Below are 103,378 nucleotides of genomic sequence, written 5' to 3'. Positions count from 1 at the left end.
CGCTTTTGAAACAGTAATATCCTTCATCTTTGACACCTCCAGCTTTAATTAATTATACTTTAAAATTCAATGATTATCAATTAAACTGCAGAAGAAAAAATTAATAAGGATCTGTCTTTTTTAGCAGAGGTAGATATAGATGGAGAATAACTAAAAAAAGAAAGAGCAGAAAAGTCTGCTCTAATTTAATCTATTTCTTCAATTTTAATATCTTTTATATTTCTTTTTTTAGTGTCAAAATTGATGCCTATTAAAATTATTCCTTTGTCTTTAATTTTAAACCTCTCAGCATAATTTTTATCTTTTATTTGCTGTAAAGCTATCTCAGCATCTTGATTTGCCTTAAATTCTATAATATAAATATTAGTTTCAGTTTCAACGGACATATCTATTCTGCCATCAGAAGTTAGTACTTCTGAGTAAACATTTAAATTGTTATCTGTTAATAGATTAGCTACCAGATAAAAAATACTATTATAATAAGCTTCTCTATTCTGAAGAGATTTTGGGATATTAATATTAACTAGACTGGCAAATATTGCTCTCATCTGTTCGATAAATTCTTCAAGATTTTTATTTACAAGTAATTTTTTAAGTCGATGTACAACAGGCACCGTAATTTTATTTTGAGAAAATGATTTTGCTAAATTTAGAGTGAAACCATTTTCTACTTCTTGATTTGGATATCCCATTTTGTATATCTCTTGATCTTTAATTCCTTTAATTGTTAAATAGCCAGTTTGGAATAGCAGAGGCACTATTTCAAGATTTTCTATGTCATAAGCCTTAATTTCGTTTTTTCCAATCCCTACACTTTCTAAACTGCTGAGATCGAAGTTATGACTTTTAATTAAGTCAATTAAAAAAGTTGGAGTACCACTTTCAAACCAGTAATTATCAAAATTAGAATTTACTAAAGAATTGCCGACTGAAAAAGGGTTATAGACTTTACTATCTTTTTCTGTGAAACGAAAGCCATTATACATTTGCTTGAACTTTTTTCTGCATTCGGGGATTGTTAAATCCTTTTTTTTTGCCAGTTTGGAAAAATATGGTTTAAAATATTTATCCAATTCTTTTTCTGTATACCCCATTATTTCAGCAAATTTTACTTTTTGATCAAGTTCAATTAGGTTGTTCAGCGTAGAAAATATAGATAGCTTACTAAACTTAGTTACTCCTGTTATAAAAACCTTTTCTAGATAGGGTTCAAGTGGTTTAAGATTATCATAAACTAGTTTTAAAAATTCTTGATTCTCTAAAGCAATTTCAATTTTATTTTTAGAACTTTCAATACCACTTAAATGAGATAATATTGGTTTATCATATTCGTCTATTAATAAGACGATTTTTTTGTTAGTTTTTTTAAAGATTTTTTTGATTAACTTATTAAATCTAGTTGGTACATAAGTTGAAGTTAGTTCAAGATTATATTCATTAGCATAGTCATCTAGTTTTTCGCCCAATACAATCTTTAATTGTTCTGTAGTTTGAGCAATTATTTCATTGAAGTCCAGTCTAATAATTGGATACTCATCCCAATTTAAATCTTGATTTGAAATATAAAGGCCTTCAAAAAGTTCTTTTTTACCCTGATAGAATTTTTCCATAGTATCAACAAAAAGAGTTTTACCAAAACGGCGAGGGCGAGAGAGAAAAAAGTATGGTTCTCTACTACTTACAATCTGATATAAAAAATCGGTTTTATCTACATAAATAAAATCATCTTTTATTATTTCTTCAAAATTAGCTTTTGAAACAGTAATATCCTTCATCTTTGACACCTCCAGCTTAAATTAATTATACTTTAAAATTCACTGATTATCAATTAAACTGCAGAAGAAAAAATTAATAAGGATCTGTCTTTTTTAGCAGAGGTAGATATAGATGGAGAATAACTAAAAAAAGAAAGAGCAGAAAAGACCGCTCTTTAGTTTAAGTATTCTTCTAAATCTTCAAGGGATTCAATAGTTAACAGATTATCTCTAATTATTTTTAAAGTTCTAAGCTCAGTATTGTCAAGCTTTTCTTCTAGCTTTGGAGAGAGTGAATTAATTTCTAATTTTTTTGTAGTAAGACGCACTATAGTTTCTATGAGTTCTTCTTTTTTCCCTTCTTTTCGACCATCTAAAAAGCCTTCCCTTATGCCTTCTTTTTTACCTGCAAGTTTACCTTCTTCTCGCAATTTATTTGCTGTAGACGTGAACCGCACCACCCAAATAAAATATTTGCATCAAAAGAGATACTAGCTTCGCGTCGGATGGAGCTTCTAACTGCTTCATATAGATTAAAGTTCATCCTATATTACTAGGTTAGTTTACAAGATGTTTGGCTTTTAAGTCTCCTCCTAATAATTTAGGATACCCTTAATCTTGAAGGATTGGCCACAAATCCATTATCTCTCGCCTGTTTAATAGGTCTGAGAATACATTTATCTTTAAGGTGTTTCCGAAGAATATTAAGACTACCATTCTGGTCTGCATTAATTAATAAAGCTTTATTAGTTTTAAAGAGACCTCTTTTAATTCTTCTAGATTTATCATAGTTATTTTTATTGATTTTTTCCAGGTCTATTGCAGAACAGCCAGAGGTATAACTTTCATTAATTTTAACAACCTTTATACCATTTAATTTAGCTTTGTATTCAATTAGTTCAACTAATCGCTGGATTGGTATTTGAACAAAAGATTTAAGTTTGCTTTCCTGTTTAATATTTTTTATATCACCAATTATAATAGCAGCTACCTTATTTTCAATTGCTAGCTCAACTATTTTCCAACTTGCTTTATGGAGATAATCTTTAATATAATTTCTTCTTTTTAATCTCAGATATTTTATTTTTTTAGTATCCTTGATTTTACTGGTAGCTAACTGCTTCATTCTAATACTTTGTAATCCAGCGATTTTTTTATTGAAGTAAGCATTTTTTGATTTAATAGTTTTACCATTGATAATGTAACATTGAGAATTATTTTTGAATGTTAATGCAGCTAAATTATCAAGTCCCAGATCCACTGCCATTATGTTGGAGTTATTATTTTCTTTTACTTCTTCAATCTTATAGATAATTAGCAAATACCATCTTTTAGAAATGTAATCTTGTTTTATCCTTATCTGCTGGATAGTGTCTAAATCTACAATGCTTTGAACTGCTTCAGGCAGCTCAAAATTAAGAGATTTCACATTATATTTAGCTTGCATCTCTTTAGATAAGGATAAGAGTAATTTGCTATCTCTAATTCTAATAGCCAGATTTGTAAAAATTATCTCACAGGTATTACTGTTCATATGTTTAAAATTAGGTGGTCCTGGTTGACCTTTATATTTTTGAGGATTCTTTTTATAATCTTTGATGGAACTAAAATAACTTTTCCAATCTTGAGCCAACTGCTTTAATGCCTGCTGTCTATTATGAGAATGGAGGTAGTCATTATGCCAGTTATTTCTAAACTTATCTTCTAATTGAGTATAGACAGGTTTTACATTTGAATTATTTTTTATCTGATAATTAACTGTATTATATAATTTAGAGCAGTGCCAGGTTAATCCCTTAATTATCTCTAATTGATTATGGTTTAATTTTGGTTTGAATTTAAATGATAATCGCATTGATTTTTCACCTCCATTCTATTCTAATTATATCATACATGTGTTTGCATGTAAAATAAAAAATAGAGGTTCTGCTGTTATAATTAGAAGCTAATAAAATTAAAAAATATTATTAGAATTCTTTTTTTGATCTAGAAGTTACTGTATTGTATCTACTGGTGCTGCTGCTATTGAAACAATTAAAAAGCATATTGAAAATCAAGGTAAAGATTAATTTAAAATTCAATATTTAATTAAATTTTAAATAGCCAATTCATCTCCACCCAATGCATAGCTTGGATGGATTTTTCTTAGCAGTTTTAGATAAACTAAATCAAGAAAAGAAGTACTAGTAGCAAGCTAATCAAGTTGATATTATTTTGATAAAATAACAGCTCTTAATCACATAATGTAATTTTGTAAACAAAATATTTACATATCTATTAATTATATAAAATTAGTAAATAAATAATTGCTAAAAGTAGCGTGAAGTGTTATAATTGTGGTAGGAGGTGTTTAGAATGAAGGATTTAAATAAAATTGTAGGTCAGAAAATACAAATGAAATTAGATGAAAATTCAATGAGTCAAACTGATTTAGCTGAAAGATTAGGGACCTCACGCCAAATGATTAATAAAATTATACATGGTAGAAAAAATATTACTCTTACAGAAATTAAAGAAATAGCTCAAATATTAAACCTTGATGTTAATGAACTTATGGAAGAAGATCAAGAATTATCAGAAGATCCTGTAGTTGCATTTATGGGCAGTGTGAAGACTAAAGCAGCAGAGGAAGGCTTAAAAACAGCTAAAAAAGCGATGGATTTAATAATATTTCACCGTGACATCCAGGAAGAATTTAACAATATATTAAATGAGTAGGTGAATGAAATGATTATTTTAGATAAAACAGTTAAGAAAGTTAGTCCTGATATTTTTAAAGCTGTAGAAAAAGAAGTGTTATATTTTCAAAATGAATTTGTAGGTTCCGATGATTTAATACTTCAGGATGATATTTTTAGAGTTTTAGAAGATATTGAGGATTTAAGCATTATTATGTTTCCTGTTGAAGATGAAGAGTTTTGCGGTTTTTTGTTTGAATATCGCGGAGAAAACTTTATCTATATCAATACTTTTTTGCCATTTGAAAAACAAATTTTTACTGCTGCTCACGAATTATATCATTACTTAGTTAATGGAAAAAAAGAATTTTTAGATTTAGAAACAATCGATGAAGATAAAGAACTTGATCTAGAAGAAAGTAAAGCTAATCTCTTTGCAGCATTATTATTGGTGGCTAAAGATGCTTTAAATAAACAGCTTAATCTTTTGAAAATAAAAAAATCTGCTGATCTAACTATATTGAAAATAATAAAGTTAATGGATATTTTTGCAGTGCCGTTTAAAACTATTATTTTAAGATTATTTGAAATTGAATTATTAACTGAAAAAGAAACAAGAGATTGGCTTGATATTGCTGCTCGCAATCCAGAAAAAGGAATTCTATATCAAATAAAGAAACACAAAATTGGAGAGAGATGGCAGAAAAGAACAAAGCATGTCAAATTGAGTAATTTAAAAGCTCTAATAATTGATAATGATGAGATGGAGCTCCTACCAGAAGAAAAAATTAATAAGGATCTGTCTTTTTTAACAGGGGTAGATGTCGATGAAGAATAATTTAAAAAAGAAAAGAGTATCGAAGACTGTTTCCTTACGATTAGATATTTCTATAGAATTTTAGGCATTTCCAGATAAAGAGATATTCTCGCATTATTTTTAGGTTTAAACTGATATTATTAAAGGTATTTTTTTATTTTTAGTGAATTAATTAAATAATAGGTAATCTTTTTTGATTTTAAGATCTAATCTGTTGTATAATAAGTTATAGGTTATAAACTTGCTAAAGGAGGATGAATATGAAGATAAATAAAGTTACAGAACCTAAATATTCCTCTAATCAACTTAAAGAATTTGAAGAAAAATATGGGTTCAGTTCTGAATATTTTTATTTTCATTATAAACAAGATGAAAATATTATTGATGATGATTATGAAGCGGCAAAATGGGCGTTTGAGTATGAAGTTAATCAGAAATCAAAAAAACCAAGCGAATATGAGATGAACGATGAAGAAGACGGCTTATATTCAAGGTCGTCTTTTTTTCTATTTAGGACCTGGTTGTATGGGTGTTAATGTTGAAATATATTTAATGAAATTGAATGATTTTTTATCTGATAGTAGAATCATAGAAAATGAAAATTTAGAAATAGAACAAAGATTAAACACAAATGGAGAATTAATTGCTTTGTCTTTTAAAGAAAAAAGTAGAATTAAATTTATTAATGGATTTGAATTAATTATAAATAATGAATTTGGTCATATAGATAATGAGATATATGAGGTTCAAGAATACAACTATCATTATAATGCACCTAATGATTTTTTTAGATTTGAAAGCAAACCGGAGCCCCATATAAGCAGAAGTTTTATAAAAATAAAGAAACAAAAATTGAAACAGGAATTATCGATGAAGATATTAGAGAAAAATTAAATAATAAAAAGGTTCAAATAATTAATGGAGTAATGCCATTTAAAGATATAATTATACCTGAAGCCAAAGATGTAAAATTATCTGCCATTATTAATACCTTTTCTCTTTTTGGAGGAGGAATGCAGCTTTGTGTAGAGGCTATTATTATGGCTTTTGAGCAGGGATTTATTGAAAAAAGAGAAGAAGTTATTGCTTGTAGTGCAGATACTGCAATTGTTGCTACAGGATCATACAAAAGATTAATGTTTTCTCCTTATGAAGGTATGGAAATCAAAGAAATTATCTGTAAACCACGAGATTTAACTATCACTAGAAATAAAGTATATAGCGAAGATGAGAAATAAAATTTATTTCTTTCTAATTAATACTGCTAATTCGACAAAAAAACAGAGAAATATTAATTGATTTTAAGGCCAGAGTGTATTATAATAAAAGTTGTTAAGAAATTGAACACGTCAGATTAAATATAAGCTAAAAAAAGTTTTATAGGAAGCAGCGGATAGTTTAAAGAAATTCGCAGCAGTATTAAATGTACAGCTAGGTGAGATAAGTAGATAAAAACCTACAAATATGACAGCCGATGTTACAAAGATTGTTAACTGAAAAGTTTTACTTTGTCATTCGACAAAATTAGATACTTTAATTATTTGATGTATCTTAAATAATGTTATAAAATGAAGATTGTGAGAGATATAAAGGAATTATATGAAATATGACATCCGATGTCACAGAATAGAATCTTAACTCAGGTACGTTGACAATTGAATATGTATGGGAATCTTTGGAACCGGGGTTTTCATATGGGAAGATGAACTGGGTTAGAGGTTTAAAAAACTATGCTGTAAGTTCAAGGATCAGGTTATTTTTTTAGCAATACACTTTGATCTCAACAAAGTGGACATAGTGTTGAGGTGGGGCAGAGGTTTAGGGTAAATATAATTAATATATATAAATTAGTTTTTTATATTTAAATCTCGAGAGAGGTTTTGATGTAAAAAACTATTTTTTTATGTAAAGATAATTTTGAAAAAACAAACAATTAAATGAAGAGGGGTTAATTACATATGTTAGATGGTAAAACCATATTAGTAACAGGTGGAACAGGTTCATTTGGAAAGAAATTTACTCAGATGATCTTAGATAAATATGACATCAAAAAGTTAATCGTATTTAGTCGTGGAGAATTAAAACAGGCTGAGATGAAAGCTAAGTTTGATAATCATCCTAAATTAAGATTCTTTATTGGTAATGTTCGTGACAAAGAAAGAGTTTATCGTGCCTTTGATGGTGTGGATATAGTAATTCATGCTGCTGCTCTAAAAAGAGTGCCAGAATGTGAATATAACCCTTTTGAAGCTATCAAAACCAACGTAAATGGTGCTCAAAATGTTATTGATGCTGCTATTGATAAAGGTATAGAAAAAGTTGTTGCTTTAAGCACAGATAAAGCAGCAAATCCAATTAACCTCTATGGAGCTACTAAACTCTGTTCAGATAAACTTTTTACAGCAGGTAATGCCTATGCAGGTGGGAAAAACACAAAATTTGGTGTTGTTCGCTATGGTAATGTAATGGGAAGCCGCGGTAGTGTAATTCCTTTCTTTAAAAAAATGAAAGAAACTGGAACTCTTCCAATAACAGATACAAGAATGACTCGTTTCTGGATTACTTTAGAAGATGCTGTAAAGCTTGTTTTAAAAGCTTTAGATGAGATGCAGGGTGGAGAAATTTTTGTCCCAAAAATTCCAAGTATGAAGGTAACTGATCTTGCTGAAGCGATTGCTCCTGAATGTGAGCATGAAGTAGTGGGTATCAGACCTGGAGAAAAATTACATGAGGTAATGATACCAAGAGCTTCTTCAAGACATACGATAGAATTTGAAGATCATTATATAATTGAGCCCGATTATGATTGGTGGGGAAAGGAAAATCATCCTGACGGTAAAAAGTTAGAAAAAGAATTTGAATACAACAGTGGCAACAATGATCAGTGGCTCAGTGTTGAAGAAATGCGCAAACTGATAGAGGAGTTAGACTAATGAATGAAGAATTCATACCTTATGGTAGCCAGTGGATAGATGAACAGGATATAGAGGTTGTTACAGAAACTCTAAAAAGTGATTATCTAACTACAGGTCCCAAGATAAAAGAATTTGAGGATAAATTTGCAGATTATGTTGATGCTAAATATGCTGTTGTAATTGCAAATGGAACAGCAGCTTTACATGCTGCAACTTATGCGGCAGGCATCAAGGAGGGTGATGAAGTAATAACTACACCTATTACCTTTGCGGCTACTGCTAATTCTGTTCTTTATCAGGATGCTATACCTGTTTTTGCAGATATTGATCCTAAAACATATAATATTGACCCTGAATCAATTAAAGAAAACATAACTGATAAAACTAAAGCTATTATTCCTGTGCATTATACAGGACAGCCCTGTGAGATGGATAAAATTAAAGAAATAGCAGCTAAAAATGACTTAATTATTATAGAAGATGGAGCTCATGCAGTTGGAGCAACCTATAAAGAGCAAAAGATTGGCAGTATTGGAGATATGACTACCTTTAGCTTTCATCCGGTTAAAAATATGACTACCGGCGAAGGTGGAATGATTACCACTGATTCTAAAGAGTTATATGATAAATTACTTAAATTTAGAACTCACGGAATAACAAAAAATCATTCAGATTATATAAATAAATCTCATGGACCCTGGTATCATGAACAGCAGGAATTGGGATATAATTACCGCATCACAGATATACAGGCTGCTTTAGGTATTACTCAACTGGGTAAATTAGATATTTTTTTAGCAAGAAGAAGAGAGATAGTTAATAGATATAACAATGAATTTAAAGATATAGAGGGACTAATAATTCCTGAACAGTTAGAAAAGACTAATTCTGCCTGGCATATTTATGTCCTACAGTTAGAATTAGAAAAACTAACTGCATATAGAAAAGAAATTTTTAAAGCTTTAAGAGATAAAAACTTAGGTGTTAATGTACACTACATACCTGTTTATTTCCATCCATATTATCAGAGTTTAGGTTATGAGAAAGGAATCTGTCCTAAGGCAGAAAAGTTATATGAAAGAATAATAACTATCCCCTTATATCCTAAAATGGCTGATCAGCAGGTTGATGAAGTAATTAAAAGAATAAAAAGCACAATTACTAACTATCAGAAATAGGTGTTAATAGATATGAAATCTAAAAAAACAGCAGCTATTATCCAGGCCAGAATGGGTTCAAACCGTTTACCTGGTAAAGTAATGAAAGATTTAAAGGGAAAGCCTGTCTTATGGCATGTAATTGAAAGAGTAAAACAGGCTGAAAATATTGACCAGATTACAATAGCTACTACAACTCATAAGAGAGATAAAATAATATATGATAAGGCCATTAAATGGGGAGTTGTTGCCTACCAGGGTAGTGAAGAAGATGTTCTAGCAAGATATTATGAAGCTGTTAATAAATATGAGGTAGATACAGTTGTTAGAATAACATCTGACTGTCCTCTAATTGATCCCTATGTTATTGATGAGATAGTTGAATATTATAATAAAAATGATTATACTTTAGTAACTAATGCTGGCTCAGACTTAAACAATAGAACCTATCCTCGTGGCTTAGATACTGAAGTTTTTTCTTTTGAAGTTTTAGAAGAAGCCTATAATAAGGCAGAAGAAAAATATCAAAGAGAACATGTAACCCCCTATATTTATGAAAATTATGATGATATTTATTATTATAAAAAAAACAAAGATTTATCAAATTATCGCTTAACTTTAGATACCAAAGAAGATTTTGAATTGATCAAAGCTTTATATGATAAATTATATCAAGGGAATCATGATTTTTACTTAAATGAAATTGTTGAAGTATTAAATAAAAATAAAGAATTATTAAAAATTAATCAAAAGATCAAACAAAAAGATTTAAAATAAAGTGAGGTAGTTATATGTCAGAAACTATAAGACTTGATGATAAATTAGTTGGCAAAGATCAGCCAGCATATATAATAGCAGAAATGTCTGCCAATCATGCAGGTAGCAAAGAAAGAGCTTTAGAAATAATTAGAGCAGCCAAAGATGCTGGTGCTGATTGTGTTAAAGTTCAGACCTATACACCTGAAACAATGACTCTAGACTCAGACAAAAAATGGTTTAAAATAGATAAGGGAACCTGGGAAGGTGAAAATTTATACAGCCTCTACCAGAAAGCATATACTCCTTGGGAATGGCAGGAAGATTTAAAAAAAGAAGCTGAAAAAATAGGTATTGATTTCTTTTCAACTCCCTATGAGAATACAGCTGTTGACTTTTTAGAAGATTTAGGAGTCGAATTTTATAAGGTTGCATCTTTTAGTATAACTAATCTTCCATTCTTAAAATACCTTGCTCAAAAAGATAAACCCATAATCATGTCAACAGGTATGGCTACATTAGCAGAAATAGATGAGGCGGTTAGAACGATTAGAGAAGTTGGTAATGAACAATTGGCTCTTTTAAACTGCTCCAGCGCTTACCCTTCTATAGCAGATGATATGAATTTGAAGAATATAAAAAATTTAGAAGAAACATTTGGTGTACCTGTTGGATTATCTGATCATTCTTTAGGATCTGTTGCAGCTGTAACTTCTGTAGCAATGGGAGCTAAGATAATAGAAAAACATTTCTGTATGAGTAGAGAAATAGAAAATCCTGATTCCTCTTTTTCAATGGAACCGGATGAATTTAAAAAAATGGTTAATGACATAAGAGCTGCAGAAAGAGCAATTGGCAAGATTGATTATTCTATTTCTGAAAAAGAAAAAAACAGTAGAATTTTTCGAAGATCGATCTTTGCAGTTGAAGATATTAAAGCAGGAGAAGAAATAACTGAAGAAAATATAAAAATTATTCGTCCGGGTTTCGGTTTAAAACCAAAACACTGGGATAATGTTTTAAAAACTAAAGCTATTAAAGATATTGAAAAAGGAACACCACTAAGCTGGAGTATGATAAAATAAGGTGTGAATAAATGATGCTGAAAACAGAAAGATTATACTTAAGACCAATGTTAGAAGAGGATGCTCAGTTTATAGTTGATATGAGAAATAATACTAATATATTAAACTCATTATTTAGTTGTAAAATGTTAACAGTTCAAGAACATTTAAACTGGTATAAAAATAACTTAAATAATGATAATAGAATTGATTTAATGATCTGTAAAAAAGATGATAATAAACGCATAGGAACAGTTAATTTAGCTAATATAGATTATAAAAACCAGAAAGCAGAATTTGGAATCATGATAGCAGAATCATTTTGGAATAAAGGTTATGCCTATGAGTCTTCACAAAAATTTATCCAGTATTCTTTTAATCAATTTAATTTAAATAAAATATATTTAGAGGTTTTAAAAGAAAATAATGCGGCAATTAATCTTTATCAAAAATTAGGATTTAAAGAAATAGGTATTCTAAAAGAAGATATTTTCAAAAATGGTAAGTTCAAAGATGTTTTAATTATGTCATTATTTAGAGATGATTTAGAATGATTATGGCTTTAAGAGTAGATGGTGGTAAAGATATCGGTATGGGACATATCATGCGTTCGATGACCTTAGCTGATGATTTAAAAAAAGATGAAGAAGTAGAAAGAGTTTTCTACATTACTAAAAATGAACCATCTGCAGTCAAGAAGTTAAAAGAAAATGATTTTGAAGTAATAACTATAGATAAAGATTTAAATTATAATGAAGAAATAAAAGAAGTTAAAGAAATCATAAAAAAAGAAAAAGTAAATAAATTGATTACTGACTCTTATGATATTGATCAGAACTATTTAATTGAAATGAGAAAAGTAGTTGATAAATTAGTTACTATTCATGATTATGCCCCTTTTGCTTTTCCTTCTCATGTAGTTATTAATGGAAATGCCTATGCTGATGATCTAGATTATGAATCTTTATATGGAGATACTGAGTTTCGACTGGGAACGGATTATCTACTTTTAAGAGAAGAGTTCAGAAATTTACCTGAGATTGAAGTTAGAGATAGAGTACAGAACATTTTAGTTACTGTTGGTGGTTATGATCTAAGAAACTTAACACCAAAAATTATTGAAGCTTTAAACTCTATTGATTTTGATGAAATAGAGGATCAATATATTGATAAAGAAAATCTACATATTGATGTTGTAATAGGACCTTCTTTTGATAATGTAGATCATATAGTAGCAAAGGTTGTAAAATGCAATTTAGATATTTCATTAAACTTTAATGTCAAAAAGATGAGTAAGTTGATGTTAAAAAGTGATATAGCTATTTCTTCCGGTGGTAGTACTCTTTATGAGTTGGCAGCAACTAAGACTCCTGCTTTAGTATTATTGCAGGCAGAAAATCAGGTTAGAGTGGCTGATAAATTGGATGATAAAAGTATTATTAATTTGGGATTTGAAAATAAAAATATTAGATTTGGATTTAAAGAAATATTAGAAAAAAGAATTAATTTAGTTGATGGTATTTCAATAGATAATAATTTCAAAACGATTGAGTTATTGGAGAAATGAGTATTTATATATGAATATAATAGTAAAAACTAAAGGTTATTTAAGAAAAATTATAGGAAAAGAAAATATTGAATTTATAAGTCATGCTAAAAATTACATGACTGCTACCTTTTTTACCAAGGCATTAGCTTTTATTTCAGTTCCAATTTTTACAAGGTTATTAACTCCTGATGAATATGGTATTTTAGCTATATTCACATCTATTATTTCAATATCAACTATTTTGATGGGTTTAAACTTTCACGGTTCTGTTGCAAGGTATTATCATGAAGAAGAAAAGAACTTTGGTGAGTTTATAAGTAGTAATATTTTATTTTTATTCTTGTTTAATGTTTTTTCTTTTAGTTTAATTAATTTACTTAAAAATGAAATTTCATCTTTAATAAATATAGATGTTGATGTTTTTATAATTGCTATTTTAGTTGCTATTTTTAATATTCCTATTAATATGTTTTTATCATATCTTCAAACTAGCAAACAAAGTGAAAAATATTCTTTTTTATCAGTAAGTAAAAGTATAATAATGCTTGTTATTTCGATTATCTGGGTGTATTTACTTTCGGAGCAGAGATACTTTGGGAAAATATATGCTAATTTAGTAGTCAGTAGTGTTATTTTTATAATTGCTATTATTTATTTTATTAAGTTAGGTAAACTAAAATTCAAATTTAAATATGTAAAATATTCTTTAGCATTTGGTGTTCCGCTTATTCCACATGCATTATCCAATTTTATTCTTTCTTATTTTGATAGAATAGCAATCAATCAATTAACTGGATCGTTTGATACTGGGTTGTATTCATTTGCATATAATGTAGGAATGATTATGAATGTAGTTGTTATGGCAATGAATAAAGCCTGGGTTCCTATTTTCTATGATAACATAAAAAATAATAATTATAGGGAAATTAACGAATTAGCTAAAAATTATTCTAAATATATTTTTTTAGCTGCGTTTTCATTGATTCTGTTTTCAAAAGAGATTGTAATGATCCTTGCTGATGAAAGATACTATAAGGCGTTAGATTTGGTACCAATTATTATTTTGAGCTATGTCTTTGTTTTTTTATATACTTTATTTGGAAACTATTCTTTTTATAGAAAAAAAACAGGTTTAATATCAATAGCAACATTATTAGCTGGATTTATAAATATTGGTCTAAATTATTGGTTGATACCTAAATGGGGATATATTGCTGCAGCATATACCACTTTAATTTCTTACTTTTTTCTTTTTGTTTTTCATTATATTAATGCTAGATTTATTATTAAAGAAAATGTAATTAAATTGAAAAATATATTGTTGAATTTTGTATTAATATTATTATTTGCTGGCATTTATTTTGTTTTGTTTAATTTTATAGATAGTTTTATTATATTTTTTATTATTAAGATTTTTATGTTTGTTTTGTTATCTTTTTATTTTTTTAAGAAATAACTAACTGCCTTCATCAATAAAAAACTGTAGCACTCTAATAATTCATATTTCTCTGAAAAGATCTGAAACATTAACTGAGTAGCCTGATTAGATAATTCAAAAAAACCTAATTCGTTTATGAGTAATAAATCAAACTTGTTAATCTTTTTTAAGAATTTAATCAACTGTTGTTATTCCTGCGTCTCAATTAATTGATTGCACAAACTAGCTGCATTTAAGAATCCAACTGGTTTAACCTTTTTGCTGGCTTCAACACCTATTGATACCATTAAATGCTACTTTCCAGTACCTGGTGATCCTAAAACAAGACATTGGTTTTTGATCAATAAATTTGCAGTTGAATAGTCCCATAATTTCTGTTTTTAATAGAAAAGGTGTATCAGAAAAATTAAACTGTTCAATCGTTTTAGACTTGGGAATTTAGCCCTTCTTGACATTTTATTGAATCTTTTGTTTTCTCTCATGATGACTTCATGTTCAACTGAATTTCTGAAGAATTTCTTATGATTCTAGCTATTAGCTTTATCTCTTTTAAAACATAATCATACGGCATTCTGCAAATCCTTGTAGATGGTAAATAAGCATAAATTGAAATGCTAAGAATTAAAGAGAATACTATAGGTTAAATGTACTGGTATTATACAAATAAAATGATTAATTCACTTAAATAAAACTTGTAATTTGTGTCTTGAGAGGATTTTTTATAATGAAAAGCATTATTAAATTAAAAATTAATAATTTCTTTTTTTTAAATATTAATTTTCCTAAAATATTATTATATTTTTTCCTTTTACTTATAGTTTTGTTTCAATATTTTATAGGTAAATTTGATATTTATTTTCAAGTGCTTTTAATTTCACTTACTTTTTTGTTATATTTTCAAAATAATAAAACTTTGCATATTATTTATAAAGAGAAAGCGATATTTTGGTTTTTATTGTTAACTTTTCCTGTGGTAATTTTAATTTCTATTAAAGATTTTCGTTTAGGTCCATTAATTTTTTATTTTTATTTTATTTATTCAATTAGTTTTGCTTTTTATATGCACATATATCCAAAGATAACTGCAACTTTATCTAAAAATTTTTTTATACTCTTATTAATTTGGTTTATTTTACAAGGATTTAGATTGGGTTTTGGAATAAATGATATAAATAAATATCTTTTTAATGCTTCTCGTAATTATGTAGGTCTCTTATTTCTTTTTTTTGCTTTATTATATTATTTAAGCTGCTTAAATATTAGGGAAAAAACATCTATAATCCCTAGTGTTATTACTATTATTATATGTTTTTTATCATATGGTAGATCAAATATATATTTATCTCTTTTAATGTTTATGGTTGTATATTTATATAAAGCTGTTAATAAGATTAATTTATCTAAGATTTTAATATTTTTTTTAATCACTATAATTATTGTAGGTGTGTTTGTATATTTCTTTCCATATATTTATGAAAACACTAATCTTAAACGAGGATTAGAATCACCAAGGTTCTTAATGAATAAAAATTATATTGAAAGTTTAAATTATACTAGTTTATTTACGGGATATGATTATAGAAAAATAAATATTATTGAAGAATATGGTAATAATCCACACAATTCATTTATTTACTCACATTATAATTTTGGTTTTGGAGTTTTATTATTAATTATATTAATTATTTATTATTTTTTAAAAGGTGTTATAAATTTTTCTGTATATAATATTTTTAGTATTTTCTTGTGTATAATTTTTTTAATAAGAGTTTCTTTTGATCGAGTAGCTTTTATTGGGCCGTATGATTTTTTGTTATTTTACGGGTTGTTAAATCTAAAAAAACAAAATTAAAGGATGATTATATGAGTGATAGTTTTATAAAAACAAAAAATATAGATTTAGATAAAAAGATGAATATTAATAATTTAGATTTTGTTGGATTTGTTATTTCAGGATGGCATTTAAATGTATTATATAGCTATTTAAATGCTAATAAAGATATCTTTTCAGATGGTCTTATTGTAATAAATCCTCAATCTGATATAAATGATATGACAAAATTCAGAATAAAAAAAGAACATATCAAAAATATAAAAGATATAAAAATAAGATATATAATGATGCAAAACAATTTTAAGGAAAAGAATAAAATAAAATATTTATTTACTTTAAAAAATTTAATTTGCAAAAACAAGAAAAATAAAAAACCACTAACAATATTTTCAACAAACAATATTAACATTTCATTATTTAAACATTTTGAAAAAAAAACAAAACCAAGAAATTTTCGATTTGTTATTATAGATGAAGGAACTGGAACATATGTTAGTAAAAATACTTTTCTTAAAAGTGCGGGAGTCAAATTTTTTAATAGAATATCAAAGATTGTAAGATCATATTTAATTAATATTTTTATGAAAGTTACAAATAATAGTGTTCAAAAGTATTATTTGTTTAGTAAAGAAAACAATTCTTTGAAAATCAATAAAAAAGTTAGTGATAATTTAAAAAAATTATTTCATGAATATAGAATTCCTACTTTGAACAAGATTAATAAAAATCAGATTTTTATAATAAAAGATTTCATAAAGAAAAATGATAAAATAGACGAATTATATATTAGTATTATCAAAAAAATATTAGAAGTAAGCAATAAAGAAATATATATTAAAAAACATCCTAATGATACTAATAAGATTCTTGAAAATTTTTTCGCCACTAATAAAAGAGTTAAAATTATTAATAGTAAATATGATGCAGAAGATTTATATCTTAAATATGAACCAGATCTTATTATAGGGGGATCTTCTACAGCATTATTAACTATTTCATCTATCTTTAATATTGAAGTTGTGAACATTTCCAATTTATATTTAAATGATTATTTTGAGGTTAATAATAATTATATTGATAGAATAAAATTATTTGAGAAATACATGTTAAATAATGATAAGATATTATATTTAAATAATATTGATAAATTAAAGAATTTTATTTAAAATAATTTATTTCCCTAAGTTATTGTTCAATGTATTTTCCATAAGAATATTGGACAGACACCAATTTGAGATTTTATTATAAATATAAGAGGGTTAAAGCGAATGCCTAAAACTTATGAGTTAGATAAAAAAATGAAAATTGTTTTTCGAGTATTTAAAAAGGGGGATATCGATCTATTAGATAAATATGCTGTTAGCCTCAACTTTATTTATTTTGGAGGGATTAGTTCTTAGATGGCGGTATGATTAAGCTCAGTGGTTATTATGTTACTGAATAGGAAGCTAAGTTTAAAGAAAAAGATGAACAAATCAAAGAGAGGGAAAAAGTATTGGGCAAAAAAACTCCAGATCGAAATCTCTAAAAAAACTTTGGCAGAACTGTGCTAAACTTTTAATATAGACAGAAACACTTACTATTACAGTCAAACTAATGATCAACTTTATTCTGTTCATTCAACCTATGATAAATGCGTTAATATGGTACCAGAAAAAGATTTTGTTTAACTGGTTAAAGATTACTGTGATGAGTCTTTTTATTTAGGCACAGAATGGTAATTGATTACTTGAATTATATAGAAAATATAAAAATTAATCATAAGCGAATTACCTTATCGTGAATGTCTTAGGCTTACTGCAGAATAAAATAGTATCCAAAGCCACTTAATAATATTAATTAAGACAGAAACATGAATTAACTGGACCTAACCAGCTCTGGGAAATAGATATGATCCAAATTTGCATAAATAACAGTGGTCAGAGAATATATATTTTTGATAATTGATATGTTTACCAGAGAATATTAAAGGTTTGTTCAAGATTAGATAGGTTGGCTCAAGAACTTAAATATTAATATTTTAAAATTTTAGCATTACTAATTATATTATACGAGGAGATTTTTAATGAGTGAAATTAATATTCTTATGGCTACATATAATGGTGAGAAATATATATCTGAACAAATTGATTCTATAATTAATCAAACTTATAATAACTGGGAACTATTAATAAGAGATGACAATTCCACTGATAAAACTAAAAATATAATTAAAAATTATGCTAAAAGAGATGAAAGAATTAGAGTTTTAGAAGATGATCTTGGCAATGTAGGTGTTGCTAAAAACTTTGAAATTTTATTAAAACAATCAAATTTAGATTATATTATGTTTTCAGATCAAGATGATGTCTGGATGAAAAATAAAATAGAGATATTATTTGAAAGGATAAAAAAATGTGAGGCAAAATATTCAGATGAAATTCCATTATTAGTTCATTCTGATTCATATATTACTGATGAACATTTATATGTTGTTGAGGATAATTTTATAGGTGAAAAGGGTATGAATAAAGGTTTGAATAACATTATTTTTTCTCCTTTGGTTCAAGGCTCTTCAATGATGATAAATAGTAATTTAAAAAGATATATTTTACCTTTTCCAAAAAATATTAATATTCATGATCACTATATATCAATTGTAAATGAGATTGTTGGTAAAAGATTATATATTAATAAACCTTTGATGTATTATAGACAACATTCGTCAAATGAAATTGGTGTCAATAAAAATTATTTAAACAAATTAAAGAAAGTATTAAAATCTGATTTTGAACTAACAACAAAAAAAACAAGAAAAATGATGGATTTCATTTATAATAATTTTCATGAAAAATTAACAAATAAACAAAAAAAAATTATAAAAGCATTTTTTTTAATAACAAATAGTAATTATAGGTTTAAAAAAGCATATTATATTTTAAAATATAAATTTAAGACAAAAGATGGAATCTTAGCCTTAATAATCAAAGTGTTACTAAAAAATAAATAAAATGGGGAGGAAAATTATGAAAGGGATTATATTAGCAGGAGGAGCAGGTACTAGGTTATATCCTATTACTAAGGCAGTTTCAAAGCAATTATTACCTATTTATGATAAGCCAATGATCTATTATCCATTATCAGTATTAATGCTTTCAGGTATTAAAGAAATTTTAATTATTTCAACACCAGAACATATTGATTTATATAAAGACCTTTTAGGTGATGGAAATGAAATTGGATTAGATTTTACATATAAAGTTCAGGATGAGCCGCGTGGCTTAGCAGATGCTTTTTTAGTTGGAGAAGAATTCATTGGTGATGATGATGTTGCTTTAATACTTGGAGATAATATATTTTATGGCCAAAATTTTACTCATATTTTAAAAACTACTGTTAATAGAGTTGAAGAAGAGAATGGAGCAACAGTTTTTGGATATTATGTAAACAACCCTAAACAATTTGGTGTTGTGGAATTTGATGATGATAAAAATGTTGTTTCTCTAGAAGAAAAGCCAGATAATCCAAAATCAAAATATGCAGTTCCTGGTTTATATTTTTATGATAATAATGTAGTTGATATCGCTAAGAATATTGAGCCTTCTGATCGTGGAGAATTAGAAATAACTGCAGTAAATAATGAATATTTAAAAAGAAATGAACTGAAAGTAGAATTATTTGGTCGAGGTATGGCCTGGTTAGATACAGGAACACATCAGGGACTTCTAGAAGCTAATAACTTTGTTGAAGCTATTCAAAGTAGACAGGGGTTATATATTGCCTGTATTGAAGAGATAGCTTATAGATTAGATTATATTGATGAGAAACAATTATTGAAACTTGCTGAACCATTATTAAAAACAGATTATGGTCAGTACTTAAAAAACATTGCTAAAAGTGATAGATAAAATAATGGGGTGATTATTTGTCCAAATTTAATTTTATTAAAACTGATATTGAAGATATGTACATTATTGAACCCTCTATTTTTGGAGATGACAGAGGTTATTTTATGGAAACATATAACAAAGAAGAATTTAATCAGGCTGGTTTAACTATGGATTTTGTGCAGGACAATCAGTCTAAATCAAAAAAAGGAGTTCTTAGAGGACTTCATTTTCAAAAAAAGAATCCACAAGGTAAATTGGTTCGTGTTTTAAGAGGAAAAGTTTTTGATGTAGGAGTAGATCTAAGATCTGAATCAGAAACATACGGTGAGTGGAAAGGAGTAATTCTTTCAGGCGAAAACAAAAAACAATTTTATGTACCAGAAGGATTTGCTCATGGATTTCTTGTTTTATCTGAGAATGCTACTTTTGCCTATAAATGTACAGATTTTTATCATTCAGATGATGAAGGTGGAATAATCTGGGATGATGAAGATGTAAATATTGACTGGCCTTTAGATGATATTGATGAAATAATCTTATCTGAGAAAGATAAAGAGTTAAATAGTTTAGCAGAAACTAAATTTAAATTTTAATAGGAGGATATTATGAATATTTTAGTAACCGGCGGAGCTGGTTTTATAGGCAGTAATTTTATATTTTACATGCTTGAACAGCATTCTGATTACAGAATTGTCTGCCTTGATGCTTTAACTTATGCAGGAAATTTAAAAACTTTAGAATCTGTAATAGAAAATGATAAATTTAAATTTGTAAAAGGTGATATTAGAGATAGAGAATTTGTTTTTAATCTTTTTGAAGAAGAAAATTTTGATATGGTAGTTAACTTTGCTGCTGAGTCTCATGTTGATCGCTCTATAGAAGATCCAGGAGTGTTTTTAGAAACGAATATTATGGGAACTCAGATTTTAATGGACGCCTGTAGAGAATATGGAATTGAAAGATTTCACCAGGTATCAACAGATGAGGTTTATGGTGATTTACCATTAGACAAACCAGAATTGATGTTTACAGAAGAAACATCAATAACAACTTCTTCTCCCTATTCAGCTTCTAAAGCTTCCGCTGATTTATTAGTAGAATCTTATCACAGAACTTTTGGCCTACCTGTGACTATTTCACGCTGTTCGAATAATTATGGGCCCTATCAATTTCCAGAGAAATTAATTCCTTTGATGATTTCCAAAGCTCTGGCTGAAGAAGAACTACCAGTTTATGGTGAGGGGGAGAATGTTAGAGACTGGTTATATGTTGAAGATCACTGTAGAGCTATTGATTTAATTTTACATGATGGTCAAGATGGTGAAGTGTATAATATAGGTGGCCATAATGAAAGAAGTAATCTAGAAGTGGTAAAAACTATTTTAGATGAACTTGATAAACCAGAATCATTAATTACTTTTGTTAAAGATAGAGCCGGCCATGATTTACGATATGCTATTGATCCTACTAAAATAAGTAATGAACTTGACTGGGAACCTACTATTTTATTTGATGAAGGTATCAAAAGAACCATTAAATGGTATCTTGATAATAAGGAATGGTGGAAGAATATTATTAGTGGTGATTATAAAGATTATTACGAAATAATGTATAAAGATAAGCGGGTGAATAATTGATGAAAGTTTTAGTTACTGGTGGTGATGGACAGCTTGGTTATGATTTGGTTAAAAAGTTAAATGAATTAGATATAGGACATATTGGTGTTGACAAAGAAGATTTTGACTTGACCAATGAGAAAGAAACTAAAGATTTTATATTAAATTACAATCCGGATATAATAGTTCACTGTGCAGCTTATACAGATGTTGATCAGGCTGAGATTGAAAAAGAGTTATGTTATCAAGTTAATGTTGAAGGAACAAAGCATTTAGCTGAAGCAGCCAAAGTATTAGATGCTAAAATGCTTTATATAAGTACTGACTATGTATTTGATGGTCAAGGGAAAAAACCTTTTGAAGTAACTGATCAACCAAACCCTATTAATTATTATGGTGAAACAAAATATAAAGGGGAGCAAGAAGTACAAAGATTATTGGATAAATATTTTATTATTAGAACTTCTTGGGTTTTTGGTGGACATGGTGAAAATTTTGTAAAGACCATGCTGAGATTAGGTAAAGAAAAAGATAAGATATCTGTAGTTGCTGATCAATATGGTTCACCTACTTATACGGGAGATTTAGCAGATCTTATTATTAAAATGATCAAAACTGATAAATATGCTATTTATCATGCAACTAATGAAGGATTTTGTAACTGGTATAATTTTGCCAAGGAAATATTTAAATTCGCTGATATTGATATAAAAATAAACCCTATTAGTAGTGATAAATTTGAGACTAAGGTTAAAAGACCTAAAAATTCAAGATTATCTAAAAAAACACTTATAGACAATGGATTTTGTTGTCTCAATAATTATAAAGACGCAATTCATTTTTTTATTAATGAAAAGACAAATATATAAAAGGGAGTGACGTTTTACAATTAAAATTTCAACAATAGTTACTTATTATTTTGGGAGTGATTTTTTCTCAGAATTATTAAAAAGTCTAAAAGATAATCTTGAGTATATTGGAAAAGATTCTATTGATCATGAATTAATTATTATTAATGATTCGCCTCAGCAAAATGAATATAATAAATTATCAAAAATAATTAAAGAATCTAAAATAGAAAAATTTTCGAGTGTAAATTTGGTTTCTCATACCCAAAATAAAGGTGTTACTATTTCAAGAAAAGATGGGTTGGAATTATCTTCAGGAGATATGTTTCATATAATTGATCAAGATGATTTCTTAGACAAAAAAACCTTCAAGTATATTTTAAATAAATATGAAGCTAAAAGAGATATGAGAAATAAAATATTAGTTTTTAATGGATGTAAAGTTAATAACAAAAAGGATATAGTGAAAAAAGGTTTATTTAAACATTTTAATAAAAATACATTAGAAAAAAAAATAAATAATTTAGATGCTTATTTTTATGGTGGAAATCAAATTATTACTCCGGGGATGTTATTTTTTGACGGATCGATAATAAATAATATTAAGAAGATTTATAATGATATTTTTGTTCCTAAAGAAAAATTTGATGGGATTGATGATTTTTATTTAATAGTTTATTTATTAAAACATAACTATTATTTTATTTATACTGACATGTATTTTTTTAATTATAGAGTCCATTTGAATAATCAGAGAGATAGAACCAAAGCTTTAAAAAGATTTTTAGACACTTATAATATTTTAGTAAAAGATAAAAAGATAGAGAAAAATCAAGGATTTGAAAAACGTATCAAATTAATTAGAGATTTAGATCAAAAAAAATTCTTTAAAGCATTAAAAAATATAAAAACATTAATTAAATATATTAAAAATATTTATTTTTAATATAATAACTCTTAATATTAAGAGAATAAAAATCAATGAGGTAGATTAATTTGAATATAGAAAAAAATTTTTCGGAATTATTGCGTAGATATCCTAATTTAAGAAAGTATATAAAATTATTATATCAATTTATTTTTTATAATATATCTAAATTTAACAGTTCTAATAGTAAAGGACTCTTACAGGAGTTTATAAGAAAAGTAACACATGAAGATGAGGAATATTATTTTGGTTATTATGATAAATCACCCTGGAATGATAAAAACAATAAAATTTTAACATTAGAAGTTCTATGTTCAGACAAACATCCTGTTAAAACAGATAAAGCACAAATTGGGTATATAAATCTAAAAGATAACATTTTTAAAAAGTTAACTGAAACAAATACATGGAATTTACAACAAGGATCAATGCTACAATGGTTGGGGCCTGATTTTGATGATAATATAATATATAATGCTTTACATGACAATGATTATTGTAGTATCATTTATAATTTAAAGACTAAAGAAGAAAGAATAATAGACAAACCTATCTATTCAGTTAGTAAAAATGGTAGATTTGCCTTATCACTAAATTTTTCTAGATTGCATAGATTAAGACCGGGGTATGGATATTCTAATTTATCTGATAAAACTAAAGGTGAAAAACATCCCCAAAATGATGGAATTTATCTTGTTGATCTTGAAAATAACACGAGTAAATTAATTATTTCTTTAGATCAAATTGTCAAAATCAATCATAATTCAACTATGGAAGATAGTGAACATCGCTTTAATCATTTGGATATTAGTCCTGATGGCAAAAGATTTTCTTTCATTCATCGCTGGGAACATAATAATGTGACACAATCAAGATTTTATACTGCAGATGTGGATGGTAATAACATATATTGTCTAGCTGATGAGGAAATGGTCTCACATAGTTGCTGGAAAAATAATGAAGAAATATTAGTTTGGGCTAGAAAAAATAATAAGGACAGATATTATTTATTTAAAGATAAAACTTTAGAGTTCAAGATCATTGGGGAAGAAAAATTAACTTCAGATGGTCATCCTTCATATTCTCCAGATAAGAGATATATTTTAACTGATACATATCCTGATAGAACAAGACATAGAACTTTAATTATTTATGATACTCAAGAAAATATAAGATATGACATAGCAAGATTATTTGCTCCCTTTAAATATCATGGAGAAGTGAGATGTGATTTGCATCCTCGTTGGAGTAGAGATGGAAAACATGTTTGTTTTGATTCAGTTCATGAGGGAGAAAGACAGTTATATATAATTGAAAATGTAATAGAAAAGCTGGAGGAAACAGATAAATGATATCAGTAATAATGTCAGTCTATAATGCAGAAAAATATTTAGAAAAAGCAGTAGAAAGTATTTTAACTCAAAGTTATCATAACTTTGAGTTTATTATTATTAATGATAAATCTAAAGATAATAGTGCTGATATTATTTCTAAATATGCTGATCAGGATCAAAGAATAAAATACATAGAAAATGAACGGAATCGAGGTTTAACTTATTCACTTAATAAGGGTTTAGAATTAGCTAAAGGTGAATATATAGCTCGTATGGATGCTGATGATATTTCAACTTCAGATAGATTAAAAAAACAGGTTGATTATCTTAAAAAGAATAAAGAGATATCATTAATTGGAACTTCTGCTTATAATATTGATGAAAATGGAAAGATTATTGCTGAAAGAAATGTTCCATTAGAATATGAAGAAATCAAAAGGAATATTAATTTAGTTAATCCAATTATCCACCCTTCAGTTATGTTTAAGAAAAAAGATATTTTAGATATTGGTGGTTATAACGAAGAATTTAAAAAAGTTCAGGATTATGAGCTTTGGTTTAGAATAATTGCTAATGGATTAAAAGTAGAAAACTTATCAGAAAGGTTATTATATTATAGGGTTAATAATCAGTATTTTGAAAGAAAGTCATTAAGTTATAGAATTACTGATATTAAAGTAAGATGGAGAGGTTATAAACTTTTATCCTTACCAATTTATAAACGATATGGCATTTTAGTACCAATTGTTTTAGGTATTACACCTCCATTTATTTTAAAAGTATTATATAAATATTTAAAGAGATTAGATCCAAGAAATTAATATAAGGAAGTGAGAATTTGAAATCATTAGTAACAGGTGCAGCAGGTTTCATTGGTTCAACATTAACAGAAAAATTACTTAAAAAAGAACATCAAGTAATAGGTGTTGATTGTTTTATAGATTATTATGATAGCACATTAAAAGAAAATAATATCAGTTCATTTATTGATCATAAGAACTTTACTTTAATTGAAAAGAATATAAATGATCTTGATTTAAAAGAATTATTAAAAGATGTAGATTACATATTTCATCAAGCAGCCCAAGCTGGAGTTAGGTCAAGCTGGGGAGAAGACTTTGAAATTTATTCGCATAATAATATAATGGGCACGCAAAGATTATTAGAAGCAGCAAAAGAAAGTAATATTAAAAAGTTTGTATATGCTTCTTCATCTTCAGTTTATGGGGACACAGATAAACTGCCTATGCAGGAAACTAATAGATTGCAACCAGTTTCTCCGTATGGAGTTTCTAAATTAGCAGGAGAAAATTTATGCTACTTATATTATAAAAATTTTAATGTGCCAACATTATCTTTAAGATATTTTACTGTTTTTGGAGAAAGACAGAGACCTGATATGGCTTTTCATATTTTTATTAAAGCTATTTTACAAGATAAAAAACTAACTATTTTTGGTGATGGTAAACAATCTAGAAACTTTACTCATGTGGATGATATAGTTAAAGCTAATATTTTAGCTGCAGAAAGTGATGTAGTAGGAGAAATATTTAACATTGGTGGAGATGGTAAAAGAGTTGTGTTAAATGATTCCATTGATTTAATGGAAGAGCTAATAGGTAAAAAAGCTAATAGAGAGTATCAGCAGGTTGTTAAGGGTGATGTAAAACATACCTCAGCTGATACATCCAAAGCTAAAGAAATGCTTGACTATGAGCCTGATGTTGAGTTTGAGGAAGGTTTAGCAAGAGAAGTTGAGTTTTTGAAAGATTTATATGAGTAAATTAATTTTAGTTTATACTTTTTCACCTGGAGTTGATTTCAAATGATAACAGCACTAATTATGGCTGGAGGAGAAGGAACCAGATTCTGGCCTTTAAGCAGAAAAGACCATCCAAAACAATTTTTAAAATTAAATGATGATCAAAAAACAATGCTGCAGGAAACTGTAGAAAGAATAAATGAACTTGTTCCTTTAGAACAGGTATTTATTGCAACTAATGAAGCCTATCAAAAAGCAATCAAAAAACAATTAGATGGTATACCAGAAGAAAACATAATAGTAGAACCAATGAAAAGAAATACTGCTGCCTGTATCGGCTTATCTTCAGTAGTGATTGAAGATAAATATCCGGGTTCAACAATGATCGTTTTACCAGCTGATCATTTAATTAAAGAACAAAAAAGATTTGTAGATATTTTAAGAAAATCAATTATGACTGCAGCTACCGGCAAAAATTTAGTTACTATTGGTATAGAACCAACTCACCCAGAAACAGGTTATGGATATATTCACTTTGGTGATCAGTTACACACTATAGATGGTGACCAGGTATTTGAAGTTCGAAACTTTACCGAAAAACCTGATTTAAGCACTGCTAAGGAGTTTTTAGAAGAAGGAACATATCTTTGGAACAGTGGGATGTTCATCTGGCAGTTAAGCAGCATTCTATCTAATATAGAGATCCATTTACCTGAGATGTATCAGTCCTTAGAGAGAATAAAAAATGCTTTAGGTACAGATTTAGCTCAAAAGGTAATTAGAGATGAATTTGAAAAGATGCAGAGTGTTTCCATTGACTATGGAATTATGGAAAAAGCAGATGATATCTTTGTTATTCCAGGTTCTTTTGGCTGGGATGATCTCGGCAGCTGGCCGGCTTTAGAGAGAGTTAAAAAAGTAGATGCTGATGGTAATGTAGTAATAGGTAAACATTATGGGATAGATACTACTAACTCTATTATTCACAGTCCTAATAAAGTAGTAACAACCATTGGACTTAATGATGTAGTTATAGTTGATACAGAAGATGCTATTCTAATCTGTGATAAAAAAAGAGCTCAGGAAGTTAAAGAGATCAGAAATATTCTGGAAGCAGAAGGGCTTGAAGACTGTTTATAAAATAAAACGTGGATATGGTGTGTACCACCTAATATATGCAGAAAATTATCGAATTAAATATTAAATGTCGCTAAGTCAAATTATTACTCTCACTAGAATTATTAAATTTTGGTGGGAGATTTTTGTTTATATGAAGTATGCCGAGTACTTTCATAAATTTAACTTCGGATGCTGCGGCGAGTATCCGGCAGAGAAACAAAATAAAAATTGATAATAACGAACAAATGTATTATAATGAATTCAACAGGGGAGGCATAAACAAAAAGATGAGAAATATTAAAGAGCCTGTAATAAAAAATGCTATATTACATATCTTAAACAATAGAGAAGAATTCAAGAAAATGAGTGATTACACTCTGGAATTAGATGATAAAATAAAAGAATTTATAAAAAAGCATATTTTAAAATCTGTTAATGATGACAAAACTAGGGCAGCTAAATTTGAAGGAGAAAATAATTCTGTTAAAATAAGTTGTAATAATATTTTTGAAAATCCAGATACATTTGTAAAAAGTAGTAAAGAAATCGCGAATCAGTTATTTATATCTATGTCAAATAAAACAATATCTCCGGCTGATTTAATTGTAGTTAGTTTTGAATCTAATAACAAGAATTATTTAGCATTATTAAAAATGGATTATAATGAAATCTATAGACATGATGTTGAAGAAACTGAAGATGGAAAAACAAAAACAAAATTAGTTGTTGATGAAAGAAGTAGTCTCCCTAACTTAAATCAGAAATTACAAAAATCAGCATTTATTCAACCTGAAAATAATGATAATAATTTTGATATTGTTATATTAGATAAACAGACAAATTCTAAGTCTGCTGATAAAGATATTGCTCAGTTTTTTCTAAGGAATTTTTTAAATGCAAAATTAGAAAAAGATGACAAACATAAAACTAGAGTATTTAAAAATTCTACAATTGATTTTGTGAATGAAAAGTATGAAGACAGTAAAGAGCGCGAAGAGATTATTAGTTATATGTATAATACCCTGGAAAGAAAATCTCAAATAAATATTAGAGAGTTTTCTGATGTGATATCTGAGGAAAATCAAGAAGAATATGTTGAATTTTTAATATCAGAGGATATAGGAGATTATGAATTTAAACCTGATAAAGAAATTATAAATAATAAAAAAGTAGTAATAAAAACCAGAGAAGATATTCAAATTAGACTGGATAAAGTTTTATATGATGAGGAAAGATATATCAAAGTTAAACCTCTGGATGATGGCGGTTATGAGATTTCTATTAAAACTGATAATTATGATTATAATATTAAATAGGTGGTGTTTATATGAGAGATTTAATGAAAATTATAAAAGATATCTTAGATGAACTACCTGATACTGCCTATAATGAAGATGATGAATATTTAGAAATAATAAGTCAATTAACCGGGAATGAAATTAATGAAATATTAAATGTTAATTATGATGAGTTTTTTTCAATATTAAAAAATGCTGTTACTATTTATATTTATTCAGATGAAGTTAGTGGTAGAAATAAAAGTTTTAATACTGTTACTTATAATAAAGAGGAACTGGATACTTACACCGAAAGATTTGAAAGATATAAAGATAAAAATTTTGAGTTTAAAATTAGTATTGATAAAAATAAGTTCTTAAAGAAAAGAAATCATAATATTTCTAATGGAAAAAGTTATTTATTTTTCTTTGAAGATAAACTAAAAAGTTGGCTCAATGACATTAGTTACAGTGAATTATGCAGATATTTTTCTAAAGACAACTGGATTTTATTACTGGAGAATGAAATTGATTTATCAAATAATTATTTTAAAATTTTAGGCGGAAATAATTTAGATAAGTTAGAAATTAAATCTAATGGAGATACAAAAAAATTAAGTTATAAAATAAACAAGCAAAAAGAAAATTGCTACTATAGTTCATTATCCAATTTACCACCAGACATTTTCTATTTTTCTGATAAAAGTCTAAATAATGACCTTGAAAAGTGGTTAATTAATTATTTTAATAAAATTGTATTAAAGACAATTTTTATCTTTATTGCAAATAGACTGGAGGAAAGAGAAGGGAAAAAGTATATTGTTATTGAAGGATACAAAATAATTAAAACCAATATAGATGAAATTGATAAATTAGATATTACTGCAGATGATATAAAAATAGCAATGGATTTATATGATTGGATCTATGATGTTAAAATTCCCGATAGAATAGAAATTGTAAGAAATGTTATAACTAGAAACTCCAACTTGTCAAAAACTGAGAATATTTTCGAAAAGTTTTTGAATAATATTGAGAATATTTATAACTCATCTAGGAGCATTTTCAAAACTTATATTCAAGATAAAATGAGAGCCTATTTCGAGGAAAGAAATAATATTGAATTACAAATTTATGATAGGATTAAAGATTTGGATAGTGAAATAAAACAATTAATGAAAGTGCTTACTAGCAATATATTGGGAGTAGTTGGTGTGATTATTACTGTATTATTATCATATATGACCAGAAATATACCCGTTAGTTTTATAAAATTAATAATGGTTGGATCTGGAATTTTTATAATTTTTAATACTTTATATCATTCGATTTATATCTGGGGAAATAGAGAACATATTATTTATACTTATGAAAATTTCAAAAATCATTGCAAGTCAATTTTATATGAAGATGAAATCAAAAAAATTACAGGTGAAAATAATGATGACAGGAGTATAATGGATAAAAAGAATGCGATGTTTAATGCTTATTTTTGGACAAATATTTTCTTGTCTATTGTTTTTTCAATTTCATTAATACATTATGGGATTAATTTGGATTTGCTGTTGGAATTATTGAATTTTTAAGAGATTTAAATCTGATATTTTATATTACTTTATTATAAAGAATAAAGTTAGTGGTTCTTTATTTTAGATCAAGAATAATAACTTTTTCAGCATAATAAAAAGCTATAGTTTGTTAGAAATGCAATTATAAGGGAGTGAATATTTTGCCTCAAGATATAACTCAACATTTAAAATTTTTATTAAAAAATTTAAATACAAAAAGCAATACTGAACACCTATCAAAAGAAGAAAAGAAAATTCTAAATGCAGATAGAAATTGGTATACAGCATTATTCATGAGTAGGTTATTAATGTTCTCAAGTAGAAATTTTCCTGTTATGGATAGAAAAGAAATTATAAAAATTGCTAAGAAAACACTTGATTTAAATAGTAATTCAACCTCACCTGATAGACTAGTTTCTTCTCTGGAAAATAAATATATTATTCGCTTTATCTTCGGCAGATTAGAACTTCCCTATAAAATAAGAAGAGATCAAATTCCTATTGATGAATTGGAAATAACTGAACTTGAAATAAAATTTTTAAAAGAAATAAAAAATAAATATACTGAACAATTAACAAATGCTGAAACAGGATTAGAAATTTCACCGGACAAGCTTAAGGAACTTTATCAACAACATAAATCTTACTTTTCTGAGACTCCAGTTTTTGATGAATTAATTAAAGAGGGGATAATTTGTTTAGATGATAAAGAAAAACATTTAATTAATTTTGCTAATCCTTATTGGAGGATATTAATAAATAAAGCAGTTGGTTATTTTTCAGAGGAGATATTGAATAAAGTTGATAGTTCAGGGAATAATAAAGAGATATTTTGGGAATGGTTTAATAAAATTGAAGTTTATAATAAAGTTTATTTTAATTTATATAAATTCCCAGAATATATAAGTGCTGAAAATAAAAGAAAACTTATTGATGTTATAACTAAAATAATAATTCAAGAAAAGGATCTAACTGGCTGGGAAGAAGAGTATGCTAAATCAATGTATGATTTAGAAGGTTATTTGCGTAAAAAGCCGGTTATAAAAAGTGAAGAAGCTCTTACATATTTTAAGATGTTTGGTTGGTGGGAGAAAAGTTTGAGTCATGCAAATGCTTTTTACATGTCTAGTAGAGATAACTTGATAATGCTGATAAATATAATTATTGATTTTGGTAATGACAATGATGTGTTAAAATTATTAGAAAACAGTAGAAAAAAACCTTTTCTTGCTTTTATAATCCTCTATCAAATCCAAAAAAATAATCCTGAAAAAATAGCTGATTTTTTAAAAAATATTAAATTCATGTCACTAGGGATGGCTATGATATATAAATTAAATTTAAGAAGTGCTTTTTATAATCTGAATTACAATAATCAAATGCATAAAATCGAAGATTTTAAAGAATATATCTGGATAGAAGCTTTAGAAATTATTGATTATACTTTTAATCAAATTAAACATAATGATTGGGAAAGTAAGGCAATTCCTATAGCAGAAATTTTATTATATTTATCTAGAAATGAATATGACAATAGAAATAAGAAAGATTTTCATTCAACAAAAATTTTAAAAGAAAACACCTTAAATTTTATATCTAATGTTGAAATCAACTTGAACAATAACCGTAATGATAAAAAATTAATAATTTTTATTTCTACTTATTTATATAAGCTTTTGGTTAAAGAAGCTGAAAATAAGATTTCAAATAACGCATTAGAGTTACCCTATCCTGAATTAGAATTATTATTTTGGTTAAATGGGATTATAAAAGAGTTTGATGAAGAACAATGGAATCAAGCTATAAGTTTATTTAATGATTTAGAAGAATATAATGAAATACTACAAAATATAAAAAATAGAATTATTAATATTTATCTGGATTTATTAAATGCTTATTTTTTAAAATCTGATGGAGAAAAATTAGTTATTAATTGGCATACTAGGCATCCAGAAATGGAAGAACTGCCATGGGATGAAATAGTAATAAGTTCTTCAGAAGAGAATCTATCTAAATTCTATTCTCCAGTAGATTTTAAATATATGATTAAAAATATACCACCTATAGAAAATAAATTAGTTGGAGCTTCAGGCAGAGAACCTATTAATTCAGATCGTGGTAAGAAAACGCAGAAAAGAAGCTGGGTATATAAAATTAGATTACACTTATCTATTTTGATTAAAATTCATAAGCAACTAAGTAAATATAATAGTAGTGAAAATTGTAAATCAATATTACTTAAGACAGAGAATGAAGTAATTAATATAATAAATGATTTTCTAAACGACAATTTGGATTTGGGAAAAGTAAATATATTCAAAAGTACTTATGAAAGATCTACAGTTATTCAAAATGAAGAATTATTTCCGAAGTTAGCTGAAACTATAAATAATTTTAGTCATTCAAATATGCAAAAGGCAGTTGAAATTATAACAAAAAAATCAAATGATTTAATAAATCTATTAGAATTATCTAAAATATTAACTTCAAATAATTGCAATGAAATTGTAGATGAAAAAATAAGAGATTTAGATTTAGATAAGTTTATTAAAGATCAAATATGGATTACTGAAATAGAAAAATTACTCCTTAACGCAGCAAATGCTGCTAATATTGATCTTGCCAGGAAAATAATAAATAAAGGAGACGAAATAACTAAGGGACATCGTTTTGAAGAAAATTGGAATGACTTAACTTATAGAGTTAAATTACTTATTGCCTATCATGAAGGTGATCTAAATAAGATTCAGTCAATTAAAGTTCCAGAAAAAAATAAAGAACAATTAATTAGTAAAAAAAGATTTTATCGAGCCCTGATTTTATTAGAAAAAGATCCAGGGGAGAGCTATGAAATTTTAAATGCCCTTTATAAGAACAAGGCGAGTGAAGCTTTTGCAGTGAATAGATTTGCAGCTCATATATCTCTGGCAAAGCAAAAAGAAGACAAAAAAATTTATGAGCAGGCTTTAGCCGAATGGGACAAAGTTGAGGAAAATATATCTAAAAAGGATCTACTTAAAATAAATGAGCAGGTTAAATATAATAAACTGCTTGTATTTTTAAAAATAAATGAATTTAATAAATTTGATAAATTATGGAGCTCAATTTATAAATCGCTTAAGCTGGAGCTGGATTTTGTTCAATTAGCTCTTCAAAGATATATTGATGGTGGATTATCTGAAAAAGCTGAAGAATTATTAGAGGAGGCTATTGAATATCATAACTGGGATCAGGTTAACTTGCCAGATAGCTTAGCTAATTTAAAAAATAAAATTAATGAAGAAAGCTTTAGGGCTGATATTAATCCTAAATATTCTGAAAATAATATATTTGGACCAGATTTAAATGAGTTAAGAAAAAGTTATCTTGAAATAAAAGATTTATCTGCTCGTGACTTAGCAAATGTTGTTGACAGAAGAAAACTGGGCATTTTTATTCTAAAGCAACTAATAGCTGTTTCAAAAGAGTTCCTGGAAAGAAATGTTATTTTAGCACAAATAACAGAGGAAGATAAATTTAATGATATTATTACTTCTTTATTAAAAATGAAGTTTTCAAATTGGAGTTGGCAAATTGCTGATCAAAGTCGTGGTGGTTTTTCAGCAAACTATACCAAGGGTCAAGAAAGAGGTGGAGTAGGAGAACGAGATATTGTTATTAGGGATAAAGAGGGCGGCAATATTACAATAATTGAAGCATTTAGATTAAAAAGTGTTAATAAAAAGACGATAAAAGAACATTTAACAAAAATTTTTAATTATGATCAAAATAGTTTGCAGCAATTATACCTGCTAATATATTCTGAAGCTGCTAATTTTGAAAATCTGATTAATAATTATATAGACTATATTCCTGAAATTGACTATGAAAATAATCCTATTTCAGCTGGTGAGGATATTGAAGAAGTGGATATTTCAAAATTTGGTAATTTGAAAGCAATTAAAAGTATTCATGATAGAGAAACAATGAGTACAGCTGTTTATCATGTTTTTATTAATACCAGGGAATTAAATTAATGAGTAATATCTATTTTGATTTTATAAAAACTATATAAATCGCAAAGGAGAATTTAATGAATGAAAATGCCCAAAAAATGACATGCTTTTTTAAAAAAGCTGTTGCAGCTCAGTCTAATCTAAAAATAGATTTTAAAAATGCTAAGTATAGAACTATATTGAAAAGTGATTTTCTAAAAGGAAAACTGAACCCAAAGTCTACTAAAAAAATATTTAAGAAATTAACTAAAAATAAGTCTAATCAAATAAATGTTATAATTTGTCCTAAAGTTCTTAAGACTAAATTTGATAATCAAGCTAAAACTAATAATAGAGATGAACTTACAGGCCTTTATTTTATACCTGCTATTTTAAATAAAGATGGTCAATTGAAATTTGATCAAGAAAATAAGAAAATACCATGGATTCCAAGAGAATTTTTGCAGCCTATAATTGAAGCAGACCTGGCAATTGGTAAATCGGAATCTGCTGATGAATTTTTAAGTCAAAATGTAAATAAAATTGACCGGATACAAACCTGGTCAGATTATTCAAGCTTTTTTAAGAAATATTTTGAATATGTAAATGGAAGTGAATTTAAGGGAAATAAAATTTTAGCCGCTGAAGAAGTTTATGAATTAGAAGATGAAGTATATTTATTTGTTGATAATACGATTAATGCAACTTATAGTATTAAAGAACTTTATAATGATATAATTAAAAGGGATGAATCACTTTTACTTTATGAAAACTTTCTTTCTCAGGAAACTGCTAAGACTGGCAAATTAGTTGAAAATGAATTATCTCAAATGAAAGATCATTGTGGACAGATGGGAGGAGAATTTCCACTATCAAAATCTCAGCGCGAAGCGGTCAATCATGTTAATTCAATGAAAAAAGGAGAAATTTTAGCTGTTAATGGTCCACCGGGGACGGGAAAGACAACATTATTACAGTCTATAGTTGCTGATTTATTTGTGAAAAGGGCTTTGAAAAAAGAAAAAGCACCTTTAATAGTTGCAACTTCTACTAATAACCAGGCTGTTACTAATATTATTTCATCGTTTAAGAGTCTTGAAACAACTAGTGACACTAGTTTCGAACAAAGATGGGTTTGTGGGGTAGATAGCTTTGCTACATATTTTCCTTCTAATACAAAAATAGAAATGGCGGAAAAGAAAAATTATCAGTATACAAATATCAAAGGCGAGTATTTTGTAGAATCTGTTGATAACAGTAAAAATATTAAAAAATCAAAAGATAAATTTTTAGATAATTTTAATAATTTTTTTGATTGTAATAAAAATAATCTCCAATCTTGTCAGAATAGATTACATAAAGAATTAAGAACTTTAAATAGAAATAAAAATAAATTGCTTAGTCTTGTGGCTGCAATAAGAAATTATCTTTCTGAAGTGAAATGTGTTAAAGAAAGTAATATAAATGATGCCTTAGAAAACTTAAATAGAAAAATAGCTAAAGAAAGAAAAAATTCTGACCATATTTTAAATCGAAGCCAGGAATGGGAAATATTTTATGAAAATCTACCATTATTATATAAGTTATTAAAGTTTATTCCTTATTTCAAAAGAAAAATTAAAACTAAATTTGGATTCTTTATAAAAGAAAAAGAAATTAATTTTTTAAATACTGAAATGACTTTGGATCAAATTTTAGAAAAATATAATTTGTTTTACCAGAAAATTCTCAAGCAAATCAGCAATTTTAAAGAAAAAAAGGATAAATTAATGACTTATAAAAAAGAATATGATGAAATATTAGAAAAATTGCTTGAACATAATGTTGATCTAACTGATAAAGAAGGAATATATGATTTAGATTTAGATAACATTAATGCTTTAATTGATCAAACAACTAGATATATGGAATTTTGGCTTGCAGTTCATTATTATGAAGCCCGCTGGCTAAGAGGAGAAGATGAGCTATCTGAAAATCAAAAAGGCTGTACCTATGAAAATGTTTTAGATAAGTTTTATAATAGACTTGCCTTTATTTCTCCATGTTTAGTTATGACTTTTTATAAATTTCCTTCTCAGTTTAAAGCTTATATTGATCCGCATTATCGTCATATGTTTAATAAAATTGATTTATTGATAGTGGATGAGGCGGGACAGGTTTCTCCTGAGATTGCAGCTCCTTCTTTTGCTCTGGCTAAGAAAGCATTAGTAGTCGGTGATGTTCATCAGCTGCAGCCGGTTTGGAGTATTAATAGAGTTTTAGATAAAACATTTGCGCTAACTTCAAAAGCTATTGAAAATGAGAATGATTATGATAAATTAGTAAAATTCGGATTAAACACTTCTTCCTCCAGTGTGATGTTAGCAGCCAGCAGATCCTGTATCTATAAAAAATACGGAATGGATGGTTTGTTTTTAACTGAACACCGCCGCTGTTTTGATGAAATTATTTCTTATTGCAATGAATTAGTTTATAATGGTAATTTGGAACCAATGCGAGGGAGTGGCAAACAGAACAAAGATTTAGTCTTAGTTGATTGGCCACATATGGGACATAAACAGATTGAATCTCAAACTTCCGCTAAGTTGGGAACTAGTAGAGCCAATAAGAAAGAAGCCGGGGCAATAGTCAATTGGATAAATAATAATTATGATTTAATCAAAAAGCTTTATCCCCAAGAAAATGAAGAAGATTTAATTGGCATTATTTCTCCTTTTAGAGCCCAGACTAATTTAATAGAAAAACAACTTAAAAAAATGAATTTAACTCAAATTGAAACTGGAACAGTCCATACTTTTCAAGGGGCAGAAAGAAAAATAATTATTTTCTCTACAGTATATGGTAGTCAGGAAAAAAGTAGTTTTATAGATTCTAATAAAAACTTGATGAATGTAGCTGTTTCCCGTTCTAAAGATTACTTTTTTGTTTTTGGAGAGATTAATTGTTTATCTGATTCTAAAAGTTCTGCGAGTGGATTACTAAAAAATTATTTAAAACCAATTAATTAATAAATTAGAACAACTGACAGATCTGTGGATAATCTATTTTAAAAAATGGGAAAACTACTTATATATTCCATTTGCTTTTAGCAAACAAAGGTATTATAATCATTTGAAAATGGAATAAATAAGAAGCTAATAATTTTTGATTATAGTTCATCTTTAAAAAAGGGGTGCCAAAGATATGATTAAACCTAACTGGAAAATTTTTGAAGCAAAATTCAATGAAAATCCTCAAAGTTATTTTGAATGGTTTTGTTATTTGCTTTTTTGTAGGGAGTATAAAAAACAATATGGTATTTTCCGATTTAAAAACCAGGCTGCAATTGAAACTAATCCTATTGAAATAGATGGTAATATAATAGGATGGCAAGCAAAGTTTTATAACTCTACACTTTCTAATCATAAAAAAGATTTATTAACTACAATTGAAAAATCAAAAAAATATTATTCAAATATAACGAAATTGATTTTTTATACGAACCAAGAGTGGGGACAATATAAAGGGAAAAAACCAGAAGGATTAATGGATATAGAAGAAAAGGCAGAAAGATTAAATATTATTTTAGAATGGAGGACTGCTAGTTTTTTTGAGTCTGATTTTGTATCCAATAAAAATGCAATTATTACTAAACATTTTTTTACTTTTGATACAAGTATATTTGATTTATTAGAAGAACAACAGAATCATAATGAAAACATATTATCTGGTATAAAAACTAGTATAAATTTTAATAATACAAGTTTTGAAATTAACCGGGATAAAAAGCTTGAAAAATTAAGGGATCAATCACAACAGATAACCATTGTAAGTGGTGTTGGTGGGGTTGGAAAAACAGTACTAATTAAAAAATTATATGAAGATTTAAAAGACAATACACCCTTTTTTATATTTAAAGCAACAGAGTTTGAGTTAAGAAATATTAATAATTTATTTAACGACTATAGTTTTTATAATTTTGTTAAAGCGTATAAAGAAAAGAAAACTAAAATTATTATAATAGATTCTGCAGAAAAGCTGTTAGATCTTAGGAATAAAGATCCTTTCAAAGAATTTCTTGCTGAACTTATTAAAGATAAATGGAAAATTATTTTTACAACAAGAAATAATTATTTAGAGCAATTAAATTATCAATTTTTTGAAGTCTATAATATTGCTCCGTTAAATATAAATGTAAAAAATATAGAATTGAAAGAACTAAATTCAATTTCCGATAAATATGAATTTTCATTACCAAAAGATAATAAACTTTTGGAATTAATAAGAAATCCATTTTATCTTAATGAATATTTAAAATACTATAATCCAGCTGAAGAATTGGATTATATTGAGTTTAAGAATAAATTGTGGAATAAAATTATAAGAAAGTTTAAACCTGAAAGAGAACGTTGTTTTTTAACGATTGCATTTGAACGTGCAAATAGTGGTCATTTTTTTATTAATTCTAGTTGTGATTGTGATTCAAATATTCTAAACGAATTAACAAAAGAGGGGATTTTAGGGTATGAGTTAGCAGGGTATTTTATTACACATGATATTTATGAGGAATGGGCTTTGGAGAAAATCATAGAAAGTGAATACATTAAAAAAGCTACGAACGAAGACTTTTTTAAAAAAATAGGTCACTCTCTACCAATACGGAGATGTTTTAGAAATTGGATATCAGAAAAACTATTATTAGAAGACAATGACATTAAGATATTTATTGAAGAAGTTTTTGACAGTGACAAAATTGAATCTTTTTGGAAAGACGAAATATTTGTATCTGTTTTACTTTCAAATTATTCAAAAGTTTTTTTTGATATTTTTGAAAAGGAATTATTAGCAAATAAACAGGAATTATTAAAAAGACTTACTTTTTTATTGAGAATATCTTGTAAGGAAATTAATGAAGATTTTTTTAAAGAGCTGGGTTTGAAAAATTTAGATATATTTAAATTAGATTATGTCCTAACAAAACCAAAAGGACAAGGATGGGAGTGTTTAATAGAATTTGCATACGAAAATATAGAACGAATAGGTATAGATAATATAGATTTTATTTTGCCTATTATTTATGACTGGAATAGTAATATTAAAGAAGGTAAAACAACAAGATATTCTTCTTTAGTTGCATTACAATATTATGAATGGGTTATTAGTGAAGACATTTATTTATCTGACGGTAATATCAAAGAACAGCTTTTAAAAACTATTATTTATGGTGCGGCTGAAATAAAAACTGAGTTAAAAAACATTTTCAAGAAAATTATTCAAAATAAATGGAAGCGTCATAGAGACCCTTATTATGATTTTTCAAAATTTATTTTAACAAAACTTGAAGGAATTTTAGTTTGTAAATACCTACCAAATTGCGTAATAAAATTGGCTGATCTTTTTTGGACTATTACACCAAAATCAGAATATCCTTTTGGTCATTCCTCTTTAGATATAAAATCCTATTTTGGTTTGGAAGAATATCATCTTGATTATTTTCCTTCAAGTGCCTTTCAAACACCAATTTATTGGTTGTTACAATTTTCTTATAATAGTACAGTAGACTTTATATTACGTTTTACAAACAAATCGATAAGTAAGTATGCCCAATCAGGATTTGATAATTCTGTAAAAGAAGTTAAAGTTTATATAAATGAGGAAAATAGTATAAAACAATATGTTAGCCATTGTCTTTGGAATATGTATAGAGGTACCAGTTCACCTAGAAGTCCTTATTTGCTTCAGTCTATCCATATGGCTTTAGAAAAATATCTTTTAGAAGTAGGAGAGAAGATTAACTCAGAAAGTTTAGAAAATATGCTTTTATATCTTATTAAAAATTCTGAATCTGCATCAATTACTTCAATTGTAGCAAGCATTGTTCTAGCCTATCCTGAAAAAACATTTAATATAGCGAAGATACTATTTAAAACAAAGGAGTTTATTCTTCAGGACACTACTAGGTTAGTTTCGGAAAAAAGTACTAAATCTTTATACTCTTTGGGCCGAAATATGGGGAGTAGAGGTAATGAGTTTTACGAAAATGAAAGGATTAAAACCTGTGAAGATAAACATCGAAAATTATCATTAGAGCGCTTATTTTTAAATTACCAATGTTTTAGAAGTGAAGAAACAAGTGAAGAGGTAGCAGAAGACAGGCAAGAAGTATTATGGAATATTTTAGATGACTACTATCAAGAATTAACAGATGAGTTAAAAGAGAATGAAACCGATAAAACCTGGAGACTATTTCTTTCCAGAATGGATAGAAGAAAAATAAATATAACTACGGAATTTGTTGAAAACGGTATTGAAATTCAATTTAATCCAAAAATTGAGCCTGATTTACAGAAGTATAGTGAAAAAGCTTTGGAAAAAAGTTCTCAACTCACAAAACACTTATCTTTAAAACATTGGGCTGAACTCAAATTTAATGATGATGAAGATTATAAGAAATACGATAAATATGAAAATGATCCTTTATTGGCTCTTCAAGAAGTCAAGGATATAATTGAAGAAGCTGAACAAATTGGATCAGATGATTTGGATAATGTAGATTATGATAACCAGCAAAGCTATTTACGTATAAATCGATCAATTCCTGCATATGTATGTTCTCTTTTGATAGAGAATAATATGAATAAGCTTTCAGAAAAAGACAAAGAATTTTGTAAAGATATACTTATCGAATATGCAGGTAATTCTCTTAACCCAAATTATAGATATCAAATATCTGATGGAGTGCAGCCAGCCATTTCTTCACTACCAATACTGTTAGAAGTATTTCCTAAAGAAAAGGAAATAATAAAAACAATTCTATTATTTACTCTGTTCAAGGATGATTCAGTTGGTGGATTAGTTTCAAATGCTAGTTTTAGTATCTTTTCTATTAATGCTATCCATAAGTTATGGGAAAATAATTTCAATGACGCACAATACTTATTATTGGGCTATTTATTTTTGAGACCCAAATATGACAAGTTACAGAAAAAAATTCGAGAAGAAAATTTCAGAAAGGGTATACATGAATTAGATAAAGAACAACTAATGGAAAGGTTTTTTAAAGAAAATGAAGAGACTATTAAAAGTATTATAGATAATTCATTAATGTTTAATACTAAAGAAGATATTTCAAAAAATAATTTAAGTATATTAAAAACTGCTTTTCAAATGATTCCTCAGAAAACTGATAATGAGGTACATAAGGAAATTGTACAAATAATAGTTTCTGCTTTTGCAGATGAAATATTAATAGATAGTTTTGATAAAAAAGTTAATTATATGGTAAAACATGAGTTTCTTAAAAAATATTCTCATTTTGTATTAACTTCACAGAAAGAGGATATTCCAAATTTACTGAAGCCATTTATTGATAAGTTCGGTACTTATGAATCGATTGCTGATTTATTTAAAGAGTTCGTTAAAGCTGAGGACAAATTAAATACATACGATAATTTTTGGTTAGTATGGAATATATTCAAACCAAAAGTTATTAGTGTTTGTAAAGAGGTTAAAAATAGTTGGAATATTAACAAGCTAATTAAGAGCTATCTTTTTGCCCAAGTTCCCTGGAAGGAAGATGTTAAAGTATGGCATTCCTTCAAAGATAATAATAAAAGGTTTTTTACAGAAATTTCAGACAAGATTGGCCATTGTCCTTCTACTTTATATGCAATTTCTAAGTTATTAAATGATATCGGTAGTTATTATATAGATGATGGTTTAAAGTGGATTTCAAATATTATCGGTAGTAATAAAGGCTATATTAATAAAAAACTAGAGACAAATACTATTTACCATTTGGAGAATTTTACAAGAAATTATGTTTTTAAAAATCAAGAAAAAATAAAGCGAAAAAGAGAAGTGAGAGATGGGCTTATGATAATATTAAATTTTCTAATTGATAAAGGATCTTCTGTGGGATATATGCTTAGAGAAAATATCTTATAAACACATAGAGAAAGAAATATCCATTGTTATTGTTAATTGAGTTCTCTATTTAATATATTTTGGGCTTGTTTTCGCCACCGCGATGTTTAAGTATTTGATAGATAACAATAAATATCCTGGTTCAACAATGATTGTTTTACCGGCTGATCATTTAATTAAAGATAAAAAAAGATTTGTAGATATTTTAAGAAAATCAATTATGACTGCAGCAACCGGTAAAAACTTAGTTACTATTGGTATTGAACCAACTCATCCAGAAACTGGTTATGGCTATATTCACTTTGGTGATCAATTACATACCATAGATGGTGATCAGGTATTTAAAGTTAAAAACTTTACCGAAAAACCTGATTTAAGCACTGCTAAAGAGTTTTTAAAGGAAGGAACATATCTCTGGAACAGTGGGATGTTTATCTGGCAGTTAAGCAGTATTCTAGCTAATATAGAGACACATTTACCTGAGATGTATGAGTCTTTAGAGAGAATAAAAAATGCTTTAGGTACAGATTTAGCTCAAAAAGTAATCAGAGATGAATTCGAAAAAATGCAGAGTGTTTCCATTGACTATGGAATTATGGAAAAAGCAGATGATATTTTTGTTATTCCTGGTTCTTTTGGCTGGGATGATCTCGGCAGCTGGCCGGCTTTAGAGAGAGTTAAAAAGGTAGATGCTGATGGTAATGTAGTAATTGGTAAACATTACGGTATAGATACTACTAATTCTATTATTCACAGTCCAAATAAAGTAGTAACTACTATTGGACTTGATGATGTAGTGATAGTTGATACTGAAGATGCTATTCTAATCTGTGATAAAAAGCGGGCCCAGGAAGTTAAAGAGATCAGAAACATTCTGGAAGCAGAAGGTCTTGAGGATTGTTTATAAAGTAAAACGTGACCGTGCCGTGTACCACCCGATATATGCAGAAATTTATCGAATAAAATATTAAATGCAGTAATCATTACACTACTACTCTCATCAGATTTTTTTAGGTGGGAGTTTTTTGTTTAATTTCAGCAAATATAAAGGAATTATTAAGTCCTTATAGAATTATTAAGTATAAGTAAAACGAAGGGGTGAATTAATTATGTTAATGGATTACAGTCAAAAACAGGAGAATTCTTTATTTGATTTATCTTTATCACTGACTTTTAATAAAATTATTAAAAGTTTAACTAAAGAAAAAGATAGTAAAGATAAAAATTATGAACTTACTATTAAGTTTTTTGAAGTTATTCTTGACTTCTGTAATAAGCAGTTTAGTGAATTAAATAATGAGTTTTCAGGTGCTGATGCATTTTCTATATTTACTTCTGCACTAAATAATATGGACATAAAAGTTGAAACTATTGATGATGTTTTAGAAGAAGCTGAAAAGTACCATAATTATTTAATCTCATTTAAAAGAGAAAAATCACTTGAACCTGGAGAAATGGATGAACTAATCAAATTATTAGAAGAAATAAATAATCAGTTAAAGCTTAAATTGGAAAGCAATCAAATGAACAGTTGGGGTTATTAATATGATTATTTCAAAAGAGGAATATCTAAATAATTTATTAGATTCTTTTTGTAAATATGAAGAAAAGTTAAATATTTTGAGCAATAAGGCTTATCCATCAGATATAGTAAAAAAATTTATTGAAAATGATCTTAAGATGATAATTACTGAATTTAAGAAAATAGCCCATAATGATCTTAAAAATAATGATGATTTTTTTAGTGACAAAACTATCCTGGCTAATAACATCTGGGATCAAGGTCATTTACAAAGAATAGCAAAAGCAGTAGCCAATACAGATTTTAAATCACATCCTTTAGAAATAATGAATGTTTTTAGAGATTTGATTAAAGATATCGAAAAAAATGATTTTGAAATCTTAACAATTCCTAGAGAGGAAATGAACTTTTCTTTTAGTGAAATCTGGTTTAAATTAAAAATGTTTTTAGAAAAAGAGCTAAATATGACTGGTTTTACAGTAAATAAAAAATTTATCAAGTTAACTTTTCCTAAAAATCATAAAAACAATTTACTACTATCTGGAATATTTTTTCACGAAATAGGTCATTATTTGGTTGAAGAGAATAATTTTGCTGATAAGATATTTCAAAAAATAGATTTTAATAGTGATGACTTTTTAAGCTTAAGAAAATGTATTTATGCTAATAAAGGTAATCAGCTTGGGCAGGTAGAATTAGTTAATATATTCAGAAGATGTTATTTAATAAACTGGATAAGAGAATTATTATCTGATATATTAGCTGTTTATACAGTCGGACCGGGATTTGTTTTTTCTATGTTTGATTTTGTGATAAATAGCACTAATATAAATAATTTTTATAATGATAATTTAAGCAATACATGTTCTGTATCACATCCTCGTTTAAGCTTTAGGTTTAATCTGATGTTAAAAGCGCTAAAAGAACTTAAAATATACAATGAGCTTCCCGAATTATTAAAAGAAAAAATTGAATCCTATCAAGATGCTTATGCTAATAGTAATAATCAGCAGCAAAACAGATCAGGGAATATTATAATTAATAATATTAATTATACGGTTCAGGAAAGCAAATTTATGTTTCAAAAATTAGAAGATATAATAAATGATTTAACTCCTGATATGTTAGCTGAATCAAAACAGTTATTGGGAGAGAAAAATATTATCAATAAAAACAAACTAAGCCAGGCTGAAAAACTTGCTGAACAAAGAATCAAAGAAGTTATTCCACCAAATGAATTAAATAATATTGCTGCTGATCCAATTGCAATTATAAATTCTGGTTGGTACGCTAAATTTCTCTATAAAAATTCGTTGAAAAAAAGAGTTGGGAAAATAGATGGGAAAAATGGAGATTATGATTTAAACCTTCTAATAAATGATTTGATGAAGTATTCACTTAGAACCAGTAGAATCCAGCGGAGGTGGCAGGGTTAATGTCAATTATCTCAAAGGAAAAGATTAATAATTTGTTGACTTCAAAAGCTGAAAATAGCTTAACTATTACTCCTATTCTTGACAATGAAAAACAAATTGGTGAAAGCACAATTGATTTAAGGCTAGGAACTAAATTTGAAGTTGATATGCGGACACGAAAGCCATTTTTTGATCCTTTAAGTGATAGACGTCCAATTGAGACTTTTTTTCAGGATACTTATCGTAATTTTGGAGAAAAATTCATATTATATCCTCAACAGTTGGTACTTGCTTCTACTTTTGAATATGTCAAACTACCTGATAATTTATTTGGAATTATCTTTACCCGTTCTTCCTGGAACAGGCTAGGCTTAAATATTTCTTCTGTTTTACAATCCGGTTATGCGGGAGTAATTAATTTAGAGTTGGTAAATAATTCTTCAAATCCAATAGCTTTATATCCAGGCTTGAGAATTGTGCAATTGATTCTATTTTCTGTAGATGGTGAAGAAAGAGAAGCTTATTTTAGTGATTCTATTTCTAAATATGTTGCTAATTCTGATCCTAAATTATCCAGTATTTCTGAGGATGAAGATCTTCAAATGTTAAAAAATAAATTTCCGATTAATTCTTAATATTTCAAATTAAATAATACTGACTTCTTAAAAGCAATTAAAAAGATACTCCGATTGGGGGTAATAATTATTTTATCATTATTCTTAAGAGAGCTATTGCAAAAACCTGAACTTGAAAATAATCTTATAAAGAAAATATTTATTAAACGATTTTCAGATTTGTTAATAGTTGAAGAAAATAACAAAGTTAGTGAGATAATGCAGACTGAAATAGAAGAATATTTGGATGACGAAAAGCATCTTCAAGACATTGGGATGTTAAGTAAAAGAGAAGCTGCAGAAAATGTTGACTTCATTAAAAAAATAAAAATTAAATGTATTTATATTTCTGGCATTAGGGGTATAGCAGATATACCTTTTTGTAAAGACAGTAATAAAGGCTGCGAATATGGGAATAAACCATATTTAAACATCGAAAAACAAACTAAAATCATTTCATTATTTGGTTTTAATGGTCAAGGAAAAAGTAGTTTTACCGAAGCTTTAGAATTTTCCTTAACTGGGCATGTAAGAGAAGCAGATAGAAGGCAATATAATAAAAGAAACATCTTTAATTACATAAAAAACATTAATTCTGAAAAGGGAAAAGTCGATGTTAAATTAATTGATTACGCTACTAATAATAAAATAAATCTTAGTAGAGATACTGAGGGTACAATTGAATTAACTAAAAATGATTTTGAGGCAGAAAACGAAATTATCATAAATGAAATAAATAAAGAAATGAATAAAGTGTTTATAGAAAAAAATAGAATTGATTCTTTTGTCCTATCAAAAGGCAAGGAACAAATTGAACTATATGGAGAGCTGCTTGGATTTTCTAAAATAAATAGATTTATTAAAAAATATTGGCGCAATTATTCTACAGAAAAAGGAAAAGAATTATATGCAAAAGAAAATATAGCAAAAGAAAAGCTGCAAGAGTTAGAAAATAAAGAAGTAATTGAGCCAGAAATAAAATTTACTGAAATTGAAAGTGAAATTATCAATGAAATTTTTCCTGAAGAATCATTAGATGATAATAATTCTTTTATTAATAAACTTGATATTGATCATTTTAAAAAAATTAAGCGAATTTCATAAAAATAAGCCTTGATATAACAAAGATTTTAATGATATAAAAAGGGCTTCACCCCATTCTTGTCGAATTTAATAGTAACACCCAAAAAACTCGAAAGAAGGTGAAGCCCTATTAATAATATTCGACAAGAGTGTCTCTTTCCCTTTGAAGAATTACTTAATTTATCGGAAACTGACAAATTAATTTGTATTTTAGATCCTATTGATCTTAAACCTGTTGTTGAAAAGATAAAGCCTAAGTCTAATAAAGGACCAACTGGATATAATCCAGAAGCTATTTTAAGAGCTTTTCTGGTCCAGCAGATTGAAAAGATTCCTACCAGAGCAGACTTAGTAAGCAAAATTGATAGAAGTCCATATCTCAGATATGTCTGTGGTTTTTCTACCACTGGCAGGGTGCCCAGTGAAGCAACTTTCAGCCGATATTACAGCAAATTATCTGAGACTGATGAACTGGAAATACTGATGAATAATCTTTTGGATCAATGTATTGTTTTTAACTTATTGGACACTGAGACAATGGCTGTTGATGCTTCAAAACTGGAAGCTTATGAACGAGCTAAACCAAGGTCAAAGATAGATAAAGAAAATAATTCTACCCCTGATTGGGGTACTAAATTTGACTCTCATAAAAATCAGATAACCTGGTTTGGCTGGAAGATACATGCTGCAGTTGAAACTAACTCAGAATTACCGATTGCTTTAACTTTAACTCCAGCCAATCATGCAGATAAAACTCAGGCAATACCCCTAGTTGAAAAGGTTAATGACTTTTTAGCTGAAAGAGATTTAACTAAACCCAAATACTGGACTATGGATTCAGGCTATGATTACACTGATATCTATGAACATATTCTCTTTGAGCAGGAGTCTCAGGCTATTATTCCAATTAACAAGCGTAATGCTAAACAGCCACCAGCTGGATTCTATGATTTTAAAGGAACACCAGTCTGCAGTGGAGGCCACAAAATGTATTACTGGGGTCATTACAAAGGAGTCAACAAATTTAGATGCCCACATGTATGTGGTAAAGTTGATTGTATTCATGGAACTAAATGGTGTTCTGACAGCAACTACGGTCAGGTAACTAAAACTAGACCAAAAGAGAACCCCAGATATATATCAACACCACATAGAGACTCTAGAACCTGGAGAAGGATCTACAACAAGAGAACCAGTGTTGAGAGAACTTTTTCCAGACTAAAAGAGCATCTAAATTTAGAGAACTTAACTGTAATGGGAGCCAAAAAAGTCAAAACTCATTTAATTAAAAACGAAAGAATATCAAAATTAACAAATGAAAAAAGTATTCTTTTAAATTTAAATAAAGGACTAGAATTAATAAGAAAATGGAGTAAATTTAAAAAAGAAATTAAGGAATTAAAGAAAGAATTATTAGAAATTGCTCTAAAAGAAAATATTGATGAGAATATTTTAGATTTATACCGAAAAGCTGAGGAGATTTTTGAAGAAAAAAAGCTGGACGATTGTCCGTTATGCGGTGATAGTAATAAAGCTATTGATGAAATTAAAAGTGAGGTAAGCGATTATCTAAAAGCAGCCAAAAAATTAACCGAGGTAAGGGAAAAGATTAAAAAAGCGGATACAGCAAAAAGAGATGAAAAAGTGAAATTAAAAGAATTATTTAAAGAATTAAATTTAGATTATGTTAAGGAAAATTTAAATGAAAAATATATACACAAGCAAAAAGAAAAATTATTATATAATGAAAGTGATAATTATGATCAAGAATTAGAAACTATTGATAAAATTGAGGAAAAATTAAGAAATTACAAAAAGAAAAAAGAAGAGATATCTAAATATAATGAGGATATAGAAAAAGCTGAAAAGGCTTTTGAAAAAGAAATAGAAAGCAATAAAAAAATAGATGAAATTCTTCAGCAAATTAAAGAATTTGAAGATATTATGAATAATCACAGGAATGATTTTATAAAAAATCTTTTATCCCAATTATCAGGATTAATAAAAGAATATTATAATGATATAGTTATTGATAATAAAATTGAGGAAATACATTTTAAAAATAAAAAAGATATTGTACTTGATATTAATTTTAAGGGATATAAGGGAGAAAATAATGATCCCAGAAAAATATTAAGCGAAGGACAATTGAAATGTTTTGGGCTCGCTATTTTGTTAGCTCTTCATGAAAAATCAGGTCTTTCATTGTTAGTTTTAGATGATATAATTAATGCAGTAGATATTGATCACCGGAAAAATATGATTGATTTAATTATATCAGAGTCAAAAAAAGACAGACAGATTATTATAACTACCTATGATAAATTGTTTCAAGAAAAATTAATTAATTTGGCTGAAGCTAATACTGCTGTTAGTTATTATTTTAGTGATGAATTATTATTAAAAGAAGCTAATAATAATTTTGCAGATATCATAAAACGCTCAACAGCTAAAAATGATTGCAGAAATGCTTTGTTATATATGCGGATTGCATTAGAAAATGCTGTTTATCATATGGCTGAAGAGCAAAAGATAAATGTACCATTTAAAGATGAAATGAGAAAATATGGGTTATCTCAGCTATTGAAGTCTGTGATTAAATCTAAAAAAATAATTTATCCTGTAAAAGAATTATTATCTGATATAAAAGAAAACTATAATTATAGTATGTTAAATCAAGAAGCACATTTTTGGACTGAAACTGCTCATAGGATCGATCATCAAACACTTGAGGAATTACGGGATAAAATAATTGCTATTTATAAAATGAAAGATTTAAACAATGATTGTTTGCCAGATTTAAATAAATTAAAAGAAAATGGTATTGAACCAGTTGAAGAGGAATCAAATAAAAAATTAGTTTCAGCTGGTATTTTAGTTAAAGATGGAGATGATTATGCCTCTACCAGTAAATGGGATGATATAAAAGAATATATTAACCAGACTTAAAAAATTAAATGAATTTCAAGGTGTTTTTGTTTTAAAAATTATCAAATTTTATTTATAAATCTTATTATACATTACTATAAAAACCCAAGTAAAATTATGGGATTGTATTAGAATTGGGAATTAAAGGGTGATTTTTTGTTTTTGAAAATTATTGTAATAGGAATTTTTATAATTGTTTTTCCTGTTCTGGTAATTCCGCTTCTTTTTTCTGTGATGAATTACTTACCGGATATATTTTCATTTCTTTCTTTTAATCTTGAAAGAAAATTTTTTGCAGAAATACAACTTAATAGTTACCTCAGCTTATATCTTTCAATTATAAGCATTATGGTTTCAGCAATCATTGCAATTTCACTTTTTCGATTTGAAAAGGAGCAGGAGAGAAGAGAAAAAGAACAGCAGCAGAAGCAAAATAAAGAGATGGTATTTTTCTTTTTTGAAAGAGCAATTACTCAGGTTTTTAATAGTCAGCAGGAAACATTCTGGGATAGTTTTGAGTTTGTGGATATAAGTGATAATATTTTTAGCAGAATTAATTCAATAAAATCTCTGATGAGTAAAGAGCAATTTATGCTGCTAAATAAAATAATTGATAAGCTTAGAAAAATTTATGAGCTGGAAAGGGATGATAACTATTCAGTTGTCCGACCAGCTGTTGATGAGCTGATGGAATTGATTACTATATCTGTTTATTCTACCTTTCAGTATCATTTAAAGCAGTCAAAATATGTTTGTGATCTTTTAAATAAAGATACTATTGAACTCTATAATATTTTGGCGCCTGCTGATAAAGCTAAAATTTATAGTAAAGATAAAATTCTAAATAGGAATGGGGATATAATTCTGGAAATAGATGCTGACTGTTTAGGGTTTATGATGGAGATGGTCAGCAGCTCTGTGAGGCTGAGTTTGATGATCACGGAATTGTTGCGGGGGAAGCTAAAATCTTTGATTTTGAAGGAACTTTAATTTATAATGGGGAGTTTAAAAATCATCAAAGAAATGGTCAGGGTGTGGAATATCTTTATAATAGGATTAAACCTGCAGAGTTAGCTATTGAAAATTTTAAAAGGGAACAGGACTTGTTTGATAATTAGAAAGTTAACTGGGTGATAATATATGTCAGCAGTATTTATATATAAAGATAAGAACAATGAAATTGTTGCTAATGATAAAAAATTTAATGTGATAAAATTATTTAATATTTTTTTATTCAAATAAATTATTTAACTCTTGCAAATTACAATTTTTTACAGTATAATGAGATTAGAAAAGGTTTTAAAATTATTTTGATTAATTGTTTGACTTTTATAGTTTCTTTACTATAGACTTGAAATGTGTTAATTGAAAAGATAAGAAAATTGTGATTGGTATTTTATACTGATTATTTGATTTAAGCAGTTTTTAGTTTCAAGGAGGAGATAATTATGGATATGATAGTTAATAAAAACAATTCAAAAAGTACTGATCTTAAGTATATTTTTGAATTACAGAAGAGTAATCATAATGAGATTAAAATGTCTACTACCGATATTAATCTTGCAGCTAAAACACTAACTAAATTATTAAAAAATGATAAAATAGATGAGAAAGAGTATAAAATATTATCAAAAGCAGTGGTTTCAAAATATATTTATAATGAATTTGAAGAAAAGCTGGATAAGTATTTTATTAAATCATTATATAATGTCTTTAGGAGGGATTAAATTTTGAGTAATTCTAAAGAAAATGAAAATAAAGATAATGAATTAAAAAAAGAAGGTTCCACTGAAGATACCAAAAAAGAAGATGAATTATCTGATGAACTGCTGGATTCAGAAGAGGTAGATCCTGAAAAAATGGAAGAAATTTTAGAAGAATTGCCTGGTGATGAAAAAAAAGTTCTAAGAAAACTTATGATATCCAGTAGCAGTATGACTTCATCACCTTTTCCTCCCCAGTTGGCGAATAGTATTAATGAAAAGCATATTGATAAATTGCTTGATATATCTGATAAAGCTGAAGATCGTGAATTTGAATTAAAAAATAAACAGGAAAATCATAGACTAATATATGTTGTTTTAGGAATAGCATTATTTGTGTTTTTAACAATATTCTTAGCAAAAGATAGTCAGGATATATTTTTAGATGTTTTAAAAATTGGTTTAGGTTTTCTGGGTGGTTGGGGAGCCGGCACATATAAAAAGAATAAATAAAATAATAATTTAGACCGTTACTCTCACTGGAATATTAAAATTCTGGTGGGAGTTTTTTTATTGCAACTAAATGCTCCCTGTGTTGAATTGAGTTTTTGAGTAAATAGGAAATTTTAGTTAAATTGAATTATTTTATTGATATGATTAATGTTATAGAATATAATAATTATATAGATACATTTGTATTGCGGAATAAAGGAAGTTGGTGATAAATTATGGCAACAGGAGAACAACTCAAAAGCATAATAAAAACACATTTTAATGGGGACAAAGAACAGTTTTCTACGGTTGCTTTACGAATAGCTGCTCATGAAGCTAAAAATGGGCATCAGATAATTGCTAGAGATATTCGTTCTTTAGTTGATGAATATAAAAATCGACCTCAAAAGGTAGTAAGATTAAAGAGAGAATATAAAGGCCTTGTTGAAGAAGTTAATGAAAAACATTATTTATCAGAGTTAATAGTTAATGATGATATTAATAATAAAATTAAGAGAATTGTAAAAGAATATAAAAAAAGAGATAAGTTATTAAGACATGGTTTGGAAAATAGAAGAAAAATATTATTAAAAGGTCCTCCTGGAACCGGGAAAACATATACTTCAAGTGTTATTGCAAAGGAATTAAATTTATCATTATTTACTGTTCAATTGGATAAGTTAGTTACAAAATATATGGGAGAAACTAGTGCAAAACTTAGGGTTATTTTTGAGATGATTAAAGATATTGAAGCAGTATTTTTATTTGATGAATTTGATGCAATAGGTTACAAAAGATCTTTAGATAATGATGTGGGAGAAATGAGGCGTGTTATTAACTCTTTTTTGCAATTTTTAGAAAATGACAACTCTAAAAGTATTGTTTTAGCTGCAACTAATCATCCTAAATTATTAGACGAAGCACTTTTTAGAAGATTTGATGATATAATTTCTTATAAATTGCCAACTGAAAAGGAAATCTATCGTTTAATTAAAAATAGAATAGCTTCCTTTTCTAAAAATGATTTTTTAATAGATGATATAGTAAAAACAGCTAAGGGTTTAAGTCATTCAGAGATAACAAAAGCTTGTGATGATGCTATTAAAGAAACTATATTAAATGATGAGGATATGGTTAATAAAGGATTATTAGAACGAATGATAGAAGAGAAAAAAATTTCATACGAAAATTGAGGTGCTAAATAAAAATGGAGAATAAAAGAAATATATTTATTAATTTGTCTCCAGATATAATTGATTTTACACCAAAAAGCACACCAGTAAATAATGAATTTCCTACAAAGCAAGTTTCAAAGCATGGTAATAAACTAGTTGACAAATTAAAAAACATCTGGAAAGAGGCTGAAAAGAAGAAAACTAAAAAGGAAAATAAATATTTCAGGTCTCAACAGGGAACATATTTAGAATTCATAATTGATGATTCGCTTAAATATAAAGTCAAAAGTTTAGAAGATAGAAGAAAGAAAATTAGAATACTTAATATTAAGTATTTAAAAGAAGCTAATAAGATGAAAGTTTTAGTTTTTATTCCCGACGGTAAAGAGGGACATTTTCTAGGTAAAATAAAAAAATATTTAGATCCTGATCAGGTAACTAGTAAAGGTAGAAGAAGCAATCAAGATTTAATTGATTGTATTGAGGATATTAAGTTGGCAATTTTAGAATCGTTCTGGCAGGGTGAGATAGAGTGGATTCCTGATGAAGATAAATTGTGGTGTGAAATTTGGATTTATGATAATGGTGAGGATATCGAAGATGAATTTATAAAGCTAGCTGAGTCTTTAGATGTTCATGTTAGTAAAGGTGTTATTAATTTTCCTGAAAGAAAAGTATTTTCTGTTTATCTAAATAACAAACAAATTTTAGATTTAATAGAAGAGGGACCAGTAATTGCTGAAATAAGAAGGAAATCATTAACTACTGATTTTTTTACAGGTTTAGAAAACAGGGAACAGATTGAGTGGGTAGATGATTTATTATCACGATTAAATATGAATGAGAATTGCAAAACTAGTGTTTGTGTACTTGATACCGGTTTGAATTCAGGACATCCACTTATAGATCCAGTTTGTAATAATAACTGTCAGAGTTATAATTTAGAGTGGGGGAGCTATGATCATTCTGGTCATGGTACAATGATGGCTGGATTAGCAATTTATAATGACTTACAACAAGCAATAAACACGGGTAAAAAATTAGATATTGATCATTTTATTGAATCAGTCAAAATTCTTCCTTCAACTGGAGAAAATGATGAAGGGTTATACGGCTATATATTAGAAGAAGCTATTTATAAAGCAGAAATAGAAAACCCTGAATTAAATCGAGTTTTCTGCATGGCAGTAACAGCAGATAATTATATTTTAAATACTGGAGCACCTTCATCCTGGTCTGCAGCAGTAGATGCAGTTACTTCTGGTTATTATGACAACACTAAAAGATTATTATTTGTTTCTGCAGGTAACGTAGTTAAAAAAAGAAATTATTTAAATTACCCTCAAAGTAATCTTACTTCAGTTGTTGAGGAACCGGGTCAGGCCTGGAATGCAATTACAGTAGGAGCATTTACTAATAAAAATGAGATTATTGATCCTGATTATAGTGATTATCAAGCATTAGCTCCGGTTGGTGGACTTTCTCCATTCAGTAAGACTTCTCGTAGTTGGGATAATGATTGGGCAATTAAACCTGAAATATTAATGGAAGGTGGAAATTTGGCTGTAGATAATATATCAGCTAAAGAACCATTTTTTTCTAGTTGTGAAGATCTTTCGGAACTAACTACAAATTATAAATATACTGAAAATCATTTTGCTTCAATAAATATGACAAGTGCAGCAACTGCTAAAGCTTCCTGGTTTGCCTCACAATTAATGGCTGAGTATCCAGAAGTCTGGCCGGAAACAATAAGAGCTCTAATTATTCATTCAGCAGAATGGACAGATAAAATGAAAGAACAGTTTCTAGATGGAGAACTTAAATCTGATTATTTAAAGTTATTAAGAACTTGTGGTTATGGAGTTCCAAATCTAGAAAGAGCAAGATGGAGTTATGAGAATGCTGTTAACTTAGTAATTGAAGATGAAATTCAACCTTTTGAAAAAGCAACAAGTAATTATCGTTCAAAAGAAATGAATTTATATAAAATACCATGGCCAGAAGATATTTTGCTATCATTAGGCGAAATAGAAGTACAAATGCAAATAACATTATCATATTTCATTGAACCAGGTCCAGGAGAGATAGGCTGGAAAGATAGATATAGGTATCCTTCTGCTCTATTGAGATTTGATTTAAAAAGACCTGATGAAGATGAACAGACTTTTTTATCAAGAATTAATAAAAAAGAAAAAGATAAAAATGATAATTATAATAATACTACTACTGATAACTGGACATTAGGTATGAATGCCAGAGATAAAGGCTCAATCCATTCTGATATGTGGGAAGGAATAGCAGCTGATCTTTCTCAGATGAATGAAATAGCAGTTTATCCGGCAAATGGGTGGTGGAAGACCAGAAGTTATTTGGGAAAAGCAGAAGAAAAAATGAGATATTCGTTAGTAGTTTCTTTAACTACTGAACAAGAAGACGTTGAGTTATATACAGAAATTATTAACTTAATTGATATTGCTGAAGAAATTGAGATTAAAGTTTCGAATTAAATATTAGTTTAGACTGCTACTCTCACTGGAGTTATTAAATTCTGGTGGGAGTTTTTTTGTTTCAATTTAACAAAGTAACTCACTTAGTTGCAATGCCTGTTTTTATTCTGCAATTCCCGTTAATTTTAGTATATAACAAATATAAAGCCTGGTTTATAGTATCATATGATAATTTATATTGATAAATCTTGTTAAAAGTTGTATAATAATTATGGAGTGATAATATTAACTCAGAAAGCAGGGAATTAGATTATGGCATCAGCAAATAAATTAGAAATTAATAATTTTTTATCCCGGATGCGAGAAGTTATAGGAAAGATTAATGGTTTTCATTTTGTAGATAGAGAAAAGAATTTAAATTCATTATATAAACACGGTTTAAAAATAGATATAGCAAAATTTTATATAGAAACTTTGGAAGTTAAAGATTATTGGAAGGGTCCTGAACCTGATGATAAAGAATTTAATAATTATGACTGGTGGTTTTTTGCCAGGGAAATTAATACTGCTCTTGGAAATACATTGTTTTACATAAAATTAAGGATTGAAACTAGAGGTAGAGAACAGGTTATCTGCTTATCTTTTCATGAAGCAGATTATCCTATTGATTTTCCCTACAAGTAATTGACTATAAAGCGAGGAGGGTTTTAAATGCAAGAATCAAAAGATATTGATAAATTATTTTGTGATAAATGTGATGACTTTGTAGAATATAATATTGAATCAATAAAAGAGAGTCGCAATATATTAAACCAGGAAGAAATTGAAATAAATGCTAAAGTAGCTGTGTGTAAAAATTGTAAAGAAAAACTATTTCATGAAAAATTAGATAAGGAAAACCAAAAAAGAGCATTTGATAAGTTTAGAGAAAAGAAAAACATTCTATCTGTTAAAGAAATAAGAGATATTAGAAAAAAATATAAATTAACTCAGAAAGAAATAAGCAGACTATTAGGCTGGGGAGAAATAACTTATCATAGATATGAAAATGGTTCTTTACCCGATCAAACCCATAATAATCAACTAAGATTAATTAAAGAGCCATCTAATGTTAAAATTTTACTGGAAAACAATTCAGATAATCTCAGCAGTAAAACTATTAAAAAGCTGAGTAAAAGACTTGAAGAAATGATAGCTAATAAAAATAAAGTAGAAGTTACTTTACCGGAAGAATTATATAAACAAATTAAGATGAAGGCTGAAAAAGATAAAATGAATATATCTGAATATCTTCTCTTTTTAATAACTAAGGAAAATGCTGCTGATAAAGCTGAAAAAGAAATAAATAAATTGAAAAAAGATATTCAAACGTCAATTTTAAGATATAAAACATCACCAGCAGCAGTTTGGAATCAGAAATCTATATCTGAAGAAAAAGTTAAATATAAAATTAAAAATAAATAAAGTGAAATTAAATCTGTGTAATTTTTAGCTGAGGGGTGAACACCATGAGTTTTATTAATGTAGCTAGATATCCTAAGATAAATTTGATTAACATTGACTTCAATTATTTAGGTCTGGAAGACGAAGAAATAGGTCAAAAAAATATAGATCTTAAAATAGCAGATGAAGTTATTGTAAAAGATTATGATGAGAATTTTGTATATTTGACCTTTATTAGAAAAGTGTTTTTTACGCCTGAAATATTTTATAATATCTTAGTAGAGCTAAATGTAATCTTTGAGCTTAATGAGGACTTTGCAGATGATTTAAATATGGATAATCTAGAAAAAGAAGTTGAAGAAGATAGAGAAATTCTTGCTCCGGTATTAGAAAAAGTATCTCTTTTGATCGGTAATATTACAAACATTGATGATGATTTAACTATAATCACTCCTCCTTTTTTTCAGAAAGATGAATAATAAGTCCATTTATTTTAATTCTATTGAGCATTGTGCAGATTTATATATTAGTTCAAAGATAATTCTTTTAAAGAATTAATTAAAAATAGAAATGATTTAAAAGATGCAATTAAGGAGTTTGATCCTGTTTATGAATTAAGAAAATATTGTTATTAAGGTTAGATGAAGGCTTATCACAGTAGGTATGGATAAATATACTGATGATCAACTTTACAAAAGAATAGCTAATTATTTTAGCCAAAAAAGGGTGCAGAATGAAGACTTTTCTTTAATATCATTAAACTAGGATACTTTACTGGATAAATATCTTAATGATAGTGCTCATATAAATTCTGAGGTAGATGAAGATCTCAAACTGGATTATTGTTTATATAATTATGATTTAAATGGTGAGGTTCCGTCAATTCAGCTACGATCTAGTGGATTTAAGAATATTAAACTTATAAAATTCATGGATCAACTAATTGGTTAATTTGTAATAATTGTGGACGCTTATATACCAATTATAGTAGTGATATATCAATTTCGACATTAAATCAGGAAAACAGTGAGATAAAATGTGATTATTGTGAAAGCATAGAAAGAAATTATAGGCTGCTTAGTTTTTTAGTAACTCCAACTTTCCTAAAGGATTTTGAAAGTATTCATTATAAAACAATCTGGCATAATGCTCATTTAGAATTATCTGAGGCAAAAAAAATTATTTTTGTTGGATATTCCTTTCAGGAAGCTGATTTTGAGCTGCGTTATTTATTAAAAAAATCTTTACAAAAAAATGCAGAAATAAAAGTTGTACTGCATGAGAGTGATGATCCTGACTTCTATAGTATACAACAAATAGTTTTGAAGAAAATGTTGATGTTTTTAATGTTGAGCCTCCGAGCGCTGTTTCTTTTTCTTTGACTGACAAGGGTACGGAATATGTAGAGAATGAATTAGTAACTTTATTAGAAGATGAACAGCAGGAATTTTTAAGCCAATTTAAAAAGAAGATTAATGTTTTAAGTCTGGATGCAATTTTAGAATATGTATATAAAAAATATCCTAAGTATGCTACAAAATCAAAAATCAAGGATAATTTTTTGTAAGGATGGTTAAAATGACTGAAGCAGAAATGGTTAAAATGTGTTATGATAAATTTAAAGTTAGTAACAATTATAAAAACATTATCAGAGAGGTTCCCTTTTTGTCCAGATCAATTGATATGATTTTGGTAACTCAAAAAAATGAGATTGTTTCTATCGAATTTAAACTTAAAAACTGGAAACAGGCAATTAATCAGGCACTTGATCACAAGAATGGAGCTGATAGAGCATATATCTGTATGCCGGAGCCACCAATGGGATTTAATGAATTATTCATAAAAAAATTAAAGGAAACAGGAATTGGTTTAATGGAGTTTAATCCTGATGATGATGCGATTAATTTTATTATTGAAGCAGAAAAAAATGATAATCGCTGGTTTCCTAATATTAATAGTTTAAAAGATATTGTTAATAGAATTTCAAATAAAAAAATATTTGCAATTTAAACGACTGATTTATTTTCTGGAGTAAGCATAGTTAATATTGGTTGAGCTAACTTCTTCCAGTCTTGAATAAGTAAATACTGCTTACGTTATATTATTGCTCTCACTGGAATTACTAAAATTTTGGTGGGAGATTTTTTGTTTGTATAAAGATTGACTGTTCTCAATCATTTTAATTAGGGATGTTTAGGTAGAGAATTCATAGGAACCGGAGTTGATGAAATGACAAAAAAATTTGGGGATATATTCGAGGCAATTAAATATTTAGAAAGAAATAGCGAATTATTAGACTTACAGACTAGTTCAATTTATCAAATAAAAAGAAATTATATTTTTGAGGCTGTCAGTGGTGATGATGATAAAACACTGATACTCCCTAAAAATTCTGTTTCGCTTAAATTTTACCGAGGGGAAGATGATAATTATGATTTGAAATATAAGTGTGTCCCAGGTATATACAGAAATAATCCATCATCAATAAATATTTTAGTAAGTAAATTAAAAATGATTGATTTTGAATTAAGTATTTCTGATCATCCGAGAATAGTAGATGCAAAAAGTAAAAATTTATATATTAATTATGAAGCTCTGGCTCAACATTATGAATTAAAAACTGATCTTCTGGATTTGAGTTCTGATCTTGGAGTGGCAGCTTTTTTTGCTACTAATACCTACAATAAAGAAGAAAAAAGGTATAAACCTACCAAAAATAAAGTTGGCTGTCTTAGAGTTTATAAACCAGATAGAAATAATTTAGAAGACAAACAATTTAGATGGATTGGATTGCAGCCATTTAGAAGACCAACCAATCAGTTTGCTTTTGGGTATAAATTAAATCAATCTGAAGACTTTTCTAATAAATCTGATAAGGTGATATTTGAGCAAAAATATAAGAACAGCTTAAAATTTAATCTTTTATTCCATAAAAATGGTTACAATGAACTATTACCGCTTAATGATCATGCAGTTAAAATTGCTGATTATATAAAGAAGGTAAATAAGATTAGTAGAAAAGCTATAGAGATCTATTGCAGCAGAAATATGAAAATTGAAGAAAATATATTGAACCTATTAATAAATGTAGGATATCAGGTTGTTAATAGCAAATTATTTAAATTATCTCGTCAGCAAAAAAGAGAGATTAAAAGAAAAATGGGGGATAAACTCTATAATAATATAAAGATTTTCGTTAGAGGATGCTGTGACCATTATCAAGAAGATTAAATTTTTGTTTTTAATTTCATAACCGCTATTTTTGTCGAATTCATTGAATTACCCTGTTATTTAAAGTATAATAAAAGATGAATACAGATGTAATTTTTTATTCGCTACCGCTTTACAAACAGGGGGATATTATGAAAACCAAGGAATTAATTATGAACACCATCCGCATTATCGGGGATGTTATTTTCGTTAATTTAGCTTTTTTACTGGCTTTTAAGCTGCGTTTCCCAGGGGGAATACCAACTCAAAACTATAATGATTATCTAAATATCATACCATATGTTTCAATATTTTCTGTGCTTTTATTTCAGATGTACAATCTTTACAGCAATCAATTAAAAAGAAGATTAGATGAGGTGTTTTATACCTTTATTCCAGCAACCTTTATCATCGTTTTATTTACAGGTGCAGTGACTTATTTAACTCATTCTTTAGCTTTCCCGCGCTCGGTTTATTTAATATCTTTTCCTGCCCTTTTTCTAATCATGGTTGGCTGGCGTTATTTAACAATTGCTTTAGAGCGCCTGATTTCTAAAAAAGAAGAGATTATCATTGTTGGTCGGGGAGAAAATACGGCTAAATTAATAAAGAACATAGTTCATTCGATGCATAAAAGTTATAATATCAAAGATGTAATTATAGATGACCCAGATTATCTTAAAGATTTAGATTATGTAGATTTTGAGTTATTCACAGATTTTACTAATTTAGAAGAAAAGTTGATGGAGATGGAGGCAGATATAATATTTGTAGCTTCCAACTTAAATGAAGTGGAAAAGAAAGATGCCTTTTATGCAGCTTTAGAGAAAGGGTGGGAGGTTTCTCTGGTGCCTGAATTTTATGAGATTATGCTTTCTGGTTCCAGATTGGAACAGATTGGCGAAATGCCAGTTTTTGAGATTGTTCCACCTCACAATTCTATAGGCTTTTTCTTTAAGCGTTTAACAGATATTTCACTTGCTTCAATTGGTCTGATTTTGAGTTTACCATTAACTCTGCCTGCTGCTATTTGTGTAAAACTGGAAAGCAGAGGACCTCTCTTTTTTACTCAGGAGCGGGTCAGCCGACGGGGAGAAAAATTTGAAGTCTATAAGTTCAGGACAATGGTTAATAATGCAGAAGAAGATACTGGCCCTGTCCTGGCGCAAAAAAATGACTGCAGAGTAACAAAAGTTGGTAAGTTTTTAAGAAAGACCAGAATCGATGAGATACCACAGCTAATTAATGTTTTAAAAGGTGATATGAGTGTAGTCGGACCCCGGCCAGAAAGGCCACACTTTGTGGGTCAATTTGAAAAAGAAATACCACATTATAAATATCGTCATTTTATAAAAACAGGGATTACAGGTTTAGCCCAGGTTTATGGTTATTATGACACAGATGCCGAAGATAAGCTGCGGATGGATCTCTTATACGCCAATAAGCGGTCATTTATCTTTGATTTAAAGATCTTATTGGAAACTTTAAAAGTAATTTTTATGGGACATAAGGCAAATTAAAATATAAGGAGTTTGGATATTAATTACCCGGTGCTAATATTCTGCAGCAGCGGGTATTTTACTACTCAGATAAAGGGAGTTGAATATAAATGGAAGTATTAGTCACCGGGGGAGCAGGTTTTATCGGCTCCAATATAGTAGATGGCTTAATTGAAGCAGGACATCAGGTCATAGTAGTCGATAATTTAAGTACAGGAAAAAAAGAAAATTTAAATGAGCAGGCTGAGTTTTATAACTTAGATCTTAGAGATCAAGAATTAAAGAAAGTTTTTAAAAAAAATGAAATTAGCCATGTTATTCATCATGCAGCTCAGATAGATGTTCAGCATTCAATTAAAGATCCTCTCTCAGATGCTCAAAATAATATTTTAGGCACCATTAATCTTTTAGAGTGCTGTAGAGCATATAATGTAAAGAAAATAATTTATGCCTCTTCTGCAGCTGTCTATGGTGAACCAGATTATTTACCTGTAGATGAAGAACATCCAATTAAAGCAATGTCACCCTATGGAATCAGCAAACATACTCCGGAACATTACATAAAAATGTACAGTGATCTTTATGATCTTAAATATACTATTTTTCGCTATGCCAATGTCTATGGACCACGCCAGGATCCGAAAGGAGAAGGTGGAGTTGTTTCTATTTTTGTGGATAAGATGGTGGCTGAAGAGAGACCGGTAATCTTTGGTGATGGTCAGCAGACAAGAGACTTTGTTCATGTCTATGATATAGTAAAAGCCAATCTGCTTGCTTTAGATAAGGGTGATAATATTCTGGTTAATATCAGTACCCAGAGCAGAGATAGTGTCAATGATCTGGTAGATTATTTAAATCAGATTTTACCATATGATTTAAAAGCTATTTATCAGGAAGCCCGTAAAGGAGATATACTTCATTCTTCTCTGGCAAATGGAAAGGCAAAAGAACTGTTAGGCTGGACTCCTGATTATGATTTTAAAGATGGGCTGGAGCAGACAGTAGGGTATTATTCAAAATAAGGGATGGATAATCATGAGTTATTTAAAAGAAAAATTTCAGCAGCAGGGATATTTAACCAGAGATCAGTTAAAAGAGTATGCTAAAAATAACGGTATTAGTTATGATTTAGTAAAGAAAATATTATCTGATCTGGGAATAAAAATTTATGATATTAAACCGAAAGAGAAGAAAAAATCAACTTCTGATGAATATGAAAACTGTGTTCTCTGTGGTAAAAAAACTGAGGTTAAATCCAGTCAGGAAGTTGAGACTCGAGATTACTATGTAAAAGGAATCGGACAGCTGTGTAAGGAATGTTATCAAGATTTATAGTTATTATCTTTAAATAACTAATTTCTTTGAAATTGTTTATATCATATTAGGGGTTTAGATAACTTTAACAGTTTACTTAACACCTTTTCAAAATAAAATACTTACAAAAAACACTTCCTCTTTTTGAACTAAAGTGATCCTATCAGATCAATTATTAGTTCAGAAAGAGTTTTTTTATGTGTAGTAAATTTAGTGGTGCTTTTATCAGCGAAAAAGCACCAGCTGCTAATTGAAAAATGTACCATCTCCTGATAGCCTTTTTAGCCATCAGAAGGGCAAGTTTGTTTTTCCCATTATTTTTCTGCTTCAATAAATTTAATTAATCTTCTATAAAAATTAATATTATTTGAATCCATTTCTTTTATTTCATTAAAAAGAGATTTAAGTTCTTGATTATTTAAAATTTCTTTAGAAATTTTATTTTCGCTAACTATGTAATTATCATAATCATTAGCAAGTAAAGAGTCAATACTGCAATCTAGAGCATTAGATATCTTTTTTAATATTTTATATGAGGGTTCCTGATTCTTACTTTCATAACCAGCAATAGTTGAACGTTTAACTTCAACGATTTCCGCCAATTCTTTTTGCGTGAAGCCTTTATTTTTTCGAGCTTTTTTTAAATTTTTACCAAAAGTCATAGAGAAATACCTCCATTTTTGTCTAATAAACATAATTAATAAAAAATCATAAAAAACACTTGACAAAGTCCTGATGCACCACTATAATGAAATAGAAATGTGGTATAAAGAAACAACGTTTTAGAATAAAAATAGACAGAACTATCCCTGGGTTCTTCTAAAAAGAAAAGGAGGGATTAGCTTAATTAAATTAGGGTAACAGACTTCAGTGGGCACTGATCTGTTAAAATAATTACTTAATAATTATACCACAATGGGAGTATCATGTAAATTTGTGGAATTGACTTTCAGCTTTAAAAGACAGAATATTATTAACAGTTGATTTAGACCCTGGGGTTTCAGGAGGGATATCTTGTGAATTAAAATTCAAAAAATATCATAAGCTTCACCTGGGGCCTTGGGCCGGGAACTTTAGTTTTCCCGGCCCTATTTTTTTATCTTGAAAGAATAAAATAAGCATTAATTTTAGTTAAAATAATACTTATTCTGTATTTAGGAATGTCAAATGAAGGGGGAAAACAATGACAAGTGGTGTACAAATGATACTTGCTCTGCTGATCGGGGTAGGACTATTAATCTATCTGATTTTAAAAACTAAAATCCATGCTTTTCCGGCTTTAATTATCTCAGCCTCAGCGATTGGTCTTATCGGTGGGCTTGGACCAGCCCAGACAATAGAAGCTATTTCGTCTGGTTTTGGTGGTACTTTAGGCAGCATCGGAATCGTAATTGGTTTAGGAGTTATGATGGGTAAATTATTAGAAATTTCTGGTGGAGCAGAACAAATGGCGGCTACTTTTTTGAAAACAGTAGGTAAAGGCAGAGAAGAATGGGCTTTAGGATTAACCGGAGCTGCTGTTTCGATACCTGTTTTTTGTGACAGTGGTTTTGTGATCTTAATCGGGCTGGCAAAATCATTATCCAAAAAGACCGGCAGATCAATAGTAGTTTTAGGTATTTCTCTGGCTGCAGGACTGGTAGCAACTCACCATACAGTTCCGCCTACTCCAGGACCCTTAGCGGTAGCCGGGATTTATGGTGCTGATATTGGCCAGATGATATTAGTGGGCTTAATTTTAGCCTGTTTTATCTTAGTTGGAACAATCCTCTATGCTAAAACTCTGGCTAAAAAGATCAAAATTGATGTTGATGATTTAATTGAACAGGCAGACCAAAAATTTGATGAAAGTGAATTACCAGCTCCAGGCTTATCTTTTTCTCCAATTGCAGTTCCCATATTTTTGATCTTACTTAACACTTTATTTTCTGCCTTTGCAATAGAGAACTCACTGGCTTCTGTAGTGACCTTCCTGGGAGATCCTGCAATTGCAGTAATGATTGGTTTATTAATCGCCATTTATGGACTAGTTTCTAAGCTTGAAACAGCAGAAATAACAGACCAGTTAGAAAAATCTCTAGCATCAGCAGCGGTCATTATCTTTGTTACCGGTGCTGGTGGAGCTTTAGGATCTGTACTCAGAGCTTCCGGTATCGGTGATTTTGTAGCAGAACAGGTTGCCGAATTTTCGATACCCATGTTATTAATTCCATTTGTAATAGCTACTTTAGTTAGACTAGTTCAGGGATCAGGGACTGTGGCCATGATAACTGCTGCCTCTATCACAGCACCGATCGTTGCCAATTCAAATCTGAATCCCGTGATTGCAGCCCAGGCTACCACAGTTGGAGCCATGATTTTTTCCTATTTCAATGATAGTTTTTTCTGGGTTGTGACTAAATTCTTGGGCTTGGATGTAAAACAGGGAATTAGAGCCTGGTCCATGACAACCACAGTTGCCTGGTTATCAGGTTTAGTTGGTCTGGTTATAATGAACATATTCATTTAATAAATATAAGCTATGGGGGTAGTTTTTCTGCCCCCTCTAAAATTAATTTGAAGGTGAAGCTATGAGCTGGGAAGCTAATAAAAAAGATGAAATAGAAAATAACCTATTGGAACAGGGATGGCACATTCAAAAGATAAAGGGTGAAGATTTGATCTATGCCAATAAAAGATTCTTTCTCTTTTTCAATAGATATTATCTATATTTTATTCAGCAGAATATTTCACTGCCAGAATTAAAGGCCAGAAAAGAACAGCTGGATGCTGAAAATATAAGATACCATGGATTCTGGCTGGCAGCTAAAAATATAAGTGATCAGATAGTTAAATATGCGAAAAACAATAATATAGGACTAATGGAACTTAAATAAGCTGAGGGAGGTAAATGTCTATGGCCGATATTGTAGTAATAGCCGATGATTTAACAGGTGCCAATGCTACAGGAGTTTTATTTGAAAATAAAAACTGTAAAATAGCTACTTTCCTGGATTTATTGACTTATTTTAAAGAAGAAAAAGGAGCCTATAAAGATTATGATGTGATTTCAATTAATACTGACAGCAGATCAATTGCAAAAGAAGAAGCCTATAACCGGGTTGCTACTGTCACCAATTCTTTTAAAAATGAAGACATTAAATTATTATCCAAAAGAATTGATAGTACAGTCAGAGGTAATGTAGGTTCGGAAATAGATGCAGTTCTTGATTCTCTGGCAGATAATTATCTGGCGATCGTTGTCCCGGCTTTTCCGGCTTCAAACAGAATCACAATTGGGGGTCATCTGCTGGTAAACTCCATTCCTCTGGAAAGAACTGATGTTGCTAAAGATCCTAAAACTCCGGTTGAAACTTCCTGTGTCAGTAAAATTATCGCCAGACAGAGTAAATATAAGATTGGCAGTATTGAGTTAAGCTCTTTAAAAAATGATGAGAAAGAAATTATTGAAGAAATAAACAGCCTCCAAAAGGAAGGGAAAAAGATCATTGTCTTTGATGCAGTTAACCAGCAGGATATTAATAAAATCGCCGCTGTAGTCAGTAAACTTAAAACCCCGGTTATTTCTGTTGATCCCGGGCCCTTTACTCTTGCTCTGGGAGTTAAATCCTTAAGCAGCAATGGTAATCAGGACAGCTCCATTTTAGCAACAATTGGGAGTGCTACTAATTTAACCAGAACTCAGGTTGCAAATTTAGAAGAAAACACTAATTCCCTTTTAGTTCTGGTAGATTCCATAAAATTAATTGGAGCAGAAAAAGAAGCAGAAATTAAGAGAGTAAGTACTAAAATCTTAGATAATATTGATAATTATCAAATAGTTGGCCTGGTATCTTCTAAAACAGAAGAAGATGTTTTCGATTTAAATGAACTGTCAAAAAAGTTATACCTCAGCAGAGATCAAATTGCTCAAAAAATTTCTGATGGACTGGCAGTAATATCTAAACAGGTCCTGGATGCAGCTGCAGATAAAATTGGAGGGCTCTTTATAACCGGGGGAGATATTACGATTGCTGTCTCTAAGGCAATCAAAACTGTGGGAATTGAAGTTCAGGAAGAAGTGCTGCCGCTGGCGGTTTACGGCAAAATACTGGGTGGAGCTTATGACGGTCTCCCGGTAGTCACTAAAGGTGGTTTGATCGGTGATTCTGATGCAATAACAAACTGTATAAATCATTTATTCAAAAAAATTAATTAAAAGGAGCTGTTTAAAGATGTCTAAAATGAAGATTGGGATTACAATTGGTGATCCAGCTGGAATTGGACCCGAAATTGTTGTGAAATCTCTGGCAAAAGAGAAAATAAGGGAAATGGGTAAGCTGTATGTTCTGGGTGATAGAGAGGTAATCAGGGAAGCAGAAAAGCTGACCGGTGTGGATTTAAATATTAACCTGATTGAAGATATCGATCAGGATCAGTATCGAGAAAATGAAATTAATTTAATCGACCTGAATAATGTTGAGCTTGACCAACTTCAATACGGAGAGGTTCAGGCAGTGGCAGGCCAGGCAGCCTATGAATACATCAAAAAGTCGATTCAGCTGGCTCTGGCTGGTAAATTGGATGCAGTAGCTACCGCTCCCATCAACAAAAAATCTTTAAAAGCTGCTGGGGTTGATTATATTGGCCATACCGAAATGTTTGCTGATTTAACCGAAACTGAGGATCCGATGACTATGTTCCAGGTTTTTGACTTGAGAGTTTTCTTTTTATCAAGACATGTTTCTTTAAAGAAAGCATGTGAGATGGTAACTGAAGCCAGAGTTTATGCTTATATAAAAAGGTGTATCAAAGCTTTAGCCAGACTGGGAGTTGAAGATGGCAGGTTAGCAATTGCAGCCTTAAATCCGCATGGAGGAGAACATGGATTGTTTGGAACTGAAGAGGATCAAGAAATTACTCCGGCAATCAATAGAGCCAGAGAGGAAGGATATGATGTTGTAGGACCTGTACCTGCCGATTCAGTCTTTCATAAAGGCTTAAAAGGTAATTATGATGCAATTTTATCCCTGTTTCATGATCAGGGACATATTGCCACCAAGATGGTGGATTTTGAACGTACCATTTCTTTAACAAATAATATGCCGTTTTTAAGAACTTCTGTTGATCACGGTACAGCTTTTGATATCGCAGGAGAAAATATTGCGGATTCATTGAGTATGGAAGAGGCCATTCGCCTGGCAGTTGAATATGCGACTTCTTTTACTAATGGCTAGGGGAACTGCTTAAATGAGATAAGAAGTAAAGATGAGTGAAGCTCTCACCGGGTTTTTAGGATTCTGGTGGGAGTTTTTTTTTGAGATAGAGTTAATTTTTATATATCTTAATTTTCACTTTGAAGAGAATATAATGAGTAATTTTCAGAAAAAAATTAATTTTTTAATAATTATGCAGGAATAATTAAAATGACAGAGAAACAATGTAATACATACACATCATTATAAAAACTGTTTTCATAATACGAAATATGATTTGTTCTATTTAGTTTTATTTGTTTTCAAATTATTTTAAATAGGGGGTGAATTAATAAATCTGGAGGTTTAGACTTATCAACTATAAAATGGGGGTAAAAAAATGAAATTGAGAAGTAATGTTAAGATTGTGTTGTTTACACTGGTATTTGTTCTTTTCTCAATTATGTCTGTACAGGCGGTAACTTTAGAAGTAATGGATTCTGTAATTGTTGAGTCTCCTGAAAGAGAAGCTCTTCTTCAAATTATTGAAAACTTTGAAGAAGAAAATCCTGATATTACTATAGATTATCAGGGAGTACCAATGAATGATGCTTATGCTCAAATTCCAACTCTAGCAACCTCCGGTGCTCTACCTGACGTTTATCTGGCGACTTTAGATTTTATCGGAACCTTTGAAGATATGGGTATTGCTACTGACTTAAGAGACGTATTTAGTCAGGAATATCTTGATGGCTTTAATCAAAATTCTCTTTCTGAACTGACAGTAGATGGCAAAGTGTTAGCCCATCCGTTTTTTGTAATTCCCATGGGTGTTTTATATCGAATTGATTGGTTTGAAGAAAAAGGTCTGACTCCTCCCGAAACCTGGGAAGAATTTTTGGATATTGCAAATGAATTAACAGAAGATACAAATGGTGATGGTAGTGTTGACCGCTGGGGATTTGCGATGTTGGCTTCTAGAGATGGATCTGGAGGTTCAAGATTTATTCAAATCTTTAGAACTTTTGGTGGTTATGAGCTGCGTCTAAATGATGAAGGAGAATATGTTACTGATGTAAATACTCCTCAAGGAAGAAATGCATTTGAGTTTTTCACCGAACTAAATACAGAACATGAAGTTGTACCTCCAGGACCAATGGAGGTTAGTTATGGTGAAGCACTTAACCTGATGGTAACTAACAAAACTGCTATGATGGTTACAGGACCTCATTCTATTGGTGGAATTATAGAAAGAAATCCTGAACTTGATGGAAAAATAGGCGCTTTTCCACTTCCAATGGCTCAAGATGGTGGTAAGCACATTTCTGTATTGAATACTTATGGTCATGCAATTAATCCTGATTCAGATAAGAAAGAAGAAGCAGCAAAGTTCTTAAAATTCCTGGTTAATGATGAAAGTGCATTACTCTGGAATGAAATGACTGGAAGAATGCCAACCAGAACAGGACTGCTGCAATCTCCTGAAGTGCAGGACCGTCCTGATTTAGCTGGATTTGTTGAAGCAATGGATTATGCAGAACCACTTCCTACAGTTAGTTATTACAGCACAATTATGACTGATATTTTACCAAGTGCCTATCAGTCTATAATAGTCGGTCAGGCAACAGTTGAAGAAGCAGCGGAGAGAGCAGAAGAGAGAATAATATCATTAATAGAAGAAAATTAGTTAAGTTAAATTAATATTAGAGAGGGAAATTCCCTCTCTAATATTATAAAAGGAGGATCATAAAAGTGAAGTCTCTATTTTCTCTTAAAACAGAACATAAATATGGTTATATTTTCATTTTGCCAGTTGCAGCGGTACTGGGAATTTTAATAATTTATCCTCTGCTTTATGGATTTTATATTAGTTTTTTTCAAACTAATTTAATAAACAGATGGAATTTTGTTGAGCTAGAAAACTACATAAATATATTTTCTGGAAATAGTGAATTTGTAAATTCAATATTTGTATCTATAAAATTCACCTCAGTAGTTGTTCTATCTCATTTAGTTCTGGGATTATTGTTGGCAGTGATTTTAAATAAAAAAAATCTTCCTTTCAAAGAGCTTTTTAGAAGTATTTTAATGATACCCTGGTTTTTCCCCGAAGTTGTTGTTGCTTTACTATGGAGATGGATTTTTAATTCTATGTATGGTGTATTTAATTACTTATTAATGAATTTAAATATAATAGAAGATAAAATAACCTGGTTAAGCAGCATGAGAGGAGCCTTTTTTGTTGTTGTTTTTACTGCTGTTTGGAAAGGTTATCCTCTTATTTTAGTTATGATTTTAGCTGGTCTTCAATCGATACCTGAAGAATTATATGAGGTGGCAAAAATTGATGGAGCTAATTCTTTTCAAACTTTCTTTTATATTACCCTGCCAAATCTAAGATCAGTTCTATTAGTTTCATTAATTCTAGATACTGTCTGGTGGTTTAAAAATTTCCCTATTGTCTGGTTAATGACTAGAGGGGGACCAGTAAACGCAACTAATGTAGTTAGTATAGATATTTATCAGACAGCTTTTCAGAGTTTCAATTTTGGAAAAGCTTCTGCCAGTGCAGTTATTGTATTTTTTATTTGTTTAGGTATTGCAATGATTTATAAGTCAATGATCACAGAGGAGGAAATGTAATACTATGTTAAAAAAAATGAAAATTAATAATATACTTAGTCTCATAATCTTAATATTTGCTTCCTTTATGGTCTTATTTCCTGTTGCCTGGATGTTATCTACTTCTTTAAAGACTATGCAGGAAATGTTTGTGACTCCACCGAGGTGGATTCCTCAAGAAATTACATTTAGAGCTTTTGCAAGAATCTGGACTGATTATCCATTTGTAAGATTTTTTTATAACAGTATTTTAATTGTTAGTACTACAACTATTGTTTCTCTGTTTTTCTCATCTTTAGCTGGTTATGGAGCTTCTAGATTTAATTTTAAAGGTAAAAGCAGCTTTTTAGTTTTCTTACTGGTAACTCAAATGTTTCCCTCAGTAATGTTATTGATTCCATTTTATAGAGTTTTAAATATTCTGGGGCTAATAAATACACATTTAGGTTTAATTATAGTTTATATGGCTTTTACAACTCCTTTATGTTCCTGGATGATGTATGGTTATTTTGAGAGTATACCAAAAGAATTAGATGATGCGGCGAGCATTGATGGTTGTAGTAAGTTTAGAACCTACTGGCAGATTGTTTTACCTTTAAGTCTTCCGGGGCTGGCGGCAACTGGAATTTATGCTTTTATAATGTCCTGGAATGAATATTTATTTGCACTTGTCTTAACAACAGATGATTCAATGAAAACAGTACCAGTAGGAATTGGTAGTTTGGTTGGACAGTACAGAACAGCCTGGAATGACTTAATGGCTGTATCCTTAGTTGCCAGTATTCCAATGTTAATTGCTTTCTTTTTTCTTTCCAAAAAATTAATTGGTGGCTTAACTGGTGGAGCAGTAAAACAATAATTCAAAATCTAATGGAGGTATATATTATGAAAATTGTAGATGTTAAGGTTTTTCCTGTAAAACCATTTAAACCCGATTGGCTACTGCAGTTTCCTCATACGGGCTGGTTATTTGTTAAAATTATCACTGATCAAGGAATTAGTGGTTTTGGTGAAGCCACTTTAGAGGGAAATATTGAGTCTGTTATTGCAGCTGTAAACAAACTCAAAGGCTATCTTATTGGTAAAGATCCACATCAGATTGAACATCACTGGCAGGCGATGTATAGAGGTAGTTTTTACCGAGGAGGACCTGTTCTTGTAAGTGCTATCAGTGGTCTAGAACAGGCGATGTGGGATATTAAGGGTAAAAGTCTTGAGGTCCCTGTTTATGAACTTCTGGGAGGAGCCTGTAGAAATAAAATTAAGATTTATGCCCATATTCATGGTAATAATACAGAAGAATATATAGCAAGTGCTAAATCCAGACTTGAAGAGGGTTTTGATTCCATAAAAATGCCTTTGCAGGGACCGGTGCTTGGAGTAGATAATCCAGTTTATCTAAAAAGTGTTGCTCATAGATTTAAAAAGGTTAGAGAAACTGTTGGTGACGGTGTAAACATAGCTATTGATTTTCATGGAAGAGTAGGACCGGCTATGGCTTTAAAAATAATTGAAAAGATAAAAGAATATGATCCAATGTTTATAGAAGAACCTGTATTACCAGAAAATGTGGACTCCATGATTCGAATTAATAATCTTACCAGTGAAACAATTGCTACTGGAGAAAGACTTTACACTAAGTGGGGTTTTAGAGAAGTTATAAATAGTCAGGCAGCAGATGTATTACAGCCAGATTTATCTCATGCAGGCGGTATTTTAGAATGTAAAAAAATAGCTGCTATGGCTGAAGCTAATTATACCTCTATAGCTCCTCATTGTCCTCTGGGACCAGTTGCACTGGCTGCGGGACTGCAGTTAGATGCCTGTATTCCCAATTTCTTAATTCAGGAACATGTGTCTCTTGGTGAAGGTTTTTTGAAAGAACCATTTAAGGTTGTTGATGGCTATATAGAATTACCTAAAAAACCGGGGTTGGGAATAGAAATTAAAGAAGAATTATTAGAAAAACATAAGCTTAAAAATGCAGCTTCAATTCAGAGATGGTATCATGATGATGGATCAGTTGCTGACTGGTAAAATATATATATCTAATAATATTGATGAAATTAAATCCAGGAATAAAAGAAGGGAGAGCTTATGTTAAACGGAGTAATAACACCCATGGTAACTCTTTTTAATGAAAATAATAAAATTGATTATGAAGCCAATAAATATCTTGTTAACTATCTAATTGATTCAAAAGTAGACGGTATTTTAATCTTTGGCAGTATTGGTGAATTTTTTAGCATCAGTTTAAAGGAAAAAAAGAAGTATTTATCTTATATAATTGATCTAGTTGACAATAGAGTGCCTATTTTAGTTGGAACTGGTGGAAATATAATAGAAGAAGTAATAGATCTCAGTCAATTTTCTGCTTCCCAAAAAGCTGATGCTATTGTTTTATTGATGCCTTATTTTTTTGATTTAGATCAAAAAAGCATATATAATTATTATACTTCGGTTGCTGAAAATATTGATTTACCTATCTATATTTATAATTTTCCAGCAAGAACTGGGGTTAATTTGGAAATTGATACTATTGCTAAATTAATAAAAAGCAATAAAAAATTTGTTGGTTTAAAAGATTCTGTTACAACACTAGATCATACCAGAAAATTAATTAATAAAATTAAAGCATTGGAGCCAGAATTTGATATATTTTCTGGCTTTGATGAACATTTAATACCAAACTTATTAGTTGGAGGTAATGGTATTATTGGTGGTTTATCAAATATAGTACCAAAATTATTTGTCAGCACTTTAGCTGCCTATAAAAATCAAGAATGGGATAAACTAGAAATATATAATAAAAAAATAAGTATTTTGATGGAAATTTACGATGTTACTAATCCGTTTATTAAAGCTATTAAAGAAGCTGTAGCAATTAATAATAATGATATTTTAGCTTCATGTAAATTTCCAATGAGTGATTGTACCAGAAGTGAAAAGAATGAGATTGAAAAAACAATTGCAAGAGCGGAGATATCTGATTTTATTTAATTTTAAACAAACATATTATTTATTTAGATCGGTTAAGTTAGGAGTTGCTCATATGCTTGATGTAATTACAATGGGAGAAACTATGGTTGCAATAACTTCTGACAGTATGCATTCATTTAAGTATGCAAGTCAGTTTACTAAACATATCGCCGGTGCAGAATCTAATTTTGCTATTGGAGTTCAAAGATTAGGCTTAAAATCAGGCTGGATAAGTAAACTGGGAAAAGATCCCATGGGGGATTATTTAGAATTTTTTATTAGAGGTGAGGGAGTAGATGTAAGCCAGGTAAAAAGAGATAAAAAAAGTAATACTGGGTTAATGATTAAGGATATTATTAATTCACAAACTGCCAATGTTTACTACTATCGTAAAAATTCGGCTGCCAGTAAACTTTCTCCAGAAGATATCAATGAGGAGTATGTTAAACAGGCTAAATTTATTCATTTAAGTGGGATTACACTAGCTTTAAGTGAAAACAGTAGAAAAGCTCTTTTAAAAATGATATCAATTGCAAAAGAGAATACAATAAAAGTTTCTTTTGACCCCAATCTTAGATATAAGCTCTGGTCAGATAAAGCAAAGATGAAAAAAGAGACATTAGAAATCATTGAAAAATCCGATATAATTTTACCAGGTATTGAAGAGGGAAAAAGTTTACTTAATATTTCTCCTCCAGAGGAAATTATAAAGGAATTTTACAAAATCATGAAAGGGCTTGTTGTTTTAAAGTTAGGAAAGGAAGGTGCATTATATTATCAGGGAGATGAAATAGTGCATATTCCTGCATATAAAGTTGAAAATGTTATTGATCCAGTTGGTGCTGGTGATGCTTTTGCTGCTGGATTAATAAGTGGATTAATAAAAAACATGACAATTAAGGAAGCTGTTAAATTAGCTAATCTTGTTGGTGCCTTTTGTGTTACTGTAAAAGGTGATATTGAGGGACTGCCTACCTGGGAACAAATAGAAATTAGTCAAGGTAGGCGAGAAGAATTTCAAAGATAAATGGTTAGTAAAATAATGTTTGGGGAGTTGTAATAATTATGGTAAAGAAAAAACAAACAGATAATCTGGTACAATCTTTATTAAGAGCTATAGATATATTAAACTTAGTTTCTCAAAGCAAAGAAGGTTTAAATGTAACTCAAATTTCTGAAGCTCTTAACTTACATAAAAGTACAGTATATCGTTTGTTAAATACTCTTCAGTATAAAAATTATGTAAAAAAAGATAAGTATAAAAATTATAAAACAGGAAAGAAGATTATTGAACTGGGCAATAAAGCTCTCAATGATATTGACTTAAGAAATGAGGCCAAACCGTACCTGATGGAATTGGGGAATATAACTAAAGAAACAGTTCATTTAGGGATAATAGAAGATTATGAAATTGTTTATATAGATAAAGTTGAAAGTTCTCATACTATCCGGATGCATTCGAGTATAGGAAAAGGAAACCCACTTTACTGTACAGGGGTAGGTAAAGCATTATTAGCCTTTTCTAGTGATAAATATATTGAAGACTTTATAAAAAATAATGAGCTTAAAAGATTTACTCCAAATACTATAACCGAAAAGTCTGAGCTGAGAGATCATTTAAAGAAAATACAAAAACAGGGTTATGCAGTAGATAATATGGAACATGAAGATAATATTCGCTGTGTGGCTACCCCAATTTTCGATCATAAGAAAAATGTTATAGCAGCTATTAGTATTTCTGGACCTGTGCAGAGAATAACTTTAGAGAAAGTTAAGGAGTATGCAGAATTAGCTATTGAATTTTCTCAAAAAATTTCTAGAAGTCTTTTTATTTAACTGAGTTAAACTTAAAATTTGTTTAAGTAACTAATACTACTCTCACCGGGGTTCTATAATTCTGGTGGGAGTTTTTTATATTATAGTTTAAAAATGTAATTTTTTACATAATTTATCAGCCCTTATTTAGAAAGATTACTGATTAAATAAAAAAGATAATTTTATATATCAACATAAATACACATTATTACATAAAAAAACTTATAATAATATGTTTTTTTCATAATAATACAAAAAATACTTGACAATAAAAAATAATATTATATAATACATGTATGGCAGGCAATATTCTGATTATTAAAAAAAGGGGAAATATTAACTTAAGTATGATTTTGTCTGCTAAATACAATTATAATCATTTGGAGGTTGAAGTTATGTTAAGTATTAGAAAAGGGATGGTTGTTTTAGTTGTTCTGGCTGTTTTGTTTAGTATGTCGGGAACAGGCTTTGCTCAAAATGTATCTTTAGAATTTCAGCAGTGGTGGGGAGTAGAATTACCTGAAGGAGAACTTAGAGATATAGCTGATGGATATACTGAAGAGACAGGTATTGAAATTGAGCTATTAAGTAATCCTTATGCAGATACTAGAGATCAGATATCTGCAGGTGCGGCAACAGGAACAATGGCAGATGTAGTTGGTCTTGATGGTTCCTGGGTTTATGACTTTGCGGTACAGGGCTCAATTGCAGACTTAAGCGAACTTATGGAAGCAGATGGGTATGATGACAGTCAACTTTCAGACCAAATTAGAGTTAATGGAGACACTTATATGATTCCAGTCGCAAACTTTGCCTATCCAATGTTTGTTAATCTGGACCTTTTAGAAGAAGCAGGAATTACAGAATTGCCTGAAACTAGATCCGAATTTATTGCGGCTGCAGAAGCAGTAACAGAAAAAACTGGTGCCTATGGCTGGATCATCCCTTTATCAACTTCTACTCCAAGTGGAATTCAAAATAACTTTATGGGATGGTTATGGGCTTCTGGTGGAAGTATGTTAGAAAATGGAAGACCAAATCTTGTTGGTAATGATAAATTAATTGAAACTGTAGAATTCCAGAAAGAATTATTTGATAAAAACCTCGTTTCTCCAGGTGTTTATGCTATGACAGAATCCGATATGGTTGAAGAATTTGCTAATGGTCGAGTAGCTTTTATGATTGACTCTTTAGCACACTTAACAACATTAAGAAGAGGAGAAACAGATCTGAATATGGCAATGATGAAAGTACCAACAATGGATGGCTATAATGGAGAGAGTGGTATAGGTGTTGCAAACTGGGGTATCGGTGTTGCTTCTAATACAGAACATAAAGCTGAATCAATGGACTTTATTGAATATTTAATGAGTCCAGAGGTTAATTCTAGAATTGCAGTAGCTGCTAATGCTTTTCCAGGAAACGTTAATGCAGAACCTGAATATAAAGGAGCTGATCCGTTATTTTTAGATGCCTTTGAAATTTACAAAGATAGTTATGCTATTAATGAATTTACCGGGCTTCCAACATCTGAACAGTTGATGAGAGATTTTGCTGAAAACCTTCAGTTATATCTTGAAGGAGATTATGATTCTGCAGATGAAATGTTAGCTGTTATTGAGGATGAATGGGAAAAAGCATTTGAATAATTAGAATGTGATGGGATAATTAAAAGTTAATAATTGGGCTATATGAGAATTCAAACTCATATAGCTCAATAATTTAGTAAGCTATGAAAGGAGAGTTAGGATTGAAGAAAATATTTAATTCTTTTAATAAAAATGGTCATAAAATAGAAAAAACTCCCTATCTTTATCTTTCTCCTACTTTGATTTTAATGGCTGTACTGCTTATAATACCAATTTTTATGATTCTCCGATATTCTTTTTTCGATAATGTTATTATCAATAAAAATCCTGTATTTGTTGGATTTCAAAACTATATAAATGTTTTAACAGATCCTGATTTTATTGTTGCAGCAAAGAATACATTATTTTTTGTTTCAGTTAGTGTTATAGCCCATCTAGTTATTGGTCTGTTTTTTGCTATGCTGCTTAACACAGACTATCTTGGTGAAAAAACAAAGGGAATTTTTAGAGTTATTTATGCTTTGCCGTGGATGTTTACAGCTTCAGTTATAGCAATCTTGTGGAAGATGATGCTCAACCCTCATGGAATTATTAATTATTTATTGCAGGTTGGAAATTTAGCTTCTACAAATATTGCCTGGTTAAGTTCCAGAAGTTTTGCTTTAATGGCTGTTACACTTATTAATATTTGGGCAGGATATCCATTTTATATGATTAGTATTTTAGCTGGCTTGCAGGGTATTTCTGGGGATTTATATGAGGCAGCAGCAATTGATGGTGCTACACCAGTAAAGCAATTTTTCTATATTACTTTGCCTCAATTAAAACCCATTTTAATAAGTTTATTAACACTTGATTTTGTCTGGACTATTCAGCAGTTTGCATTAATCTGGCTGACAACAGGTGGTGGGCCAATTAATGCTACAGAAACATTTAGTACGTATATTTATAAACAGGCATTTAGCAGGTATCAATATTCTCAGGCTTCAGCAAGTGCAGGTATAGTATTATTTATCTGTACCATCCTGGCAATATTTTATGCTAGACAACAGAAAGCGAGGACATAATCATGTACGGAAAGAAAAAATGGTATATAAAAATGTTAATTATTATTGCTCTTTTATTAGGTGCATTATTTCCTGCTTTTCCAATATTATGGATGTTTTTAAATTCATTTAAGCCAAATCCAGAAATATTTGCCTGGCCACCTACCTGGATATCTAAAGCTTTTAGTATTAGACCTTATCTTGCAATTTTACAGAGTCCAGAAAAACTAAGATTTTTTTTCAATAGTTATTTAATTAGTTTTTTTGTTGTTGCTTTAACTCTGGTTATCAGCATTTTAGCTGCTTATGCTTTTAGTAGATTTGAATTTCCTGGCAAAGGTATCCTGAATACAATGATTATCAGTGTACAGGCTGTACCACCAATTACTCTGCTAATACCATATTTAGGATTAGTAGTAACTTTGCGTCTATATAATACATATGGAGCTTTAATTTTAACCTATTTATTATTTACACTTCCATATGCAATACTGATGATGACAGCTTATATGAATACACTGCCGCAGGAACTCGATGAGGCAGTAATGATTGACGGCGGATCACGTATAAAAGCGCTCTGGTATGTGCTGGTGCCAACTTCTGTTCCAGGATTGGTTTCAGTAGGTATGTATACTTTTATGAGGGCCTGGAACGAATATTTATTTGCTCTGACTCTAACAAAGACTAATGATATGCGGACAGTTCCAGTTGGTATCAGTTTATTGATGGGGCAGCATGCTTATGAATGGAACCAGATGCTTGCAATGAGTGTCATGGGATCTTTTCCTGTACTTATTTTATTTCTTTTCTTCCAGAAGTATTTTATTGCTGGTATGACAGCAGGTTCTGTCAAACACTAGTAATTTAAATAGAGATTATTGAATCAAATAAATAAAAATGAAGTTATTAATTTAGGAGGTAATATTAATGTTAATGAATATGAAAGATTTACTTAAGGTGGCAAATGAACATAATTTTGCAGTACCAGCATTCAATATCAGTGACTATGCAATGCTTAATGGTATTTTTGAGGCAGTTGAAGAAAAACAGGCTCCAGTAATTATTGCTATCCATCCGGATGAGTTGAGCCATACTAAGCCAGAAATAGTAAAAGCAATAACCGAAAAAGCTAACAAAACCAAGGTGCCTGTCTGTATACATCTGGACCATGGTTCCTCTCTTGCTCAAATTATGCTTGCTATAAAAAGTGGTTTTACTTCAGTTATGATTGATGGTTCCAGTTTACCATTAGAAGAAAATATCGCTATCTGTCAGGAAATTGTTAAAGTAGCCCATTCAGTTGATATATCTGTAGAGGGAGAATTGGGAACAATTGGTTCAACTGATGCAGAAGCTGAGGCTGGCGAGAATGAGATTATTTATACAGATCCAGATGTTGCAAAACGTTTTGTTAAAGAAACTGGAATTGACACACTGGCAGTTGCTATTGGTACATCTCATGGTATTTATCCTGAAGGGATGGAGCCAGAATTACAGCTTGAATTATTAAAAGAAATAAAATCTAAAGTAGACATACCACTTGTATTACATGGAGGTTCCAGTAATCCTGATCAAGAAATTTGCCGGTCTGTAGAATTGGGAATTAACAAAATAAATATTTCAAGTGATATTAAGGCGGCTTATTATAAAAAAATGCGAGAAGTTCTAAAAGATGGCTCTCTAAGAGAACCAAATACAATTCAACCCCCATGTATTAAAGCAATGAAAGAAATTGCTTTTCATAAAATTGAATTATTTAATACAGATGATAAAGCAAGACTATATTAAATTTAAATTAATTATAATAGATATAGACATCCTTTGATAAAAAGGATGTCTATATCTACTCATTTTCTATGGGTACTATATTTACTTTACATCCGTGAGAATTTAAGCGGCTAATAAACATTCCATCAGACTTATTATCAGTGATTATGATATCATAATCAGCAATGTCAGAAACTTTAACTACACCCTGTCTGGGTAATTTAGAATTATCAACTAGTAAATATGTTTCTTCACAGTTATTTACTATATATTCCTTGATTTCAACATCATCCACTCTTGTTTCTGTGGCATAAAGATCAGAATCAATACCGTGACAGGACATAAAAGCTTTATTTGGTTTAAAATGTTTTAAGTTATTAATTGTTAAATAGCGGTAGGTAGAAAAAGTTTCATAATTTAAAGTTCCACCCAGGTTTATTACATTCCATTTTGGATTATTAATATTTGTAAGTTGATTTAATAATCTAACTGAGTGAACAATAAAAGTAATATTATAATTTTTCGGTATATAGTTTGTGATATGCATTACGGTGGTGCTATTATCTAAAAATATTGTATCAAACTCTGAAACAGATTTTGCAGCATGCTTACAAATAGCTTTTTTTTCAGCAAGATTTCTTTTTTCTCTTTCCTGTAAGGGTACAAATTCCCAGGTGTTTTTTTGAGCTGCTACTGCTCCTCCATAAGTTTTAGTCAGGAGATTTTTTTCTTCCAGGGCTGTCAGGTCTCTTCTGACTGTTTCTCGTGAAGTATCAAGGATATCTACTAATTCATTAGATTTAACACTGCCATTTTCTGCTAGCAGTTCTAAGATCTTATTTCTTCTATCAACAATTTTAGACATAAAGCACACACTCCCATTTAATTAGTTTATATAAGTAGTTTATCATTAAAAATTACCCTGTGTAAAATAAATTTAAGAGGTGAAAAAATGGAGATTAATAAAAAGTATATTTCAGCATTTGATAAAATAGAAAAAACAGTAGAGAAAAAAAGGAAATCTCACCAATATCCTGCGATGGGATATACCAGCAATCTTGATTTAATAAGTAATTTTAATGTTGAAAAATTTAATCAGCTTATAAATGATGAATTACCAGAACTGTCTACACAAGACTTAAAAATTGCTGACAAAATAGATTCTGTTGAAAAGTTAATACAAACAGTTGCTTACTTTTGTGTTAAAGGTATAGGTGGGGAAGTAGATATAGAAGACGAAAAACTTTTAACAAAATATTTTGATTGGGAATATGGAATCGGAGGGACTGCTGTTCAGGCAGCTATGGCTCTGGCAACTATAAAATGTCCCTCAATTGTTCATTTAACAGAAAAATCTAGAGAAATGTGTGATCTTTTAGCAGATCCCAATTTATATACTGTTTTAGAGAATGGGGAGTTAGCTAACACAGATCAGATTAAATCGCTGACAGAACACGAAATTCATTTTATCATTCAATTTAAAAAAGATGACATTATTAAATTAAGCGATCAAGAAATTAAAATTCCTGATTCAAATCGGCTGATAATCACCCAAACTACAATTAATAAAAATTTGCCCTTATCAACTGCTTATTTTAAGTATATTGAAGATAATGCTGAAAAAATAAGTAGTAATGTCTTATCAAGTTTTAATGTAATTGAGGATAAAGATTTGTTATTAGATAGATTAAATTATATAAAAAACCATTTAAAAAAATTTAGAGCCAAAAATAATTCTGGAATAATATTTTTTGAAGATGCCCACTATCATAAATTGGAGATAAAAAAATTGTGTATGCAAAATATTTATCCAGAACTTGATATCTTAAGTCTAAATGAAGAAGAACTGGAGTATACATTAAATGTATATGATTTCCCGGTGGAAATTGACGATATCAGCAGCTGTGTTAAAGGGGCAGAATATTTAAGAGAAAAATTTGGTATAAAAAAGGGAGTTATCGTGCATACTAAAGACTACTCAATGTATGTAGGACAGGATCTCAAAATAAATATAGAAGCAGGACTTATTTATGGAAATTTACTGGCAACTGCTAAAGCCAAGTATGGACATTATGGGAATATAGAAGAAATTTCTGAGCTGTTTGAGCTTGAACTTAGTCCCAGAGGCGTAAGTGCCAGAGAAAAAATTGATAATAATCTGGATTCAAATGAAGTAATTATTGTTCCAACAAAATATATAGATAAGCCTAAATATACTATTGGTCTGGGAGATACTTTTGTTGCAGGTGTTCAGTTATGTTTTTAGTTTTTATTTAAACTATAAATTAAAGCTGATATAATATAAATAGGTGGTGAATTATGGAAAATAACAATGATAAATCAGTTTTAGCTACAATTGAAGATAAATTTGAAGATGTTTTTCCTGCAGAACAGAAAATTGCAAGTTTTATTTTAGATAATCCAGAAAAAGCAGTTAATGCAAATGTTTCTGAACTGGCTAATTTTAGTGATGTAAGTGATGCGACAGTAATTAGATTTTGTAAACACCTGGGATATGAAGGTTATTATCAGTTAAGAATTAATTTATCAAGAGATCTTGGAAGAAAACAAATAGATGATAATTCATCAGAATCAGATTCGGTCAATAGTATTTTTAATCAATTCTCCTCAAAAATTAAAGAAATTGGAGAGATTATTTCTGAAGATAAAATGAGAAAAGCTGTTGAACTCATAACTTCTGCTAATCTGGTTCATCTGGCTGCAGTTGGTAATACCAGCCCTCTGGTTATGTATATGGGTTTCAGGTTAGAAAGACTGGGTATTCGCTGTACTTATAACAGTTTGCCCGAATATTTTTTAAATCATATTAATTTAGCCCAAAAAGATGATTTGCTTTTTGTAATTTCTCAATCAGGAACTTCAAAACATATAGTTCAAGCTATGGAACTGGCTAAAAAGAAAGGACTTAAGACAGTCGCGGTAACAGGACATAAATATTCACCTGTTTCCAGACTGGCCGACTGTTTGCTTTTATCCAGTGATGAAGATCAACCTTTTGATTATTATAAAACCTATTCTCATTTGTGCGAAATGTCTGTGGTTGATGCTCTTTTAAATTTAGTTACTAATAAAGATAAGATTTTGGAGACTGATGCTGATAAACCCGAAATTATATTATCAGAGTCAAAATTATAAAGTCAGGGAGGATAAACAATATGCTGAATTCTGAAAAATTGACTGAACTTAGAAAGAAGACCATTGATTATTTTGACAAAGCTCATATTGTATTAACCGAACAGGAAAAGAAAAATATTGAAATTGCTGATTTTGGACTTAATGATCTAGAAAGAACTGGCCTGCAGCTGGTTACTTATGTTAATAATGATCGATATTGTGCTAAAGAGATGGTTTTGTTTCCAGATCAATGCTGTCCTGAACATAAACACCCAGCAAGAGGAGACAGTGAACCGGGAAAGCGGGAAACATTTAGGTGTCGATATGGAAAGGTTTATTTATATGTTGATGGTGAAAGCTCGGATAATTTAAGCACTAATCCACCTGAGGGAGAAGAGCAATATTTTACTGTATCAAAAGAAATTATTTTAAATCCAGGAGAACAATATACGATAGCTCCTAATACTCTGCACTGGTTTAAGGCAGGAGAAGATGGGGCTGTGGTTTCGGAATTTTCTTCTAACAGTGAAGACGAATCAGATATATTTACTGATCCCAGAATAAAAAGAATTCCTGATTATGAGGATTGATTTAAAAATTATATTTATTCTTAAAGAAAGGAATTATGATGAATCTATTTAATAGAGATTATTCTACAGAAGACATACGTAAATATTTTGGAAGTTTAGAACAGTTAGCTGGGATGAGAAAATATAGTTTCAGTCAGGGAAAAGCAAAAAACGTTGAAGTAGTAGAATTTAGAACAGGAAGTGGTTTGAGATTTGAAGTTTTAGTGGATAGGGGTTTGGATATTGGACTCTGTGAATTTAAAGGGATTCCAATTTCTTTCAGATCTGCTGTAGGAGAAGCTTCCCCCTTTTTATTTGAAGCTGAAGGTGATCAGTGGTTTAGAAATTTTTCTGGTGGGCTTTTAACGGGTTGTGGTCTGACTTATCTTGGGGCTCCTGACATAGATCAAGGTCAAGAATTAGGGCTGCATGGACGAATAAGTAATATACCTGCTGAATCTGTATCAACTTTTGAAGAAAAAGATGAAGAATCAGTATTTTTTAATCTTAAAGGTAGGGTTAGGGAGACCAAAACTTTATCAACTAATTTATTATTAGAAAGAACTATTTCTGCAGAGCTTGGTAAAAATAAAATAAGTATTCATGATACAATAACAAATGTAGGTTTTACAAAAGAACCTTTAATGTTTCTTTACCACATTAATCTTGGTCATCCTTTAGTTGACAAGGGGACAAAGTTACATTCCGATTCTTTAAATGTACAAGCGAGAGATGATATTTCTGCTAGATATTTAAGTAATTACGAAAATTATTTAGGACCAACTCCTAATTATCCAGATGTTGTTTTTTATCATGATATTCGAGAAAATAAAGATGGATTTTGTGAAGTTAGTTTAAAGAATACAAAACTGGGTCTGGCATTTAAACTAAAGTATAGAAAAGATAATCTACCTAATTTTGTGCAGTGGAAATATACTAATCAGGGGAATTATGTGACAGGTTTAGAACCTTCTAATTCTAAAGCCGAAGGTAGAAGTAAAGCGCGAGAAGAGAAAGAACTTGAATATATTGAACCTGGAGAACATAAAGAATATTTTTTAGAAATGAGCATTGAAGAGTTATAATAAAATATTAAGAATAGTTCTTATGGTTTCGCCAGGACTATTCTTTTTTATTTATCATCAAAATAATTATTTTACTTTATTTCCAAATAATTCTATGATATACTTTATATAGTATAAATATTAGAAATGGAGGGAAATTAATGCAGAAAAAGTTTGATGTTACAGCTCATAACTATGACTTTGTTTTTAAAGATTCTTTTAATCTTTTTAAGAACGATATTTCTGATTTTTTAGAGGTAGAGCTGCCTGGAATTGCCTCTTATCTGGAAACTGAATTTGCTGAAATCGAAACAAATTTAGCATTACTTGATTTAAATTTTATGCTGGAAGATGGATCAATTCTTCACTTAGAGGAAGAAGCAGAAATTTCTGTTTCGGACTTAATTCGTTTTGCTAGTTATGACCTAAAGTTGTATAATAGGTATAGAGATAGAGTTCGGACGATAATTTTATGCATTAAGGGCTATACTGATTCAACAGCAGGATTTAACTGCGGCAGTCTTGGTTATAGATCAACTGTTGTAGATATGTCTAAAAAAGATGGCAAAAAGAAACTGGAAGAATTAAAAGAAAAAATTGAAAATAAGGAAAAGATCAATTATCTTGATTTAATATTTCTTCCCTTAATGAATAGCGATCAAAAAATAGTTGAACGGGTTAAAGAAACTATTGAGCTGGAGAAAAAACTGGAAGTAGAAAGTAATTAAAAAAATAATCTTGTTGCAATGACTTTTGTATTGAGTGATAAATTTTTAAGTGATCAGGAAATTTCAGAAATATGGAGGGATTACAAGATGGTTAGAATATTTAAGTATGCAGAGGAACAGGGAGAGAAAAAGGGAGAAAGAAAATTATTTAAGACATTGGTAAAGGTAATTTTGAAGGCTGCGATGATAAAATCCTGGAATTAATTGATCGGGCAGAAATCAGTAAAATTGAAGAGTTAAGTGAAAGAATTTCGAAGATTAAAGATTTAAAAGAATTAGAAGAAGCATTAAAGCATTAAAAATAGTTGAATAGAAAACAGTTTTGTATAATTTTACTCCTGGTGTTCTTTGATTAGCTGCCAGGAGTATTTTTATTTACTTTTCAAAAAGAAGAAATCTAAACTAAAAGCGATTTGAATTATTTACAGAAATGCTTTTGCTAATTTTGTCGATTAGATTGAAAAGATATCCAGGTTGGGTCGCAACAGGGCTAAATTTAAAAAAGAATTTCAGGAGTAAAATTAAAATTGAAACTTCCGAACAAATGTATTATAATAAAACTAGATAGAATTAGTAATAACAGATGATATTTTAAAGATATATCAAAGGAAGGTGGAAGATGAAGGATTTTATTCAATTGATAAACCCTAATACTTCACTTTTTATTATAGGTAATGGATTTGATTTGATGCATAACGTTCCATCAAGTTATTATAATTTCAGAGATTTTCTGGGATGGAATAATAGGCTTAGAAATGTCCTGGAGAATTACATTAAAAGAGATGATTTGTGGGCAGATTTTGAAGAAAGTCTTGCTTATATAGATGATGTTGCTATGCTAGGGACAACCAATGATATGATGGATATCTTTGATGTGAAGGATCAATTTGATGATGATTTTTCTGCAGCAGATTTTTTCACGGCGGCTGAGGCTGCTATTGAACCTGCACAAACAATTATGAGGGAGTTGCAGAGGCAATTTAAGGAATGGGTATCTACTTTAAAAATATCCAATTCTGCAAAACCTCTTATAGATATTTTAAACAATAAATCTAAATTTATAAATTTCAATTACACTGAATTTTTAGAGGCAATATACGGAATATCCAAAAATAATATCTGGTATATTCATGGAGATAGAAGAGATAAAAACAAAAAACTAGTTCTAGGACATGCACCTGAATCTGAATTTCAAAGAAAAGATAATACAGGGAAATTTGGTAGAAAGTCTTCAAAGATAAAAAATCAAACAGAATATGATTTACGTGAAACGGCAGGTTATGGTTTGATTGAATATTATGATGCTACCACCAAGAAATCAGATGATGTGATTAAAGACAATAAAGATAAATTTGAGAATTTCAGGTACATAGAAAATGTAGTTGTTATAGGCCATTCTCTTTCACAGGTAGATTATTCCTACTTTAAAGAAATAATTAAGCATAATCAGAATGCTGCAGACACGAACTGGCATATCAGCTGGTATAGTTCTGGAGACTTGAAACGAATAAAGCAATTTGTGTCAGGGATGAATATTTCAAATTCTAAGGTAAAGATTTTTAGGACATAAGTATCTTTAAATGATAACTGCAAAAGAAGTTATTTTTATTGGGGTTTTTTTATTTCACTTCAATTAAATGCCTTCTGTGTAGCAGGTCATATTTTATTTTGCAATTCCCGGTAATTTTAGTATACAGGAATTAGAAGTAAAAAATAATCTAAATAAACTTGATATTTACATTTTTTTACAGTATAATATTGATATAAGTTATAAAATTCGATAATTCTATAAGAGGTGAAGGTTATGTTTTACGAAAAAGAAAGAAAAATGGTTCCTCACATTATTGAAGGACTCAAAAATGTTTTTAGTATAAATAAAAAAATAGCTATTGCAGAGGAATTAACAGTTAGCAGTAGGATTATTGATTTAGTATTTTTAACAATTGAAAATGAAGATTTATTAGACGAAGAGATTATTAATAAGTTAAAAAGACTAAATAGTTCTGAACAATATATTTTATCTCTTATGAGTGAGTATGGGGATTTTTCTATTCAGAAAATTGCTTCTGATACTTTTTCTGACTATTATAATATCAAAAATGATTATATTGAACTTTTTTTGAAATTGAATCTTATTGAACAGTTATCTCGTTATAGATTTAAGGTTATTGAACCATTAATTAATTCAATTGGAGAATTATATGCAGTAGAAGCCAAGTTATCTAGGTGGAAAGAAGCCATCGCTCAGGCTGAAGATACAAAGAGATTTGCAGATTATTCTTATGTAGCAATGGATGCAGAATTTGCGAATGAAAAGAAAAATGCAATAATATCCCATTTTACTGAAAAAAATATAGGTCTAATTTTAGTAGATGAAGATGGTAGTCTCTCTGCAGCTGTAAATACAAAAAAAGTAAATTCAAAAAACAAAACAGAATCCAGACTACAACAATTAAAAGCCCTGCAGGATTTTAATACCAATAAAAAATGGAAGGTATTAAATTAAATATAAGAGAGGACTGGTGTTTGATGAGTGAAGATGCAACTTTGTATTTAACATTGGACGAAGTTGATGATTTATTTGAAGATTATTCAGTAGTTGACAGTCTTGAACCAGGAGCTCAGGGATTCGTGTTTAAAGTAAAAAGAGAAGAGGAAGAACTTTTATAGTGCTGTATAAGAATTTGGGTTACAGAACAAGTTGTATTGATGATATTTCAGGAGTTATGTTACTGCCAAGTGGTATAAATATAGAATATTTAAAGAGCAGAATTAATGATAATAAATATGGTGATAGAGCAATTCTATTTGATCCTCAGTTATATTTAACAGAACTAATTGAGGAAGAAGAGTCAGTAAATATATATTACCAGTTCCAATTATTAAAAACGCAGAAGATGGGTTTACAGAACAGTTGAAATGGATTAAAAATGCTCTGGAACTTAAATCAGAATATAATGGAGATTTTTTAGCTTCTTTAACAATTGATGATAGTATATTACTTCAGAGTGATTTTGATGATAATATTGTTTTACAAACTATATTAGATAATATTTCAACACTTAGATCTTTAGATGGAATTTATTTAGTTATTTTAAGAAATAAATATGATACACTTTATCAAATTAGTCCCAGAATAGCTTCAAGTTTATTAGAAATCTCATATTTAATTGGTATTAGAGCTAAAAAGCAGGTAATTATAAATTTTGAAGATGTTTATGGACTTGTATGTATGGGTGTTGGTGCAGATGGATTTGCTACAGGATATTCTACCAGCAAAAGAAAAATGAGTTTTTCTAATTTTAAAAGTTCATTCGGTAGATCTTTTCCAAAATTTTATTCTCATAATTTAATTGGCGATTTTTTATCAGAGACTGATTTAAATAAAATTAGGGATAATTATTTAATTCAAATGATCGAAGATGACAAAACAGCTTTAAGCGAGGGACTATTTGCAGCACTTAAACAAAATCAATCTGCTGCTAATGTACTTGAATGGAGAGAGACACAGAATCATACAACTACTGCAGAAAATAATAGAATGAAACGAATCAATAAAGCTGTGGAAAAAATAAATGATAGAAATGATTCAAAGAGTAAAGTTGATTTTATTAAAGAATGGTTATTATCAGCAGATATGAAAAGAACCTATTTTTCGGAAAGATTTGAAGATGACCCCTTAAGTGACGAAAGTAGACATGTCCGTGTGTGGCGGAAGGTTTTTGAGGATTTTTTAAATAAATATAATTTGTAGAGCATTTTCGCTAATATTATATAAGTGTTATATTAACTGTAGAGGAGAATATATTTACAGTTATTTCTAGATCTTGATATTTATATATGTTTAAATGAGAAAAATGAAGCTGACCGTGAACACTTGATAAAAATTTTATTATATGGAGAAAAATTATGGAGATGATATATATGGCTATTTCTTCTATTTTTGATAAATTTGTTATTGATTCAGATGAAAAATTAGAAATTCTATTAAAACCAGTCAATGAAAACGAAAAATATAATGTCCCTGAAATTGATGTGGAAAAAGAAATGGCCAGGGGTGAAAAGATATTAGAGGAAATGTAATATTGCTGCAGTTCTTTTTTTAATAAAAATAATTTAAAGTTTAACTATAAGGGCATAAAAGATTTTTTCCAAAAGGAGGAAACAAAAAATGGCTAAAAAATTAACTGGTAAAGATATTTTGCTCCTTTTGCTATATTTACCTGGTAAAACAGATAAGAAAAATGAACCGATAATTGGTAGAACTAGATTAACTAAGATGATCTATATTTTTAATAAGGAACTCAAAAATAAATTTGATCATCTTGACGAATCTACTCTTCCTGATTTTTTTGCTTATGATTATGGACCATTTTCTAAAGATTTATTGGATGATATACAATTTTTTGTTAATATTGATTTTGTAATTGAAAAAGTAGAGAAAATCCAGCTTTGCAATTCCCGGTAATTTTAGTATACAACAAATACATAACGAATATTTTTTTACTTTTAAACTAAAATAAGATATAATATTAGTATAAAAGTAAAAGAGGTGGTGCTATGAATTATCGTCAAAAATTAAATAATTTAATCGAAAAAAATGATGGCCTTGTTTTAACTAAAGAACTGAAAGAAGAAAATATTCCTCGAGAATATTTATCTATTTTTTTAGAAGAAGATAAGTTGGAGAGGATCAAAAGAGGGGTATATACAACTCCTGCTACTTTTAATGATGAGATGTATATCATTCAGCAAAAAAATTCTAGATTAATTTATTCGCATGAAACAGCCCTTTACCTACATGATCTAAGTGATAGAGATCCCTTAGAATATACAGTAACTGTTCCTTATGGCTATCATAATCCTTATTTGAAGGATGAAAACATCAAAGTTCATACAGTAAAAAAAGAACTTCATTTATTAGGAGTTTCAGAAAAAGAGACTATCTACGGCAGGAAAATTAAAGTATATAATAAAGAGAGAACAATCTGTGATATTTTAAAAGATCGTAATAACATGGATATTTCAACGGTAAATGAAGCTATTAGAAAATATTTAACAGGGAAAGATAAAAAATTACATTTACTTTTAGATTATGGAGATAAATTAAAAATCAGCAGTGTTCTAAGAAAATATTTGGAGATGTTTGTATGAAAAACCTAATGCAATTAAAAGATTTAATTAAGAATTTGGCCAAAGAAAAAAATATTAATAGTCAGGTGCTTTTAAGAAATTACATGATGCAGCGATTATTATTAAAAATTGCAAATTCAAATTATAAGAATAATTTTATCCTAAAAGGTGGTATGTTAGTTGCTGACTTAGTGGGAATTGAATCAAGAAGTACAGTAGATATGGATCTTACTATAAAATCTTTTAGCCTAACCAAAGAAAATATTACAAAAGTTTTTGCAGAAATATTTTTAGCAAAAACTGAAGATGAGATTGAATTTGAACTAAGACAAGTAGATAAAATAAGAGAAGAGGCTGAATATAAAGGAATTAGACTATCTATATTAGCATTAATGGGCAAAGCTAGAATACCATTAAAAATAGATTTAACAACAGGAGATAAACTCACTCCATCTGAAATCAATTACAGATATCAGTTATTATTTGAAGATGAAAAAATTGAAATTTTATCTTATAATTTAGAAACTCTACTGGCAGAAAAATTAGAAACTATAGTTAGCAGATCAAAGACAAATACCAGAATGAATTATTCATAAAATAACATAAGAAAATAAAAAAGAACAAGAAGAGTAGTTTTCCTCCTTGTTCTGATAGGCAATATTTTCTTTCCAGTTATCCGATTCTTTTAATTCCCAGGGATCGCCACCATTTTCTTTAAAGATAATAAAATGGTGAAGCAATGATTTAAAATTTTCTTCTGTAATCGGTAATTCTTCATAATTAATTCCGTCCTGTTGATAGAACAGATAGAGGTCTTCTGAATCAATATTATATTTCTCCTGAAAATTTAACAAAAAATTTTTTGAGTGTTCTGGTTCTTCGACAATTTCAAAAACATCTTCTAGATTTATATCCATAGAACCACCTCTTTCACTTACTGTAATTCTATTATAATAGAGGGTAAATTAATTTGCAAGGAGTCGGAGAAATTGTTTGGTGTTTTAGTATATAAAAAATTAATTATAATGATTTTCTTGAATTAAACGAACAGATGTATTATAATTTAAATAGATAGATTAACACAACAACTAATAATCTAATTTAACTCTTTTTATATTCAGTCAAATATTCTAGTTATTCCAATAGAAAATCTATCAAATAAATAATTAGGGTGATTTGAAATGAAAAAAGATGCTCACTTCTATGCTCTGCTGGCCATGGCCCATTCTGTTGGAATAGAAAAGGAAACTGCTCACAAAATAGCTTATGCTTCCCAGTTTGTTGATGACGCTAAAATAAATAAAATAACCATTGCTGATGATAACAATGGCACAATACTTTCAGGGCTTAAAAAGGATTTTGGCGATTCTGAAAAGATTATTAATGCGGCAACCTGTCATGATTATTTTATAATTAATACTTTCAATTATGGGGCCATGATTAATAATACCACAGCTTTTCACTTTGTTCCCGGTTGTGACGGAGAAAGTTTTGTGAAGAAGATGCGCTGCAAAAAAGAATCACCAATTATTATGGATATACTTAAACAAGCTTTAAAAGAAGGTGATCCCATAAAATTAGGAATTACACTTCATGCTTATGCAGATACTTTTTCTCATCAGGGTTTCTCAGGTATTTTAAGTAAGGTAAATGATGTTGAAGAACTTGCTACTTCGAATAAAATTGAATAAGATGTTGATCTCTGGGGATTTGCAAATAAATTATTTGATCAGGTTAAATATGAAACTAAAGATGTATATTTGCCCGCTTATGGTCACGGTCAGGTATTTAGTTATCCGGATATGCCATATTTAAACTGGAAATATTGTTTTGATAGTTCCAACGATTTTTCTGAAGAATATAAAACAACGAGAATCAGCAACACAGAAAGATTTACTGAGGCGTTTAAAGAGATAAAAAAACATTTAAAGACTTTTTTAGAGAAAAATCCAGAATATAAAGATGATACTGTTGCTGAAGTAAATGAAAATAAATTTTTTAGTAACTTAGTATTAAAAGAAAAAACAGATGACCGTATTCAAAACTGGAAAAAGTTTATGATAAATGAAGAACTTTTTGAAGAAAATGATGAGTTTTTAGATTATGATGAGCATCGCTGGCTTGAGGAAGCTTTTCAGTATTTTATCCCAGAAGATTTTGATGACAGGATTGTAAAAGAAATTTATTTAGAAGAAGATTTTTTGGATTCCAACTGGTATAAATATTACCAGGGAACTCAATGGTATAAAAAGCTGTTTTTTGAATCGGTTTTAGATAATGATCTTGTTATTCCTAATGATTATGTTGATATTACTGAGATTATTAGAGAAGAGAAGTAGAACTATTTTTATTGGTAGGAGAGACTATTTAAGATGGTGAGATTATGATAAATTACTATGAAGGAACAGTGTTTAATACTCCTGCTAAAACTATAGTTAATACAGTAAATTGTGTTGGAGTAATGGGTGCAGGTATAGCCCTGGAATTTAAACTTAGATTTCCTGAAATGTATAAAGACTATAAAGATAAATGCAATAAGAATTTAGTTCGAATAGGCAGACCCTATATTTACAGTCATAGTGATGATTTGTGGATACTAAATTTTCCAACAAAGAAACACTGGAGAAATAAGTCAGAAATAGAATGGATTGAAGCCGGCCTTAAATATTTTAGTAAAAATCATTCTAAAGTAGAAATGAAATCAGTTGCTTTTCCAAAATTGGGTACAAATAATGGCGGCTTAGACTGGGAATTAGTTAAGGATCTAATGGAAAAATATTTATCTAATCTAGATCTTGATATTTATATATGTTTAAATGAGAAAAATGAAGCTGAGGGTATAGAAAAGAAAATGCTTGATCTTGTTAATAAAGCTGACCGTGAACATTTAATTAAAGAGGTTGGAATTAATGCAAAACAGGCTAAAATAATAGTGAATAAGCAACCTGTTCAGAGGTTTTGGCAGATAAATAATTTTAATGGGATAGGAAAAAAATCTTACGAAAAGTTATTTAGATACTATTATCAATTAGCTAAAGGCAAAAAAATTACAGATGTTTCGCTTAATGATTATAACTGGTCGATTAATAGAATTGGTTTAGTCATTAATGCTAAAAAAGAATTTAATAATAACGCTTTGAAATTTTTAGATAAGCATTACTTCAGCAATAGGTTGCAGAGCCAGGAAAAACAGAAAGAAATTCATTCATTGATTGAAGATATCTGGGAAGATGAAAAAGTTAATCAGTGGCTGCGTTTAAAAGCTGATGCTAATTATTTGAATATTATTGTAGATAGAAATCTAGTTCCAGATGATGATAGAGATTTAAGTAAAAGTGATATCTTTCAATACTTAGAAATCTCCAGTGAAAAAATTAAAGAAATAATTAGTAATTTACCGGATCAGTAAGGAGGTAGAATATAATGGAAAGAACAACTTCCAAATCACCTGAAAATTATTCAATTAATAATAGTGTTTCTTATGTAAGTGAGTTCTTTGATTACAGCAATTTAACTGCTCAGATAAGAGATAATATAAATTCTTTTCAGCGTATTACAGAAGGCTTAAAAATTACTGATCAATTTAATTTTTCTACTTCAAATTTATTAAAAAATTTATCTAATATTTATAAGGTGCAGACTACCGTAGCTGAAGAAGAGAAAGAAATAAGCATTGTAGTTAGTTTGTTTTCGAAAATAGATAAAGTGGAATCTATTTATGCTAAATATGATAATGGCTATTATGACATTAAAATATTTACTACGAATGATAAATATGATGCTGAACTTATGGAACGCTTATTCAATATTGAAGATACTATTTTTGAAGTAATGGGAACTGAAAATTTTAACTTTGAATATTTACCTGCAAAATATCTTAGCCCCAAAGATGTTTTATCTGAAAAATATTATATAATTTTTAAAGGGTGATTGGATGGCAGTTGAAAAGGAACATCTTAAACAGGCCTGGCATAATACAATTTTAAGTAAAGAATTATCTGATATATACCATGTCAATGCAGGCCCGGTATTTAATGAACAATGGAGCAATTGCAGCTTATAATTATTTTAATAATTCAGATGCTGAGCGGGCAGTAAGTGATTATCTAGTTAATATAATATCTTATTTCAATTATAATGACTCTCAAGATGAATTTGAGATATCTGATATTTTAAATTGAACTCTCATTAGAACTTAAAGTTTCTGATGGGAGTTTTTTTTATTGCAACAGTGTCCTTGTGTTGCAGTGGAGATTTGTTAAAATGCAATAATAGGGAATTTTAGTTTGCAACTTTCAAGAATACTACTTTGCAACTTTCGGTAATTTTCGTCTACAACAAATTGAATTATGTTACTTTCGTAATTTCATATTGTTTCATTGTAACAATTATGTTACAATGAATATATAAGAACTTAAATGAAAGGGTGAGCATAATGTTAAACTATGAAAAGATTGCACAAAGGTTAAAAGAAGCTCGGCTGGATATGAATTATTCACAGCAGGAAGTAGCTGATTTAATTGGTAAAAAAAGAAGTCAAATCTCCTACTATGAAACAGGTGCCAGAAAAATCAATTTATCTTTGTTAAACAAATTCTCTAACCTATATGGTAAAAGTATTGAATACTTCATTGGAGAAAGCACAGAAGAAGAACAATTAGAGATAGCTCACCGCTCAACTGATATTAAACAGGATGATCTTGAGAAAATTGAATGGGCAAAAAATTTCGTTAATAACTTATATGAGTTAAAAAATATGCAGGAGGTAAAATAAAATGAGTAAAGCTAATAATCCTCTTGCTGAAACTAGAGCTATAGAAACCAGAAATGAATTTGGCTTGAGTAATACAGAAGCAATTAATATTTTTGAAGTCTTAAAATATAATGCTAATGTAAGTATTATAAAAATGTCAATTGAGAGTGGATTATATGGACTTTTTATCAAAAAAGGTGAGGTGCAGGCAATTTTAATTAATATTAATACTTCGGCAGGCCGCCAATATTTTACTGCAGCTCATGAATATTATCATTTAAAATATAATATTAATTTAAATGGAAAACAAAAACATCTGGAAAAAGAAGCTGATACTTTTGCCTCTTATTTATTAATGCCCCTGGAAGCTCTAAATTATCATCTCAAAAAAAGGCTTACTAAAAAAAATAAAAATAAAATTGATGTATCAGATTGTCTTTATCTCGAAAATTATTTTAAAATTAGCCACCAGGCTCTTATCTTGAGGCTGAAACTGGATAATCATATAAAAAATAAAGAATATCAAAATTTAAAAGATATTAATATAACTAAAGCGGCTAAAAGATACGGATATTCAACAGAATTATACTCTAAAGTAAAAAATGATGCAGATATAATCGTAGAATCTGATTATGCAGAATTAGCTGAAGAAGCTCTTGAAAAAAATAAAATTTCAGAGAGTAGATATAATGAGTATCTAATTGAAGGTGGGTATGGCTACCTGGTGTTTGGAGATGAAGATGATTTTCATAATATAATTTTTGATGACGTTTATAATGAGCATAAAGATATTTTAGATGAGCTTGCTTAAAGAAAAATTGCAAAAGCATTGAATAGAAAATTGACATCCTCCCCGCCCGTTCGTAAACTCACAAACGAGGATTCCTAAAAGGAACTTTCACCGAAACTCTCTTTTGTATTACGAAATGATAGTTTCGATATTAGGCTATCGAGGCCGTCACGAGGTTGTCTACTGATTAAATGCCAGTCCATTTCTGGTAGGCAAGTGCGACGCAGATTTCAGGCTGTGCCATCAGCCCTCCTGAGATAGCCGACTATACATTTCAATAGTATAATCCTAGTATTATTCTTACTAATTTAGGCACTCAGGCACTTAGACTATTACCATCTAAGCAGATTGTTGTTCTAAATATTTATTAGCAATATTTCTACTTGCATTTAAATCAGCGTGGATATGATTACCACACTCGCAAGAATATAAATTAGCTCTTCTATTAGACTTCTTAATTTTATTGCATATAGAACAACTCTGGGAGGTATATTTAGGGTTTATATATTCTACCTTAATCCCAGCTAATTCAGCTTTATATTCAACAAATTGTTGAAGTTGATAAAAAGTCCAGCTGTGGATGTTTCTATCTGCTCTATTAAGACTCTTAGCAGTATTTCGGATATTCTCTAGATTCTCCATAATTATAGTCCCAACTTTCTTTTGCACAGCAAAATTAATAAGTTGGTGACTAATTTTATGGTTTAAATCAGTCATCCATCTCTGCTCTTTGTCATAAATATTTTTAATAGCTTTAACTTTTTTAGATTGACCCAGTTTTCTTCTTAACATACGATACTTTTTGCGGATAAAACCTGCCTGTTTACCATTGTGGAATTGACGACTAATCTCTTTACCTTGAGAGTTTTTAACACTGGCAACTGCTAATTGTCGAAGCCCTATGTCAATTCCCATTAAATTAGAATTATTGGTTTTTTTAACAGCAATTTTAATTGTTACAGCAAAGTACCATTTACCTCTCTTGTAGAAGAGACTGGCTTTACCTAATTTACAGCCACTATCGATATACTGCTGCAGCTCTTCAAACCTTTCAGTCTGCTTAACAGGAAAGGCAAATCTCTGACATTTAGTAGTATAAAGAGGAATTGAGATTATATGGTGATCAATCTTATAATTTTGATTATTATAGCAAATAGGCTGGTTAGCTTTGAATTCGATATTATCTTTATTAGAACCAGATTTCAAGAATAGTTTGTAGAGAGCTTTAACTTCCCTAATATTCTGATTTTTAACAGCAGAAGGTAGTTTTATATTCCTAAAGTCAGCAGAACTCAATTTAGTTTCTCCTGTTTTAAGTTTGGCAGCAATAGCCTGACGATTCTTAACTACTTCAGCAATGTTATTTAAGAATATATTTTCTTTTAGTTGGTTTTAATAACTCCAGCACATATGTTAATTGCATATCAAACACCTTTTTCATTAATTATTAATATCAATGATATTTTAATCCAATGCAAAAACTTTATTACTAAGTATATTATACCATTAAAAGAACAAACGTTCAACAAATATAAAGCTTTTTCAACTATAAATTAGCCGATTCATCCCCGCCCATTGACATAAGCGAGGCTTTCTCGGCTAAATTAGGTAAAGATAGATTTAGTCTGATTTCTAATCTCACTGTAATAGGTGAGTTTTTTTAAGTAATCATTTCATTTTTCAGAATTTAGTGTTATAATGTTAATATAGTATAACAAATATATTTTTGATATTTCAATAGAAGTTATATAAAATTAACATTAATGGGGAGGTGCCATTATGAAAGTGGCAGAAGTAATAGCTAAAAATTTAAAAGAGCTGCAGGATGAATTCAACCTTAACCAGACTGAAATGGGAGAGATCATAGGGGTTACCAGACAGACTTTTGCAAAGTATTTAGATGGAGAAAGAGTAATGGACAGCGGCAAATTATACAAATTAGCCAGATGTTTTGATAAAGAGATTGATTTCTTTTTAAGCGAAAAATCAAAAAGAGAAAAAGTATCATTTATGTTTAGAGCCGATGATCCAGAAAATAATTTTGATGACAAATTAAAAAATAAAATTGCAGAGAAATTTAAATTATATCATGAAATTATAGAACTGAGTGATGACCCAGTAAAAGATTATTTACCAGAAGAATATAAACTAAAAATCGAAGGTAATAAATTAAATGAAAAAGAAAAAACCGCGATAGATAAAATTGCAGAAAAACAGAGAAGATATATGGGGGTAGATGATGCATTAAATATCAATGTCTTTACTCTTTTTGAAGAAAATAATATTAATGTAATTGCTCAGGAAATAAAAAATGCTAATTTAGATGCTGTTTCTGCTTATTCTGAAGATAAAGGTGCTTATATTTTTATCAATGACAGCAGAGATATTCCCGAAGAAAGAAAAATCTTTTCTGCAGTCCATGAATTAGGGCACTTAATTCTTCACCGTGATCAATACAGTAAAGATATTAGTGACTTAAAATATGCTAACACTCGGATAAAAGATATAAGAGAAAAAGCAGCAGATCATTTTGCAATGGCATTTTTAGTGCCTGCTAAAGTTTTAAAAAATTATGATTATTATTTTGATGGATATATTGATCTGGACCTGATTATTGAGAAGAAGAGAGAATTTGGTGTTAGTGCAAAATCCCTGATCATGATTTTAAATAAATATGGTTATATAAATGGTAAAATATTAGGTGCTTTATTCAAAAAACTCAAAGAAGCTGGATATGATAAAAAAGAACCAGAACCGAGAGATTATGTAAGAAAAAATGAAAAGCTATTTGCTCTGGTTAGAAAATTAGTTATCAAAGAAGAAATAACCATTAATAAGGCTGCAGAAGTATTAAATATTTCAGTTTTAGAAATGAGAAAACTGGCTAAAAAATGGAAGAATTATGAATACAGAACGGCTTAAAAACTTTAAAGGAGAAACTATAGTAGTCGATAATAATATACTAACTGATTTTATGGAGATAACAGCAGCCTTAAGCTTTGATTATATTTCTATTTTAAATCAGTTATTTGAAAAAGTAAAAATTCCAACACCTGTTTTAGAAGATGAAAATATTTATGATGATTTAGGAAGCTTAAAATTTATTGAAGGCACAATAGAGAGTGAATTGGGATATAATATTTTTATTGAGCTTGAAGATTCAGATGATAATACAGCTAAAAGATTATCTGAATATGATAGAATTGTTATTGCCATTGCTGGTGAAGGTGATCTTTTGGCAGTAAGTAATGATAAGCCAGTTAGAGATATCTGTAAAAACTATGATATCAAAGTTACTGGCACTCTTGGAATAATCATTTCTGCTTATGAAAATGGAATTATAGAATTTAGTCAGCTTAAAGATTGTTTAGAATTTCTATTTTCAGAAGATTCAAGCTGTTATCTGTCTAATTATTTAAAGAGTGAAATATATACTTATTATAAAATTTGATACAGAAATAATAAGATTACTACTCCCACTGGAGTCATAAAATTCGAAGAGTAGTTTTCCTCCTTGTTCTGATAGTTAGCATTTTCTTCTCAGATATCCGATTCTTTTAATTCCCAGGGATCGCCACCATTTTCTTTAAAGATAATAAAATGGTGAATCCATGATTTAAAATCATCTTCTGTAGCAGGTAATTCTTCATAATTAATTCCGTTCTGTTGATAGAATAGATAGAGCTCTTCTGAATCAATATTATATTTTTCCTGAAAACTTAATAAAACATTTTTTGAGTGTTCTGGTTCTTCGACAACTTCAAAAATATCTTCTAGATTTATATTCATAAGACCACCTCTTTCACTTACTGTAATTTTATTTTAATAGCTGACCAATTAATTTGCAAAGAGTTGGAAGAAAATTCTTTGGTGTTTTAGTATATAAAAAATATATTATAAGGATTTTCTTGAATTAGACGAACAAATGTATTATAATTTGAGTAGATAGATTAATAAACAACTAATAATCTAATTTAAATTCTTTCTTTAACCAGGTAAATATTTCAGTTATTCCAATCGAGAATCTATCAAATAAAAATTAAGGGTGATTTTAATGAAAAAAGATGCTCATTACTATGCTCTGCTGGCAATGGCCCGTTCTGTTGGAATAGAAAAGGAAACTGCCCACAAAATAGCTTATGCCTCTCAGTTTGTTGATGATGCCAAAGTAAATAAAATTACTCTTGCTGCTGATAACCCTTCCGATTTGCTTTCTCAACTTGGTGATGAAATTATTAATGCTGCTACGTGTCACAGTTATTCGGATTTAAGTACATATAATTATTCTTCTATGACAGCCAATACTTCTGCTTTTCATTTTGTCCCTGGCTGTGAAGGTAAAAACTTTCCTAAAAAAATGCGCTGCAAAAAAGAATCTAAAATAATTGAAACTATAGTTGAGGAAGCAGTAAATAATGCTGATCCTATTAAACTAGGGATTACTCTCCATGCTTATGCAGATACTTATTCTCACCAGGGCTTTTCTGGTATAGCCAGCAAGGTAAATGATGTAGAAGGTGTTAGAGAAAACAATAAAATACCGTCCAAAATATTAGAGTTAATAAAAGAAAAAAGTTGGAAACAAATAGGGGTTAGATTTCTGCCCCTTGTTTCAGAGCAGAAAAGGGATACGGTGGTTCCAGCTTATGGTCATGGTCAGGTTTATTCTTATCCTGATATTCCTTATTTAGAGTGGCGATATGAATATGATGCAACTGATAACTTTTCAAGTCAATATCAAGTTAGCAGAGTTAAGAATAATGAAAGGTTTATTGAGGCCTTTAAAAAAATTAAAGATATTTTGGAGAATTTTTTAGAAAATAATGAACAGTATAGAGATGATTCAACTGTTGAAATAGATTGTGCAGAATTTAATTCTATTCTTACGGCTAGAAAAGTTGAGGAGGAGCGAATAGCTGACTGGAAAGAGTTTATGCTTACTAAGGGGCTGTTTTCTTCTTCAGATCAAAATATTATTGAATATGATCATAATATCTGGTTAAAAGAAGCTTTTAAAGATTTCATTAACTGTGATTTTGAAAAAAGAATAGTTAATGGGGTACATTTAGCTGATGATTTTCTGCAGAGCAACTGGTATCAATACTATCAAGGAATCCAGTGGTATAAAAAAGCATTTTTTAAAGCAGCAGAAAAGAATGGGTTGAGTATTCCTAATAATTATAATTAGCTTTAAAAGGTTGTTAAAGTACCGCGACATGAATGTTCGATACCTAATTAATTTTTATTATTAGGCCAATTCAGGATGAAATTCTCCAATTTGCAGAGTTTATTATTTTTTATAAAACAAAAACCCTCTAATGAGGGCTTGTAGTTATTATTTAGCTAATATTTCTTCTCTTAAAATCCGTTCATTTTCTTTGAAAGAGATGTCATGTTTAATTCTTATATTAGTCGAAGAAGGAGACTTCAATTTTTTATTTTTGCTTTTTTTCTCATAAATAGCCATCGCATCTTTTAAACTTTCTCTTTTTTTAGCATCCATATTAATCATCTCCTATATTTATTATAATATATTAAAATTTTTGTTTCAACTTCAACCGGAAATTTCTCTATCTAAATTTATGATTTTATTATCTAGATGAGAAATGATATTTTGTATTATTTGATGTTCATCTTCTAAATTATAGGTATCTTTAATTTTAAATATGATATCATTTTCAATGAACAGAGTGTTGATTTTTATTAATTTATATTTTGAATCTATTATATAAACACTGCTTATTTCTTGATTAAATTTTTCTCTTAGTAAAGCCAAATCATGCTTGCTTAAGTTATATTCATCTTTTATTTTTTTAAATCCAATTTCATTTAAAAAATAATACTCCAATCTAAAAAAGGTGATTTTTTTATTATTTCGTAAAGCAATATATTTCTTTATTAACTTAATATACATTTGCTGGGAGAATTCATCCAGCTCATTTATATAATTATCCATATTTATTAATAATGAGTTTTCTGTAGTTATAATATTCTGCAAAAAATTTATATCTCTATTTTTAGTTAAAACATTTTTTTCTACTATTTCTTTAGCTTTTTCAGTTGTGAATTCGAAATCTTTAAAGGATAAACTTTTGATGGATTTGCAGGAAATGAAAAAGAAATCCCAGAATAAAACTGCTAATATCAGTGATATTAAAATTCCAATCACAAAATATTTGCTGTTAATATTATATTCACTACTAAATTGGATTAAATCTTTAAAATAAATATTCATAAAAGCTGAAATCCAGATGAAACTTAAAAGATAATATAATCTTTTAAAAATCTTTTTTTCATAATGGATATATTTAAAGATGAATTTGTCGTAGAGGATACTTTTGAATAAAGAGAATATCCAAAATAAGGATGAAAAAATAAATGGTAAAAGAAAAAATAATCTTTTGTAGAAGCTCATTTTATATAACCTCCTTTTTCTTATTATACCATAAAATGTATATAAATAAAATTTTAGATATACCAGAAATACCAGATAGTATTATTGAAGCTATATTTGAAATTGAATTTGCTGAGATTGGGACAAATTTAGAATTACTGGATTTAAACTTTATGCTGTAAGACGGGTCAATACTTCACTTAGAAGAAGCAGAAAGCAGAAATATCGAGGGACTGAGTATTCCTAATAATTATAATTAATTTTGTTATATTGGACTTTGAAAGGGGTAAAAAAATGAGAAATTTTTGTCCTGAATGCAGAAAAGAAGTTGAGTATCATATTGAAAAGTCAGTTGAGAAAAAAGAGGTTCGGGGTCTGGAATTTGAATATGAGGCAGAAAGAGCTTATTGCAATGAATGTGGATCCGAAATTTTCATTCCTGAACTTCATGATCAGAATCTTAAAAGAATAGATAAGGCTTATAGAGATGGCGATTCCCCTGCGCACTTTTAAAGAAAGAATTAAAAATATAGAAGAACATTTTAATAATCTAAGTATAGAGGAATTTGAAAAGAATATGTATAATGCAGGAGCTTATAAAATTAAAGCTGCTGAAGAATCAGGTTTTAGACTTTCCTCATCTGAGGAAATTACACAGGAAATGGATTTAGATTCCTAATACTTACAAACCAGCCTTCCTTTTTTTGAACTAAGGTGATACCATTAACCCAAACATTAGTTCGGAAAGGAGATGTTTTATATGGAACAGTTATTCAACTTAATTAGTACTTATGGTTTTCCCATGGTTTT

General features: G+C 29.0%; 103 protein-coding genes and 1 pseudogene (1 of these 104 only partly in view). 93 read left to right on the top strand and 11 right to left on the bottom strand.

Features of this window, described 5'->3' with window-relative positions:
* Nucleotides 1-185: 185 nt before the first annotated feature.
* The 3 genes from C7958_RS01015 to C7958_RS01005 all read right to left on the bottom strand — a co-directional run bounded on the left by C7958_RS01015 (nt 186) and on the right by C7958_RS01005 (nt 3,609).
* The gene (locus C7958_RS01015) at nt 186-1,775 is read right to left on the bottom strand and encodes an AAA family ATPase (protein ID WP_111570804.1); all 1,590 of its coding nucleotides are present in this window, start codon (nt 1,773-1,775) and stop codon (nt 186-188) included.
* A gap of 155 nt (nt 1,776-1,930) precedes the next feature.
* Complete coding sequence (locus tag C7958_RS01010; protein WP_111570803.1) at nt 1,931-2,185, bottom strand: hypothetical protein; 255 nt, start codon at nt 2,183-2,185, stop codon at nt 1,931-1,933.
* 170 nt (nt 2,186-2,355) lie between these two features.
* Nucleotides 2,356-3,609, bottom strand: coding sequence for an RNA-guided endonuclease InsQ/TnpB family protein (locus C7958_RS01005; RefSeq protein WP_111570802.1), 1,254 nt, complete (start codon nt 3,607-3,609; stop codon nt 2,356-2,358).
* A 500-nt stretch (nt 3,610-4,109) separates the two neighbouring features.
* Here C7958_RS01005 and C7958_RS01000 point away from each other — a divergent pair, with 500 nt between their 5' ends.
* The 12 genes from C7958_RS01000 to C7958_RS00945 all read left to right on the top strand — a co-directional run bounded on the left by C7958_RS01000 (nt 4,110) and on the right by C7958_RS00945 (nt 14,146).
* Nucleotides 4,110-4,472 (top strand): helix-turn-helix domain-containing protein, encoded by a 363-nt coding sequence (locus C7958_RS01000; protein WP_111570801.1) that lies wholly within the window; start codon nt 4,110-4,112, stop codon nt 4,470-4,472.
* 9 nt (nt 4,473-4,481) lie between these two features.
* Nucleotides 4,482-5,270, top strand: coding sequence for an ImmA/IrrE family metallo-endopeptidase (locus C7958_RS00995; RefSeq protein WP_111570800.1), 789 nt, complete (start codon nt 4,482-4,484; stop codon nt 5,268-5,270).
* 239 nt (nt 5,271-5,509) lie between these two features.
* A complete protein-coding gene (locus C7958_RS00990) occupies nt 5,510-5,785 on the top strand; it encodes a hypothetical protein (RefSeq protein ID WP_111570799.1) in 276 nt (91 codons plus the stop codon).
* A complete protein-coding gene (locus tag C7958_RS00985; protein WP_111570798.1) occupies nt 5,775-6,143 on the top strand; it encodes a hypothetical protein in 369 nt (122 codons plus the stop codon). Before C7958_RS00990 ends, C7958_RS00985 begins: the two co-directional genes overlap by 11 nt.
* 32 nt (nt 6,144-6,175) lie before the next feature.
* Entirely contained in the window at nt 6,176-6,487 is a 312-nt protein-coding gene (locus C7958_RS00980; RefSeq protein ID WP_111570797.1) for a hypothetical protein, read from the top strand.
* A 720-nt stretch (nt 6,488-7,207) separates the two neighbouring features.
* Entirely contained in the window at nt 7,208-8,182 is a 975-nt protein-coding gene (gene pseB, locus C7958_RS00975; protein WP_111570796.1) for a UDP-N-acetylglucosamine 4,6-dehydratase (inverting), read from the top strand.
* On the top strand, nt 8,182-9,342 hold the full coding sequence (gene pseC, locus C7958_RS00970) for a UDP-4-amino-4,6-dideoxy-N-acetyl-beta-L-altrosamine transaminase (RefSeq protein ID WP_111570795.1): 1,161 nt from the start codon (nt 8,182-8,184) through the stop codon (nt 9,340-9,342). Before pseB ends, pseC begins: the two co-directional genes overlap by 1 nt.
* 12 nt (nt 9,343-9,354) lie before the next feature.
* Nucleotides 9,355-10,098 (top strand): cytidylyltransferase domain-containing protein, encoded by a 744-nt coding sequence (locus C7958_RS00965; RefSeq protein ID WP_111570794.1) that lies wholly within the window; start codon nt 9,355-9,357, stop codon nt 10,096-10,098.
* A 14-nt stretch (nt 10,099-10,112) separates the two neighbouring features.
* Nucleotides 10,113-11,162, top strand: a complete 1,050-nt coding sequence (pseI, locus tag C7958_RS00960) for a pseudaminic acid synthase (protein ID WP_111570793.1) — start codon at nt 10,113-10,115, stop codon at nt 11,160-11,162.
* Nucleotides 11,163-11,173: 11 nt separating this feature from the next.
* Nucleotides 11,174-11,695: a UDP-4-amino-4,6-dideoxy-N-acetyl-beta-L-altrosamine N-acetyltransferase gene (gene pseH / locus C7958_RS00955; protein ID WP_111570792.1), complete on the top strand. Its 522-nt coding sequence runs from the start codon at nt 11,174-11,176 to the stop codon at nt 11,693-11,695.
* Nucleotides 11,692-12,708 (top strand): UDP-2,4-diacetamido-2,4,6-trideoxy-beta-L-altropyranose hydrolase, encoded by a 1,017-nt coding sequence (gene pseG, locus C7958_RS00950; RefSeq protein ID WP_111570791.1) that lies wholly within the window; start codon nt 11,692-11,694, stop codon nt 12,706-12,708. The genes pseH and pseG overlap by 4 nt, the downstream gene beginning before the upstream one ends.
* 10 nt (nt 12,709-12,718) lie before the next feature.
* On the top strand, nt 12,719-14,146 hold the full coding sequence (locus tag C7958_RS00945; protein WP_111570790.1) for a lipopolysaccharide biosynthesis protein: 1,428 nt from the start codon (nt 12,719-12,721) through the stop codon (nt 14,144-14,146).
* Here C7958_RS00945 and C7958_RS16030 read toward each other — a convergent pair.
* On the bottom strand, nt 14,128-14,310 hold the full coding sequence (locus C7958_RS16030) for an ATP-binding protein (RefSeq protein ID WP_111570789.1): 183 nt from the start codon (nt 14,308-14,310) through the stop codon (nt 14,128-14,130). The genes C7958_RS00945 and C7958_RS16030 overlap by 19 nt on opposite strands.
* 542 nt (nt 14,311-14,852) lie before the next feature.
* Between C7958_RS16030 and C7958_RS00935 the strand changes: the two genes are divergently transcribed.
* From C7958_RS00935 to C7958_RS00755, 38 genes are all read left to right on the top strand, one after another.
* Nucleotides 14,853-15,980 (top strand): hypothetical protein, encoded by a 1,128-nt coding sequence (locus C7958_RS00935; RefSeq protein WP_111570788.1) that lies wholly within the window; start codon nt 14,853-14,855, stop codon nt 15,978-15,980.
* Between the two features lie 11 nt (nt 15,981-15,991).
* Nucleotides 15,992-17,128 carry a polysialyltransferase family glycosyltransferase gene (locus tag C7958_RS00930; protein WP_111570787.1) on the top strand — a complete coding sequence of 379 codons (1,137 nt, stop codon included), beginning with the start codon at nt 15,992-15,994 and terminating at the stop codon, nt 17,126-17,128.
* A gap of 102 nt (nt 17,129-17,230) precedes the next feature.
* Entirely contained in the window at nt 17,231-17,362 is a 132-nt protein-coding gene (locus C7958_RS15820) for a hypothetical protein (RefSeq protein ID WP_258394125.1), read from the top strand.
* Between the two features lie 665 nt (nt 17,363-18,027).
* Nucleotides 18,028-18,951: a glycosyltransferase family 2 protein gene (locus C7958_RS00925; RefSeq protein WP_111570786.1), complete on the top strand. Its 924-nt coding sequence runs from the start codon at nt 18,028-18,030 to the stop codon at nt 18,949-18,951.
* A 16-nt stretch (nt 18,952-18,967) separates the two neighbouring features.
* The gene (rfbA, locus tag C7958_RS00920; protein ID WP_111570785.1) at nt 18,968-19,849 is read left to right on the top strand and encodes a glucose-1-phosphate thymidylyltransferase RfbA; all 882 of its coding nucleotides are present in this window, start codon (nt 18,968-18,970) and stop codon (nt 19,847-19,849) included.
* Nucleotides 19,850-19,866: 17 nt separating this feature from the next.
* On the top strand, nt 19,867-20,424 hold the full coding sequence (rfbC, locus tag C7958_RS00915; protein ID WP_111570784.1) for a dTDP-4-dehydrorhamnose 3,5-epimerase: 558 nt from the start codon (nt 19,867-19,869) through the stop codon (nt 20,422-20,424).
* A 12-nt stretch (nt 20,425-20,436) separates the two neighbouring features.
* Nucleotides 20,437-21,468 carry a dTDP-glucose 4,6-dehydratase gene (gene rfbB, locus C7958_RS00910; RefSeq protein ID WP_111570783.1) on the top strand — a complete coding sequence of 344 codons (1,032 nt, stop codon included), beginning with the start codon at nt 20,437-20,439 and terminating at the stop codon, nt 21,466-21,468.
* A complete protein-coding gene (gene rfbD, locus C7958_RS00905) occupies nt 21,468-22,316 on the top strand; it encodes a dTDP-4-dehydrorhamnose reductase (protein WP_111570782.1) in 849 nt (282 codons plus the stop codon). The genes rfbB and rfbD overlap by 1 nt, the downstream gene beginning before the upstream one ends.
* Nucleotides 22,317-22,335: 19 nt before the next feature.
* The gene (locus C7958_RS00900) at nt 22,336-23,241 is read left to right on the top strand and encodes a glycosyltransferase (protein ID WP_111570781.1); all 906 of its coding nucleotides are present in this window, start codon (nt 22,336-22,338) and stop codon (nt 23,239-23,241) included.
* Between the two features lie 50 nt (nt 23,242-23,291).
* Nucleotides 23,292-24,575 (top strand): hypothetical protein, encoded by a 1,284-nt coding sequence (locus tag C7958_RS00895; RefSeq protein ID WP_111570780.1) that lies wholly within the window; start codon nt 23,292-23,294, stop codon nt 24,573-24,575.
* Nucleotides 24,572-25,378, top strand: a complete 807-nt coding sequence (locus C7958_RS00890; RefSeq protein ID WP_111570779.1) for a glycosyltransferase — start codon at nt 24,572-24,574, stop codon at nt 25,376-25,378. The genes C7958_RS00895 and C7958_RS00890 overlap by 4 nt, the downstream gene beginning before the upstream one ends.
* 17 nt (nt 25,379-25,395) lie before the next feature.
* Nucleotides 25,396-26,340 carry an NAD-dependent epimerase/dehydratase family protein gene (locus tag C7958_RS00885; RefSeq protein WP_111570778.1) on the top strand — a complete coding sequence of 315 codons (945 nt, stop codon included), beginning with the start codon at nt 25,396-25,398 and terminating at the stop codon, nt 26,338-26,340.
* Nucleotides 26,341-26,382: 42 nt separating this feature from the next.
* A complete protein-coding gene (locus tag C7958_RS00880) occupies nt 26,383-27,459 on the top strand; it encodes a mannose-1-phosphate guanylyltransferase (RefSeq protein ID WP_111570777.1) in 1,077 nt (358 codons plus the stop codon).
* Nucleotides 27,460-27,725: 266 nt separating this feature from the next.
* Nucleotides 27,726-28,754, top strand: coding sequence for a nucleoid-associated protein (locus tag C7958_RS00875; RefSeq protein ID WP_166668454.1), 1,029 nt, complete (start codon nt 27,726-27,728; stop codon nt 28,752-28,754).
* 23 nt (nt 28,755-28,777) lie between these two features.
* Entirely contained in the window at nt 28,778-30,301 is a 1,524-nt protein-coding gene (locus tag C7958_RS00870) for a hypothetical protein (protein WP_133960269.1), read from the top strand.
* Between the two features lie 143 nt (nt 30,302-30,444).
* Nucleotides 30,445-34,299 carry a hypothetical protein gene (locus C7958_RS00865; RefSeq protein WP_111570774.1) on the top strand — a complete coding sequence of 1,285 codons (3,855 nt, stop codon included), beginning with the start codon at nt 30,445-30,447 and terminating at the stop codon, nt 34,297-34,299.
* Between the two features lie 56 nt (nt 34,300-34,355).
* Nucleotides 34,356-37,265: an AAA domain-containing protein gene (locus C7958_RS00860; protein WP_111570773.1), complete on the top strand. Its 2,910-nt coding sequence runs from the start codon at nt 34,356-34,358 to the stop codon at nt 37,263-37,265.
* Nucleotides 37,266-37,440: 175 nt separating this feature from the next.
* The gene (gene avs4, locus C7958_RS00855; protein WP_111570772.1) at nt 37,441-42,183 is read left to right on the top strand and encodes an AVAST type 4 anti-phage nuclease Avs4; all 4,743 of its coding nucleotides are present in this window, start codon (nt 37,441-37,443) and stop codon (nt 42,181-42,183) included.
* An 82-nt stretch (nt 42,184-42,265) separates the two neighbouring features.
* A complete protein-coding gene (locus C7958_RS00850; RefSeq protein WP_243834246.1) occupies nt 42,266-43,069 on the top strand; it encodes a mannose-1-phosphate guanylyltransferase in 804 nt (267 codons plus the stop codon).
* Between the two features lie 202 nt (nt 43,070-43,271).
* Nucleotides 43,272-43,706, top strand: coding sequence for a hypothetical protein (locus C7958_RS00845; RefSeq protein ID WP_111570771.1), 435 nt, complete (start codon nt 43,272-43,274; stop codon nt 43,704-43,706).
* Between the two features lies 1 nt (nt 43,707).
* Nucleotides 43,708-45,120 carry a hypothetical protein gene (locus tag C7958_RS00840; RefSeq protein ID WP_111570770.1) on the top strand — a complete coding sequence of 471 codons (1,413 nt, stop codon included), beginning with the start codon at nt 43,708-43,710 and terminating at the stop codon, nt 45,118-45,120.
* A complete protein-coding gene (gene dcd, locus C7958_RS00835; RefSeq protein WP_111570769.1) occupies nt 45,120-45,734 on the top strand; it encodes a dCTP deaminase in 615 nt (204 codons plus the stop codon). Before C7958_RS00840 ends, dcd begins: the two co-directional genes overlap by 1 nt.
* A gap of 54 nt (nt 45,735-45,788) precedes the next feature.
* Complete coding sequence (locus C7958_RS00830; RefSeq protein WP_133960270.1) at nt 45,789-46,817, top strand: ATP-binding protein; 1,029 nt, start codon at nt 45,789-45,791, stop codon at nt 46,815-46,817.
* A 108-nt stretch (nt 46,818-46,925) separates the two neighbouring features.
* On the top strand, nt 46,926-49,745 hold the full coding sequence (locus C7958_RS00825; protein ID WP_309250751.1) for a transposase: 2,820 nt from the start codon (nt 46,926-46,928) through the stop codon (nt 49,743-49,745).
* Between the two features lie 141 nt (nt 49,746-49,886).
* Nucleotides 49,887-50,714, top strand: coding sequence for a hypothetical protein (locus tag C7958_RS00820; protein WP_111570766.1), 828 nt, complete (start codon nt 49,887-49,889; stop codon nt 50,712-50,714).
* 458 nt (nt 50,715-51,172) lie between these two features.
* The gene (locus C7958_RS00815; protein ID WP_111570765.1) at nt 51,173-51,451 is read left to right on the top strand and encodes a hypothetical protein; all 279 of its coding nucleotides are present in this window, start codon (nt 51,173-51,175) and stop codon (nt 51,449-51,451) included.
* Between the two features lie 3 nt (nt 51,452-51,454).
* Entirely contained in the window at nt 51,455-51,940 is a 486-nt protein-coding gene (locus tag C7958_RS00810) for a hypothetical protein (protein ID WP_111570764.1), read from the top strand.
* A 215-nt stretch (nt 51,941-52,155) separates the two neighbouring features.
* Entirely contained in the window at nt 52,156-53,112 is a 957-nt protein-coding gene (locus C7958_RS00805) for an AAA family ATPase (protein WP_111570763.1), read from the top strand.
* 14 nt (nt 53,113-53,126) lie between these two features.
* Complete coding sequence (locus tag C7958_RS00800) at nt 53,127-55,604, top strand: S8 family peptidase (RefSeq protein WP_111570762.1); 2,478 nt, start codon at nt 53,127-53,129, stop codon at nt 55,602-55,604.
* A gap of 252 nt (nt 55,605-55,856) precedes the next feature.
* Nucleotides 55,857-56,228, top strand: a complete 372-nt coding sequence (locus C7958_RS00795; protein WP_111570761.1) for a hypothetical protein — start codon at nt 55,857-55,859, stop codon at nt 56,226-56,228.
* 27 nt (nt 56,229-56,255) lie between these two features.
* Nucleotides 56,256-57,008, top strand: a complete 753-nt coding sequence (locus tag C7958_RS00790) for a type II TA system antitoxin MqsA family protein (RefSeq protein WP_111570760.1) — start codon at nt 56,256-56,258, stop codon at nt 57,006-57,008.
* 44 nt (nt 57,009-57,052) lie between these two features.
* Nucleotides 57,053-57,466, top strand: a complete 414-nt coding sequence (locus C7958_RS00785) for a hypothetical protein (RefSeq protein WP_111570759.1) — start codon at nt 57,053-57,055, stop codon at nt 57,464-57,466.
* Between the two features lie 899 nt (nt 57,467-58,365).
* Complete coding sequence (locus tag C7958_RS00780; RefSeq protein WP_111570758.1) at nt 58,366-58,554, top strand: hypothetical protein; 189 nt, start codon at nt 58,366-58,368, stop codon at nt 58,552-58,554.
* An 11-nt stretch (nt 58,555-58,565) separates the two neighbouring features.
* On the top strand, nt 58,566-58,997 hold the full coding sequence (locus C7958_RS00775) for a hypothetical protein (RefSeq protein ID WP_111570757.1): 432 nt from the start codon (nt 58,566-58,568) through the stop codon (nt 58,995-58,997).
* 219 nt (nt 58,998-59,216) lie between these two features.
* Nucleotides 59,217-60,218 carry an FRG domain-containing protein gene (locus C7958_RS00770; RefSeq protein ID WP_111570756.1) on the top strand — a complete coding sequence of 334 codons (1,002 nt, stop codon included), beginning with the start codon at nt 59,217-59,219 and terminating at the stop codon, nt 60,216-60,218.
* A gap of 131 nt (nt 60,219-60,349) precedes the next feature.
* Nucleotides 60,350-61,717 carry a sugar transferase gene (locus C7958_RS00765; protein ID WP_166668475.1) on the top strand — a complete coding sequence of 456 codons (1,368 nt, stop codon included), beginning with the start codon at nt 60,350-60,352 and terminating at the stop codon, nt 61,715-61,717.
* 89 nt (nt 61,718-61,806) lie between these two features.
* On the top strand, nt 61,807-62,718 hold the full coding sequence (locus C7958_RS00760) for an SDR family oxidoreductase (RefSeq protein ID WP_111570754.1): 912 nt from the start codon (nt 61,807-61,809) through the stop codon (nt 62,716-62,718).
* A gap of 13 nt (nt 62,719-62,731) precedes the next feature.
* Entirely contained in the window at nt 62,732-63,031 is a 300-nt protein-coding gene (locus C7958_RS00755; protein ID WP_111570753.1) for a hypothetical protein, read from the top strand.
* Between the two features lie 293 nt (nt 63,032-63,324).
* Here the strand turns inward: C7958_RS00755 and C7958_RS00750 are convergent, their stop codons facing one another.
* Entirely contained in the window at nt 63,325-63,672 is a 348-nt protein-coding gene (locus C7958_RS00750; RefSeq protein ID WP_166668474.1) for a helix-turn-helix domain-containing protein, read from the bottom strand.
* A 521-nt stretch (nt 63,673-64,193) separates the two neighbouring features.
* On the opposite strand from C7958_RS00750, the gene C7958_RS00745 reads away from it, so the two are divergent.
* The 15 genes from C7958_RS00745 to C7958_RS00675 all read left to right on the top strand — a co-directional run bounded on the left by C7958_RS00745 (nt 64,194) and on the right by C7958_RS00675 (nt 80,023).
* Nucleotides 64,194-65,519: a GntP family permease gene (locus tag C7958_RS00745; protein ID WP_111570751.1), complete on the top strand. Its 1,326-nt coding sequence runs from the start codon at nt 64,194-64,196 to the stop codon at nt 65,517-65,519.
* A gap of 61 nt (nt 65,520-65,580) precedes the next feature.
* Nucleotides 65,581-65,886, top strand: a complete 306-nt coding sequence (locus tag C7958_RS00740; RefSeq protein WP_111570750.1) for a hypothetical protein — start codon at nt 65,581-65,583, stop codon at nt 65,884-65,886.
* Nucleotides 65,887-65,906: 20 nt separating this feature from the next.
* Nucleotides 65,907-67,208 (top strand): four-carbon acid sugar kinase family protein, encoded by a 1,302-nt coding sequence (locus tag C7958_RS00735; protein WP_166668473.1) that lies wholly within the window; start codon nt 65,907-65,909, stop codon nt 67,206-67,208.
* 16 nt (nt 67,209-67,224) lie between these two features.
* Complete coding sequence (gene pdxA / locus C7958_RS00730; RefSeq protein ID WP_111570748.1) at nt 67,225-68,226, top strand: 4-hydroxythreonine-4-phosphate dehydrogenase PdxA; 1,002 nt, start codon at nt 67,225-67,227, stop codon at nt 68,224-68,226.
* A gap of 358 nt (nt 68,227-68,584) precedes the next feature.
* A complete protein-coding gene (locus C7958_RS00725) occupies nt 68,585-69,871 on the top strand; it encodes an ABC transporter substrate-binding protein (RefSeq protein WP_111570747.1) in 1,287 nt (428 codons plus the stop codon).
* 65 nt (nt 69,872-69,936) lie between these two features.
* Nucleotides 69,937-70,827 carry a carbohydrate ABC transporter permease gene (locus tag C7958_RS00720; RefSeq protein WP_208320732.1) on the top strand — a complete coding sequence of 297 codons (891 nt, stop codon included), beginning with the start codon at nt 69,937-69,939 and terminating at the stop codon, nt 70,825-70,827.
* Between the two features lie 4 nt (nt 70,828-70,831).
* A complete protein-coding gene (locus C7958_RS00715; protein WP_111570745.1) occupies nt 70,832-71,665 on the top strand; it encodes a carbohydrate ABC transporter permease in 834 nt (277 codons plus the stop codon).
* A gap of 26 nt (nt 71,666-71,691) precedes the next feature.
* A complete protein-coding gene (gene dgoD, locus C7958_RS00710; RefSeq protein WP_111570744.1) occupies nt 71,692-72,843 on the top strand; it encodes a galactonate dehydratase in 1,152 nt (383 codons plus the stop codon).
* Between the two features lie 60 nt (nt 72,844-72,903).
* The gene (gene dapA / locus C7958_RS00705) at nt 72,904-73,806 is read left to right on the top strand and encodes a 4-hydroxy-tetrahydrodipicolinate synthase (protein WP_111570743.1); all 903 of its coding nucleotides are present in this window, start codon (nt 72,904-72,906) and stop codon (nt 73,804-73,806) included.
* 52 nt (nt 73,807-73,858) lie between these two features.
* Nucleotides 73,859-74,812, top strand: coding sequence for a sugar kinase (locus tag C7958_RS00700; protein WP_111570742.1), 954 nt, complete (start codon nt 73,859-73,861; stop codon nt 74,810-74,812).
* Between the two features lie 38 nt (nt 74,813-74,850).
* Nucleotides 74,851-75,621, top strand: a complete 771-nt coding sequence (locus C7958_RS00695) for an IclR family transcriptional regulator (protein WP_111570741.1) — start codon at nt 74,851-74,853, stop codon at nt 75,619-75,621.
* A 374-nt stretch (nt 75,622-75,995) separates the two neighbouring features.
* Nucleotides 75,996-77,249 (top strand): ABC transporter substrate-binding protein, encoded by a 1,254-nt coding sequence (locus C7958_RS00690; protein WP_208320731.1) that lies wholly within the window; start codon nt 75,996-75,998, stop codon nt 77,247-77,249.
* Nucleotides 77,250-77,437: 188 nt separating this feature from the next.
* Nucleotides 77,438-78,256: a carbohydrate ABC transporter permease gene (locus C7958_RS00685; RefSeq protein WP_347877274.1), complete on the top strand. Its 819-nt coding sequence runs from the start codon at nt 77,438-77,440 to the stop codon at nt 78,254-78,256.
* A 2-nt stretch (nt 78,257-78,258) separates the two neighbouring features.
* Nucleotides 78,259-79,095, top strand: coding sequence for a carbohydrate ABC transporter permease (locus C7958_RS00680; RefSeq protein WP_111570738.1), 837 nt, complete (start codon nt 78,259-78,261; stop codon nt 79,093-79,095).
* A gap of 67 nt (nt 79,096-79,162) precedes the next feature.
* The gene (locus C7958_RS00675; protein ID WP_111570737.1) at nt 79,163-80,023 is read left to right on the top strand and encodes a ketose-bisphosphate aldolase; all 861 of its coding nucleotides are present in this window, start codon (nt 79,163-79,165) and stop codon (nt 80,021-80,023) included.
* Nucleotides 80,024-80,078: 55 nt separating this feature from the next.
* Here the strand turns inward: C7958_RS00675 and C7958_RS00670 are convergent, their stop codons facing one another.
* Nucleotides 80,079-80,867: a DeoR/GlpR family DNA-binding transcription regulator gene (locus C7958_RS00670; protein WP_111570736.1), complete on the bottom strand. Its 789-nt coding sequence runs from the start codon at nt 80,865-80,867 to the stop codon at nt 80,079-80,081.
* Nucleotides 80,868-80,954: 87 nt separating this feature from the next.
* On the opposite strand from C7958_RS00670, the gene C7958_RS00665 reads away from it, so the two are divergent.
* The 14 genes from C7958_RS00665 to C7958_RS00600 all read left to right on the top strand — a co-directional run bounded on the left by C7958_RS00665 (nt 80,955) and on the right by C7958_RS00600 (nt 91,227).
* Nucleotides 80,955-82,268, top strand: a complete 1,314-nt coding sequence (locus C7958_RS00665; RefSeq protein WP_111570735.1) for an ADP-dependent glucokinase/phosphofructokinase — start codon at nt 80,955-80,957, stop codon at nt 82,266-82,268.
* Between the two features lie 53 nt (nt 82,269-82,321).
* Complete coding sequence (locus C7958_RS00660) at nt 82,322-83,158, top strand: MurR/RpiR family transcriptional regulator (protein WP_111570734.1); 837 nt, start codon at nt 82,322-82,324, stop codon at nt 83,156-83,158.
* A gap of 20 nt (nt 83,159-83,178) precedes the next feature.
* Nucleotides 83,179-83,727, top strand: coding sequence for a D-lyxose/D-mannose family sugar isomerase (locus tag C7958_RS00655; RefSeq protein WP_111570733.1), 549 nt, complete (start codon nt 83,179-83,181; stop codon nt 83,725-83,727).
* Nucleotides 83,728-83,765: 38 nt separating this feature from the next.
* Nucleotides 83,766-84,791 carry an aldose 1-epimerase family protein gene (locus C7958_RS00650; RefSeq protein WP_166668472.1) on the top strand — a complete coding sequence of 342 codons (1,026 nt, stop codon included), beginning with the start codon at nt 83,766-83,768 and terminating at the stop codon, nt 84,789-84,791.
* 140 nt (nt 84,792-84,931) lie between these two features.
* Nucleotides 84,932-85,498 carry a hypothetical protein gene (locus C7958_RS00645; protein ID WP_111570731.1) on the top strand — a complete coding sequence of 189 codons (567 nt, stop codon included), beginning with the start codon at nt 84,932-84,934 and terminating at the stop codon, nt 85,496-85,498.
* Nucleotides 85,499-86,117: 619 nt separating this feature from the next.
* The gene (locus C7958_RS00635) at nt 86,118-87,068 is read left to right on the top strand and encodes a bacteriophage abortive infection AbiH family protein (protein WP_111570729.1); all 951 of its coding nucleotides are present in this window, start codon (nt 86,118-86,120) and stop codon (nt 87,066-87,068) included.
* Nucleotides 87,069-87,302: 234 nt separating this feature from the next.
* Entirely contained in the window at nt 87,303-88,004 is a 702-nt protein-coding gene (locus tag C7958_RS00630; protein ID WP_111570728.1) for a hypothetical protein, read from the top strand.
* Nucleotides 88,005-88,027: 23 nt separating this feature from the next.
* Nucleotides 88,028-88,168, top strand: coding sequence for a hypothetical protein (locus C7958_RS15560; protein ID WP_166668471.1), 141 nt, complete (start codon nt 88,028-88,030; stop codon nt 88,166-88,168).
* Nucleotides 88,168-88,416 (top strand): hypothetical protein, encoded by a 249-nt coding sequence (locus tag C7958_RS00620; RefSeq protein WP_111570726.1) that lies wholly within the window; start codon nt 88,168-88,170, stop codon nt 88,414-88,416. The genes C7958_RS15560 and C7958_RS00620 overlap by 1 nt, the downstream gene beginning before the upstream one ends.
* Nucleotides 88,413-89,252: a hypothetical protein gene (locus tag C7958_RS00615; protein WP_111570725.1), complete on the top strand. Its 840-nt coding sequence runs from the start codon at nt 88,413-88,415 to the stop codon at nt 89,250-89,252. The genes C7958_RS00620 and C7958_RS00615 overlap by 4 nt, the downstream gene beginning before the upstream one ends.
* 155 nt (nt 89,253-89,407) lie before the next feature.
* Nucleotides 89,408-89,581, top strand: coding sequence for a hypothetical protein (locus tag C7958_RS15555; protein ID WP_166668470.1), 174 nt, complete (start codon nt 89,408-89,410; stop codon nt 89,579-89,581).
* An 88-nt stretch (nt 89,582-89,669) separates the two neighbouring features.
* Nucleotides 89,670-89,966 (top strand): hypothetical protein, encoded by a 297-nt coding sequence (locus C7958_RS00610; RefSeq protein WP_111570724.1) that lies wholly within the window; start codon nt 89,670-89,672, stop codon nt 89,964-89,966.
* Between the two features lie 92 nt (nt 89,967-90,058).
* Entirely contained in the window at nt 90,059-90,652 is a 594-nt protein-coding gene (locus C7958_RS00605) for a type IV toxin-antitoxin system AbiEi family antitoxin domain-containing protein (protein WP_111570723.1), read from the top strand.
* Nucleotides 90,649-91,227 carry a nucleotidyl transferase AbiEii/AbiGii toxin family protein gene (locus tag C7958_RS00600; RefSeq protein ID WP_111570722.1) on the top strand — a complete coding sequence of 193 codons (579 nt, stop codon included), beginning with the start codon at nt 90,649-90,651 and terminating at the stop codon, nt 91,225-91,227. The genes C7958_RS00605 and C7958_RS00600 overlap by 4 nt, the downstream gene beginning before the upstream one ends.
* On the opposite strand, the gene C7958_RS00595 is transcribed toward C7958_RS00600, so the two are convergent.
* Nucleotides 91,222-91,548, bottom strand: coding sequence for a hypothetical protein (locus C7958_RS00595; RefSeq protein WP_111570721.1), 327 nt, complete (start codon nt 91,546-91,548; stop codon nt 91,222-91,224). The two genes, C7958_RS00600 and C7958_RS00595, sit on opposite strands and share 6 nt — an antisense overlap.
* Nucleotides 91,549-91,812: 264 nt before the next feature.
* Here C7958_RS00595 and C7958_RS15995 point away from each other — a divergent pair.
* The 7 genes and pseudogenes from C7958_RS15995 (at nt 91,813) to C7958_RS00565 (ending at nt 96,195) form a co-directional block, all read left to right on the top strand.
* A pseudogene (locus C7958_RS15995) lies at nt 91,813-92,970 on the top strand (DUF6765 family protein).
* Between the two features lie 44 nt (nt 92,971-93,014).
* Nucleotides 93,015-94,040, top strand: a complete 1,026-nt coding sequence (locus tag C7958_RS00580) for a macro domain-containing protein (RefSeq protein WP_243834268.1) — start codon at nt 93,015-93,017, stop codon at nt 94,038-94,040.
* Between the two features lie 14 nt (nt 94,041-94,054).
* Complete coding sequence (locus C7958_RS00575) at nt 94,055-94,561, top strand: hypothetical protein (RefSeq protein ID WP_111570718.1); 507 nt, start codon at nt 94,055-94,057, stop codon at nt 94,559-94,561.
* 4 nt (nt 94,562-94,565) lie between these two features.
* Nucleotides 94,566-94,694 (top strand): hypothetical protein, encoded by a 129-nt coding sequence (locus C7958_RS15815; RefSeq protein ID WP_258394124.1) that lies wholly within the window; start codon nt 94,566-94,568, stop codon nt 94,692-94,694.
* Nucleotides 94,666-94,812, top strand: a complete 147-nt coding sequence (locus tag C7958_RS15550; protein WP_166668468.1) for a hypothetical protein — start codon at nt 94,666-94,668, stop codon at nt 94,810-94,812. The genes C7958_RS15815 and C7958_RS15550 overlap by 29 nt, the downstream gene beginning before the upstream one ends.
* A 254-nt stretch (nt 94,813-95,066) precedes the next feature.
* On the top strand, nt 95,067-95,405 hold the full coding sequence (locus C7958_RS00570) for a helix-turn-helix domain-containing protein (protein ID WP_111570717.1): 339 nt from the start codon (nt 95,067-95,069) through the stop codon (nt 95,403-95,405).
* Nucleotide 95,406: 1 nt separating this feature from the next.
* Entirely contained in the window at nt 95,407-96,195 is a 789-nt protein-coding gene (locus C7958_RS00565) for an ImmA/IrrE family metallo-endopeptidase (RefSeq protein WP_111570716.1), read from the top strand.
* A gap of 318 nt (nt 96,196-96,513) precedes the next feature.
* Here C7958_RS00565 and C7958_RS00560 read toward each other — a convergent pair whose 3' ends face one another.
* Nucleotides 96,514-97,470, bottom strand: coding sequence for an RNA-guided endonuclease InsQ/TnpB family protein (locus C7958_RS00560; RefSeq protein ID WP_243834267.1), 957 nt, complete (start codon nt 97,468-97,470; stop codon nt 96,514-96,516).
* 483 nt (nt 97,471-97,953) lie between these two features.
* Between C7958_RS00560 and C7958_RS00555 the strand changes: the two genes are divergently transcribed.
* Both C7958_RS00555 and C7958_RS00550 read left to right on the top strand, forming a co-directional pair.
* Nucleotides 97,954-99,096, top strand: coding sequence for a helix-turn-helix domain-containing protein (locus tag C7958_RS00555; RefSeq protein ID WP_111570715.1), 1,143 nt, complete (start codon nt 97,954-97,956; stop codon nt 99,094-99,096).
* Entirely contained in the window at nt 99,077-99,625 is a 549-nt protein-coding gene (locus C7958_RS00550; protein ID WP_111570714.1) for a hypothetical protein, read from the top strand. The genes C7958_RS00555 and C7958_RS00550 overlap by 20 nt, the downstream gene beginning before the upstream one ends.
* Before the next feature lie 89 nt (nt 99,626-99,714).
* Here the strand turns inward: C7958_RS00550 and C7958_RS00545 are convergent, their stop codons facing one another.
* Nucleotides 99,715-99,963 carry a hypothetical protein gene (locus C7958_RS00545; RefSeq protein WP_111570713.1) on the bottom strand — a complete coding sequence of 83 codons (249 nt, stop codon included), beginning with the start codon at nt 99,961-99,963 and terminating at the stop codon, nt 99,715-99,717.
* A 265-nt stretch (nt 99,964-100,228) separates the two neighbouring features.
* On the opposite strand from C7958_RS00545, the gene C7958_RS00540 reads away from it, so the two are divergent.
* A complete protein-coding gene (locus C7958_RS00540; RefSeq protein WP_111570712.1) occupies nt 100,229-101,362 on the top strand; it encodes a DUF6765 family protein in 1,134 nt (377 codons plus the stop codon).
* A 147-nt stretch (nt 101,363-101,509) separates the two neighbouring features.
* On the opposite strand, the gene C7958_RS15545 is transcribed toward C7958_RS00540, so the two are convergent.
* On the bottom strand, nt 101,510-101,677 hold the full coding sequence (locus tag C7958_RS15545) for a hypothetical protein (protein WP_166668467.1): 168 nt from the start codon (nt 101,675-101,677) through the stop codon (nt 101,510-101,512).
* A gap of 51 nt (nt 101,678-101,728) precedes the next feature.
* Nucleotides 101,729-102,409, bottom strand: coding sequence for a hypothetical protein (locus C7958_RS00535; RefSeq protein ID WP_133960273.1), 681 nt, complete (start codon nt 102,407-102,409; stop codon nt 101,729-101,731).
* 143 nt (nt 102,410-102,552) lie between these two features.
* On the opposite strand from C7958_RS00535, the gene C7958_RS00530 reads away from it, so the two are divergent.
* The 4 genes from C7958_RS00530 to C7958_RS00515 all read left to right on the top strand — a co-directional run.
* Nucleotides 102,553-102,750, top strand: a complete 198-nt coding sequence (locus C7958_RS00530) for a hypothetical protein (protein WP_111570710.1) — start codon at nt 102,553-102,555, stop codon at nt 102,748-102,750.
* Between the two features lie 112 nt (nt 102,751-102,862).
* Nucleotides 102,863-103,081 (top strand): hypothetical protein, encoded by a 219-nt coding sequence (locus C7958_RS00525; RefSeq protein WP_111570709.1) that lies wholly within the window; start codon nt 102,863-102,865, stop codon nt 103,079-103,081.
* The gene (locus C7958_RS00520; protein WP_111570708.1) at nt 103,056-103,247 is read left to right on the top strand and encodes a hypothetical protein; all 192 of its coding nucleotides are present in this window, start codon (nt 103,056-103,058) and stop codon (nt 103,245-103,247) included. The genes C7958_RS00525 and C7958_RS00520 overlap by 26 nt, the downstream gene beginning before the upstream one ends.
* Before the next feature lie 81 nt (nt 103,248-103,328).
* Nucleotides 103,329-103,378, top strand: partial view of a YvrJ family protein gene (locus C7958_RS00515; protein ID WP_111570707.1) — the 5' portion only. It continues 130 nt past the right edge of the window; only the first 50 of its 180 coding nucleotides appear in the window; its start codon is at nt 103,329-103,331; its stop codon lies off the right edge, out of view.

This window comes from Halanaerobium saccharolyticum (genome assembly GCF_003259895.1).
Lineage (GTDB): Bacteria > Bacillota > Halanaerobiia > Halanaerobiales > Halanaerobiaceae > Halanaerobium > Halanaerobium saccharolyticum_A.
This window is presented reverse-complemented; position numbering and strand designations above follow the sequence as displayed.

Excerpts from the sequence above, each read along its gene's own strand:
- C7958_RS01015 (WP_111570804.1), bottom strand. The coding sequence starts at position 1,775 with ATGAAGGATATTACTGTTTCAAAAGCTAATTTTGAAGAAATAATAAAA.
- C7958_RS01005 (WP_111570802.1), bottom strand. The coding sequence starts at position 3,609 with ATGCGATTATCATTTAAATTCAAACCAAAATTAAACCATAATCAATTA.
- C7958_RS01000 (WP_111570801.1), top strand. The coding sequence starts at position 4,110 with ATGAAGGATTTAAATAAAATTGTAGGTCAGAAAATACAAATGAAATTA.
- C7958_RS00995 (WP_111570800.1), top strand. The coding sequence starts at position 4,482 with ATGATTATTTTAGATAAAACAGTTAAGAAAGTTAGTCCTGATATTTTT.
- C7958_RS00990 (WP_111570799.1), top strand. The coding sequence starts at position 5,510 with ATGAAGATAAATAAAGTTACAGAACCTAAATATTCCTCTAATCAACTT.
- C7958_RS00985 (WP_111570798.1), top strand. The coding sequence starts at position 5,775 with ATGGGTGTTAATGTTGAAATATATTTAATGAAATTGAATGATTTTTTA.
- C7958_RS00980 (WP_111570797.1), top strand. The coding sequence starts at position 6,176 with ATGCCATTTAAAGATATAATTATACCTGAAGCCAAAGATGTAAAATTA.
- pseB (WP_111570796.1), top strand. The coding sequence starts at position 7,208 with ATGTTAGATGGTAAAACCATATTAGTAACAGGTGGAACAGGTTCATTT.
- pseC (WP_111570795.1), top strand. The coding sequence starts at position 8,182 with ATGAATGAAGAATTCATACCTTATGGTAGCCAGTGGATAGATGAACAG.
- C7958_RS00965 (WP_111570794.1), top strand. The coding sequence starts at position 9,355 with ATGAAATCTAAAAAAACAGCAGCTATTATCCAGGCCAGAATGGGTTCA.
- pseI (WP_111570793.1), top strand. The coding sequence starts at position 10,113 with ATGTCAGAAACTATAAGACTTGATGATAAATTAGTTGGCAAAGATCAG.
- pseH (WP_111570792.1), top strand. The coding sequence starts at position 11,174 with ATGATGCTGAAAACAGAAAGATTATACTTAAGACCAATGTTAGAAGAG.
- pseG (WP_111570791.1), top strand. The coding sequence starts at position 11,692 with ATGATTATGGCTTTAAGAGTAGATGGTGGTAAAGATATCGGTATGGGA.
- C7958_RS00945 (WP_111570790.1), top strand. The coding sequence starts at position 12,719 with ATGAATATAATAGTAAAAACTAAAGGTTATTTAAGAAAAATTATAGGA.
- C7958_RS00935 (WP_111570788.1), top strand. The coding sequence starts at position 14,853 with ATGAAAAGCATTATTAAATTAAAAATTAATAATTTCTTTTTTTTAAAT.
- C7958_RS00930 (WP_111570787.1), top strand. The coding sequence starts at position 15,992 with ATGAGTGATAGTTTTATAAAAACAAAAAATATAGATTTAGATAAAAAG.
- C7958_RS15820 (WP_258394125.1), top strand. The coding sequence starts at position 17,231 with ATGCCTAAAACTTATGAGTTAGATAAAAAAATGAAAATTGTTTTTCGA.
- C7958_RS00925 (WP_111570786.1), top strand. The coding sequence starts at position 18,028 with ATGAGTGAAATTAATATTCTTATGGCTACATATAATGGTGAGAAATAT.
- rfbA (WP_111570785.1), top strand. The coding sequence starts at position 18,968 with ATGAAAGGGATTATATTAGCAGGAGGAGCAGGTACTAGGTTATATCCT.
- rfbB (WP_111570783.1), top strand. The coding sequence starts at position 20,437 with ATGAATATTTTAGTAACCGGCGGAGCTGGTTTTATAGGCAGTAATTTT.
- rfbD (WP_111570782.1), top strand. The coding sequence starts at position 21,468 with ATGAAAGTTTTAGTTACTGGTGGTGATGGACAGCTTGGTTATGATTTG.
- C7958_RS00890 (WP_111570779.1), top strand. The coding sequence starts at position 24,572 with ATGATATCAGTAATAATGTCAGTCTATAATGCAGAAAAATATTTAGAA.
- C7958_RS00880 (WP_111570777.1), top strand. The coding sequence starts at position 26,383 with ATGATAACAGCACTAATTATGGCTGGAGGAGAAGGAACCAGATTCTGG.
- C7958_RS00875 (WP_166668454.1), top strand. The coding sequence starts at position 27,726 with ATGAGAAATATTAAAGAGCCTGTAATAAAAAATGCTATATTACATATC.
- C7958_RS00870 (WP_133960269.1), top strand. The coding sequence starts at position 28,778 with ATGAAAATTATAAAAGATATCTTAGATGAACTACCTGATACTGCCTAT.
- C7958_RS00860 (WP_111570773.1), top strand. The coding sequence starts at position 34,356 with ATGAATGAAAATGCCCAAAAAATGACATGCTTTTTTAAAAAAGCTGTT.
- avs4 (WP_111570772.1), top strand. The coding sequence starts at position 37,441 with ATGATTAAACCTAACTGGAAAATTTTTGAAGCAAAATTCAATGAAAAT.
- C7958_RS00850 (WP_243834246.1), top strand. The coding sequence starts at position 42,266 with ATGTTTAAGTATTTGATAGATAACAATAAATATCCTGGTTCAACAATG.
- C7958_RS00845 (WP_111570771.1), top strand. The coding sequence starts at position 43,272 with ATGTTAATGGATTACAGTCAAAAACAGGAGAATTCTTTATTTGATTTA.
- C7958_RS00840 (WP_111570770.1), top strand. The coding sequence starts at position 43,708 with ATGATTATTTCAAAAGAGGAATATCTAAATAATTTATTAGATTCTTTT.
- dcd (WP_111570769.1), top strand. The coding sequence starts at position 45,120 with ATGTCAATTATCTCAAAGGAAAAGATTAATAATTTGTTGACTTCAAAA.
- C7958_RS00815 (WP_111570765.1), top strand. The coding sequence starts at position 51,173 with ATGGATATGATAGTTAATAAAAACAATTCAAAAAGTACTGATCTTAAG.
- C7958_RS00805 (WP_111570763.1), top strand. The coding sequence starts at position 52,156 with ATGGCAACAGGAGAACAACTCAAAAGCATAATAAAAACACATTTTAAT.
- C7958_RS00800 (WP_111570762.1), top strand. The coding sequence starts at position 53,127 with ATGGAGAATAAAAGAAATATATTTATTAATTTGTCTCCAGATATAATT.
- C7958_RS00795 (WP_111570761.1), top strand. The coding sequence starts at position 55,857 with ATGGCATCAGCAAATAAATTAGAAATTAATAATTTTTTATCCCGGATG.
- C7958_RS00790 (WP_111570760.1), top strand. The coding sequence starts at position 56,256 with ATGCAAGAATCAAAAGATATTGATAAATTATTTTGTGATAAATGTGAT.
- C7958_RS00785 (WP_111570759.1), top strand. The coding sequence starts at position 57,053 with ATGAGTTTTATTAATGTAGCTAGATATCCTAAGATAAATTTGATTAAC.
- C7958_RS00775 (WP_111570757.1), top strand. The coding sequence starts at position 58,566 with ATGACTGAAGCAGAAATGGTTAAAATGTGTTATGATAAATTTAAAGTT.
- C7958_RS00770 (WP_111570756.1), top strand. The coding sequence starts at position 59,217 with ATGACAAAAAAATTTGGGGATATATTCGAGGCAATTAAATATTTAGAA.
- C7958_RS00765 (WP_166668475.1), top strand. The coding sequence starts at position 60,350 with ATGAAAACCAAGGAATTAATTATGAACACCATCCGCATTATCGGGGAT.
- C7958_RS00760 (WP_111570754.1), top strand. The coding sequence starts at position 61,807 with ATGGAAGTATTAGTCACCGGGGGAGCAGGTTTTATCGGCTCCAATATA.
- C7958_RS00755 (WP_111570753.1), top strand. The coding sequence starts at position 62,732 with ATGAGTTATTTAAAAGAAAAATTTCAGCAGCAGGGATATTTAACCAGA.
- C7958_RS00750 (WP_166668474.1), bottom strand. The coding sequence starts at position 63,672 with ATGACTTTTGGTAAAAATTTAAAAAAAGCTCGAAAAAATAAAGGCTTC.
- C7958_RS00745 (WP_111570751.1), top strand. The coding sequence starts at position 64,194 with ATGACAAGTGGTGTACAAATGATACTTGCTCTGCTGATCGGGGTAGGA.
- C7958_RS00740 (WP_111570750.1), top strand. The coding sequence starts at position 65,581 with ATGAGCTGGGAAGCTAATAAAAAAGATGAAATAGAAAATAACCTATTG.
- C7958_RS00735 (WP_166668473.1), top strand. The coding sequence starts at position 65,907 with ATGGCCGATATTGTAGTAATAGCCGATGATTTAACAGGTGCCAATGCT.
- pdxA (WP_111570748.1), top strand. The coding sequence starts at position 67,225 with ATGTCTAAAATGAAGATTGGGATTACAATTGGTGATCCAGCTGGAATT.
- C7958_RS00725 (WP_111570747.1), top strand. The coding sequence starts at position 68,585 with ATGAAATTGAGAAGTAATGTTAAGATTGTGTTGTTTACACTGGTATTT.
- C7958_RS00715 (WP_111570745.1), top strand. The coding sequence starts at position 70,832 with ATGTTAAAAAAAATGAAAATTAATAATATACTTAGTCTCATAATCTTA.
- dgoD (WP_111570744.1), top strand. The coding sequence starts at position 71,692 with ATGAAAATTGTAGATGTTAAGGTTTTTCCTGTAAAACCATTTAAACCC.
- dapA (WP_111570743.1), top strand. The coding sequence starts at position 72,904 with ATGTTAAACGGAGTAATAACACCCATGGTAACTCTTTTTAATGAAAAT.
- C7958_RS00700 (WP_111570742.1), top strand. The coding sequence starts at position 73,859 with ATGCTTGATGTAATTACAATGGGAGAAACTATGGTTGCAATAACTTCT.
- C7958_RS00695 (WP_111570741.1), top strand. The coding sequence starts at position 74,851 with ATGGTAAAGAAAAAACAAACAGATAATCTGGTACAATCTTTATTAAGA.
- C7958_RS00690 (WP_208320731.1), top strand. The coding sequence starts at position 75,996 with ATGTTAAGTATTAGAAAAGGGATGGTTGTTTTAGTTGTTCTGGCTGTT.
- C7958_RS00685 (WP_347877274.1), top strand. The coding sequence starts at position 77,438 with ATGGCTGTACTGCTTATAATACCAATTTTTATGATTCTCCGATATTCT.
- C7958_RS00680 (WP_111570738.1), top strand. The coding sequence starts at position 78,259 with ATGTACGGAAAGAAAAAATGGTATATAAAAATGTTAATTATTATTGCT.
- C7958_RS00675 (WP_111570737.1), top strand. The coding sequence starts at position 79,163 with ATGTTAATGAATATGAAAGATTTACTTAAGGTGGCAAATGAACATAAT.
- C7958_RS00670 (WP_111570736.1), bottom strand. The coding sequence starts at position 80,867 with ATGTCTAAAATTGTTGATAGAAGAAATAAGATCTTAGAACTGCTAGCA.
- C7958_RS00665 (WP_111570735.1), top strand. The coding sequence starts at position 80,955 with ATGGAGATTAATAAAAAGTATATTTCAGCATTTGATAAAATAGAAAAA.
- C7958_RS00660 (WP_111570734.1), top strand. The coding sequence starts at position 82,322 with ATGGAAAATAACAATGATAAATCAGTTTTAGCTACAATTGAAGATAAA.
- C7958_RS00655 (WP_111570733.1), top strand. The coding sequence starts at position 83,179 with ATGCTGAATTCTGAAAAATTGACTGAACTTAGAAAGAAGACCATTGAT.
- C7958_RS00650 (WP_166668472.1), top strand. The coding sequence starts at position 83,766 with ATGAATCTATTTAATAGAGATTATTCTACAGAAGACATACGTAAATAT.
- C7958_RS00645 (WP_111570731.1), top strand. The coding sequence starts at position 84,932 with ATGCAGAAAAAGTTTGATGTTACAGCTCATAACTATGACTTTGTTTTT.
- C7958_RS00635 (WP_111570729.1), top strand. The coding sequence starts at position 86,118 with ATGAAGGATTTTATTCAATTGATAAACCCTAATACTTCACTTTTTATT.
- C7958_RS00630 (WP_111570728.1), top strand. The coding sequence starts at position 87,303 with ATGTTTTACGAAAAAGAAAGAAAAATGGTTCCTCACATTATTGAAGGA.
- C7958_RS15560 (WP_166668471.1), top strand. The coding sequence starts at position 88,028 with ATGAGTGAAGATGCAACTTTGTATTTAACATTGGACGAAGTTGATGAT.
- C7958_RS15555 (WP_166668470.1), top strand. The coding sequence starts at position 89,408 with ATGGAGATGATATATATGGCTATTTCTTCTATTTTTGATAAATTTGTT.
- C7958_RS00610 (WP_111570724.1), top strand. The coding sequence starts at position 89,670 with ATGGCTAAAAAATTAACTGGTAAAGATATTTTGCTCCTTTTGCTATAT.
- C7958_RS00605 (WP_111570723.1), top strand. The coding sequence starts at position 90,059 with ATGAATTATCGTCAAAAATTAAATAATTTAATCGAAAAAAATGATGGC.
- C7958_RS00600 (WP_111570722.1), top strand. The coding sequence starts at position 90,649 with ATGAAAAACCTAATGCAATTAAAAGATTTAATTAAGAATTTGGCCAAA.
- C7958_RS00595 (WP_111570721.1), bottom strand. The coding sequence starts at position 91,548 with ATGGATATAAATCTAGAAGATGTTTTTGAAATTGTCGAAGAACCAGAA.
- C7958_RS00580 (WP_243834268.1), top strand. The coding sequence starts at position 93,015 with ATGATAAATTACTATGAAGGAACAGTGTTTAATACTCCTGCTAAAACT.
- C7958_RS00575 (WP_111570718.1), top strand. The coding sequence starts at position 94,055 with ATGGAAAGAACAACTTCCAAATCACCTGAAAATTATTCAATTAATAAT.
- C7958_RS15815 (WP_258394124.1), top strand. The coding sequence starts at position 94,566 with ATGGCAGTTGAAAAGGAACATCTTAAACAGGCCTGGCATAATACAATT.
- C7958_RS15550 (WP_166668468.1), top strand. The coding sequence starts at position 94,666 with ATGAACAATGGAGCAATTGCAGCTTATAATTATTTTAATAATTCAGAT.
- C7958_RS00570 (WP_111570717.1), top strand. The coding sequence starts at position 95,067 with ATGTTAAACTATGAAAAGATTGCACAAAGGTTAAAAGAAGCTCGGCTG.
- C7958_RS00565 (WP_111570716.1), top strand. The coding sequence starts at position 95,407 with ATGAGTAAAGCTAATAATCCTCTTGCTGAAACTAGAGCTATAGAAACC.
- C7958_RS00555 (WP_111570715.1), top strand. The coding sequence starts at position 97,954 with ATGAAAGTGGCAGAAGTAATAGCTAAAAATTTAAAAGAGCTGCAGGAT.
- C7958_RS00550 (WP_111570714.1), top strand. The coding sequence starts at position 99,077 with ATGAATACAGAACGGCTTAAAAACTTTAAAGGAGAAACTATAGTAGTC.
- C7958_RS00545 (WP_111570713.1), bottom strand. The coding sequence starts at position 99,963 with ATGAATATAAATCTAGAAGATATTTTTGAAGTTGTCGAAGAACCAGAA.
- C7958_RS00540 (WP_111570712.1), top strand. The coding sequence starts at position 100,229 with ATGAAAAAAGATGCTCATTACTATGCTCTGCTGGCAATGGCCCGTTCT.
- C7958_RS15545 (WP_166668467.1), bottom strand. The coding sequence starts at position 101,677 with ATGGATGCTAAAAAAAGAGAAAGTTTAAAAGATGCGATGGCTATTTAT.
- C7958_RS00535 (WP_133960273.1), bottom strand. The coding sequence starts at position 102,409 with ATGAATATTTATTTTAAAGATTTAATCCAATTTAGTAGTGAATATAAT.
- C7958_RS00530 (WP_111570710.1), top strand. The coding sequence starts at position 102,553 with ATGGTAAAAGAAAAAATAATCTTTTGTAGAAGCTCATTTTATATAACC.
- C7958_RS00525 (WP_111570709.1), top strand. The coding sequence starts at position 102,863 with ATGAGAAATTTTTGTCCTGAATGCAGAAAAGAAGTTGAGTATCATATT.
- C7958_RS00520 (WP_111570708.1), top strand. The coding sequence starts at position 103,056 with ATGGCGATTCCCCTGCGCACTTTTAAAGAAAGAATTAAAAATATAGAA.